Genomic DNA, 115343 nt, shown 5'->3' on the forward strand with positions numbered 1-115343 from the left:
ACACGGCATCGTGTCCGATATCGAGATGATCGACATTAAAGAGATTAACGAAGCCTACGAGCGTCTGTTAAAAAGCGATGTGAAATACCGTTTTGTCATTGATATGGCGACGCTTAAAGCCTGACGAGAATGACACCGGGTTATTCCTGCTTTCTTCTTACGAAGAAGGAATAACCCGCCGCGCATTATTTTTAACAATTCATTTCCGCCAGGGTACAATCGCGCAACAGTTTCTGAACCTGGCGGTTAACCCGGTTGTCATCACTATTTTCTCTCTCACGCCATAAATGGCCTTCGGCGATCGCGCTTCTGGCGATGCTGATGCTTTTTATCGCCCCGGTGATTTCAAAATCGCTGGAGCACAGGCGTGCGGCGGAGATAAATCATCATGCTGAGCACCACATGATGATGGATATGGGATCGATGGAGATGCCCGTCTCCTCTCACCTTATGTCCGGCCCGGGCGCCTCGTTGATGGATGATACCGCCTGCGGATATTGCCAGTTGCTGCTGCATGTTCCGCTTATCGTCTGGCTGTTTATTCCTTTCATCTGGCTGGCGTGGCGCATTACTCGCGCGCCGCCGCCTCCGGTTATTGCCCCGCTACTGGCTCAGCATGACGACGCTGAAGCCCTGCCGCGCGCGCCTCCTGTCGCATCGTTTCGTTAAAACACTTCTCTATTTAACGTAATGGCTATGCCACAGGATAACTATGTCTTCCAGTCACTCTTCGCTCGCCTTTCGGGGCGCGCTGCTGACGCTTTTGCGTCGCCTGCATTTTTACATCGGCCTGTTCGTTGGCCCGTTTATTTTTATCGCTGCCCTCACTGGCACCCTGTATGTGCTGACGCCGCAAATTGAGAACGCGCTTTATCATGAAGCGCTGCGTGCCGAAGCGGCAGGTCCGCAACACTCTCTTTCGCAGCAGATAGCCGCAGCGCGTCAATATATCGGCGAAGATGCCAGTATTTACGCGATGCGCCCGGCACCCGCTCCTGGCGACACCACCCGCGTGCAGTTTGTCGAACCGTCGGCTGGGGAATCTGAATCCCGCGCGATTTTTATTTCGCCTTCCACCCTTGAAGTAAAAGGCGATATGACGGTTTACGGCACCAGCGGCGTGCTGCCTTTACGCACCTGGATCGATCGGTTTCATCGTGGATTGCTACTGGGTGATATCGGGCGACTTTACAGCGAACTGGCGGCTTCCTGGCTGTGGGTTGCCGCCCTGGGCGGCGTGGCGCTCTGGCTGACGTCACGCCCGAAAAGAAAGCTGAAGGTGCGGCACACACCGCAAACCAAAGCCCGGCACTGGCACATTACGCTTGGGGCATTTTTGCTGCTCGGGCTGATATTCTTCTCCGCCACCGGGCTTACCTGGTCGCAATGGGCGGGCGGAAATATCGATAAGCTCCGCAGCGAACTGGGCTGGATGACGCCTCAGGTGAACACGGCGCTAAAGCCGCAAACAGGCCACCTTCATCACGATCCGCACGCTGAACATCATGCCATGATGCCCGGCATGGCGATGCCTGCGCCGACGGCGAATGAAACCTGGGATCGCGTACTCCATGCGGCACGCGCGGCGGGAATTGAGTCGGATAAACTTGAAATCCGCCAGGCGCGAGCGGCAGACAGGGCCTGGACGGTGACCGAAATCGATCGAGCATGGCCGACGCACGTTGATGCCGTAGCTGTCGATCCGCTCAGCTTTACCGTTATCGATCGGGTTCGTTTTGCCGATTTCCCCCTGATCGCCAAACTTACCCGCTGGGGTATCGACGCGCATATGGGCGTGCTGTTCGGGCTGCCTAATCAGTTGCTGCTGGCGGCGTTTGGTTTTGGGCTGTGCGCGATGATCGTGCTTGGCTACCGGATGTGGTGGCTGCGCCGTCCTGCGGCTTGCGCGGGCAATCCGGCGCAAACGCTAAGCGAGACGTGGATGGCATTACCGCTTATCTGGCGAGCAGGCGTGCTGATTTTGGCGATTTTGCTCGGCTATGCTCTGCCGGTGATGGGCGTGAGCTTGCTGTTATTTTTGTTGGTCGACGTAGGTCGCTGGCGAATGAAAGTTTTAAGAATGCAACCTCAATAGCGTTACCTTTCTTTCTCCCTCTCTCAGGAGGGGGAGATATTGGTCCTACCAATCCTGCCAAAAACGTGACCACTTTGCGCATAACCGCAAAAAATCCAACATAAATATTGCCATCAATTAACACAAAGTTAACCATAAACCCTCAAACACCCTACATTGCTTTATTGGTCCTACCAATCTGGCAAAAAATAATAAGCACATCACGTTCCGGAGATCCCTGCATGCAAGCCTGGCAACAAGTTTACGACCCGGCAGGTAATATCTGGCTATCCAGCCTGATTGCCGCCCTGCCTATCCTGTTCTTCTTCTACGCGTTGATTAAGCTGCGCATGAAGGGTTATCTGGCCGCGACGCTGACGGTCGGGCTGGCGCTGCTGGTCGCGTTATTCTTCTACCGCATGCCGGTTGACCGGGCCCTGGCCTCCGTGATCTACGGCTTCTTCTACGGACTGTGGCCGATTGCATGGATTATTATCGCGGCCGTATTCGTCTATAAGATCTCGGTAAAAACCGGACAGTTCGACATTATTCGTTCGTCGATTCTGTCCATCACGCCGGATCAGCGTCTGCAAATGCTGATCGTCGGCTTTTCTTTTGGCGCCTTCCTTGAAGGGGCCGCAGGATTTGGCGCGCCGGTCGCGATTACCGCTGCTCTGCTGGTCGGTCTGGGCTTTAATCCGCTCTACGCCGCCGGACTTTGCCTGATTGTAAACACCGCTCCGGTCGCCTTTGGCGCAATGGGCATCCCGATTATTGTGGCAGGTCAGGTTACCGGGCTGGACAGCTTTGAGATTGGCCAGATGGTTGGCCGCCAACTGCCGTTCCTGACGATCATCGTGCTGTTCTGGATTATGGCTATCATGGACGGCTGGCGCGGCATTAAAGAAACCTGGCCTGCGGTAATGGTCGCCGGCGGCTCGTTCGCTATCGCACAGTACCTGAGCTCCAACTTCCTTGGCCCCGAGCTGCCGGATATTATCTCCTCGCTGGTTTCGCTGGTCTGCCTGACCGCTTTTCTTCGCGTCTGGAAACCGGTGCGCATCTTCCGCTTTGGCGATATTGGCGCGTCAGTTACGGACCAGACTCTGGCCCGCAAAAACTATACTCTCGGCCAAATCGTTCGCGCCTGGATGCCGTTTATCTTCCTGACCGCCACCGTGACTATCTGGAGCGTGCCGCCGTTTAAAGCGCTGTTCGCGCCGGGCGGCGCGCTGGCGGATTGGGTATTCAACGTTTCCGTGCCGTTCCTCGACAAGCTGGTCGCAAAAATGCCGCCGGTTGTGACGGAAAGCATGGCCTACGCGGCGGTGTATAAGTTCGACTGGTTCTCCGCGACGGGCACCGCGATCCTGGTCGCCGCCCTTATCTCCATCGTTTATCTGCGCATGAAGCCGAAAGCCGCAATTGAAACCTTTGGTGAAACGCTCAAAGAGCTGGCGTTACCGATTTACTCCATCGGCATGGTGCTGGCGTTCGCGTTTATCTCTAACTATTCGGGACTTTCCGCAACGCTTGCGCTGGCGCTGGCGCATACCGGCCATGCGTTCACTTTCTTTTCGCCGTTCCTCGGCTGGCTGGGCGTATTCCTGACCGGCTCCGATACGTCATCGAACGCGCTGTTCGCGGCTTTGCAGGCGACAACAGCACAGCAAATTGGCGTCTCAGACCTGCTGCTGGTTGCCGCCAATACCACCGGCGGCGTGACCGGGAAGATGATTTCTCCGCAGTCCATCGCCATTGCGTGTGCGGCCGTAGGGCTGGTTGGTAAAGAATCTGACCTGTTCCGCTTTACCGTAAAACACAGCCTGATTTTCACCTGCATGGTGGGCGTGATTACCACGTTGCAGGCTTATGTACTGACCTGGATGATTCCATGATGACAGCACAACCGCGCCTGGCCGACCATCTTGTCGAGCGCGTTAAGTCTTTGATTAACGAACGCAAACTGGAGGCGGGCATGCGATTGCCCGCTGAACGTCAGCTCGCTTCGGAAATGGGCGTATCCCGCTCTTCCATCCGCGAAGCCATACAAAAGCTGATTAGCGAAGGCGTGCTGATTAGCCGTCGCGGCGGCGGCACTTTTGTACGTTACGAAGTTCAGCCCTGGTCTGAACAACGCATCGTGCAGCCGCTAAAAACCCTGGTTGAAGACGACCCAAATTACCGCTACGACATTTTAGAAGCGCGCCATGCAATTGAAGCCAGCACCGCCTGGTACGCCGCCATGCGCGCCACGCCCGCCGACAAAGAAAAATTGATTGCCTGCTTTGACGCCACCCTAAAATTTAAGGAAAGCGACGACCCGGATCTCGCGGCCCAGGCCGACGTGCGCTTTCATCTGGCCATCGCTGAAGCTTCGCATAACATCGTACTGCTCCAGACCATGCGCGGCTTTTTCGATCTTTTGCAATCCTCCGTAATGCACAGCCGTCAGCGCATGTACACCGTACCCAGCATTTTTGCCGGGCTTACCGAACAACATAACGAACTGCTGCAGGCGATTCTGGCAGGCGACCCGGAGCGCGCGCGCCGTGCTGCGAAGACGCATCTCGGGTTTGTGCATACCACCATCAAAACCCTGCATGAAGACGAAGCCCGACAGGCGCGCATCACCCGTCTGCCGGACGAAGATACCGACGTTACAAGGGAAGAAAATTCATGATTATTTCAGCCGCATCCGACTATCGCGCCGCTGCCCAGCGCATCCTGCCGCCATTCCTGTTTCACTATATTGATGGCGGCGCCTATGCCGAGCACACGCTACGCCGCAACGTGGAAGATCTGGCGCAGGTGGCGTTAAAACAGCGCGTGCTAAAAAATATGTCGTCGCTGAGCCTGGAAACCAAACTCTTTAACGAAACGCTCTCAATGCCGGTTGCCCTTGCTCCGGTGGGTTTATGCGGGATGTACGCCCGTCGCGGCGAGGTTCAGGCCGCCAAAGCCGCCGCTGCGAAGGGGATCCCCTTCACGCTTTCTACCGTCTCCGTTTGCCCGATTGAAGAAGTCGCCCCGGCCATCGACCGCCCGATGTGGTTCCAGCTTTATGTGCTTAAAGATCGCGGTTTTATGCGCAATGCGCTGGAGCGCGCTAAAGCAGCAGGTTGTTCCACGCTCGTCTTCACCGTTGATATGCCAACGCCCGGCGCGCGTTACCGCGATGCACATTCGGGCATGAGCGGCGTTAACGCTGCGATGCGACGCTACTGGCAGGCCGCAACGCATCCGCAATGGGCGTGGGATGTGGGTATGAACGGCCGTCCACACGATCTGGGCAATATCTCGGCCTATCTGGGGAAACCGACCGGGCTTGAAGATTACATTGGCTGGCTGGCGAACAATTTCGATCCGTCCATTTCCTGGAGCGATCTGGAGTGGATCCGCGAGTTCTGGGACGGCCCCATGATCATTAAAGGCATTCTCGACCCGGAAGACGCCAAAGACGCGGTGCGTTTCGGCGCGGACGGAATTGTGGTGTCGAACCACGGCGGCCGCCAGCTCGATGGGGTGCTTTCTTCCTGCCGCGCGCTGCCCGCCATTGCCGACGCGGTTAAAGGAGATATCGCTATCCTGGCCGATAGCGGCATTCGCAATGGATTGGACGTGGTGCGCATGATTGCGCTTGGGGCTGATACCGTCCTGCTGGGCCGTGCTTATCTGTACGCTCTGGCGACGTATGGCCAGGCAGGCGTCGCAAACTTGCTGAATCTTATTGAAAAAGAGATGAAGGTGGCGATGACGCTCACCGGCGCGAAAACCATCGCGGAAATCAGCCCCGATCTGCTGGTGCGCGAAGGTCTGAAAGATATTCTTTCGCCTGCGGATATGGCGGTTGGGTTTTAACGAAGAGGATGTCTCCAGAGACTTCTGGAGACATCAGAATAACGAAGTTAGTTAAGCTTGTAGTCCAGCGTAATTTCAGCTTTCAGCAACTGGGATACCGGGCAGCCTGCTTTGGCTTTCTGAATAATTTTGTCAAACTCCGAAACGTCGATATTCGGCACTTTGACGTCGCTTGTGAGCGCAATTTTGGTGATGGCGAAACCACCCTCGGTTTTATCCAGCGAAACGTCGGCGGTGGTATCAATACTTTCTGCCGTAAAGCCTTCTTCGCCTAACATCAGCGAAAGCGCCATAGAGAAACACGCCGCGTGTGCAGCGCCAATCAGCTCTTCCGGGTTAGTACCGGCAGCGCCTTCAAAACGGGTATTAAAACCATAGGGTTGCTCTTTTAACGCGCCGCTTTCGGTGGAAACCGTGCCTTTGCCGCGTTTAATGTCGCCTTCCCAGTGAGCCTGTCCTTTCTTATGAATGGTCATCTATTCGCTCCTTTTTTATTTACACAAACAACAAGTATAGAAGCTCAATACAGGCTTGCCTGAGAACTAAGAGCAATCCTTAGCCTGCTTAAAAATAAAACGAATAAATCCTCCATCCCGGGTGTTCACTCCGTACCTGATACGATGAGGGCACGACCATGAAGCGTTTTATCTTCACTTTGTTACCCGCTGCAGCCACCGCTATTCTGCTTTTCTCCGGCTTCGCGCAGGCGATGGGCGGCAGCAGCGACGAGCCTGTTCCACCCACGTGCCCGAAAGGACAAATTTACGATTCAAAAACGAAAACCTGCATGGTGGATAAAGGCGGGATGATCGGCGACGAAGCGCGCACGGATTACGCATATGCGCTGGCAAAAGCCGGGCGCTATCAGGAAGCGCTGGATATGCTGAACACGCTTAAAAATCCTGCTACCGCCGAGGCGCTGAACTATCGCGGTTACGCCACCCGCAAGCTGGGCCGTACCGATGAAGGAATCGGCTATTATTTAAAATCAGTGGCGCTCGATCCCCGGTATCCAAAGGTTCGCGAATATCTCGGAGAAGCGTATATGATTAAAAACCGTCCTGATTTGGCTCGTGAGCAGCTTATTGCGATCAAAACGCTCTGCGGCACGGGCTGCGAGGAGTATCGCGATCTGGCGGCGGCAATCGACGGCCATCCTGAATCCTGATCTCTGCCCGCGGAGGCAAAAATTAATAGCGAAGCAATACGCCGTGAGATCGCGCAATATCTTCCTCGCCTGTGGCGCTACGGCCTGGTGCTGTCCCACCGGCGGGATGTTGCGGATGATTTAGTTCAGGCAACCTGCGTGCGGGCGCTGGAGCGCGCTGCGCAATTTACGTCCGGGACCCGCCTGGACCGTTGGCTGTTTTCCATTTTGCATTCCGTATGGCTTAACGAGGTTCGCTCGCAGCTTATCCGCCGGGGCCAGGGCTTTGTGGATATCGACGAACTGACCGGCGCGGAAAACCATGACGATGGCATCTGGTCAAACGAGATAATGAAACGGGTAAACCGTTTACCCGAGGCCCAGCGCGACACAATGTTTTTGGTTTACGTGGAGGAGCTTTCTTACCGGGAAGCTGCCGAAGTGCTGAATGTGCCGGTGGGAACGGTCATGAGCAGGCTTGCCACCGCCCGGGTGACGCTGGCTCAGGATCGCGTGCTTCAGCCCACGCCGCCGCAGCTAAAAGGAGATAAATCATGAGTCTTCCGAAAGGGACGGATGAACTGCTGGTGGCCTGGCTGGATAACGAGCTAAGCCCTGCCGAGCAGGCCGAGGTTGAGCTGCGCCTGACCCGTGAGGGCGATCTGATCGAGCGCCTGGCGTTCATCGAACGCAGCGGCATGCCCTTTAAAAAGGCATTTGAGCCGCTGCTTGATGCGGCTCCGCTGGATGATTTGAAAAAGCATCTTCAGGCTCCAGCCTCGCCTGAAGTTTCCCGCCGCAGTCTGATCGCCGCAGCGGTCAGCTTCCTTGCGCTCGGCATGATAAGCGACAGGGTTGTTGTGCATTTCTCTGAGCCCGAGGAAAACTGGCGCAGCCTGGTCGCTCAATACATGGCGCTTTACACGCCGGAAACGCTGTCCGAAAACCCAACGATGCAGGCGCTGGAAACACAGGTGAAAACGACTGGCGATCGGCTCGGCTTATCGCTTGCAATTGAGCGTCTGACCTTGCCGAATGCAACATTAAAAAATGTACGCGTCCTGGCGTATGACGAGCAGCGCATCGCGCAAATTACCTGGCTTGATGCCCACCATGGCCCGCTGGCGCTGTGCATTACGGCTAATTCAGATGCGCCAGCGTCGGCAAAAAGTGAGCAGAAGCTGGGAATGAACATTGTGTACTGGGCGAACAAATCCCACCGGTTTATGGTGATAGGCCATGGTTCAGCCGGGGAAATAAGTAAGGTTGCCGGTCAGCTCAGGCAGAAGCTGAGCGTATAATTTCAGGGTGGATGAAAGGCGCCATCCACCGCTAAATGATTTACTGTACGAGCGCCGTGAGTTTGCCAAATACATCAGCCCCGTCGACATCACGCTTGATTTGCACCACGTCCTCCAGCTTATCGATTTGGCTAATCATCTGCTCAAGCCGCTGGTCATCGGCAACCTGAAGCCAGATGCGGCTCCGATCGCCGTCGGATAGCGGCAGACAAAGAATGCCCTCGACGTTAAAAGCGCGGCGGGCAAACAGGCCACAAATGTGAGACATCACGCCCGGATGGTTGCGCACCGTAAGTTCAAGAATAACGGTTAGTTGTTGCATGGCTTACTCTCCAATCATCTCAATGTTGGCAGCGCCTGGCGGCACCATCGGAAATACTTTTTCACTCGCATCAATACGCACGTGGATAAGGCACGGGCCCGGACGTGAAATGGCTTCCTGCAAGGCCGCCTGCGGATTTTCCGCCGCGTTCAGATCGCAGGTTGCAAGGCCAAATCCTTCGGCGATTTTGAGGAAGTTTGTCTGGCCGGAATAGGTCGCGGCAAATACATTCTGTTGATAAAACAGCGTTTGCTGTTGATGTACCAGCCCCAGAGCCTGGTTGTTCATCAGGATGATTTTCACATCCAGATTGTGTTCGGCGGCGGTGGCCATTTCCTGGATATTCATCATGATGCTGCCGTCGCCGGTGAAGCACAGCACCTTACGCTGCGGTTCAGCCAGCGCTGCGCCCACGGCAGCAGGCAGGCCAAAACCCATGGTGCCAAGTCCGCCGGAGGTCAGCCACTGGCGTGGACGGTTCAGCGGATAAGCCTGGGCCACCCACATCTGATGCTGGCCAACGTCGGTGGTGATAATAGCTTCATCATCCACACATGCGGCAGCGCCGTTAATCAGGCCATATGGCGTTAATGGATTATCCGCGCCCGGCTGGCTAAACGGGAATTCCTGCTGCAGGCCGGCAACCTGCTGCAGCCATGGTCGGCGCGGCTGGGCGTCGATTTTTGGCAGCAGTTGCTCCAGCACTTCGCCCACATCGCCGCGAATGGCTATGTGCGCCTGTTTAATTTTTCCAAGCTCGGCCCTGTCGATATCTACGTGAATAATTTTCGCATTCGGACAGAACTGCTCGGTTTTACCGATGGCGCGGTCGTCAAAACGCGCGCCCATAACAATCAGCAGGTCAGCTTCCTGCAGAATGTAATTGGTGCTGCGCGCGCCGTGCATGCCCAGCATGCCCAGAGATAAAGGATGTCTGGCGGGAATCGTGCCGAGAGCCATCAGCGTCATGGTGGTGGGCAGGTTGGCTTTTTCGGCAAGCAAACGAGCGTTCGCGTGAGCGTTGATAATACCGCCGCCCAGATACAGCACCGGGCGCTGCGCCCGGTTAATCATCGCTGCGGCATCGGCAATTTGCTGCGCTTCAAATTCAGGCGCAGGTGCAGGTTGAGATACGGCAGGCAGCTCGCTGATTTCGATTTCGGCTGTCTGCACGTCTTTCGGAATATCAATCCACACAGGACCTGGACGGCCGGATTCAGCAATGCGAAACGCGTCGCAGATAACCTGCGGCAATTCGGCAATATCACGTACCAGATAGTTGTGTTTGGTTATCGGAATGGAAATGCCGTAGGTATCGACTTCCTGGAACGCATCGGTGCCAATCATGGATTTCGGCACCTGGCCGGTGATACACACTAACGGGATGGAATCGAGACGCGCATCGGCAATTGCCGTGACCAGGTTTGTGGCGCCAGGGCCGCTACAGGCAAGACAAACCGCCGCTTTACCCTGAGTGCGCGCCATGCCCTGCGCCATAAAGCCTGCGCCCTGTTCGTGGCGGGCCAGAATATGGCGAATTTTTTTGCTCTGGCTTAGCGCATTGTAAAGTGGCAGAACGGTGCCGCCGGGGATACCGCTAACGGTGGTGATGCCATGATGTTCAAGCAGTTGCACGATTAACTGTGCGCCTGTGATGCGTTCTGCCTGCGGTGGGTTTTCCGAAATTGCCATGCTCCAGTCCTTCTCTCATGCCGTTTCGCTTTTCGGCCGGGGGACTAAAACAAGAAACCCCGCCCGGTTTGCGCCGGCGGGGTTTTGGAATCGATGCGTTGATTCAGACCCTACGGCGCAAAGCCGACGACCACCACCACACGCACGACGACCACCGCGGCTGGTAGCGCGGTAAGTAGTAGGTTAGCGTTGCGAGTAAATGGAGTCATTTGGGTCTCGAATATTAAGTAACGTAAAGTTAACGTGAAAATCATACAAACACACTGCTTCGCTTCGCACAACAGCTTTATGCGTCGGAAATAAAAATCGTGCTTGAGATCACACCTCTTAAACAGCCGTTGCAGCAAATTCCCGCCGCATTTCCTCAATCGGCAAGTAGCGGCCAATAATCACTAATCTTGAGGTACGGGATTCTGTTGGCTGCCAGGCCGAGCCATAATCAAAGCCCACCACTTTATGCACGCCCTGCACTATCAGGCGCTGTGGATGTTCAGCAATGGCCAGCACGCCTTTGTAGCGCAGCATGTCGTTGCCAAAACGGGCAATGCAGCTTTCCATAAACGCGCCGATTTTCTTCAAATCCAGCAGGCCCGCGTCAAAAACATGCGCCTGAATAGCATCGTCCCAGGACTGTTTTGCCTGCGCTTTGCGAAACGGCTGAAAGCGAGAAGATTGCTGGCTGTCCGCGCGGATAATATGAAACCCTCCCGCCAGCTCGACATTATCCGTAAGTTCAAAGGCGTTGAGACTGAGCCATAGATCTGCCGGGCATTCGCCATTCACGATCTCGTAGATCTCCGCTTTGCTATTGATCCGATGAATTCTTGCCAGCGCCCGGGCTTTTGTTTCTTCGTCAACCCTGTCGGATTTAGTGAGTAAGATTCTGTCCGCAAAACCGATCTGCGAAGCCGCTACGGGATGCTCATCTAGCTGGCGGGAAATATGTTCGGCGTCGGCAAGCGCAATCACCGCATCCAGGCGCAGCGCTTCGCGCAGGCGTTCATCCACAAAAAAGGTCTGCACAATGGGCGCGGGATCGGCAAGCCCGGTGGTTTCCACTATCAGGCGTTCAAACTGCAGTTCGCCTGCGGCGCGTTTATCCAGCATTTCGCTCAGAGCTGCGGTAAATTCACCCCGCACGCTGCAACATACGCAGCCATTGCTCAGTTCAACGACGTTAACGTTTTCTCCGCCTCTGAGTAGCGCGCCGTCGATATTTACGGCGCCAAATTCGTTTTCGAGGATAGCGACAGGCTGGTTGTCATTGTGGGCGAGGAAGTAGTTCAATAGCGTAGTTTTTCCGGAGCCGAGAAACCCGGTTAACAGCGTGACAGATACCGCTTCAGACATGACAAAATCCTTATTTTTTAACAGCAGCGAGCGCCGCCTTTACCGCCATAACGTGCGTCCTGGCGCTCGCGGAAAAACTCTTCATAGGACATGGGCGTCTGCTCAGGGTGAGTAAGACGCATGTGCTGCACGTAATTGTCATAATCCGGCACGCCAACCATCAGTTTGGCGGCCTGACCGAGATATTTTCCTGCTTTGGCAAGGGTGTCGAACATGGTTTCTCCTGCAAGCGGTGGATGGCGCGTTGCTTATCCATTCTACAACCGCCTGCTAAAACGTAGGGCGGGAAGCGCAAGCGCCCCCGCCATTTACCCGATGCTAGTGCGCGCTCTTAGCCTGCGCCACGATATCCTCGTAGTGCTCAGGCATCTTCTCATACGGCGTCTCGTTGGCCGTTGGCTTGTCTGATTTCAACGCTTTTAGCGCGGTTTTAATCGAGAACAGGCCCAGCACCACAACCACCACCATGAAGAAAATGGTCAACCCGGCATCCAGGCGGTTGTTAAACACCAGTTGCGAAAGCTGCGACTGGGTATATTGCGCCGGGATATTGCCGCTGTCGATCATGGCCTGGAACCTGTTAGCAATGGCCAGGAAGCCCACTTTCACATCCGGGCTAAAGGCTTTCTGCCAGCCCGCCGCCAGGGTACAAATCAGCAGCCAGGCCGTCGGCACCAGCGCCACCCAGGCGTATTTCTGCCGTTTCATTTTGAACAAGACAACGGCGCAGAGCATCAGCGCCATACCCGCCAGCATCTGGTTGGCGATACCAAACAGCGGCCAGAGGGTATTAATGCCGCCTAACGGGTCGACAACGCCCTGATGCAGGAAATAGCCCCATGCCAGTACGCAGAGCGCCGTTGCCAGCAGGTTCGCTGGCAGCGAGTCGGTTTTCTTAAGCCCTGGAGAAATAACACCCAGCAGGTCCTGCAGCATAAAGCGCGCCGCACGTGTTCCCGCATCCACCGCCGTCAGGATAAAGAGCGCTTCGAACAGGATGGCAAAGTGATACCAGAACGAAACATCCATCAGGCCGCCCAGCGCACCGTGCAGAATGTAAGCCATACCAACGGCCAGAGTTGGCGCCCCGCCGGCACGCGAAATAATACTCTGCTCGCCCACTTCGTTCGCGATGTTAGTCAGGGTTTCCGGGGTGATCTGGAAGCCCCAGCTACTCACCACGCTTGCCGCCGAAGCCACAACGTCAGTAGCGCCGGCAGGAGCCAGCACCGCCATTGGGCTGTTCATAGCGAAGTACACGCCCGGGTCGATAACGCAGGCCGCAACCAGCGCCATAATCGCCACAAACGATTCCATCAGCATGCCGCCGTAGCCGATAAAGCAGGCCTGATTTTCATTAGCCAGCATTTTCGGCGTGGTACCGGATGAGATCAGCGCATGGAAGCCGGAGACCGCGCCGCAGGCGATAGTAATGAACAGGAACGGGAAGAGATCGCCGCTCCATACCGGACCGGTACCATCAATAAACTTAGTCAGCGACGGCATTTGCAGCGTTGGCCGCATAATCAAAATACCGATAGCCAGCCCGATAATAGTGCCGATTTTCAGGAAGGTGGAGAGGTAGTCGCGCGGGGCCAGCAGCAGCCACACCGGCAATACCGCCGCCACAAAACCGTAACCCACCAGAATCCAGGTTAGCTGCACCCCGGTATAGTCAAAGTACGGCGCCCAGGTTTCGCTTTGCGCTACCCAACCGCCGGAAATAATAGCGAAGATCAGGCACACCAGACCGATGATGGAGACTTCACCGATACGCCCAGGACGCAAATATCGGATGTAAACGCCCATAAAAAGCGCAAGCGGGATAGTGAACGCCACGGTGTAAGTCCCCCACGGGCTGTGGGTCAGCGCTTTCACTACGATCATCGCCAGCACCGCAAGGATAATCACCATGATCATAAAGCAGGCAACAAGCGCGATAACCCCCGCGGTATTGCCCATCTCTTCTTTCACCAGCTCGCCAAGCGAACGTCCGTCACGGCGGGTTGAGACAAACAGCACCATAAAGTCCTGTACCGCGCCGGCCAGCACCACGCCCGCCAGCAGCCAGAGCATGCCCGGCAGATAACCCATTTGTGCGGCAAGCACCGGCCCGACCAGCGGCCCGGCTCCGGCAATAGCGGCAAAATGGTGACCGAACAGCACTTTTTTATCCGTCGGCACATAGTCCAGCCCGTCGTTGTGGCGCACGGCTGGCGTCATACGAGTGGCATCAACGGTTAATACGCGTTTAGCGATAAACAGACCGTAATAACGATAAGCAATGAGATAGACGCAGATTGAGGCAACCACAATCCATAGCGCATTAATCTGTTCGCCCCGGTTAAGCGCGATATAGCCGAGCGCGAGCGCTCCTGTAATCGCGAGCACTGCCCATATGAGGTGTTTTCCTGGATTATTCATGTATGTTTTCCGTTGTCAGGCCAGAAACGTGTAGGTGTTACATTTTGTTTCTAGAACAAAAGGTTGGATTTAACAATATTGAACCCGTGGAATGCAGTGGTTTGACCAGGTCTTTACATCAGCTTGTTAAGGAGATCACTTTGTCATGTAAAAGTGTGGTAACGAATTGACGGGAATGGCTGGTTGATGGATGTGCCGGATGGCGCTGCGCTTATCCGGCCTGCCGGGAAATGCGGTGATTTGAAGAGATGTGTCGCGTGGCGTTGAATCATAGGGTGGATAAGCGCTAACGCCATCCACCACAAATGTTAACCCAATACTGCCGTCGTCAAACGGCTGGTGCAGCACCGTTTGCCGCGGGCGTCAAAGATGGCTATCTCCCAGACCTGGGAAGATTTACTAAGATGCAGCGGCTTGCATACGCCACGCACCTTTCCTGACGCTACGGCGCGGTGATGACTGGCGCTGATTTCCGTACCCACCACGCACTGCCCTTCGGCGGTGGTCAGGAAGCCGGCCATCGATCCCAACGTTTCCGCTAGCGCAACCGAGGCGCCGCCGTGCAGCAGACCGAACGGCTGATGGGTACGTTCATCCACCGGCATTTCCGCTTCCAGGCTCTCTTCATCAATGCGCGTAAAAGTGATGTCGAGCAGCGCCACCATAGATTTCTCGCCCATGCTGTTTAATTCATCCAGCGTAAGCTGTCGTTTCCAGATACTCATCCCTTCCCCTTACGCACCAAGCGTCGAGCCGCCGTCGACCACGATATCCTGCAGCGTGATGTGGCTGGCGTGAGATGATGCGAGGAACATAATGGTGCCGGCTATCTCCTGCGGTCGGGCGATTTTCCCCAGAGGAATGCCCAGCTTGAACTGTTCCGGGAAGCCCTTAATGCGCTGTTGTTCCGCATCCGACGTTTTCCAAAGCCGGCGCTGCATGTCGGTATCGGTGGAGCCAGGGGAAACCAGGTTGCAGCGTACGCCGAACGGCGCGAGCTCCAGCCCAACGGTCAGCGCCAGGCTTTTTAGCGCGGCTTTCGATGCGCCATAAGCCGACATGCCGGTGCGCGGAGTGTGGGCCGCGTCAGAGGCGACGGTCACAATCGCCCCGCTACGCTGTTCGCGAAAACGCGGCATAGTCGCCCGGAACATGTTGAATGCGCCCCCTACGTTTACGGCAAAAGTCTCCTGCCAGTCCTGTAACGAAAGCGCATCCGTTGCGCCCATGCGCAGAATGCCAGCCGCGTTGACCAGCACATCCAACTGCGGCGCATCAGTTAATAAACGCTGAGTGACGGCGGATACCTGCTCCGCATCGGCTACGTTAAGCGTTTCGGTCGCAAACGGATAATCATCCTGCGGGAAAGCCAGGTCGAAGCCGATAACCGTCGCACCTGCGGCGCTGAACGCCAGCGCGGTATGGTAGCCGATGCCTTTGCCCGCGCCCGTCACCCAGACGCGCTGGCCGCTAAAATCCGTGCTCATGCCTGCGGCTCCCGTGACAAGAGTGCCCACCAGGCATCGATAGTCGGATTTTTCGCCAGCATTACAAAATCGATATCGGCGTGAATTTTGCGCCAGCTAGCCGCCAGCCCCATCATGCGCACGGAATCCAGACCGTAATCAATCAGGTTTTCGTCATCTTCCGGGATGTCGGATTCGTCAAGCAGCGGCAGCACCAGATTACGCAGTTGTTCTTTGCTCTGCGGGGCGGATTCCGGCAGCAAATCGCGGGTCATCACCACTCGCCCGGAACGACCAGCGGTATACTTCAACGCCATCATGTGCTCTTCACGGCTGAAATCAGCCAGCGCGTCAGCCACCATAAACGGCTTGATATCACGCATGAAGGCGTCAGTCGCGGTGGTCATGCAGCCGATGTGGGCGTACACGCCGCAGATAATCAACTGATTACGGCCCGTTTCTTTCAGGCTTTGCTCAAGCGGAGAACGAATGAACGCGCTGTAGCGCCACTTGGTCAGCACCGTATCGCTTTCATCAGGCGCAAGGGCTGCGACCACTTTCTGGCGCTCGGGATGTTTGTTCAGCCCCGGCCCCCACATGTCGTTTAATAGCGCACGGTCCTCATCGCTCTGATTGTTCGGCTGCGCGGTGTAATAAACCGGAATGCCGTTCGCTTTACAGTACTGACGAAGCGCGGCGATATTGTCGATGACCTGCTGGATCATCGGGCAGTTATCGCCCCAGAAATCGATAAAATATTCCTGCATATCATGGATTAGCAGCGCCGCGCGCTCAGGCTCAAAGCCCCACTGCACTTTGCTTTCCGGAAGATCGGCAGCCGTCGGTAAGGTGTATGCGTTCAGTTTTGGAATAGCCATAATTTCTCCGTCAATCAGGAAGCCAGTTGTTTTTGGGCAATGAGCTGGCGCAAACGTTTTTTGTCCACTTTGCCAACCGGCGTGAGCGGCAGGCTTTCAACAATTTCGATACGATCCGGGAGCTTGAAGTCCGCAATGCCCAGTTCGCGCAGGTAACGGCGGATCTCCACGGCGCGGAACGGGCGAAGGCCTACGATAAACGCGCAGCTTTTCTCGCCCAGCAGGCTGTCTTCCATCGACACCAGCGCGGCGTGGATAATTTCCTGGTGACGCAGCAGCAGGTTTTCGATCTCCTCGGCGGCAATCTTCTCTCCACCGCGGTTGATCTGATCTTTTTCGCGGCCCTGAACGGTGATGTAACCGTCCTCAGCAATTGAGATCAGATCGCCTGATGAGTAAAAACCGTTGGCGTCAAACGCGCAGGCGTTGTGTTCCGGGCTGCGGTAATAGCCGCGGAAGGTGTACGGGCCGCGCGTCATCAGGCGGCCCACTTCCCCGTGCGGCAGCGGGTTTCCGTTTTCGTCGGCAACCCAGACTTCATCGTCCGGGCACATGGGTTTGCCCTGGGTTTTGAAGATGTGTTCGTTGTCGTCATCCAGACGCGTGTAGTTCACCAGCCCTTCCGCCATGCCGAACACCTGCTGAAGCTGGCAGCCGATTTCAGCCGGAATACGCGCCGCCAGCGCTTCACTCAGGCGTGCACCGCCCACCTGCAATAATTTCAGCGACGCCAGCGACTGGTTGCTGCCCCACTCGCCAATGGCCTGTAGCCACAGGCTGACCGCAGGCGGCACCAGCGCGGTGACGTTGATCTGATGGCGTTCGATTAACGGGAAGCAGAGCGTGGCGCTCGGATCGTTCGCCAGCACCACGCGGCCGCCAGCGTAAAATACGCCAAGCGATCCTGGTGAGCTCAACGCGTAGTTATGCGCGGCGGGAATAGCGCATAAAAAGCGGGTATCTGCGTCGAACCGGCAGATTTCTACGCTGCGGCGAATACTGTAGTAATAATCGTTATGCGTGCGAGGGATGAGTTTCGGCGTGCCGGTGCTGCCGCCGGAAAGCTGGAAAAAAGCCACTTCATCTGCCGCCGAAGAAGCCGCCACAAAGTTCTCTTCCGGCTCGTTGATAAACGCGCTTAACGAACGTTCGCGTTCGTTTTCGTTCAGCAATACCGCCATACGCAGCGATGGGTTCTGGCTGCACAGAGCGTCGAGAAAATCATCATGCGCAAAAAGATTGTGTTTACGATCGGCAATCAACAGCGTCGGTTCAAGCTGCTTCGCGTAGGCTTCAAGTTCGGTGCGCTGGTGGCTAAATAATGCATTAACCGGCGCAACGCCAATCTTCAGCAGCGCAAACAGCGTGATGTAGAGTTCCGCAACGTTGCCAAGCTGCACAAGCGCGGTTTCGCCGGTGCGCAAACCGCGGCGCTGCAGCGCGCAGGCCAGGCGGGTGGCTGCCAGCTCCAGTTCGCGATAGCTGTAATGACGTTCGCCGTCGATAAGCGCAATGGCGTCATTTCGGGCATGACGGCTCAGAATATCGGTGAGCGGCAGGCTCGCCCAGTAGCCTTTTTCGCGATAGCGTGCGGCCAGGTCTTCCGGCCAGCGGGTGAATTGAATCGCCATTTAATTAAGTCCAAATACGTTAAGCATGGTGGAAAGTTTTACCCCGGTTTCGCGCCACTCGGATTCAGGCGACGAGGCGGGCACAATGCCTGCTCCGGCAAATAAACGAACTTGCTTATTCGCCACGCGCGCGCAGCGAATAGTGACCACCCACTCGCCGTTACCCTCTGCATCGCACCAGCCGACAATGCCGCCGAACAGCTCGCGGTCGAACGGTTCCAGCTCGGCAATTAGCCGTTGTGCAACGTCGTGAGGGAATCCGCTGAGCGCGGGGGTTGGATGCAGCAGGCAGGCAAGCGACAGCGCGTTGTCCTGTGAGTCTTTTGCTTCGCCGTCAATTGGCGTGGCAAGGTGCCAGAGCGTTGGCGTAGTGATCAGTTCAGGTTTGTCCGGCAGCGCCAGATAACGGCTGCGCGGCTGTAATACATTTTGCATCGCGCTGGTGACCAGGCCATGCTCATGGCGGTCTTTGGCCGAATTCATCAGCGCTTCGCCAATCGCTTTGTCGCGCAGCGTGTCTTCTGTGTCGCGACGGGCAGAACCGGCCAGCGGCAGCGAGCTGAAGGTTTCGCCGTCTTTACGCAACAGCAGCTCAGGGCTTGCGCCCAGCAGCGAGCCGCCATCAGGCAGCGGAACGTGAAAATTAAAGCTGGCAGGGTTCTGCGCAATCAGCCGGTTTAACAGGGCATCGATATCAACTGGCGCGTCGGTTTCAATGTCTATCAGGCGCGAAAGCACCACTTTGTCGATATCGGGCTGGCTGGTGGCGGCGGCGGCATGGGCCACCATTTCCATAAATTTTTCCTGTTCAGGAATCGCTTTACGCGCAGTAATACCCGGCTGCGTCACCGTCTTGCTTTGTTGAGCTTTCTGCTGCCGCTGAGGGCGAGAAAACATCTGCCAGTTTTGCGGAATGAACAGCGCAGACGGCTGGCGGGTATCAAACGGAATCGCACCGACCACTATCGGTTTCTCAATACCCTGCTCTCTGGCGCGTCCGAACGCCTCGCGCAGCTCTGTTTGCAGATTACCCTGCAAATTAGCGCCATCTTCAGCGGGACAATCCAGGCGCGCAAAGCAACCCTGGGTTGAAAAACTCCGATAGGGAGACATAAAGAAAAAGCTATCCGCACAAGGGGTTAGCTGCTTTTTCTGTGACTCCTCGGCCAGTAATGTGTCCATGCGTCCTCCGTTAAAAAATGATAAAGGGTAGTAATAATAATTATCATTTGTATTTCGGGGTCGTAACCTAAAGAGAAACGATCTCGCTGTCAATCGGGACAAATTTTTTTTAACAATTCCCACGCTTGCGCCGGAGCGGCATAATCATGAAAATGAGAAGCATTATTGATAACTCCAACAGGATGCGACCGCGTGAAAATCAGAATTCCCTCAGCCCTGATTCAACTTACTTTTAGCACCGTTTTATTGCTGGCCTTCAGCAGCTTTGCCCACGCCGCCGACTGGCCGCGCCAGGTTACGGACAGCCGTGGGACGCATACGCTTGAGCAGGCGCCGCAACGTATTGTCTCTACCAGCGTCACGCTGACCGGTTCGCTGCTGGCCATTGACGCTCCGGTCATCGCAAGCGGCGCAACTACGCCTGGCAACCGCGTGGCGGACGATCAGGGCTATATGCGCCAGTGGGGCGAAATAGCCAGAGAGCGTAAAATTCACCGCCTCTACATCGGCGAGCCAAGCGCCGAAGCCGTTGCCGCGCAAATGCCGGACCTGATCCTAATCAGCGCCACCGGCGGGGATTCCGCCCTCGCGCTTTATGACCAGCTTTCTGCTATCGCCCCTACGCTTGTTATCAATTACGACGATAAAAGCTGGCAGCAGGTGCTGACACAGCTCGGCACGATAACCGGCCATGAAAAACAGGCCGCTGAACGCATTGCCAGCTTTAATAAACAGCTTATCGATGCGAAAAAACGTATTACGCTGCCGCCGCAGCCTGTCACCGCGCTGGTTTACAGCCCGGCATCCCACTCCGCAAACCTCTGGACGCCTGAATCTGCGCAGGGCAAATTGCTCCAGCAGCTTGGATTCACGCTCTCAACGGTACCGGCTGCGATTCACACCAGCCAGAGCATGGGCAAACGCCACGATATCCTGCAGCTTGGCGGTGAAAACCTCGCGGCGGGCCTGAATGGCGAAAGCCTGTTCCTGTTCGCAGGCGACGAAAAAGATGCGAGCGCACTGCAAAGCAATCCCTTGCTCTCACACCTGCCAGCCGTGCAAAACAAGCGCGTTTATCCTCTGGGCACCGAAACGTTCCGCCTCGATTACTACAGCGCAAGCCGGATACTTGAGCGCATGACTGAGCTTTTCGCCAGTAAGTAATTATTTTGCCGTCGCCGCCTCGGCTTCCGTCGGGGCGGCCTGCTGATAGCGACGAAGCTGCACCAGCACAACCGCCAGTACCACGCCGATTAAGGCCAGCGCCAGCCCACCTGAACTTGCCGCCGCAACAGGCGTCATAGCGACCGTCATCCCGCCCAGAATCGCCGCGCCAATGGCATCGCCCGTAACGTTTTGCGCCGTCCACAGCCCGTTAATGCGACCTAACATGCCGTCCGGCGTAAGCGTTTGAATCAGCGTGTATTGCAGCAGCGAACTAATGGCGCTGAGATAGCCAAACAGCGCAAGGCAGGCCAGTCCAAGTCCCCAGACAGGCATCAGGCTGAACAGGCCAACCGAAATAAACGATACGATGCCGCTCGCCAGCATAATCACCCCGGGACGAACGTGATGAGCGATGCGCCCGCTGGTCAGCGCGCCAATCGCCGCGCCAAGAGGAACGGCGGCATACATCAGTCCAATTTGCCCGGCGCTCATCTGCCAGTGTCCGGCCAGCGCCGGGTAAAGCACGCGCACCGCGCTCGCCATCGTCAACAAGGCCCCGACCAACGCAATACCGCCAATGATGGGGTGGCTCACCAAAAAGCGCAGCCCGTTGAGTAAAGAAAGCAGTGGATTTTCCCGCGCCTGCGGAGGCGGCGGCAGTTGCGGCAAGCTCAGCAGCGGAATCAAGGTCACGAACGTGCCGATGGAGGCCAGCCCGTAGTTCCACACTACGCCGCCGGATGCCAGCAGCAGGCCGCCAATCATCGGGGAAATAACCGAGCCGAGGCGCACCGTCAACATGGTTATCGCCCCTGCCTGCATCAAGTTGTCACGGCCAACCAGCGCGGGAGTCGCCGCCAGCAGCGCGGTCACGCCAATCGCACCAAAGAAGCCGTCCCACACGCCAAGCAGATAAATCGCGGCAAGCGAAGGTTCCGGCAGCGCCGCGTTGAGAGTCAGGCCAATAAAACCGACTCCGCAGGTTGAGCGCGCCAGCAAAATAAGACGGCGGCGCTCGTGACGGTCCGCCAGCACGCCGCCCATCATCAGCCCGACAAACATTGAGCCGCCCGTTAGCGTCACCGCAAGACCCACCTGCAATGAAGAGCCCGTCAGCGTTTGAATCTGTACCGGTACGGCAACGCCCAGTAATCCCAGCGAGACGATGGAAATAAAGCGAGCGAGAAACACGGCGCGAAATGCCGGATGGGTTTTCAGCAGGCTGAGATTTAACAACAAAGAATTGCGGTTCATTACATGGCCTTAAAACGAATTTTTCTTTTCGGGTGCGTGGCGGCTCATGCTAACATAAACAAATAAGAGTGATAATGATAATAACTATCATTTAATTTCATGTAAGGTTATTTGTCGGGCGGAAATATGTCGGCTTCGCGTTTATCAGCACGCACGCTTGTTCTGCTGATGCTGTTTTTTTTGCTTATATTGATGGCTACTTTCAGTTTGTTATCAGGCGCAAAATCGCTGCCGGTCAATGTCGTCCTGGAGGCTCTCGCCGGTCAGTGTCAAAGCGCGGATTGCACTATCGTGCTGGATGCGCGTCTACCAAGAACGCTGGCGGGTATTCTGGCTGGCGGCGCGCTGGGCCTCGCCGGGGCGCTGATGCAAACCCTCACCAGAAACCCTCTCGCCGATCCGGGCCTGCTTGGCGTTAATGCCGGCGCCAGCTTTGCTATTGTTGTTGGCGCGGCGGTTTGGGGGCTGACCTCCCCTTCTGCTCTTCTCGGGCTGGCGTTTTTCGGCGCGCTCGCGGCGGCGCTGGTGGTGGCTTTTACCGGCAGCCAGGGCGGCGGGCAGCTTAGTCCGGTCCGTCTGACGCTGGCAGGCGTTGCGTTGGCCGCGGTGCTGGAAGGCCTCAGCAGCGGTATCGCGCTGCTTAATCCCGTGGTGTATGACCAGCTCCGCTTCTGGCAGGCCGGTTCGCTTGATATCCGCACCCTTTCTTCTCTGAAGATCATTTTTCTGCCGGTGCTGCTGGGCGGCGCGATTGCGCTGTTGCTCAGCCGCTCGCTTAACAGCCTGAGCATGGGCAACGACACCGCTACGGCGCTGGGCAGCAAGGTTGCGCGTACGCAGCTATTCGGTTTAGTCGCCATCACGTTGCTGTGTGGGAGCGCTACGGCAGCAGTCGGCCCCATTGCGTTTATCGGTCTGATGATGCCGCACCTGGCGCGCTGGCTGGTGGGTGCCGATCATCGCTGGTCGCTTCCCGTCACCCTGTTAGCCACGCCATCGCTTCTGCTGCTCGCCGATATTATTGGCCGCATACTGGTGCCTGGCGAACTGCGCGTTTCGGTTGTCAGCGCGTTTATCGGCGCGCCGATGCTTATCTATCTTGTACGTCGCAGGCGTAAAGGGGCCGGAGTATGAATCGTCTCTCTCCTCGTCTGATTACGATGTGTCTGCTGCTGATGTTGCTCAGCGTAGCGCTTGGCGTCTGGAGCCTGGGCAGCGGCGTGCTCCCCCTTTCTGCAAGCCAGGTTGTTGAAGCGTTGTTCGGCTACGCACCGCGTAATATTTCGCTTGTCGTCGTCGAATGGCGCCTGCCGCGTGTCTTAATGGCTCTTTTAATCGGCGCGGCGCTGGGCGTGAGCGGCGCAATATTTCAGTCGCTGATGCGCAACCCCCTCGGCAGTCCGGACGTGATGGGCTTTAACACCGGCGCCTGGAGCGGCGTGCTTATCGCCATGGTGCTGTTTGGCCAGCAGCAGACAGCCATTGCCGCAGCGGCGATGGCGGGCGGAGTCTTCACCTCTCTGGTGGTGTGGCTGCTCGCCTGGCGCAACGGCATCGAAACTTTCCGCCTGATTATTATCGGTATCGGCGTGCGCGCCATGCTGGTGGCGTTTAATACCTGGCTTTTGCTGCATGCGTCGCTGGAAACCGCGCTCTCTGCGGGATTATGGAACGCAGGTTCCCTGAACGGCCTGACCTGGGCGAAAACGCTTCCCGCCGCGCCATTGATGCTGCTGGCGCTGGTCGCCGGCGCACTGCTGGCGCGCCGAATGCGTCTGCTGGAAATGGGCGATGACAGCGCCTGCGCGCTGGGCGTTTGTGTAGAACGTTCACGCCTGTTGCTGATGCTGACCGGCGTGATCCTCACGGCTGCCGCCACCGCGCTTGCCGGGCCGATTTCGTTTATCGCGCTTGTCGCCCCGCATATTGCTCGTCGTCTGAGCGGCACTTCCCGCTGGGGCTTATTGCAGTCCGCCTTGTGCGGCGCGGCTTTATTACTCGGCGCGGACCTCTGCGCTCAGCATTTGTTTATGCCGTACCAGTTGCCGGTGGGCGTGGTGACCGTAAGCATCGGCGGCATCTACCTTATTGCGTTGTTGATTCAGGAGTCACGGAAGAAATGAGCCAGATGTCCACCCCGCCGCGTTTACATGGCGAACAGCTTACGCTCGGATACGGCAATCACGTGGTAGCCGATGGTCTGAGCGTCGCTATTCCTGACGGGAAGTTCACCGCGATTATCGGCCCGAACGGCTGCGGCAAATCGACCCTGCTGCGCACCCTGAGCCGCCTGATGAAACCTATGGCTGGACACGTGTGGCTTGACGGGAATGAAATTCATCGTTTTGCCACCAAAGAAGTGGCGCGCCGCGTCGGTCTGCTGGCCCAGAACGCCAGCGCACCGGGCGATATCAGCGTGGCAGAACTGGTGTCGCGCGGGCGCTATCCTCATCAGCCGATGTTTACCCGCTGGCGTGAAGAAGACAGCCTCGCAGTCACCCGCGCTATGCAGGCGACGCATATTGAAGACCTGGCCGATCAGCCGGTGGACACGTTATCCGGCGGGCAAAGGCAGCGCGCGTGGATTGCGATGGTGCTGGCGCAGGAAACCTCCATTATGCTGCTGGATGAGCCGACCACCTGGCTGGACATCAGCCATCAGATTGATCTGCTGGAGCTGCTGCGCGAACTGAACCGTGAGAAAGGCTATACGCTGGCGGCGGTGCTGCATGATTTGAACCAGGCCTGTCGCTACGCCACGCACCTTATTGCGCTGCGCGACGGAAAGGTTGTCGCTGAAGGCGACCCGAACGAAATCGTCACGCCGGAGCTTATCGAGGCGATTTACGGCCTGCGCTGCATGATTATTGAAGATCCTGTGGCCCATACGCCGCTGGTGGTGCCGTTGGGTCGCGGTTAAAAATACAGGCAATCCTTTCTGAAGGATTGCCTGCGTGACTATACGGCCAGCACCTGCTGCAATACCGGTCCTATCTCGGTGAACGCATCCGGGGAAATAATATCCACGTGCGCGCAGTCCAGACGATGAACGTCCAGTTCGCCAATCCACGGCGCCCAGGTTTTTTGCGGGCTCATCCCTTCCGGCAGGGTACGTTCTGCGACAAACAGCGTCGCTTTTCCGGCAAATGGCACGCTATGCGCGGTTGTCAGCAGGCGAACGGCGTCGCCGTAGTTGCCTTCAATGGCCTGGAACAGCTTGTCTGATGCCTGCCCCTGCTGCGCCGCAACGAAGGCTTCGCGTTCGCGGTTAATCTCTTCCAGCACTGCCGGATCGAGTTCGTTCGCGCCTTTCTCAGCCCAGTTCTGCGTTTCCGGCGGCCAGGTGTCGAGCAGGCCGAGGAACGCAACTTCTTCTCCTGCGGCTTCGAGCCTTGCAGCGATTCCCTGCGCAAGCGTACCGCCGAGGGAATAGCCCATCAGATAATACGGCCCGTGCGGTTGCAGGTTACGCAACGTTTCCAGATGCGCCTCGCAAACCTGCGCCAGATTTTCTGCCTGTTGCATCGGCCCCGTTGGACGCGGCGACTGAATGCCGGTTATCGACCAGCGCGGATCGAGATAGCGCTGCAACACGCTAAACTGCCAGGCAAAACCGGAGGCTGGATGGAAGCAATACAGCGTTGGCCCGCTGCTTTTACGCAGCGGCAACACGGCCTCAAAGCCTGCGCGATTGGCCTCTTCTTCGCTGCGCTCTTCCGCCAGCATTTCCGCGAGCTGACCAACGGTCGACGCCACCATTATCTGCCCAACCGTTACCGGCCTTTCCAGGCTGCGTCTGAGCTCTGCGGCGAGGCGCATCGCCAACAGCGAGTGCCCGCCAAGGGCGAAGAAATCGTCATTTATGGACTGGATATCGCAGCCAAGCAGCCCAGCAAAGGCTGCGGCAATTGTCTTCTCCAGTTCGCTTTCCGGCACCCGACCAGAACCACGCTGGGCCATTTCCGGCAGCGGCAGTGCCTTGCGGTCCAGCTTGCCGTTGGCGCTTAGCGGGAAATCTTCCAGTTGCACCAAAGCCACCGGCACCATATGCGCAGGCAGCACCTCAGCGAGCTGTTCACGCAGGGAATCGACAGGCAATGGCTCACCCGAGGCGGACACCAGATAGCCCACAAGTTGACGGGCATCGCCTCCGCTGACCGCCGCCCCCTGGTTAAGCACGCAGGCATGAGTCACAGCCTGAGCAACGCCGTCCAGCGCCTGCATCGCCCGGTCGATATCGCCGAGTTCAATGCGCTGGCCGCGGATTTTAAGCTGATCGTCGCTGCGCCCCAGGTACTCCACCGCACCGTTTTCCAGCCAGCGTGCTACGTCGCCGGTGCGGTACATGCGTTCACCGGCAGCAAAAGGATCGGCAATAAAACGGCTTGCCGTCAGATCCGGACGCGCGAGATAGCCCTGCGCCAGTTGGATGCCGGTGAGATAAAGATCGCCCGCGATCCCTACCGGCACCGGGCGCATCGCGGCATCCAGAATGCGCAGCCCGGTGTTCCAGACCGGCCAGCCGATGGGGACGCTGCTGCCCGTTACACGGGCGAGATCCTCGCCGAACGCCGGATACCAGCTTACATCTACGGCAGCCTCGGTCGGGCCATAAAGATTGTGCAAAGGCGCATGGGTAAGCTGTTCCCACTGGCGGCAAAGTTCCGCAGGCAGCGCTTCGCCGCTACAGAACACGCGTCGCAACGTAACGCAACTGGCAATCGCTTCCTCACCGGTAAGCGCGGTGACGAACGCCGCCAGCATTGACGGCACAAAGTGCGTGGTCGTTACGCGATAGCGGGAGAAAAGCTGTTGCAGCGCTTCAGGATCGCGATGGGCTTCAGGCGGAGCCATCACCAACCGCGCGCCCACAATATAGGGCCAGAAAAATTCCCAGACCGACACGTCGAAACTGCACGGCGTTTTCTGCAACACGACATCTTCGCCGCTCATCGGGTAATGGTTTTGCATCCACAGCAGGCGGTTAACAATGGCCTGCTGTCCTACCATCACGCCTTTCGGCCGCCCGGTTGAACCCGAGGTAAAGATCACGTAAGCGGTATGATGCGGCTGGGAAAGATTCAGGCGATCCGGCAGCGCTTGCGCCACAAGCACATGCTTATAGCAGAAGGTTTTCAGGCCTTCGATAGCGCTAAAGCGAGGCAACTGTTGTGCTGAGGTAATCAGCAGGCGCGGCGCGGCATCTTCCAGCATCATTTGCAGGCGGTCGTCCGGATAGCCGGTATCCAGCGGTAGCCATGCGGCACCTGCTTCCACAATCGCCTGCAGCGCGAGCGACAGAAAAACCGAACGCGGAAGCGCCACGGCAACCACATCGCCAGGTTTAACGCCCTGAGCGATTAATTCCCCTGCCAGCGCCAGCACCTGTTCGCGCATTTCGCGGTAGCTGAACTGATAGTTTTCATCCGCCAGCGCCGGAGCGTCCGGCGTGCGCTGAGCCTGTTCCGCTATCAGGGCGCTCAAGGTGGTAGCAGGCACCGGAACTTGTGTGTTATTGACGCTCTGCAGCAAGGCGGTTTCGGCGTCATGCAGCAGTTCGGCATCCACACAGCGTAATGCGGGATTGGCCGCAAACTGGCGTAAAAGCAGCGGCAGACGAGCCATATGCTGCTGCAATGTTTGCGCCTCATAGCGCTCTTCATTCGCCAGCAGTTCGAGTGAAAAGTCGCCCTGTTCGCTGATGTACAAAGCAATTTCCAGATCGCGTACCGGGCCGGAAGCCAGTTGATGCGTAATGCCTTCCATACCGGCAAAATCGAGGCGGTAATCGAACATTTTCAGATTCAGCACCGGGCCGAACAGCGGTTCACCGCTTGAGACCAGCCCCAGATCGCGCTGGATTTGCTCTGCATCGTAACGCTGATAGCGGCGCATTCCTTTCAGCTCTTTGGCGAGATCCTGCGCCAGTTCCGGTAACGTGGCATTCGGCTGGATTCGCACACCAAACGGCAGCACGTTCAGCACCGGGCCGGTCGCGCACAAGGCGCTTGAGCCAATGCGACGCATGAAAATAAAACCTGCGGAATAGTCGGCGCGTCCGCTTAAACGCCCCAACCAGAGCGCGACCAGGCCGAGCGCCATATCAGCGGCGGTCAAACCGCTATTGCTTACCAGCTTGCGAAAATCATCGCTGTCGAAACTCAGCCCCTGGCGAATAAGCTTCGTAGTGGAACCTTGTCCGGTGAGAGGCTGCGTGGAAAGCGTGGCCGGCACCGGCAGTTGGCGAGCTTTATCTGCCCAGAAAGCCGCATCGCGTTTCCATGCATCGCTTTCACGGTAGCGTTCGTATTCCGCCGCCACTTCGCTAAACGGCGTGAAGGCTGACGGCCCGGGAAGTTCACCGCGGCAGTAAGCGCTGTAAATATTCGCGATCCTGCGGGTAATGGCGGTGAAACTGAAGCCATCCACGACCAGATGATGAAAACGCTGATACCAGAACCAGCGCGTATCGCTCAGACGCAACAGTTCATGATGATAAAGCGGCTTCTGGCTTGCGAGGCGTAAATCCTGGTCGAGATCGTCACGCATAATCGCAAGCGCTGCGGCCTGCGGGTCAGCCTCATTGCGCAGATCGCGGCATGTCGGCTGCGCGAAAGCGGCATCGGGGTCAATCCACTGACGGGCAATGCCATCCACTTCGCCAAAGCGCATGCGCAGCGTATCGGCTTCCATCATCCCGGCAATAATCGCCTTGCACAGCAGCGTTTCGTCGACGCTGCCGTTTAATTCAACATAGTGAGCCACGCTCCATGCATTGGGCTGGGGAGAAAGCTGATCCGCCATCCAGATGCCGGGTTGCGCAGCCACCAGCGGCAGCATGTCAGTTTGTTGTTCTACAGGGTTTGCCATTAACACTTCACTCACTTCGAACCCCCTTGCTGAGCAAAAGAGGTCGGTTGCAGATTCGTCCAGTTATCTTTAAGCCAGCTATTGCACGCTTCCGGCAAAGCAGGCTCGCAGACCACCTGCCAGCCTGCGGGCAGCACACAGTTTTCTGGCCACAAGCTGAACTGCCTGGCGGCATTTTCGAGGATGAAAAAACGACCCTGCGGGGCGTCAAAAGGATTACTGTATTCCATACCTTACTCCTGTCTAATCGGGGCTTTCCACAGCCAGGCGAGCCCGTCAAGCAGGCCGCCCCGCCAGCAAAGCGCATCGTGTCCACCGTCAACCTGGCGGTAGAAAACAGCTCGCTGTGTTTGTTGTAGTAAGGGGTACAGGCGAAGATTAACCTGATGAATAAGCGGTTCACGCATGCCCGCTTCAAGATAAATGCGCAGCGGTTTGGGCTTGATTTGCCCATCTTGTAGCTGCCTGATGAGCAGCCCATCCTGCTCCTGCGGATCGCGCTTCGGCCACCAGTAAGAACCGGACTGGCTAAGCACGCAGCCGAAAGTTTCCGGCCAGTTCAACCCCGCATATAGAGATGACAATCCCCCAAAGCTTTGCCCCGCCACCACCGTGGTCTGTGGATTATTATTCCAGAGGGTCTCTTCGCGCAGCCGGGGAAGAAGCTCGTCTTGTACCGCCAGCCAGAAGTCTGGGTTACAGGGAAGCTCCTGGCTGCGGTGAACGTTATCAATCACGTCAATCAGCACATAGACGGCTTCCGGCAGTACGCCAGCGTTGGTTTGCGCCTGCAGGGCGGCCCATGCGGGCATTCCTTGCGCCCAGAATTGCCCGTCGAGCAAAATCGCCAGCGGACGCTGCTCCGGCGCGCTATTGCCGGTGGTGAAAACCCATACGCGCCGCTGATTTTTAAGCCGTTGACTGCGCCAGGTTATGCATTGAGCAGGCTCCCAGGACGCTGCCGGGTTATCCCACCCGGGCTGAGCCGGCGCATCGGGCAGATGAAGGGCTGAGACAGGATGCCCGCGTCCTCCCTTCCAGCTATCTGGATTGAACGGGTCGGCAATCGCGCGCGGCAGCAGCTTGCGCCAGCCTTCGCGCAGGGCGATGCGGTCCGGCACTTCTGCGGCAAAAGCCGCAGCGGGAAAATCCTCTTCATTCGCTGAAGGAATCAGGCAGTAATTGCCACGCCATGTCGAGGTGAGCTGTGTTTGCCATTGCCAGACATCGGTGCCCGCCACGCGAGCAAGCGTCTGTGGACGGGAGCGCTGATGATGATCGGTGACGCCGGTAATATAAATCCACACGCGTTTAATGTCTGACGCGCGCTCGTCTCCTGCCGGATCGCGCCACCAGAACGTGACTGTGCAATTGCCATCCTTTTCGCAAACGACAGAGGGCCCGCGCTGCGCCGCTATATCTTGCCACCAGCTTTCACTTCCCGTTTGCACCTGAGCCACCAAAACTTAACCCCATGTTATTAATGGAATAATTATCAATTAATAGAAATATATTGATAATACTATTGATAATTATTTTCATTTGCAATAGCGTATTTGCGCGCTTTAGGCTACGGGCTGTTGAGCGAAAACAATAAGTTGCCGATTTGCAGGGGAAATGTTGCTACTTTGGTCAATATTAACGCGCGGTATCGGTATCACTCACTGACATCCATGCTGCACTCTGGCCCGCTGGGCAAGGAAGAGACAGAGAACAGCGGTAAAGCAGGCCACCATAATGAATAAGAAGATCCAGTATTCCCTATTGATGCTCATCAATATGGGAATTTACAGCGCTGCGCTTCCGGCATTTGCGGAAGAGAGCGCTGCTGATAGCAAAGAAACCACACAGAATCCCACTCATGAAGACACCATCGTAGTCACGGCCGCCGAGCAGAATCTGCAGGCGCCGGGTGTTTCCACTATCACCGCTGATGAACTCAAAAAGCGTCCTCCCGCGCGTGATATCTCTGAAATCGTTCGTACCATGCCCGGCGTTAACCTGACCGGTAACTCCACCAGCGGCCAGCGCGGCAACGGTCGTCAGATCGATATTCGCGGCATGGGCCCGGAAAATACGCTCATTTTAATCGACGGCAAACCGGTGACCAGCCGTAACTCCGTGCGTCTTGGCTGGCGCGGCGAGCGCGATACGCGCGGCGACGCAAGCTGGGTTCCGCCAGAGATGGTCGAGCGTATCGAAGTTATCCGTGGCCCGGCAGCGGCTCGTTACGGCAATGGCGCGGCAGGCGGCGTGGTGAACATCATCACCAAAAAAGGGAGCGGCGAATGGCACGGTTCCTGGAACACCTATCTGAACGCCCCTGAACACAAAGATGAAGGCTCAACCAAGCGTACCAACTTCAGTCTGAACGGCCCGCTGGGCGGGGATTTCAGCTTCCGCCTGTACGGCAATCTGGATAAAACCCAGGCCGATGCGTGGGATATCAACCAGGGCCATCAGTCTGAGCGTACCGGCATCTATTCGGATACGCTGCCGGCAGGCCGTGAAGGCGTAATTAACAAAGATGTTAATGGCGTGGTGCGCTGGGACTTTGCGCCAATGCAGTCTCTGGAGCTCGAAGCTGGCTACAGCCGCCAGGGCAACCTTTATTCAGGCGATACCCAGAACACCAACTCCAACGATATCGTGAAGGAAAACTACGGCAAAGAGACCAACCGTCTCTATCGCCAGACCTACTCTTTGACCTGGAACGGCGGCTGGGACAACGGCCTCACCACCAGCAACTGGGTGCAGTACGAGCACACCCGCAACTCGCGTAAACAGGAAGGTCTGGCCGGGGGTACCGAAGGTATCTTCGCCAGCAACAAATTTAAGGATATCGACTTAAGCGACGTGCTGCTGCACAGCGAAGTGAATATCCCGATTGATTTTGTTGTGAACCAGAACCTGACGCTGGGTACCGAATGGAACCAGCAGCGCATGAAGGACCAGACCTCCAACGGCCAGACCTTTATGGGCGGCGCCATTCCGGGCTACGACAGCACCGGCCGCAGCCCTTATTCCAAAGCAGAGATTTTCTCTCTGTTTGCGGAAGACAATATGGAGCTGACCGACAGCACCATGCTGACGCCTGGCCTGCGTTTCGATCATCACAGCATTGTGGGCAACAACTGGAGCCCGTCGCTGAACCTGTCTCAGGGCCTGGGCGACGACTTTACCCTTAAAATGGGTATCGCCCGTGCGTATAAAGCGCCGAGCCTGTACCAGACCAACCCGAACTACATTCTCTACAGTAGAGGCCAGGGCTGCTACGCCAGCGGCACCGGCGTGGGCTGTTACATGATGGGTAACGATGACCTTAAAGCCGAAACCAGCATCAACAAAGAGATTGGCCTTGAGTTCAAACGCGACGGCTGGCTGGCAGGCGTAACCTGGTTCCGTAACGACTACCGCGACAAAATTGAAGCGGGCTATGCGCCAGTTGGTCAGACTTCCCTGGGCAGCACCAGAACCGATATCTATCAGTGGGAAAACATTCCTAAAGCGGTGGTTGAAGGTCTGGAAGGCACCCTGAACGTGCCGGTTAGCGATACCGTCAACTGGACGAACAACCTGACTTACATGCTGCAAAGTAAGAACAAGGAAACCGGTGAACGTCTGTCCGTTATTCCGGAATACACCCTGAACTCCACGCTGAGCTGGCAGGTTGTGCAGGATATTTCCGTGCAGTCGACCTTCACCTGGTACGGCAAGCAGCAGCCGAAAAAGTACAACTACAAAGGCCAACCGGCAACCGGGCCTGAAACCAACGAAGTCAGTCCTTACAGCATTGTTGGCTTAAGCGGCACGTGGGATGCAACCAAAAACGTCAGCCTGACTGCGGGCATCGACAACCTGTTCGATAAACGCCACTGGCGTGCAGGCAACGCCCAGACCACGGGCGGCACAACTGGTTATATGTACGGCGCAGGCGCTGAAACATATAACGAGTCCGGTCGTACTTACTATATGAGCGTCAATACGCACTTCTAAGCGTAAAGGTAGCGGTGGATGGCGCTTTGCTAATCCACCCTACAACGCCTCACCTTTCCGTAGGGCGGGTAAGCGTATGCGCCACCCGCCGTTTTCTTTCTGACCGCGGCCGCATCCATGCAAGCTCATCTCACGCACTTCATCTTCCCCGGCACCGCGCAGCGTATTGTGCGCGTGGATTTTGCTGCCAGCACTTATCAGCCGAGCGATCTGCTGTGGTTGCCCCACGCCTCACGGTTTGCTAACGCGGTAAATAAACGTTGTGCGGAACACCTTGCAGGCCGTATCGCCGCAAGTGAAGCGCTGCGTTCTCACGGCATGAACGATTATATTCCCGGCATTGGGTTGCACCGCGCGCCCTGCTGGCCGCCGGGATTTACCGGCAGCATTTCCCATACCGACAAGATTGCGCTGGCGACAGTGATTCCCGATAGCCCAGGCGAGCACTGCGGAATTGGCGTTGATATTGCCATCATAATAAACGCTTATGATGCGCAGAATATTGCCGATGGCATCGTCAATGCAGCCGAGCGCGAACTGCTGGATATTTGCGGCTTGCCTTTCGCCTTTGCATTAACGTTAGCTTTCTCCGCTAAAGAGAGTTTATTCAAAGCGCTGTATCGGCACGTGGGATATTACTTCGATTTTTCCGCAGCAGAAATCACCGCTATTAACGCCCAAACTCTCGAATTAAAACTCACCTCCCGCCTCGGCCCCTTTGAGAAAGAACAATGTTTTATCGCCCGCTGGAATAGTGACGGCGAGCAATTAACAACGCTAATACAGCGCTGAAAATAATAAAAAGAAAACGCTTGCGGCGGCGTCATAAGAGAATGTTATAGTCAAAAAATAACCACTACAGACAACACAACAACTTTGACGACAAGGAGTTATTCTCGATGGAGAGTACAGTTTCCCTGGAACAGTTTCTGACCTCTGTACAACAGCGTGATCCGCACCAAACCGAATTTTCCCAGGCCGTGCGCGAAGTTATGTCCACCCTGTGGCCTTTCCTCGAACAGAACCCGCAGTATCGTCGCGCCGGATTGCTGGAACGTCTGGTCGAGCCTGAGCGCGTGATTCAGTTTCGCGTAGCCTGGGTGGATGACCGCAATCAGGTTCAGGTTAACCGCGCCTGGCGCGTACAGTTCAATTCCGCCATCGGGCCTTTTAAAGGTGGGATGCGCTTCCATCCTTCCGTGAACCTTTCCATCCTGAAATTCCTTGGCTTTGAACAGACGTTCAAAAATGCGCTTACCACGCTGCCCATGGGCGGCGGCAAAGGCGGCAGCGACTTTAATCCGAAGGGCAAAAGCGAAGGCGAAATCATGCGCTTCTGTCAGGCGCTGATGATCGAACTGTACCGTCATCTGGGGCCGGATACCGATGTGCCTGCGGGCGATATCGGCGTGGGCGGCCGCGAAGTCGGCTTTATGGCGGGGATGATGAAAAAACTCTCCAACAACACCGCCTGCGTATTTACCGGCAAAGGGCTGTCGTTCGGCGGTAGTCTGATCCGTCCGGAAGCCACCGGTTATGGTTTGATTTACTTCACCGACGCCATGCTGCAACGTCACGGGCTGGGCTTTGAAGGCATGCGCGTGGCGGTTTCCGGTTCCGGCAACGTCGCGCAGTATGCAATCGAAAAAGCGATGTCGCTCGGCGCGCGCGTTATCACCGCGTCTGATTCAAACGGCACCGTGGTTGATGAAGAAGGTTTCACCGCTGAAAAACTGGCGCGCCTGTGCGAAATCAAAGCCAGCCGCGATGGCCGCGTAGCCGATTACGCGAAGGAATTTGGTCTGAATTATCTTGAAGGCCAGCAGCCGTGGAGCGTACCGGTTGATATCGCCCTGCCGTGCGCCACCCAGAACGAACTGGATGAGCAGGCGGCCCGCACGCTTATCGCCAACGGCGTGAAAGCCGTAGCGGAAGGCGCGAATATGCCAACCACAATCGAAGCCACCGATCTGTTCCTGGAAGCTGGCGTGCTGTTTGCGCCGGGCAAAGCGGCCAACGCGGGCGGCGTGGCAACTTCCGGTCTGGAAATGGCGCAGAACGCCGCGCGTCTGAGCTGGAAAGCCGAGAAAGTCGATATTCGTCTGCACCACATCATGCTGGATATCCACGAAGCCTGTGTGAACTACGGCGGCGAGGGCAAACAAACCCACTACGTGCGCGGCGCAAACATCGCAGGCTTTGTAAAAGTTGCCGATGCGATGCTGGGGCAAGGCGTGCTGTAAGAGCGAAAAAATATGCGGCGGCGGGTGGCGTTTGCGCTTACCTGCCCTGCGGTCTGCTTTAGCGAAACATAGGGTGGACAAAGGCCAGATCCACCAAATTGCTAAAGCCGTTCCACCCGCTCAAACGCTGCCAGCAACACTTCCGGACTTAACTTCACCGCCAGCGCATGAATTGACTCACCCGGCTCCAGCGTGCGGGTTATCACTTTCTCAAGCTGTTCACGGTTGCGAATATCCACATCCAACTGCGCCAGACTTGTGGGTAAATTAAAGCGCTTAAACGCCTGCGCCAGCTCCGTTAACACCTCGTCCTGCCCCAGCAACGCGCTTTGTACCAGAATGCCGTAAGCCACTTTAGTACCGTGCAGGAAACTCTCGGTTTGCGGCAGCGTGGTTAAGCCATTGTGCACCGCATGCGCTGCGGCAACGCGCGTGTAGCGCTCGCCAAGACCGCCAACCATGCCGCCGCCGGCAATAATTGCGTCCACCACGTCGAGAAATGCAAGCGTCAGCTCGCCGCGATTCTGGTCCGCCAGCGCCGTTTCGCTGCTTTCCAGCAGCACATCGCGGATGGCCAGAGCGGCATTAATACCAAGACGCACGGTAAGCGGCAGGGTTTTCGGCTGCGGACTTAGCACCACGGCCTCGTACCATTTCGCCAGCGTATCGCCGATGCCCGCCAGCAAATATTCCTGCGGCGCGCGCAGAATGATTTCCGGCTCGACCAGCACCAGATGGTTGGCGTCGTTAAAGATTTCAAAGCGTAACGCCTGCCCTGCGTCGTTATACCAGACGGAAAGCGGCGTCCAGGCGGCGCAGGTTGCGGCAATGGTTGGAATAGCCACAACCGGGACGTTTAAGCGGCGCGCCACTACTTTCACGGTATCCAGCAACGCACCGCCGCCGACGCCAATCACCACCTGGCTTTTATCCGCCTCGGCCACCAGCTTTCGCACTTCGCTTTCACTGCAATGGCCACCAAAAGAGATGTGTTTAGCGCCCGGAGCGTTAAAAGCTTCCGGAAGGAAAGGACGCGCCGCAGCGATTGCCCGTTCGCCATAAATCCACACCGCATTTCGCAACTGTTCGTCGGTATAAAATTCGTTAAGCCGCGCGAGCGCGCCCGGATGGGAATAATAGTTTGCCGGGCCGGTGACGACGCGGATTGCGGTAGTGGTCATGCTGTTGCTCCTTTTTGTTCTTCTCATTTATTGCACGCGAATGCCGTTAGTTCGATGATATGTCTGGACATCCGGACGGCTAATATCATTTTGCTTTATCTTATGCTTTTTGGTTAGTTGCCCGTAAGCCTCTGGCCCGTTAAAAAGTCGATAAATCAATCCATTATTCCCAGAGGCCGGGCTAAACAATGACGACACCTCACCGTCTTGAGATGCGGGACATTTCCATCTCCTTTGCTGGCTTCAACGCGCTTACCCGGGTGGATTTTTCTCTGGATGGCGGTTCTGTTCACGCGCTGACCGGCGCGAACGGCGCCGGAAAATCCACATTGATGGCCGTGCTTTCGGGCGCGCATGACCACTATCAAGGGCAAATCCTGATAAACGGCGAGCAGGTCGATATTCGCACCCCGCGGAGCGCCAAACAACTCGGTATTCACCTCGTGCAGCAGGAAGTGGACGTGGCGCTGATCCCAGGCCTCAGCGTGGCGGAAAACATCATGCTCGATAAGCTGGCGGAAGCAGGCCATTTTTACCACTGGCCGCAGATCCGCAAGCAGGCGCAGGAAGCGCTTGCGCAGTTAGAAGTGAAAATCGACGTGAGCAAACGCATTGAACAATGTTCGCTCGCAGAAAAACAGCAAATCCTGCTGGCCCGCGCCCTTTCGCATCATTGCCGCTTTTTGATTCTCGATGAGCCCACAGCCCCCCTCGACCAGCATGAAAGCGAGCATCTGTTCAACGTAGTGCGTCGTCTCCAGCGCAGCGGCATCGCCGTGGTGTTTATCTCCCATCGTATTCATGAGCTGAAAGCCATTTGTGACCGTATGACGGTGCTGCGCGACGGACGGCTTATCGAAAGCGCGCCCATGAACGAACTGAGCGGTGAAGCGATCGTCGAGAAGATGCTGGGCCACCAGCTTGACGATATCTATCCTCCAAAACGCCCCGCGATAGCCGACGAAACGCTGTTACAAATTGAAGGCCTGCATGACGATTTACTGCTGCGGGATATTTCGCTGCGGCTGCGCAAAGGCGAAATCCTCGGCATTGCCGGGCTTGCGGGCGCGGGCAAAACGGAGCTGTGCAAAGCGCTGTTTGGCGCAACGCGCAGCCGGGTGACGCGCGGTGAGCTGAAAGGCAAAGCGTGGAAACCAAAAGACCCGGCGGATTCCGTCACGCGCGGCCTGGCTTTAGTGCCGGAAGAGCGCCGCAAGGAAGGCATTTTCATCGACGAGCCGGTCAGCATGAACCTTTCCGTCAGCGCCGATAACAGCTTTTCGCGCTGGAGCCTGTTCGGGCACCGCAGGGCATGGCGCTGGGCAGAAGATATTATCGCCCGCCTCGGCATTCGCACCACCGGCCCGGCGCAAACATTGCGTCGCCTTTCCGGCGGCAATCAGCAAAAAGTGGCGATAGGCAAATGGCTGCGCGGCAACGCCGAAGTACTGATTTTCGACGAGCCGACCAAGGGCGTGGATATCAAAGCCAAAACCGATCTCTTTACTCTGATTGACGATCTTGCCCGTCAGGGCAAAGGCGTGATTTATGCCTCTGGCGAATTCGCCGAGCTGGTTGGCCTGTGCGACAGGATCTGCGTGCTGTGGGACGGCCGTATCGTCGCGGAACTGAACGGTCCGGACGCCTGCGAAGAAACCCTTTTACTCTACTCCACCGGAGGAACCCCTGCGTGAGCAAAGCACTTTCCCTTAAGGCGGCATCGGGTCGTCACCAACTGTTTGAGTTTCTCTATAAGTGGGGAATGCTGCTGACCGTCGTCGCGCTGGTTGCGCTGTTTGGTATCGCTTCGGACAACTTCCTCGACCCGAACAACATCATCAATATTCTGCGCTCTATCGCCATCGTGACGGTGATTGCCATTGGCGTGTCGATTTCGCTCACCGTAGGCGGCTTTGATTTATCCGTTGGTTCTACCGCATCGCTTGCCAACGCGCTGGTGATTTCGCTGTTTGTCTGGCACGACTTCGGCACCACCGAAGCGATTCTTATCACGCTGGCGCTTTGTACGCTGGTCGGTTTGTTTAACGCATTTTTAATCGTGGTGCTGAAAATTCCCGACATGCTCGCCACCCTCGCCAGCCTTTTTGTGATTCAGGGCGTGGCGATGACATACAGCTACGGCGGCTCGATCACTGAAAACATGGTGCTGCCGAGCGGCGACATGGCGGAAGGTGCGATTCCAGCGGCGTTCGGCCTGCTCGGCCAGGTGCCGACGATCGTCATCATTATGCTGGCGGTGACGATCGTAGCGCAGTTGGCGCTTTCGCTGACCAAGCACGGTCGCCGCATGTATGCCATCGGCGGCAACCCGGAAGCGGCGCGCCTTTCCGGTATTCGCACCACGCGTTACCGCGTAGCGGCTTACGTGCTGGCTTCGTTGCTCGCGGGCCTGGGCGGCATTCTGCTTGCTTCACGTATCGGTTCATCACAGGTCAACGCCGGAGGCGGCTATCTGATGGATGCCGTTGCGGCGGCGTGGATTGGCTTTTCACTGGCGGGATCGGGCAAACCAAATGCTCTGGGCACGCTGGTGGGCGCGGTCATTCTCGGCGTGCTGCAAAACGGCCTCGTGATGCTTTCCGTGCCTTACTACGCCATGGACATTATTAAAGGCCTGGTGCTGGCAGCAGCGCTTGCAATTACCTACATCCAAAAACGTTAATCACTTTCAGACAGGGAACACACAATGAAAAAAATAACGACTTCGCTACTGGCGCTAAGCCTGCTCGCCGCTCTGCCTGGTCACGCAGCCACGCCAGCCCCGGTTCCGGCGGCCATCGCCGGCCACGACGGCCCGGTTCGCATCGCGATTATCCGCAACCTCGGCTCCGACGATAACACCACGCAGTTTGTTGCCGGTGCCGTACAGGAAGGCAAAAAGCTCGGCTTTAAGGTCAGCACTTTCCTGAGCAACGGCGATGACGCGCGTTTTCAGGATTTTGTAAACCAGGCCATCAGCCAGAAATACGACGGGATTATTCTCTCCCAGGGCCGCGATCCTTACTCCACCGAGCTGGTGAAAAAAGCGGTGGATGCAGGAATTAAAGTCGCCGTATTCGATACGGCGGTAAACGGCGCCATTCCAGGCGTGACGGTTACCCAGCAGGACGACGCCTCGCTGACCAACCTCTCCTTTGGTCAGTTGGTAAAAGATTTCAACGGCAAAGCCAATATCATTAAGCTGTGGGTTGCAGGCTTCCCGCCGATGGAACGCCGCCAGGCGGCGTATCAGGAATTGCTGAAAGCCAATCCGGGTATTAAAGAGCTGGAATCTATCGGCGCGGTATCAAGCGATGTACAGGGCGATACGGCCAACAAAGTCGGCGCGGTGCTGGCGAAATACCCGAAAGGTAAAATCGACGCGATCTGGGGCACCTGGGACGCCTTCAGTCAGGGCGCTTATAAAGCGTTGCAGGAGAACGGACGCACCGAAATCAAACTCTACAGCATCGACGTATCCAACCAGGATTTACAGTTGATGCGTGAAGCCAACAGCCCGTGGAAAGTGAGCGTGGCGGTAGATCCGAAGCTGATTGGCGCAACCAACGTGCGTCTGATTGCTAACAAGATTGCCGGGGAGCAAACGCCTGCAACCTACGATTTTAAAGCCGCGGCTATTCCACAGGCGCTGCTGGCAAGCCAGCCGGGGTCGGTAAACGTGGCCGCGCTTGGCAAAATCATTCCAGGCTGGGGCCAGACGGAAGATTTTATCGCGCCGTGGTTTGCAACGCTTGAAGCAAAATACGCGAAAAAATAAAACGCAGATCGGATAAGGCGCAGCCGCCATCCGACATCAGGGAGTTCAAATTCAAATGACGATTGAATTACCGCAACCCGAATACAGCCGCAATATGCGGCTTATCGGCCACAGCGATCAGGGCGGCCGCCCGGACGGCGTGCAGGTGATGGTACATCGCGGCTACGCGTATATCGGCCATATGGTGTCGCAGGGCTTTTCGATTGTCGACGTGCGCGACCCTAAAAATCCTCAAGCAGCGGGTTTCGTGCCAGCGCCGCCGGGGACCTGGAATGTGCATCTTCAGGCCCATGACGATCTGCTGCTGGTGATAAACGCCCGCGATCTGTTCGCCGATGCGCGTTTTGCGGACGAAAAGGTCTATTACACCCGCGCGGTGGGCGAAACCGTCAGCGACGTGCAGGACAAAGGCTGGAGCGCCGGACTGCGAATTTTCGATATCTCCACGCCGGACAAGCCGCGTGAAATCGGCTTCCTGTCGCTTAACGGTATTGGCATTCACCGCTGCTGGTACGTCGGCGGGCGCTGGGCTTATGTTTCAGCGCTTATCGACGGCTTTAGCGATTATATTTTTCTGACGGTCGACCTGGCGGACCCGCGCAATCCCCAGGTGGCGGGAAACTGGTGGCTGCCAGGCATGAATACCGCCGCAGGCGAAACGCCAGACTGGCCGGAAGGCAAACGCTACGCGCTGCACCACGCGATTATCAGCGGCGACACGGCTTACGCAAGCTGGCGTGACGGCGGGCTGACGCTGCTCGACGTGTCTGACCGCAGCCAGCCGCAGCTTATCAGCCATCGTAACTGGAGCCCGCCGTTTGGCGGCGGCACGCATACCGCCCTGCCGCTCCCGGACAGGGATCTGCTGGTCGTGCTGGATGAAGCGGTGCTGGATAATCAGGAAGACGGCGAGAAGCTTATCTGGGTGTTCGATATACGCGATAAATCGAATCCGGTCAGCATCGCCACCTTCCCGCAGCCGGACGAAATTGATTACGTGGCAAAAGGTGCGCACTTCGGCCCGCACAATCTGCACGAAAACCGGCCCGGCAGCTTTATCAGCTCAACGCTGATTTTTGCGACTTACCAGAATGCGGGCGTGCGGGCTTACGATATCTCTAATCCCTACCGGCCAGTTGAAACCGGCGCGCTGGTGCCCGCTGCGCCAGAACGCATGATGGATACGCGTCCCGGTCGTCCGCAGGTGATTCAGTCATGCGATGTGTTTGTGGATGCCCGGGGAATCATTTACAGCACGGATTATAACGGCGGGCTTTCGGTGATTGAGTATCTGGGGTGATGTCTGTTGGCGGGGTCATTGTCGGATGGCGCTGGCGCTTATCCGACCTACAAATCCCCGGCATTGTTGGATGGCGCTGGCGCTTATTCGGCCTACAAAATCCCGGCAATGTAGGGTGGATAAGCGCAGCGCCATCCACCTTTTTAATCTAATCCCTACCCTTTCTGCCGGACGCGGGCAATAAACTGCTCGACGTTCTCAACCTGTCCGGCAATCAGAATCAGATATTTGCCCAACTCAATGGCGTGGCTGATGCACGCGACGCGCATTTCATCATCTTCAATCGTTTCAAGATCTGCCACATGCGACATGCCCACCGTACGGCGAATAAGCTCCGTGCCGCAGTAGCCGATGGCATCTTTCCAGACGCTTTGCAGGAAACGAGCGGCGTAGCCCGGATAAGCCAACGCTGCGTCGCGAGTTTCTGTGCGTGCAAGCGTTTCAAAACGTTCTGCAAAAGTAAGCCACAGCTCGCGGATATCCTGTAAGCGCTGCTCACGGAAGGCGGCGGCATCACGCGGGCCAAAGTGCCCCGGCTGGGCGCAGTAGTTCAGCAGCAGGTTACCGATAGCCGTGCCGATATCAAAACCAATCGGGCCAAAGTAACCGAACTCAGCATCAATAGCTTTCAGACTGCCCTCGGCGACAAATATTGAGCCGCTGTGAATATCGCCGTGCAGAAGAGCTTGCGCCGCCGAGAAGAAGCGATGCTTCAGCCCCGCCACAGCGATTTTCAAATCGTCGTCGTTGCGCAGCGCGGCAACCTGCGCTTCCAGCTCGGCTGGATAATTATTGCGGGCGTGATCGATAAACGGATCGTTAAAGAAGAGATCTTCGGTGATCTCGCACATTTCAGGATTAATAAAGCGGGCGACCTGGGCTTTTTTGTCATGGGGATGCAGGCAGAAATCGGAGGTATGGAACAGCGTCCGGGCCAGATATTCCCCAAGCTGTGTCGCCGCCTGCGGATAATACACGCCGCTAATCAATTCACCGCGCCAGATGCGGTGGCTGGAGAGGTCTTCCATCACCATTACCGCAAGGGCCGGATCGTAGTGCAGAATCTGCACCGTGTGCTGCGGGCTATGTTTGTAATGCTCCACCAGCGTCTGCGCTTCTAAACGCGCGCGATCAAGGGTTAACGGCCAGGATTCACCCACGCAACGAACATAAGGCAGCGCCTGTTTAACAATAATGCGGCTCACGCCTGCGGAATCGAAGATTTTAAACACCAGGTTCAGGTTACCGTCGCCAACTTCCTGCGCGTCCACCAGGCAGGCTGGATTGGCCAGTCCGCCAAACTCTTGAGCATAAGCCACCGCGTCGGCTGCGGTAAACGTGCGGTATTGCGGCATTGCCGGTTCCTCTTCGAAATAAGTTAAATAAGCCGTGCAGACGTCTATACATCCATGAGGCATGTTGGCACAATACGAAGCATCAACGCAACATGGATTTAACACGCATGCATAATTTAAAAACAACCAGCCTGCACGTTCGCGATAATCAACTGTGGATCCTCGATCAGCAGGCGCTTCCTCAACAGCAAAACTGGCTGCCTGCGCATACCGTCGATCTGCTTGTCGGGCATATTCACGCCCTGCGCGTGCGCGGTGCGCCGCTGATTGGTCTTTCAGCAAGCCTGCTCCTGGCCCTGCTTGCTGAAAACGGCCTGCCGAAAGCCGAACTGGCGCAGGCGCTTGAAATCCTGCGTGCATCGCGTCCTACCGCCGTTAACCTGATGAACAATCTGGATCGTATGAAACAGGCGCTGGCGCAGGATGAGTTCGTTATTGCATTGAGCACGGAAGCGCTGCGTCTGGTGGAAGAAGATAAGATTCTCTGCAAGAACATCGCGCTGGCCGGTTGTGAGCTCGTTAAACCAGGCAGCCGGCTGCTTACGCATTGCAATACCGGCGGGCTGGCGACAGCAGGCGTTGGCACCGCGATCGGCGTGATTCACAGAGCATTTGAGCAAGGCAATGTGGCAAACGTATGGGTGGATGAAACCCGCCCGTTGCTGCAGGGAGGACGCCTTACCGCCTGGGAATTAGGCGAGCTGGGCATCCCCTACCAGCTAATTTGCGATTCGATGGCCGCAAGCCTGATGGCAAAGAAACAAATTGATGCCGTATGGGTCGGTGCGGATCGCATCGCCGCCAACGGTGACGTGGCGAATAAAATCGGCACCTACAGCCTGGCGGTGCTGGCGAAATATCATGATATTCCGTTTTACGTTGCCGCGCCGCAAACCACGCTCGATTCAAACTGCCCGAACGGCGACGCCATCCCGATTGAACAGCGCTCCGCAGCAGAAGTGACAGGTGTCGCAGGCAGCTTCGGTGCGTTGCAATGGGCGCCGGAAAATGCGGCGGTTTATAATCCCGCCTTCGACGTCACGCCTGCCGGATTAATCAGCGGTTGGGTTCTGGACACCGGAGTAGTGACGCCGGAAATGGTTCGGGATGGGGTTTTTCGCGGCTAGTTGTCAGGTAACTTTGTGCTCAATAATTGGTCTACGTCAGGGCGCAATAATTAACATGGAATGATTGAGATGACACGATATGATATTTCCAGTAGTGAAGGCCGCTATGCTGCAAATCCAGATACGCAAGTGCTGGAAAACAAGCTCGGTTTATTCGACATCGAAGAGATTAACGGAGCCGAGTTAGTCCTGTTGGAAAAGTTGTATCAATCAATTTTTGAAGATAATTTCCCGCAATCTGTCATCACCGTAGATATGCTTAAACACTGGCATTACCGCTGGCTTGGGAATATCTATGAATGGGCCGGTTTCGAACGTTCTGTCAACATCAGCAAGGGAGGATTTTTGTTTGCCCCCGCAGCCCAACTCCCCAAGCTTTTAAACAGCTTTGAAACTGAATGCTTAAGCCAGTTCACCCCCTGTAGCAGCATGGGCAGAGATCGCATCATTGAGGCTATAGCCATCACCCACGTGGAATTAATCCTCATCCACCCCTTCCGGGAAGGCAACGGGCGTTTAGCACGATTACTCGCTGATGTTATGGCTGTACAGGGAGGTTTTGGGCCACTGAATTACCGATCCTGGGAAGAAAACAGATCCCAGTATATTGCAGCTATTCACGCAGGATTAAGTATGAACTATGAACCCATTAAACATTGGGTTCAACGGGCTTTTGAGGCTGACTAAAGAGCGAGATGCAGATGGGAAAATTTTTTACGCTGCTTTTTAAGCATGCCTTCAACCTCATTAGACGTCTGACCGGTTTCAATGGCCGTTGAGGTCACAACAGAACGCTCGATCTGCGCATGAGAAGGCTTGGTGTATGGCTTTTCGATTTTTTTGCTGTTCATAGTTCCCCCATTGCGAATGGTAATTATACGCCAAAAACGCAGTTTATGAAATCACCACTCTTATCCTTCAAGGCAGCTTCGGATAGGCATCCGCAATCGCGTCGCCGGTAAAATTCGCAATCCAGCCCTCAGGGTTATCAAAAATACGGATGGCGGTGAAGTGCGGCTGAGAACCCATATCAAACCAGTGCGGCGTACCTGCGGGAACGGAAATCAGATCGTTCTTCTCGCACAGGATCTGATAAATTTTGCCGTCCAGATGCAGGCAAAACAGTCCCGCGCCTTCCACAAAAAAACGCACTTCATCTTCGCCGTGCGTATGCTCGGAGAGAAACTTACTGCGCATCACTTCTTTTTGCGGATTGTCCGCGCGCATGCTGATCACATCCCAGCTTTGATAGCCCTTCTCTGCTACCAGTTTATCGATGGCATGCTGATAGGCATCCAGCACCGTTTGTGGTTCCGGGTTTTGCCCAAGGTCGCGGTCGGCTTCCCAGCGTTCGAAACGCACGGCTTTAGCATTGAGTTGCTCACGGATAGCTTCGGCATCGGTGCTGTGCCACACCGGCTCGGAAGCCTGAGTGTCGGTGAAAATGGTCAGTGCGCTCATGAGGAAAATTGCTCCAGAGTTATCTCGTCAAAACGGTTTACCTGATGGTGAACACTTTCCGTGTCCGCATCGCCACGAATTAACTGTACGGTATGCCAGCCCGCCTGTTGCGCGGCATCCAGCTCCTGGCGAATATCCGACAGGAACAGCAATTCGCCTGTCGGCTTACCAATCTGCGCGGCGATATTGCGATACGATTGCACGTCGCGTTTCGCGCCGACGTGGGTATCGAAATAGCCGCTGAACAAAGAAGTTACATCGCCTTCATCGCTATAACCAAATAACAATTTTTGCGCGTTTACCGAGCCCGAGGAATATACATACAGCGCCGCGCCCTGCTGCCGCCAGGCCTTAAAAGCGGGAAGCACGTCCGCGTAAAGATGGCCGGTAAAATCGCCGTTCACGTATCCATCACGCCAGATAAGGCCCTGAAGCGCTTTTAACGCGGTGGATTTTCGATCCTGGTCCATAAAATTAAATAAAACTTCAGTCAGCCGTTCAATATCGGCTTCCGGTTCGTCAATCTCCCTTCGCAAATCGGCCAGGGTCGTCTGAATGCTTTCTTCATGCTGATGCTCACGCACGAAACCAGCCAGACGCTCGCGGGCGTACGGAAAGAGAACGTTATGCACAAAACTGATGTCGCTGGTAGTGCCTTCGATGTCGGTGACGATTGCGCGGATCATGTTCTCTCCAGCAGACGGCGCTGCATTTCACATTCAAATAAAAATTCCAGGCCTTCAAGATGCTGACGGGCCTGCGCGACGTTTTTTCCCCAGCAGGTTAGCCCATGACCACGCAGCAAGAAGCCGTAGCGCAGCGGATTTTCACACGCGTAGTGCTCAATACGGCTCGCCAGTTTTTCGATATCCTGGTCGTTGTCAAAAATGGCAATCGGCAGCGTATCAAGGTGCGTCGTCTGGCCGCTCAGAGACTTCTGCATTTCATAACCCTGCAGGATTAGGACGTCTGATTTCTCCACCCGTGACAGCACGGTCGAGTTGACGGTATGGGTATGCAAAACGGCGCCCGCATCCGGGAAGAGTCGATAAATAAGAGTGTGTAATCCTGTTTCCGCTGAGGGTTTACGGCCGGAAGGCGCGCGATTGCTGGCGATTTCCACCCGGATAAAATCGTTAGCCGTCAGGCTGCCTTTATCTTTGCCGGATTCACTAAGCAGGCAGTGAACGTCATCTTCCCGCATCGACATGTTGCCGCTGGTTGCCGGCGCCCAACCTTTTGCGCCTATCCAGTGACAGGCCGTTACGAGTTCGGCGAGTTGCAGATGTGCCGTCATATCCTTCCTTATATGCAGGTGCGATGTCGCTATATCGTTATGGTTTAGACGTCTAAGCGTCTTGATTGCCAAAGCTTAACATCGACGTTATAGTCCAGCAACACAAGGAATACACGCATCACGTTAAAGGTCGCAGAATAATGAGCCAGAACCCCTTGATTCCTGAGAGCAAATTGCCCGCACTCGGCACCACCATCTTCACGCAAATGAGCCAGCTTGCGCAGCAGCATCAGGCCATTAATTTATCCCAGGGCTTTCCGGATTTCGACGGTCCTCGTTATTTGCAGGAGCGCCTCGCTTTTCACGTGGCTAACGGCGCAAACCAGTATGCGCCGATGACCGGCGTGCAGGCGCTGCGCGAAGCCATTGCCGATAAAACCGCCGGGCTATACGGCCATAAACCTGATGCAAATACCGATATCACGGTAACAGCCGGGGCGACAGAAGCCCTTTACGCGGCCATTACCGCGCTGGTTCGCCCTGGTGATGAAGTGATTTGCTTTGACCCAAGCTACGACAGCTATGCTCCGGCCGTGACGCTTTCCGGCGGAGTGCTCAAACGTATCGCCCTGCAACCGCCTTTTTTCCGCGTTGACTGGGAAGAGTTCGCCACATTGCTTAGTCCGCGCACGCGCCTGGTTATTCTGAACACGCCGCACAACCCATCGGCAACGGTGTGGCGTAAAAGCGATTATGCGGCGCTCTGGCAGGCAATCAAGCAGCATGAAGTTTATGTTTTGAGCGATGAAGTTTACGAGCACATTTGCTTTGCCGAAGAAGGTCATGCCAGCGTGCTCGCCCATCCGCAGCTTCGCGAACGTGCAGTTGCCGTTTCTTCTTTTGGCAAAACGTTTCATATGACAGGTTGGAAAGTAGGCTACTGCGTGGCGCCAGCGGCGCTTAGCGCCGAATTGCGCAAAGTGCATCAATATCTGACTTTCGCAGTGAATACTCCGGCGCAGCTTGCAATCGCGGATATGCTGCGCGCGCAGCCCGAGCATTATCGTGAATTACCGGATTTTTATCGTGCCCGACGCGACAGATTTGTTCAGGCGCTGGCGGACAGCCGCTTTGAGATACTGCCGTGCGAGGGAACCTATTTCCTGCTGGCGGATTACAGCGCGATTTCGGATCTGGACGACGTGAGCTTCTGCCAGTGGCTGACCAAAGAAGTAGGCGTTGCGGCGATTCCGCTGTCGGTGTTCTGCGCCGATCCGTTCCCGCATAAGCTGATTCGCCTGTGTTTTGCGAAGCAGGAAGCGACGCTGGATGCGGCGGCTGAACGTTTGTGTAAGGTTTAATTGAGGAGCGGTGGATGGCGCTGGCGCTTATCCACCCTACACGAATCCCAGATCGGGTATGGGTAATGCCGCCCGCACCTGGCAACCGTAAGTCGGGTATGCGTAGCGCTACCCGACTTCATTAAGCCGCCGGCACCACTTTAATATTCTCCATTCCAATCCCCAGCTTGCGCGGTTCATGGCCGAGGATATTGCCTTCATTGGATAACTGCGGCTCCGGTGGAATAATTTCCAGCGTATTGCTGCGCTCCGGGTTATCGAAATGCAGCGTGGTGGTGCTGAGCTCTGCGCCAAGCGTCAAAGTTTGCTGTTGATTGCCCACTTTAACCGGCACCGGTTTACCGGCGTTTGGCCCGAAGGCCTTGGCGGTGATGACCAGATCAAATTTCTCCGGCAGCGGTTCGGCATATTCAATCTTCACCTCCGGCGCCAGATTAGCATTAGACCAACGGCCCCAGTCCTCAGGACGTGAGATGCCGGTAAACTGCTTCACGTTAAGCGGCGCGCCCGGCACGCTGAAGATAAAACTATCGGCCTGATAGCGAATCGCGTTTTCATCAATTCTCAGCGTCGCCACGTTATGATTGAATCTGTCTTTATCGAGCAGCTCATCAGCGAATTTCACCTTCTGCTTATCAATTTGGGCTTCCACAAGGTGCACCGAAGGCTTGCCGCCTAGCTGCCCCTGCGACACGCATAATCCGGTGGAAAGCGCCAGTTTCGGCTCCCACAGACGCGCCATCTTGAAGCAGCGGTCAACCCAGATAAATTTATCTTTAACGCTAAAACCAGCCAGTTGATAACGCAGCGGCGCGGAATATTCGCTTTCCGGCAGCGGCTCAATTTTGTCTTCCGAAATACGCAGCAGCAAAGGCATTTTGAAATGCGCCCCGGAGAAGCTGAAAGTATTTTTCTCCCGTTCGATGGTGTATTCCGTGATGGTTTTCGGGAAGTTCCACAGGTCGATAACGTCCGGTTTCCACTCAAGGATCTTATCTTTGATATTCAGAAAGACGGAAGAGAGCGACTCGCCAGAAATACTGCTGCGGCCAAGACCGATATAGTTGTCGCCGCCCAGAATATCCAGCACCGTTGCGCCGTTATCCATCGTGCTGCGTTTCACCGGAATTAATTTAGCTTCAGGTTTATCGCCCCGAATAATAAAGAACAAATTATCTCGCTCCTGCTTATTCAGGTAGGTATAAGCCGTGTTGTTCATTGCCAGATGATCGGAAGAAACAACAATCACCGTATTTTTAAAATACGGCGAGGCTTTAATTTTTTCGATTAATGCCGCTACGTGTTCCTGGCTGCAGGCTACCGCGCTAAACGACTGGTTAACTTTGCCGTCGAAAGTGTAGCTGCGACGGTTGCAGGTTTTTGAAATAAACCCGTCCGGATGGTGGGTATCCACCGTCAGCGTGAACAACGAGAAGCGTTTATTGGCTTTCGAAAGCTCAATGAATTTCTCGTAAACCTCGTCCAGCACCGTGTCATCGTAATAACCCCAGTTATTTTTATAGCTCGGGTCGGCCACCATTGTTTTCAGCTCCTGTGCGCCGTACATATGGTCGAAGCCGTGAGACTGTAAAAAGACGTCTTTGCCGCCAAAGCGCAGGTCCGCGCCCTGCATAAAGTAGTTTTCATAGCCGGAGGCTTTCAGGATATCGCCAAGGCAGACGTTTTTCGGGAAGATGCTCGACACCGATGCCGACGAGTTGCCTTCAAAAGGCGCAAACAGCGGAATGCCGCACTGGGAGGAAACCATCCCGGCAATGGTATAACCGGTGCCGGGAAGCTGGCCTGTGTGGCTGAAATCCAGACCGGAATCCTTCAGGCCGGTTAATTCCGGGGCGAGATCGGGGAATAATTCCGGCTGGAAATAGGTACGCTCAAGACTTTCACCGTAAATATAAACCAGGTTCAGCTTTGGATTATTAATGACGCCATGCGGGACTTTATAATAAGCGTCAAAATCGGACTCCCCGTTGCGGGTCTGAGTTTTTACTAAATCAACGACCTGGCGGAACGCGGAAGACGCATCCACGCAGGCCAATGCCAAAACCACGGCCAGCAGGCTGTAGCCAAAATGATGAGGATGGTTTTTACGGCGACGCAAAATCCACGTCAGCAAACCAAAAATAACCACCAGCCCCGCCAGCACGCCCAGGCCCGGAAGAATGTACTTGCCGATGCCCGCGCCCGTCAGGCTGCTGGTTAGCGTATAAAGTACGGCGTCGTTGATCCCGTCGCCGGTAAAATAGTTACTGGCGACCAGCGTCACATTCAGGATGATATAAAGAGTTAAAATCAGCAGAATAGAGCCAAACCACCAGATATTTCGTCCGGCTTTTACGGCGTAAACAGCGATAGCTGCCACAAACAACACGATTGAAAGCAATTCTGACAACTGCCCGCCCCTCACTAAAATGGACGCCCACCCGGCGCAACGCTTGCTTCAGAGGAATTCTGAGCGCTCAATCTAGCCCTGAAGACACAGCGTTGCAATTTGTCTGTCACAAAAGTGTGCTGCGTTTCGGAATTGTTGAGTATTTCCCCTTTATAGGAAAAGTCTATTGCAGCCATTGATACTACGATTGCCCGACAGATTGACCCTCCCACCGCTTCGATGCTGTAATTCCCGCGCTGTTATGATTTTTTAAAGTGGAATTGTAACGCGCAACATTAAGAGGCCACCCCGCAACGGGTGGCCTTTTTCTTTTGCGGCAATCGCTTTGTAAGGTATGACTTATTGATTCAATAAAACCTACCCATTAGAGTTGAGCGCCCAACTTCGGTACCTTTCTCCCATCGCAAAACGGAGGAAGTTCAGATGTCTTTAATTAATACCAAAATCAAACCATTCAAAAACAGCGCTTTTAAAAACGGTGAATTCATCGAAGTTACCGAGCAGGACGTAGAAGGTCGCTGGAGCGTATTCTTCTTCTATCCGGCCGACTTTACCTTTGTATGCCCAACTGAACTGGGCGACGTGGCTGACCATTACGAAGAATTCCAGAAATTGGGCGTAGATATCTATTCTGTTTCTACCGACACCCATTTCACCCACAAAGCATGGCACAGCAGCTCTGAAACCATCGCGAAGATCAAATACGCGATGATTGGCGACCCAACCGGCGCGTTGACCCGCAACTTCGAAAACATGCGTGAAGACGAAGGTCTGGCGGACCGCGGTACCTTTATCGTTGACCCACAGGGCATCATTCAGGCTATCGAAGTGACTGCGGAAGGCATTGGCCGTGACGCGTCTGACCTGCTGCGTAAAGTGAAAGCGGCTCAGTACGTAGCTTCTCACCCAGGTGAAGTTTGCCCGGCTAAATGGAAAGAAGGCGAAGCAACTCTGGCTCCGTCTCTGGACCTGGTCGGCAAAATCTAATTTTTCTTCGGTTTTTGCTCCATAGCTGCGTTGGCTTCACTCTCGCACCCCGGTCACTTACTTATGTAAGCTCCCGGGGACTTAAGAGTTCGCCGCCTTACTCTGAAGCAAAATCCTTTGAAAAATGGTCATTAAGCGGGTGCGGTTTTGCACCCGTTTCAATCCAAATCCCATGATGCAAGCTGCATTCAGGCCGCCCGGTTAAGGCTGCTTGCATGATGATGTTTTATGAGAGGGAAGAACAATGCTCGACACAAACATGAAAACCCAGCTCAAGGCCTACCTTGAGAGACTCACTAAACCTGTTGAGTTGATTGCAACTCTGGATGACGGCCCTAAGTCATCGGAGATTAAGGAACTGCTGGCAGAAATCGCTGAATTATCTGACAAAGTCTCCTTTAGCATTAATAACGACCTGCCGGTGCGCAAGCCGTCATTCCTGATTACTAACCCAGGTTCCGATAAGGGCCCGCGTTTCGCCGGTTCCCCGCTCGGCCACGAATTTACTTCTCTGGTGCTGGCGCTGCTCCAGACCGGGGGACACCCGTCGAAAGAATCTCAGGATCTGCTTGAGCAAATCCGTGAAATCGACGGTGATTTCCATTTTGAAACCTATTACTCGCTCTCCTGCCACAACTGCCCGGACGTTGTGCAGGCGCTGAACCTGATGAGCGTCCTTAATCCGCGCATCAGCCACACCGCCATTGACGGCGGCGTGTACCAGAACGAAATTCAGGAACGCAATGTGATGGGCGTGCCTGCGGTTTACCTCAACGGTAAAGAGTTCGGTCAGGGCCGTATGACGCTCGCGGAAATCGTCGGCAAAATTGATACCGGCGCCGAAAAACGCGCGGCTGCAGCGCTGAACAAGCGTGAAGCCTACGACGTGCTGATCGTCGGCAGCGGCCCTGCGGGCGCGGCGGCGGCGGTTTATGCGGCGCGTAAAGGCATTCGCACGGGCTTAATGGGCGAACGCTTTGGCGGCCAGGTTTTAGATACGGTTGATATCGAAAACTACATTTCCGTGCCGAAAACAGAAGGCCAGAAGCTGGCCGGCGCCCTGAAAGCCCACGTTGACGATTACGATGTGGACGTTATTGATACCCAGAGCGCAAGCAAGCTGATTCCTGCTCAGGCCGAAGGCGGTTTACACCAGATTCAAACGGCCTCTGGCGCTACGCTTAGCGCACGCAGCGTTATCATTGCTACCGGCGCAAAATGGCGCAATATGAACGTGCCGGGCGAAGATCAGTATCGCACCAAAGGCGTAACCTACTGCCCGCACTGCGACGGTCCGCTGTTTAAAGGCAAGCGCGTTGCGGTTATCGGCGGCGGCAACTCCGGCGTGGAAGCGGCTATCGATCTGGCCGGGATTGTCGAACACGTTACCCTGCTGGAGTTTGCGCCAGAGATGAAGGCCGACCAGGTGCTGCAAAACAAAGTTCGCAGCCTGAGCAACGTCGATATCATCCTGAACGCGCAAACGCTGGAAGTGAAAGGCGACGGCAGCAAAGTTACCGGCCTGCAGTATAAAGACCGCGTGAGCGAAAGCGTTCATGACGTGGCGCTGTCCGGCATTTTCGTGCAAATCGGCCTGCTGCCAAACACAACCTGGCTTGAAGGCAGCGTTGAGCGCAACCGCATGGGCGAAATCATCATCGACGCCAAATGCGAAACCACCGTGAAAGGCGTGTTTGCCGCGGGCGACTGCACCACCGTGCCTTACAAACAGATTATTATCGCCACCGGCGAAGGCGCTAAAGCCTCTTTAAGCGCGTTTGACTATCTGATTCGCACCTCGGTTCCAGAATAAGACAAAGACTCACCTGCAAAATCCAAAGCGGCTTCGGCCGCTTTTTTATTGCCTGCCGCTTCCCTTACCCATTTTTAGGTATAAGAATTAACGGGTTAAGGGCACCCAGCGCAACGTTACGCAAACGAAGAAGTGATACGCTGCTTTCTTAAGACCCCTGTCGATCCTCAAATAACCGCATCGCTCATTTTGTCGGCAGCGACATGCACCTGGTTATTTGTATCTATAAAGGCAAACTTATGAAGCGAATCATTATCCCCTCTCATTTTATCCACACGCGCAGCACGCCTTTCTGGACAAGGGAAACCGCACCGCCCGGTATCTGGAAGCGCCATCTCGACGCCGGTACGCGGCAGGGCGTTTATCCCCGCTTATCAGTGATGCAGGGTGTAATCCGCTATTGCGGCTATGCTGATGAATTCAGCCCGGAACCGGTTGAAACCTTCGTTATTGAGGCTGGCCAGTTCGGCGTTTTCCCGCCCGAGATTTGGCACAACATTGAAGCCTTAACTATTGATGTTTTATTCAACGTTGATTTTTACGTTGATCCGCAAATTCTGCTCGAGGAGTAAGGTTTAAAAGATGGACACTAGCGAAGAAAATAAAGGTTATACGCTGGCCGTGATGAACCGTAAAACCGGAACCGTCGCCGAAAAGATTTATTTGAAGCCGATGGCGCTGTACGTGCCGTCCGTCGCCGCCGCAGCCGTTGCTACGCTCGTGGAGAGCATTGGGCCGTCTGATGATTGCACAGTTTGCGATACCGGCTACGCGCTCAGCGTCACTAATAACAATAACGGCGTCTCGGTAGATAAAGACTTTAAGACGCTGGCGCAACTGGCGGAGCCGGACACCGCCGCCGATGCGGTAAAAGATCTTATTAATATCGTGCGCGGCTATGACGACGACGAAGAGCACAACGTTTGCGGCTGGTAGCTCGCCTTTAGCGTTCCATGCCTGATGTAAAAAGCGCCTTTCTAAGCTGCACCCATAAAAAACTGCACCTTACTAAGTTGACGTTCAACGTTTGGGGTGCAGTGCATTTCGGGGGCTTACAAAACCGTTACTTTCTGCGCCAGGTGGTGCCCTGCGGGCCATCTTCCAGCACAATCCCCATCTCGTTTAAGCGGTCGCGCGCCTGGTCGGCCAGCGCCCACTCTTTTGATTTCCGGGCATCGTTACGCTGTTTAATGAGCGCTTCAATTTCGGCAACTTCCCCGTCGTCCGCCTGCGCGCTGCTTTGCAGGAAGGCTTCCGGCTCCTGCTCCAGCAGACCCAGCACGCCGGAGAGCTGACGCAGCGCCGCTGCAAGACCGTTTGCCGCTGGCAGGTCTTCTGTCTTCAGGCGGTTAACCTCACGCGCCATATCGAACAGCACGGAATAGGCTTCCGGCGTGTTGAAATCATCGTCCATTGCTTCGCGGAAACGGGCTTCGAATGCTTCGCCGCCTGCTGGCTGCGCGGTGTTGTCCGTGCAGCGCAGCGCGGTGTAAAGACGCTCCAGCGAGGTGCGAGCCTGCTTCAGATTTTCTTCGCTGTAGTTTAGCTGGCTACGATAGTGGCCGGACATCAGGAAGTAACGGATGGTTTCCGCATCGTAGTATTTCAGCACGTCGCGCACGGTGAAGAAGTTGCCCAGCGATTTGGACATTTTTTCGCGGTCGACCATCACCATGCCCGAGTGCATCCAGGTATTCACATACTCGCCGTCGTGGGCGCAGGTGGACTGGGCGATTTCGTTTTCATGATGCGGGAACATCAGGTCTGAGCCGCCGCCGTGGATATCAAAATGGTTGCCGAGCTGTTTGCAGTTCATGGCGGAACATTCAATGTGCCAGCCAGGACGGCCTTCGCCCCACGGAGATGACCAGCTTGGCTCGCCCGGCTTGGACATCTTCCACAGCACAAAGTCCATCGGGTTGCGCTTCACGTTCGCTTCAACTTCAACGCGCGCGCCAGCCTGAAGCTGATCCAAATCCTGGCGAGAGAGTTTGCCGTACGTCGGATCGGTTTCAACAGAGAACATCACGTCGCCGTTGGAGGCCACATAAGCATGGTTACGCTCGATAAGCTGTTCAACAATTTCGATGATTTCAGGAATATGTTGGGTCGCGCGCGGCTCGCTGTCCGGACGCAAAATGTTCAGCGCGTCGAAATCGGCGTGCATTTCGGCCACCATGCGGTCGACCAGCGCAACAAAATCTTCGCCGTTTTCGTGGGCGCGTTTGATAATTTTGTCGTCAATATCGGTGATATTGCGCACATACTTCAGCTTAAACCCAAGAAATCGCAGATAACGCGCAACCACATCGAAGGCGACAAAAGTACGGCCATGGCCGATGTGACACAGGTCGTAAACGGTAATACCACACACGTACATGCCGACTTGCCCGGCATGAATAGGTTTGAATTCCTCTTTTTGACGAGTCATTGTATTAAAGATTTTTAACATCAGGGGATTCCGTATCAACGTGTGTAAGCAAAATTGGGGTATATGTTACCTCAAAATTTCACACGGAAGCAGCCCGCATTGCAAGGTGATGATGACGTTCAGTTATGCTATAACAACCACCTTGTGTGGCGGCACCGTCTGCCGGAACACTGTCTGACTAAATATAGGATGCACAGCATGGTTACTTTTCACACTAATCACGGTGATATCGTCATCAAAACTTTTGACGATAAAGCGCCAATTACCGTTAAAAACTTCATGGATTACTGCCGCGAAGGCTTCTACGACAACACCATTTTCCACCGTGTGATCAACGGCTTTATGATCCAGGGCGGCGGTTTTGAACCGGGCATGAAGCAGAAAGAAACCAAAGACACCATTCAGAACGAAGCGAACAACGGTCTGAAAAACACCCGTGGCACGCTGGCGATGGCTCGCACCCAGGCTCCGCACTCCGCAAGCGCACAGTTCTTTATCAACGTGGTTGATAACGACTTCCTGAACTTCAGCGGCGAAAGCCTGCAGGGTTGGGGTTACTGCGTATTTGCCGAAGTGGTAGAAGGCATGGACGTGGTTGATAAAATCAAAGCGGTTTCCACCGGCCGCAGCGGCATGCACCAGGACGTTCCTAAAGAAGACGTTATTATAAACAGCGTCACCGTAAGCGAATAATCTCCGCTTAATGATCCTGTTTATTGCAGATTTACATCTCTGCCCAGAAGAACCGGCGATTACCGCCGGTTTTCTGCGTTTTCTGGCAGGCACAGCGCGGGAAGCGCAGGCGCTCTATATCCTTGGCGATCTCTTTGAGGCCTGGATTGGCGACGACGATCCGCAGCCGTTGCATCAAGAAATTGCATCAGCAATCAACGAACTGGTTGCCTGTGGCGTGCCCTGCTACTTCATTCACGGCAACCGGGATTTTCTGCTCGGAAAGCGCTTTGCCCGTAAAAGCGGCATGACGCTGCTGCCGGAAGAAAAAGTGCTAGACCTGTACGGCCGCAGAATATTGATTCTGCACGGCGATACGCTTTGTACGGATGACGCCGGCTATCAGGCGTTTCGCAAGAAGGTGCACCAGCCCTGGCTGCAGTGGGTATTTCTCGCTCTGCCGCTGTTTATTCGTAAACGCGTCGCCGCCAGAATGCGCGCCGGGAGCAAAGCCGCCAACAGCAGCAAGTCTCTGGCAATAATGGATGTGAACCAGCAGGCCGTTATCGATGCTCTTACCCGCCATCAGGTGCAGTGGATGATTCACGGACACACGCACCGCCCCGCCATTCACCCGCTTGAAGCCAACGGCCAGCAAGCGTTTCGCTGCGTGTTAGGCGCCTGGCATACCCAGGGTTCAATGATCAAAGTGACCCCGGAAGACGTCGAGTTAATTCCTTTCGATTTTTAGCCTTAAAGCGCCTCTTTTCGCCGCTTTACTCCCCACGCAACCGTTTTCCTTGCCAGTGGTTCATGATATTCTCACACTCCTTCTGACCGACCGCCAGGCGTTCGGTGATGTTTGCACACCCACAGGAGTTTTGAGACGCATGTCCTCGAACCAATCCCCGGCGCGTATCGCCATTGTCATGGGTTCCAAAAGTGACTGGGCCACCATGCAGTTTGCAGCAGAAATCCTCACCGCCCTTGAAATCCCGCACCATCTTGAAGTGGTTTCCGCGCATCGCACGCCGGACAAGCTGTTCAGTTTTGCCGAACAGGCTGAGAGCAATGGCTATCAGGTGATTATTGCGGGCGCTGGCGGCGCTGCGCATCTGCCCGGCATGCTGGCGGCAAAAACGCTGGTGCCGGTTCTTGGCGTGCCGGTACAAAGCGCGGCCCTGAGCGGCGTGGACAGCCTTTACTCCATCGTTCAGATGCCACGCGGTATCCCGGTAGGTACGCTGGCGATTGGTAAAGCGGGCGCGGCTAACGCGGCCCTGCTTGCGGCTCAGATTCTGGCCCTGCACGACAACGCCTTGCATAAGCGCCTGGCCGCGTGGCGTAACGCGCAAACGGAAGAAGTGCTGGAGAACCCGGACCCGCGGGGTGAGGCATGAAACGCGTCTGCGTATTAGGCAACGGCCAGTTAGGCAGAATGCTGCGCCAGGCGGGCGAACCGCTGGGCATTGCGGTTTATCCGGTAGGGCTTGATGCCGAGCCAGAAGCGGTTCCCTTCGCGCAAAGCGTAATCACCGCTGAAATCGAGCGCTGGCCTGAAACGGCGCTCACTCGCGAACTGGCTCGCCACAACGCTTTCGTTAACCGCGATATCTTCCCAATCATTGCGGATCGCCTGACGCAAAAACAGTTGTTCGATAAGCTCGAACTCGCTACCGCGCCGTGGCAGCTACTTTCCAGCCACGATGAGTGGGCTGGCGTGTTTGCAAACCTTGGCGATCTCGCCATTGTAAAACGTCGCGTTGGCGGTTATGACGGGCGCGGCCAGTGGCGTTTGCGCAGTGATGAAACCGACCAGTTGCCGGAAGACTGCTACGGCGAATGCATCGTTGAAAAAGGCATTAACTTCTCCGGTGAAGTTTCGCTGGTCGGCGCGCGCGGCCACGACGGCACCACGGTGTTTTATCCGCTGACGCACAATCTGCACCAGGACGGTATTCTGCGCACAAGCGTCGCCTTCCCGCATGCAAATGCCGAACAGCAGCAACAGGCGGAAGCCATGCTCTCTGCCATCATGCATGAGCTGGGTTATGTCGGCGTGATGGCGATGGAATGCTTTATTACGCCAGCCGGTCTGCTGATCAACGAGCTTGCGCCGCGCGTTCACAACAGCGGGCACTGGACGCAGAACGGCGCATCCATCAGCCAGTTTGAACTGCATCTGCGCGCGATTGTGGATTTGCCGCTGCCGCAGCCAGTAGTTAACGCGCCGTCGGTGATGGTTAATCTGATTGGCAGCGAGCTGAACTACAACTGGCTGAAGCTGCCGCTTGTGCACCTGCACTGGTATGACAAAGACGTACGCGAAGGACGCAAAGTCGGTCATCTCAATCTGAACGACAGCGATAAAGACAGGCTGAGCGCATCGCTTGAAGCGTTAGTACCGCTGCTGTCACCAGATTATGCGAGCGGCATTGCCTGGGCGCAGAGCAAGCTTCTGTAGCAGGACGGATTTTACGGCGGGTGGCGCTACGCTTACCCGCCCTACGAGAAGTAGTTTGATGCATGCGATTTTGTAGGTCGGATAAGCAAAGCGTCATCCGACATCCGGTACGCCGCATTTTCCCCTCTTTCATTTCTCTCTCACCAGGCGCACAATCCCCGGCGTTTCACCCCCATTTGCTTTAAGGTTTATGTATGCACAACGCCCGCTCCGACACCCAACAATATGAAATCCTGCTGCGCAATGATATTCCGCTTATCGACGTGCGCGCGCCGGTTGAATTTGCTCAGGGAGCCATGCCCGCGGCGCTGAATCTTCCGTTAATGACGGACGACGAGCGGGCCGCTGTGGGCACCTGTTACAAACAGCGCGGACAAAAAGCGGCCATTGAGCTGGGCCACAGCCTGGTGAAGGGAGAGATTCGCGATACCCGCATACAAAAGTGGCTGGAACAGTGCCGGCTGCATCCGGAAGGCTATCTGTGCTGCGCCAGAGGCGGAATGCGTTCCCATATTGTTCAGCAGTGGCTGCGCGAAGCAGGCATAAACTATCCGCTGGTGGAAGGCGGCTATAAAGCGCTACGCCATTACGCATTGCAGACCATAGAGTCCCGCTCAAAGTGGCCGATGGTTCTGGTGAGCGGCAATACCGGCTGCGGTAAAACCATGCTTATCCGCGCGCTGCCGACGGGTGTCGATCTCGAAGGGCTGGCGCGTCACCGCGGCTCCTCGTTTGGCCGCACGATTGTGGAACAGCCTTCCCAGGCAAGCTTTGAGAATAATTTAGCCGCCACGCTGCTCAAAAAAAGCGCGGATACGCAGGTTACCTGGGTTATCGAAGACGAAGGCCGCATGATTGGCTCGCGGCACATCCCGGAATCGTTCAGAGAAAACATGGCTCGCGCGCCGATTGTGGTGGTTGAAGATCCGTTTGAGGTGCGTCTGGAACGCCTGAAAACGGAATATTTCCAGCAGATGAGCGAAGCGTTTTTGTCCGTCAGCGATGAAGAAAGCGCGTGGAAAAATTATGCCGAATACCTGCACCACGGCCTGTTCGCCATTCGTCGCCGCTTAGGCATGGAGCGTTTCCAGCAGTTCACCATGGTGCTGGATAAAGCGCTGGAATTTCAGCGTAATACCGGCTCGAGCGACGGGCATCTGGCGTGGCTTGCGCCGCTGCTGGAAGAATACTACGACCCGATGTATCGCTATCAGTTAAGCAAAAAAGCAGGGCAGATTGTGTTTCGCGGGGATTACAGCCAGGTTGAATCCTGGCTGCGCAGCAGCAGCTACGTCAGCCAGGCAAAATAGTTTCTTAGTGTCGGTCGCGTTTATCCGCGCGACGGGCAAGATAATCCCCCGCCATTTGCACCACCTGCACCAGCACAATCAGCGCAACGACCGTTACGACCATCACCTGCGTTTCGTAGCGGTAGTAACCGTAACGAATCGCCAGGTCGCCCACGCCGCCACCGCCAACGATACCGGCCATCGCCGAATAGCCAATCAGGCTTACCAGCGTAATGGTTAAACCGCGCAGCAGACCCGCGCTTGCTTCAGGTAACAGCACCGTGCAGATGATGCGCATCGGGCTTGCGCCAAAGGCCTGCGCCGCCTCGATAATGCCGCGATCCACCTCACGCAGCGCGCCGTCGACCAGCCGTGCGTAGAAGGCAATCGCTGCCACCGAAAGCGGAACCGACGCCGCAATCGGGCCAATGGTGTTGCCGAGCAGAAACTGCGTCAGCGGTAATAACAGCACCAGCAAAATCACAAACGGCACCGACCGAACGATATTCACCACCACCGAACTAAACACGTTCACAAAACGGTTTTGCCAGAACAGGTTCCTGTCGGTAACAAAAATCAGGAAACCGAGCGGCAAACCGCCGACGATAGCCAGCACCGTTGAGATGCTGAGCATCTGGAAGGTTTCATTAAAAGCGAGCAGCAGGTCCGCGACTAAATCATCCATTGATCACCTCCACCTGGGCCGTACGGGCGCGAATGTGTTCCACGGCGGCATCCACCGCAGATGGGTTATGCGGGGCGGTTAGTTGTACAACCAGAACGCCCAGCGCCTTTTCGCCGATGTATTCAATTTTGCCGTGCAGGATATTTACCGCCACGCCAAATTTTACCGCCACATCGGAAAGCACCGGCTGTTCGGCGGAGTCGCCTATGAATAAAATCTTCAGCAAAGAGCCGTGCAGATGCTGTTGCAGGCGCTCCGGCAGCGTGAGATTCAGCGTGTGGGAAACCAGTTGCTGCGTGAAAGCATGCTGCGGATGCGCGAAGATGTCGAACACCTCCCCCGCCTCCACTACCTTGCCGCCGGACATTACCGCCACCCGATCGCAAATGGATTTAATCACGTTCATCTCGTGGGTGATCAGCACGATGGTAATGCCCAGTTGCTGATTAATCTGTTTGAGCAGCGCAAGAATGGTGGCCGACGTTTCCAGATCCAGCGCCGAGGTGGGCTCGTCGCACAACAGCACGTCCGGATGGTTGGCGATGGCGCGCGCAATGCCCACGCGCTGTTTTTGTCCGCCGCTAAGCTGCACCGGATAGCGGTTGGCTTTGTCATCCAGGCCCACCAGCTTCAGGATTTCCGCCACGCGCGGCGCTATTTTACCGCGCTCCCAGCCTGCGGCCTTCAGGCTGAACGCCACGTTCTGGCTCACGGTGCGGGTATGCATTAAGTTGAAGTGCTGAAAAATCATGCCGATACGCTGACGGGCTTTGCGAAGCTGGCTGCCCTCAAGGGCGGTGATTTCCGTTCCGGCAATTTTGACGCGGCCCAGGCTTGGGCGCTGCAAGGCATTGAGCGTGCGCAGCAGCGTGCTTTTCCCGGCGCCGCTGGTGCCGACGATGCCAAAAATCTCTCCGGACGCAATATGCAGGCTGACGTCGTCCACCGCCCTGCTGGTCTGGTTGCGGCCCGTGGGGAAATCCACACAGACCTTTTCTATTTCAATCATGAAAACCTCAGAGTCAACCACGATGGGCAGGCATCCCGCCTGACCGGATAATGCAGAATTACGGTTTAGCGGCCTGGATCATCCAGTCTGGTTTCTGGAAAGCGCTGAAAATGTTTTTCGGATCGTCGATAACCGCTTTATAAGCCGGTGACTTCACCACTTCCACAATGTCTTTCGCAAAGGGCTTATCGGCATCTTCGGTGCGCACGGCAATGATATTTTTGAGGTTTTCATCGAGGTGTTCCTGCTTAAGCGCGGAATTCAGATCCAGCCCGGCGGCGATAGCAAAGTTGCCGTTCACCAGGGCTGCGGCAGCGCTATCCAGCGTGCGCGGCAACTGCGCGGCCTCCAGCGGTTTAAATACCAGGCCTTTCGGATTGCTGGCGATATCGCGCTCCGAGGCTTTCGTCGGGTCGATATTCTCTTTGATGGTAATCAGCTCCATGGACTGCAGGAACCGCAGGCCTCGCGCCAGATTCGTTGGGTCATTAGAGAGCGTGACGATATCGCCCTTTTTCAGCTCGTCGATACTTTTTACCTTATGGGAATAGAGGCCCATTCCAGCGGTTGGCACGGTCAGCAGCTTCGTCAGCTTCAGGTTTTTATCGGCGGTGAATTTGTTGAAATAGAGGCTGTGCTGGAACAGGTTGGCGTCGATGCTGCCGTTGGCGAGCGCCATGTTCGGCTGAACGTAATCGCTGAATTCGCGCACCACAACTTTATAACCTTTCTCTTTCAGCGACGGCGCGATGGCCTGTTTAACCATATCGCCATAAGGACCAGGCGCTACGCCGAAAGTGATGGTCTTTGAGTCGGCTGCATGCGCCAGGTTCAGACCGCTTGCCAGAAGTAATGCCGCGCTCGCAACGCGAAGGCCGTGACGGATTCCCATATATTCTCCCTGAGATAAATGTGTGCTGTTTTGCGGCGGGCCGATCGGTGCCGGGCCGCTCCATAAGTCGCTGAAACTAAAACCGAGCGATTAAGATGGCACAAACCGCCGCAGGGAGTAATTGCGAAAAAGGAATAAGGAAAGCTGAAATAGGTATAAGCGAGGGGGGGTGGGCGTTTTCCTTTTAAGGCTGTGGCTGGAGGGAAGGTTGGATGTATCTGACATGGGGAGGATTCACTCAATATATAATACAAAAGGAATGACGCTTTATTTGTATTTCTCTATGCGAAATCTGGCAAATTTTTTGCTCTGGGCTTGGTCAGTGTTGACTGTCGGTTAAGTGCCAGAAGCGGACATTGGTCACACCGCGCTATATTAATTAATGGGCAGCAGTCACTTGTTCAGTAATGGTTAATGAAGATCGTGCGCTGATTTTATTTCCATCTGAATATCAAAGGACATTTTCAATTTTTGATTTCCTTGAGGTGCTTGTAAACAGTGGCTCGTCCCATAGAAAGAACGTTGGCAATGTAGTCAGCAGAGTTTCTGACGGTGAATGCTCCCTGGCGATAGAGTTCAGTCACCAGTTCTTTTTTCTGATGGCGAGACAGAGTTGAAAGCGAAGTATTGTTCTCTTTAAGCCACTGGTGGAGAAAAGTATTAATTTTTTCCTGCCAGTCATGTTTAAAAAGCTGGACTGGCTGTGGCTGCAAACGGTTAACGGACAGGAACATATCCAGCGCATTTTTCGCATCATCAAGCAGTGTCGTGCTGAAATTGATGCAAAAAATATATTCGGCTTCACCTTCCACGTTTGCCCGGATACTCACCGAACGCATCTTCTTACCATCCCAGTTCAGCTTTTCATAAGGGCCGGTCATGCTTTCAAGGTCATGAAGCGAAAGTTCTTCTAGCCCAGCATCATCCCCAATGCTCCGTTTGGAAATATTATTGGCAAGGTAGGCAATTTTGCCGCTTTTAACGCTGTGTATAGCGACTTCCACTACCGGGTGAAATAGCGCGGCAATACCGTCAGCGACTGATTTTAATGTAGCGAACTGTTCGTCTTTTCTGCTCTTTTGTACGTCCAATCTCTGGCTCTCCTGGGTCTTCTGACCTAACTGTAACGCAGAACCTTGCTCCCTGTCCCTTTGCTACACACTTTCGGGACAAAAATTCTATTTCTTTGACCATGAGACAGTCAGAACTTTTTTGTATGGCCTGTCCTTTCTCAAGGAATAACTAATATATTCAATTAGATATTCCTTAAATGAATATATTTCGCATTGTTAATTTCAATGGATAAGTATATACAAAATGTACAATATGGATTATATGTCTACACAATGACAGTCTGCAGACAAAAAGTCCCGCTTGCCTGGCTCCGTCACTCACACTCACGATACTGGAGGAATTTATGCGCCCACTGAAGTTAATCGTCATGTTATCCGCAGCCCTATTCGTCAGCTTTTCAGCGGTGTCGGCAACCCTGCCTTCAACCATCCGTATCGGCACAGATCCAGGATATGCACCTTTTGAGTCCAAATCATCGGACGGTAAAGTGATTGGGTTCGACATCGACCTCGCAATGGCCTTGTGTGAACGCATGAAGGTACAGTGCGTGATTGTTGAATCACCCTTCGATGCTCTCATTCCATCCCTGAAAGCCAAAAAAGTCGATGCCATTATGGCGGCAATGACCATTACCCCCGCCCGGCTCAAAGAAATTAACTTCTCTGACAAACTCTACTCGGCAAAAGCGCGCCTGATTGCCCCACGCGGTGTGACATTGCTACCCACGCCTGACTCGCTAATGGGCAAGAATATTGGTGTTCTACAGGGTTCGATTCAGGAAGCCTACGCCAACAAATACTGGCGTAAGAGCGGCATTAATGTCGTCTCGTACCCGACGCAAGATGATATCTATTCCGACCTGACGGCGGGTCGGCTGGATGCCGCCTTCCAGGATGAAGTTGCTGGCATGTATGGTTTCCTGAAAAGCGCAGCAGGAAAAAACTATGACTTTGCAGGCCCGGCAGTACTGGATAAGGACATTTTCGGAGTGGGCGTTGGCATGGGCCTGCGTAAGGACAAACCTGAACTACAACAGGCGGTAAATGAGGCGTTCAAATCGCTGCGGGCTGACGGCACCTACAAAAAGATCGCTGATAAATATTTCTCTTTTGATATCTACTGAGTCAGGAAGCGGAGTCAACATGACCGTCAACACGAGTACCATTTTCACCGGTTCCGCCGGTGCGGGCAGCCAGTCTGAGATCATCAAGCATACTTTTACCGGCGGAGATAACCCGCGTAGCGTCTATATTCAGGCGGGACTGCATGCAGACGAACATCCCGGTATGCTGGTTATCCAGCATTTACTTAAGGAGCTGGAAGTCATTGATCGGGCCTGCGGGATCAACGGCACGATTACGCTGATACCCTTTGCCAACCCTGTGGGAATGATGCAGAACGTGCTGGGGTTCTGGACCGGCCGCTTCAATCTGGCTAACGGTGAAAACTTCAATCGTAACTTTCCAGACCTTGCTGAGGAGCTCGAAGCGCTTCACTCAAACACCGAGTGGGTCGAACTCTCGCCTGCGCTTCAGCTTGATAGCCTGCTGATGCCAAAAGCGCACGAAGATGTGGTCAGTGCCGGTAAAAGAGCGCTGCTTCGCGAGGCAGTTAAACATGACATCATCCTGGATCTTCATTGCGATACGGCAGCCATACTGCATTTTTATACCAATGAACGCTATCGTGAACGTGCAATCAACCTGGCGGCGGCTCTGGGCATTGAGGCTGTGCTGTTGGAAAGTTTTGCCGGTGGTGGCGCCTTTGACGAAGCCTGCACCAAAGGCTGGCAGTGGCTGGCGGATAAAGGACTGGAACCAGCTGAACGCATTCCCTTCTCTGTTTCGGTCGAGCTTCGCGGCCAGGCTGATGTCAGTGATGAACTCGCCGCAGATGATGCACGCCGAATTCTGAGCTATCTGTGCGCAGAAGGCTTTATCAACACCGAAATTCCCGTAACACAGCCGCTTCACCGTGACAGGATTGATACATTTCCGCTGGAAGGTGCGGTGCATTTGCCATCACCGGCAAACGGTCTGGTAGTCTGGAAAAAGCAGTTGGGTGACTGGGTTAAAAAAGGCGAATGTCTTGGGGAAATTGCCAGCCTGGACGGCAAGGCTTGCGGCCAACGTGTGCCAGTTTACAGTCCGGTAGACGGCAGGATTCTGGTACAGCCTTTGACGGCGATGGTCAGAATCGGGCAACGGGTTGCGCTGATTGCAGGTAAAGAGCTACAACAAGACAGGAAAAAAGGTAAGCTGCTGCTGAACTTCTGATATCAATTAAGGCCCCGGAATAACATCCGGGGCTTTTTATTTACGCTTTCAATTGCGCCAGAATACTTGCTGAAATCTGTGCATCTTGCACACCCAGCCCGGTCAAATCGGCAATGGTTATATCAGCCTCACCACGCACACACTGCGAGCGGTCCGACAGTAAACTACCGAGCTCAATAACCTTCGCATTTTCGCGATACTCAACCGGCAAATGGCTTAGTTCGCCATATGCAGCGCACTGTTTAAGAGAATCAGCCACAATACAATTGGCCTTCGCCACAAGTTTTGCGTCAAGTTCTTGCTTACCTGGGGTATCAGCACCCACCGCGGTAATATGCGTACCCGGTTGTACCCAATCGGCAAGTACTAAGGGCTTTGTTGATGGCGTAGCGGTGACGATAACCGAAGCGCCGCTTGCGGCTTGCTGCTCGCTGGTCGTAGTGACCAGTTGAATATCGATATCGGAAAGCTGCTCGCGGAAACGGGACAGCGATTCCTCGCTCCGTCCCCAGACAAACACGTCACGACAAGATGTCAGCTCCAGTAACTGGCGCAACTGAAGCTCCGCCTGTAATCCGGTACCGAAGATTGCAATCCGCTCAACACGCTTAGGGAGCAACATCTCAGCCGCAATGCGCCCAGCGAGCGCAGTACGGACGCCCGTCAACCAACCGCTATCGTTAAGCAGCACCAGCGGCTGCCCTGTTTGCGCTGAGAAGACCATATTCAGCCCGTCGTTACTCGGCAGACCAAGGGAAGGATTGTTATAAAAACCGGTTGAGATTTTTACACAAAAACTTTCGCTTCCCTCAATCCAGGCTGATTTGATACAGCAGTCGCCTTCGGCTTGTGCAAAGGCAAACTGCTGTGCGGGTGGAAGCTGCACCCGCCCTGCGGAAAACGCTTCAAAACCCGCTTTCAATCTGGTCAGCGCATCGTTTTGGTTAAATAACGCTTTGATTTCTTCAAGGCCGATTATTTTCATTTCACAGCACCGGTGAATTTTTCCAGAGTGATATTTTTGCCACACAGTACCACTGCAACACGCTTGCTACGCCACTGTTCTGCCTGTTGCATAAAGGCAGCCATCGCCACCCCAGCCGCGCCTTCCACCATCCAGCGTTCATAACGGGCCAGCGTTTTCATGGCTGCTTTGATTTCCTCTTCACTGACCAGCACACAGTCATCAACAACGGCCTGGCAAATAGGGAAAGTCATTGTGCCAGGTTCAAGTCCACCCGCTGTGCCGTCAGACAGTGTGTCATGCTCTTGCGGTTCAACAATTTCGCCAGCCTGAAGCGAGGCGTACATCGCCACTGATGCTTCTGGCCAACAGGCAATAATGCGGGTTTCCGGTGACAGATGTTTCATCACTGTACCGATGCCTGAAATCAAACCACCACCGCCCACTGCGACAAAAATGGCATCCAGATTTTGCTCTGTTTCAAGGATTTCAAACGCTATGGTGCCTTGCCCGGCGATCACGTCTTCATCATTGTACGGTGAAACAAAGGCGATCCCTTCACGGGCCGCCGTTTCTGCCGCCTCCAGTTCAACACTAAGTGCGTCCTTTTCAATCATATTCACCGTTGCGCCATACGATCGAATAGCATCAAGCTTCAAAGGCGAAGCCGTGGCTGGTACAAAAACGGTAACCGGAACACCTGCCATAGCCCCCGCCAGCGCCATACCTTGCCCGTGATTACCCGAAGAAGCCGTGATCACCCCCTGCGCCTTTTGCTCCGGGGTCAGCAGGCGGATCTTGTTGCTCGCGCCGCGGAATTTGAACGAGCCGGTGTGTTGCAGGTGTTCACTCTTAAGAAAAAGATCGCACTCGTACAGCGTCGAAAGCATGTGACTGCGGTCGAGTGGCGTTTTTCTGACCTGCGGGCGAAGTGCGTTATGCGCTTCCTGGCTGGCGGTAAAAAGTTTGAGTAGCTGTGACATAGTGACTCTCTCCATGTGTATTTATTGTCTAATATAGACTTTTAGTACACATTGTCTATCGCCAATTCATGTATTACAGGACATAGCTGCGTTAAATCAAAACCCGGGGACAGAGAAAATTAGCATTACACGTCAGCCACTTTGCACGGCCATAACGTCCGCTCCTCGCTCAAAGCAGGCATTCAAACAGCCCACCTTTCATAACAAAACGCTACCCCAGGCCTCTTACCACTCTCAATTCCCAGCCCCCTTCCCCATCAGGAAAAGGGGCCTTTTAAATTCAACGCTAAATCAATGAACCCCTGCCACCGGCTCACCCTCGATCATCTGCAACCTGCCTGCGACTCGAACAAACCTCGGTGCTTTTAGATCGTCGGCCAGCACAAAAAGCAACTCGTACAGCATCCCGATCATTTGCTCTCTTTGATCCGGCAGATCCTGATTATTCAGCAGCGCTATCGTCAGTGCCATGCAGTATTCGCGTAGGGTTTCCGAATCTATTGAAAGAGGAGCCCGGTAGTCGCTGGTCTCGCTGTCTTTTAACGTCAGTTGCTCAATTAAATGATCTGGCAGCGGCGCTTTAAGCAAGCTTTTCAGCACTTCCAGCCCGGCAAGCAGGCGGCCACAGAGCGCCATACATTCAGTGTGATTATCATTTTCAATTAAACCATCCACGTACTGCTGGCAAATATCCAGCACCTGGAAGAGATCCATTGCGGCACCCTGCGGTTTTTTTAGCAGGGTTGCGATGCTGTCCGCAAATGCGGGCTGTTGGGGGGTGATTTCAGGGCGAGTCTGTGTGTTACCATCGGCATTAGCCATAGCGTTACTCCTTTTCAGTTACGTTGTGGTTAGCCCTCGTCTGGTGTTCGTGCACCTTTCGGGGGCGTTTTTTTCAGGCTTTTAATGACCTGACTGCTTATTAATCACGCTAATACCACTGGCTAATTCACCAGTAGAATAGATGAAAATTCTGACGGATTTGCAGAATTCGAGGCGGCTCGCAGGAATGGTGAAAAGCTTCGGGGAATTGCAAATAAGGATGCTCAGACGCGCCTGAAAATCGCTGGCGCTGATGCATAAAACCAGGCTAAATGCCTTGTTTTACAGGGCGGGCAGCAGTAGCAGTAGCAGTAGAGTGAGTGCGGGATAATGAGAGAGGTTGCCCTCTCTCATTAATACGATCAGGCGACAAACTGGCGGAACAATGCCTTGCCTTTAAGCAGGCGGATACCCAGCCAGCCCCCGCACAGCGAAAGGAGCAGCGCGCCGACAACGGGCAGGATTACCCACAATCGCCAGTCGGGCTCCCAGGGGAAATCAAACACTCTGGTTTGCAGCACGCCCAATGCGGTTTCTGCGCCGATTGCCGCCACCAGGCCCGACACCAGCCCCAGCACGGCGAACTCGCACCACAAAGTGGTTCGCAGCAGCTTTTTCCCGGCCCCCAAAGTGCGGTAAACCACCAGTTCCTGATGACGCTGGCGCATGCCTACCTGCACCTGAGCCAGCAGCAGCAGAACACCGCACGCGGTGACCAGCACCACCATCACCTCCAGCGCGCGACTCACCTGCTCCAGCACCTGGCCGACCTGGCGCAGGATCGCGCCGATATCCAGCAGGCTGACGGTCGGGAACTCCCGGTTTAATTGCGTTAACAGCCCGTTGGTGCCCTCCCAGCGGAAGCTGGTAAGCCAGCTTTGCGGTTGGTTATCCAGCGCGCCCGGCGGGAAGATAAAGTAGAAGTTAGGCCGCAGGCTTTCCCAGTCGACCTTGCGCAGGCTGGAAACTTTGGCCGAGAAGTCCTGGGTGTCGCCCATAAAGGTAACGGTATCGCCTGGCTTAATGTTCAGCCGCTTTGCCACGCCCTCATCCATTGAGACTTCGCCCGCCTTCGGCGGCCAGCTTCCTGCCAGAATCGGGTTGTGCTCCGGCTTCTGGCTCTGCCAGGTGAGGTTCAGCTCGCGGTTTAACGCCTCGTCCGGATTGCCCTCGGTGGACTTACCGTTTATCGCCGTCATGCGTACCCGCACAATCGGATAGAAAGATTCCGGGATAACCTGATGCTCGGCTAAAAACGCTTTCACCGGCTGCACCTGCTCGGTGGCGATGTTTAACAGAAAATAGTTCGGGCTTTCAGGCGGCAACTGTTGCTGCCAGCGGTCGAGCAGATCGCCACGCAGCACCAGCAGCAAGGCCAGCAGCATAAACGACAGCGAGAAGGCAGCGAGCTGGCTTAACGTTGCCCACGGCTGGCGCAGCAGGCGGTTCACCGCCAGACGCAGCGCGAGATTTTTTACCGTTAGCTTTTTGAGGAGCTTCAGCACGCCCCAGCCCACGATGCCGCAAAGCGCCGCCAGCACGACCGTTCCCGCAAGCACCGCCCATAGCAGCGTGCTGCCGCCCATCAGCAAGGCCAGCAGAAGGACGACAACAATACTGACTAACGGCAGATAAATTTTCAGCGGCCAGACGTTAGCCACCGCGTCACGGCGCAGCACGCGCAGGGGCTGCGTCGCAAGCAGCAGGCGATAAGGACGCAGCCCAACCAGCAGCGAAATCACGACCATCGATCCTGTCGCCCAAAGCCAGGGCCACAGGCTCGCCGGCGGAAGTTCTGCGGGCAGCACCGGTTTTAACAGACGCATCAGCACCGCTTCAAATACCAGCCCGGCCGCGCCGCCGGTAACAGCCGCAAGCGCGAGCACCATTATCCACTGGCCGATAATAAGCTTACGCAGCGCCGCCCGCCCTGCCCCGAGCGTTTTCAGAATGGCGACCAGATCATAACGGCTGCGGCAGTAGTGGTTCATCGCCACCGCAACGGCGGCCACCGCTAACAGCAACGTCAGCAGCGCGGAAAGCAGGAGAAATTGTTGTGAACGCTCAAGGGATTTGCCCAGCGCGCCTTCGTCCTGTTCCATGCCGTACCAGCGCTGTTCTGGCTTCAGCTTCGGCAGCAGGTATTTTTCGTAAGCTTCAATCTGCTGTGGCGTCCCGCCGAATTTGTAGCGCCAGGTTATGCGGCTGCCCGGCTGCACCGCCCCGGTTTTTTCGACATCCGCCAGGTTCATCATCAGACGCGGCGCCATCTGGAAAGGATTGAAGCCGGAATCAGGCTCCTGCACCACTTCGCCCGCAATGCGCAGCGTGGCATCGCCCACGTCCAGCGTGTCGCCTGGTTTCAGATTCAGCAGCGCCATCAACCGCGACGCGAGCAGTACGCTGCCCGGCGCTGGCTTCAGTCCCGGCGGATTTGTTTCCAGCTTGCCGTACATCGGGTAGATATCATCTACCGCTTTGACGCTCGCCAGTTGCGGCGTGTCGCCCGCAAAGGTCATCGTGGCGAAGGTGAGCTGTTTGCCTACCTTCAGGCCGTCTTTATGCGCCTGGCTCAGCCATTCCTCCGGCACGGCGCGTGCGCTGCGTAACGCCCGGTCGCCCGCCATAAAGTCCCGGCTTTGTTGATTAAGCCCCTGCTCCATACGGTCGCTGATATTGCCCAGCGCCAGCACGCAGGCCACCGCCAGGCTTAAGGCCAGCCAGACAATCAGCAGCGAGGGCGAGCGCCATTCGCGCCAGAACCAGCGGGCTATCATGCTTCCTCCCACAATTTACCTTCACGCAGGCGCAGGCGGCGGTCGCAGCGGGCGGCCAACTGTTCATCGTGGGTGACGAGGATAAGCGTGGTGGCGAAGTCACGGTTAAGCGAGAAGAGTAAATCGGCGATGCGATCGCCGGTTTGCCTGTCCAGGTTGCCGGTTGGCTCATCGGCAAACAGCACGGCTGGTCGCCCGTTAAACGCACGCGCCAGGGCAACGCGCTGCTGTTCGCCGCCGGATAGCTGGGCCGGAAGATGATCCAGGCGCTTGCCCAGCCCGAGCTGTTCAAGCAGGGCTTTCGCCTGCGCGCGGCTGGCGGAATCTTTCTCGCCGCGCAGCAGCGCCGGAAGCTCAACGTTTTCCAACGCGTTTAAGGTTGGCACCAGCATGAAAGACTGAAACACGAACCCAACGTTTTTAGCGCGCAGCGCCGCACGCGCCTCTTCGTCCATGCTGTGAAGCGGTTGCCCGCACAGATGCACCTCGCCTTCGCTGCCATCGTCCAGCCCGGCCAGAATCGCCAGCAGCGTGGACTTCCCGGAGCCTGATTCGCCGATTAACGCGATGGTCTGCGCCGGTTTGACAACCAGCTCAACTCCGGTAAGGATGGAGAGCTGATGTTCCCCCAGACCTACGGACTTACTAAGATGATGAACTTCAACAATGTTTTCCGCTGGCATTTGCCCTTCCTGTTTCTGGCTTTGATGACCTTCCGTGCCGCCGCTGCGGACACGTTGTTGATTCTGGGTGACAGCCTGAGCGCCGGTTACCGCATGTCTGCGACCGCCGCCTGGCCTGCGCTGCTGGATTCGAAATGGCAGCAGCAAAATACCAAAGTGATTAACGCCAGCATCAGCGGCGATACGGCTCCGCAGGGGCTTGCGCGCCTGCCGGCGTTATTAAAACAGCATCAGCCGCGCTGGGTATTAATTGAACTGGGCGGCAACGACGGGCTGCGCGGTTTCCAGCCGCAGGCCATTGAGAAAAGTTTGCGGCAGATAATCACCGACGTGAAGGCGGCAAACGTTCAGCCCCTTCTGATGCAAATACGTCTGCCGGCAAACTACGGTCGTCGGTATAATGATGCGTTTAGCGCTATTTATCCGCAGCTTGCCAAAGAGTTTGATATTCCTCTGCTGCCCTTTTTTATGGAGGAGGTCTATCTGAAACCGCAATGGATGCAGGATGACGGCATTCACCCTAACAGTGATGCCCAGCCTTTTATCGCCGACTGGATGGCGACCCGTCTGGCTCCTTTAGTTAACCATGACTCATGAACAATCGGGATTCCCCTCGGGTAAAGTTATGCAAAAATCCATCTTAATTACAGGCTGTTCCAGCGGTATTGGCCTTGCATCCGCAAAAGAATTGCAGTCGCTCGGCTATCGTATTCTGGCCGCCTGCCGCAAACCCGAAGATGTCGGGCGCATGAATCAGGCCGGATTTACCGGCATTTTGCTCGATCTCGACTCGCCGCAAAGCGTGGAACATGCAGCGGCGGAAGTCATCGCGCTGACCGGAAATCGCCTTTATGGGCTGTTTAACAACGGCGGCTACGGCGTGTACGGGCCGCTGCAAACCCTTTCCCGCGAACAGATGGAACAGCAGTTTTCCACTAACATATTTGGCGCCCATCAGCTCACTATGCTGTTGCTGCCCGCCATGTTGCCGCACCGCGAAGGCCGCATCGTGATGACAAGTTCGGTGATGGGCCTTATCGCCACGCCCGGGCGCGGGGCCTACGCCGCCAGCAAATACGCGCTGGAAGCCTGGTCCGATACGTTGCGCATGGAGCTGCATCACAGCGGCATTAAGGTCAGTTTGATCGAACCTGGCCCGATTCGCACGCAATTTACCGAGAACGTAAATCAGACTCGCTCGGACCAGCCGGTTGAAAATCCCGGTATCGCCGCACGTTTTACGCTTGGCCCGGAGGCGGTGGTCGAAAAAGTGCGCCATGCTTTTGTCAGTCCAAAACCAAAATTACGCTATCCGGTGACGCTTGTTGCCCATGCGATGTCCTGGCTACGTCGCCTGCTGCCGGGCCGCGCGCTTGATAAAATTTTACGTGGTTGAGTTGAAGACAAGCCAGTCGCCCCCATGTAAAAACAAATCTTTATAAGAGAGTAAGCTATGTCAGCCCAATACATTATCGATATCACCGAAGCGAACCTGCATCAGACCCTGGAACAATCCGTTACTACGCCGGTTCTGTTTTACTTCTGGTCGGCGCGCAGTCAGCACTGCGAAGAACTGACGCTGGTGCTGGACAGACTCGCCGCGCAATATCAGGGGCAGTTCATTCTCGCCAAAGTAGATTGCGATGCAGAGCAGATGGTCGCTTCCCAGTTTGGTTTACGCAGCATTCCTACCGTTTATCTGTTCCAGAACGGCCAGCCGGTAGACGGTTTCCAGGGGCCGCAGCCAGAAGAGGCGATTCGCGCTCTGCTGGAGAAAGTCCTGCCGCGTGAAGAAGAGTTAAAAGCTCAGGAAGCCATGCAGCTTGTGCAGGAAGGCAAACACGCCGAGGCGCTGCCGTTGCTCAAAGATGCCTGGCAGCTTTCTAATCAGAACAGCGAAATCGGCCTGCTGCTGGCGGAAGTGCAGATCGCGCTGAACCGCAGCGAAGATGCCGAAGCCGTGCTGAAAACCATTCCTTTGCAGGATCAGGATACGCGCTATCAGGGGCTTATCGCGCAGATCGATCTGCTCAAGCAAGCCGCGGATACGCCGGAGATCCAACTGTTGCAGCAGCAGGTTGAGCAGGATCCTGAGAATGCACAGTTGGCAAGCCAACTGGCGCTGCAGCTCCATCAGGTCGGCCGTAACGAAGAAGCCCTTGAGCTGCTGTACACCCATCTGAAAAAAGATCTGGGCGCAGCCGATGGGCAGGTGCGCAAAATGCTGATGGAGATCCTTGCAGCACTCGGCACCGGCGATGCGCTGGCCTCTAAATATCGCCGCCAGATTTATTCTCTGCTCTACTAATCCCTCTTTTGAGAAGCGTCGGGTGGCGCTTGCGCTTACCCGACCTACAAAAATTGCATATCGGGTGGCTCTTATGCCGCTACCGACCTACAAAAACTGCATTTAAGCGAGTCGTAGGGTGGATAAGCGCAAGCCGCCATCCACCGGTTAATTTCCATGTGACGCTTGCGCTTACACGACCTACAAAGCGCCCCTTTCACGTCATAAAATGTTTATTTCAGGAAATAACCGATATCAAACATAGAAGTCACTGAATGTTTCCGCATCAACGGTTAAACTAGCATCAAAACAACCAGGAGGTTTTTTGATGTTAATCGTGATCCCCGTACTGATCCTCGTCGCGCTGATAATCGTCGGCGCCGGGGTAAAAATCGTCCCTCAGGGCTACCAATGGACCGTGGAGCGCTTTGGTCGTTACACCAAAACCCTAATGCCGGGCTTAAGCCTTGTGGTGCCGTTTATGGACCGCATCGGCCGCAAAATCAATATGATGGAGCAGGTGCTCGACATTCCCTCTCAGGAAGTCATTTCCAAAGATAACGCCAACGTTTCCATTGACGCGGTGTGCTTTATTCAGGTGGTGGACGCTCCACGCGCGGCTTATGAAGTCAGCAACCTTGAGCTGGCCATTATCAACCTAACCATGACCAACATCCGTACCGTGCTCGGTTCCATGGAGCTCGACGAAATGCTTTCCCAGCGTGACAATATCAACACGCGCCTGCTGCATATCGTGGATGAAGCGACAAATCCGTGGGGCATTAAAATCACGCGTATTGAGATCCGCGACGTGCGCCCGCCGGCTGAACTGATTGACGCCATGAATGCCCAGATGAAGGCTGAACGTACCAAGCGTGCCTACATTCTTGAAGCTGAAGGTATTCGCCAGGCGGAAATCGTGAAGGCCGAAGGCGAGAAGCAGTCGAAAATCCTCAAAGCCGAGGGTGAACGCCAGTCGGCATTCCTGCAGGCAGAAGCCCGCGAACGTAGCGCCGAGGCGGAAGCCCGTGCAACGCAGATGGTTTCCGAAGCTATCGCCAAAGGCGATATCCAGGCGGTGAACTACTTCGTTGCGCAGAAATATACCGATGCGCTGCAACAGATTGGCTCGGCGAATAACAGCAAGGTCGTGCTGATGCCGTTAGATGCCAGCAGTCTGATGGGGTCCATTGCCGGTATCAGCGAACTGATCGCACAAAGCGGTAACGAGCGTAAAAAATGATAGCCCTGCTGCTTACCCATCCGCATGTCTTCTGGCTGACGCTGGGCGGCCTGCTGCTGGCGGCAGAAATGCTCGGCGCCAGCGGTTATCTGCTTTGGAGCGGCGTGGCGGCGGTCGTCACGGGCTTGCTGGTGTGGGTGCTGCCGCTGGGCTGGGAATGGCAAGGCGTTTGCTTTGCCCTGCTGACGCTGGTGGCGGCCTTCCTTTGGTGGCGCTGGCTGTCGACCCGCAAGCAGCAGGAGCCAGGTGAAGTGCTAAACCAGCGCGGACACCAACTTGTGGGCCGGCATTTACGTCTGGACGTAGCCTTAGTTAACGGACGCGGCCACGTGCGGGTTGCCGACAGTTCCTGGCCCGTCATGGCAGACCGCGATTTGCCTGCGGGCACAGAAGTCGTCGTGGTTGCCGTCGAAGGCATCACCCTGAAAGTGCAGGCGCGTTAACCGGCTCTGGCGGATGGCGCTTCGCTTACCCGCCCTACGTTAACGCGGACGGCAGCAGCCGGAAAGATTATCGATAATCGGGCAGTCGGCGCTGTCATCGCCGGGGCAGGATTCTGCAAGCGCCAGTAATTGCTGGCGCATCGCCTGCAATTCGCTGATATGTTTTTCAATGTCCGCCACTTTTTGCAGCGTTCTGGATTTCACATCGGCGCTATGACGGGCGGGATCGTTAAACAGATTCACCAGCTCGCGGCACTCTTCCAGATTAAAACCAACCTGGCGCGCCTGGCGCAGCAGCGTAAGTTCATCAAGGTGTTTTTGCGTGTAAGTCCGGTAACCGTTTTCAGAACGAAACGGCGTCGTCACAAGCCCCTTCTCTTCGTAAAAACGAATCGCTTTACTGGTTAACCCTGTCTTTTTCGCCACATCGCTGATATTCACGTTTCCTCCTTGCGCTTCACCTTGATGGGAAGCCAGCGCGGCAATAACGAATAACATCATTGGTTATTACGGCCAGCTCCCCCATCAATCAATGCCTAAAACGTGTATTTTACACCAATCGCGGCGACGGTATCAGACCAACCGTTATTACCCGTCTGCTGACCAACGTTGCCTGAAACACTCAGTTTTTTGCTGAGATTACCTGCAACTCCTGCTTTCATCTCCGCAATGTTTCGGCTGCCAGCCTGGGTTACGCTGATGCTATCCATAGTCACGCCATAATCCTGCGTGTTGTGGATCCAGTTAGCTTCAAGGTACGGTTTGAAGCTACGCCCGTTAGCCTCATCCTGAGCAGCATGCCCTTTCATAAATATCTTCAGGCCCAGACGGGAACGTACATTATTGCTGCCCTCGCCGCTGATACGGGTGCCATTCTTCTCAGTATGATCGACAGCAGAAATACCGGACCATGCAATCTGCGCCTGTGGCTGGATAAAGAAGCGGCTACGGGCGGACTGCATTAACGGGATAACGTAGCCCGATTCCAGCGAGGCCGATAATCCACGCGTGCGGTAATACTCGGTGGCGACATTCTCACCGCTGACCGCGTTGTTGAACCAACTGTGCTGCAGGACGCCGTCCAGCCACAGGCCTTTTTCATCCGTACCTTCAGCGTGCCAGGCTCCATAAATCCCTGCGGTATAACCATCAACCTCTCCTGTGGCGCGATAGTTTGTCACGTTCGAAACGCTGTTGCTGCGGCTGTTTCCATGCCCCGCCAGCACGCCCACGCGCCAGATGCCCGACGGGCTCTTCCCGCTGGCCAGATCGCCGCCCAGCATAGTCACATAACGATTATTCGTTGTATGCAACTGACCGCTTTCGTCATGAGAGCGGGCATGGCCGCCGGCAATATGCATCCACAGACTTGTGTACTTTTTCTCTCCGGTAAAGATATCGGTATACAGGGTTCCCTGGCGCTCACTCAGACGAGTATCAAAAAGAGCAGACGCGGCAGCCGAGTTGGCGGCATAAGCGCCGCCCTCAGGACGAAGAACGTGCTTTTTCTTCGCAGGGATCGGCTCCGGAACCCGATCTGGGGCCGGTGCTGGCGCAGGCGCTGGAGCCGCTGGTTCAGGCGCTGGTGTTGGCGCTGCTGGTCCAGGCGTCGGCACTGGCTCAGGCGTAGGTGTTGGTTCCGTCGGTACTGGTTCAGGCGCAGGCGTTGGTTCAGGAACAGGCGTCGGCTCCGGAATAGCCGGGGAATTCATTTCGGAGGACAAATACCAGTTATTACCCGCTTTGATTACCTGATAATCATAAGCGCCTGCCACGATGCGCCCTTGCTGGATAAATTGCCCCTGTGAGCTTCCCTTTACATTGATAAGTTCGATGCCGTTAAGCGTGGCACCTCCTCTTCCCCCCAGATTGTTTACTTTTACGTAAGAAGTGCCTGACGTGTCCCCTGCGACAACCAGACGATCGGTAACGGAACTATCGTCGCCGAGCACGGAGTTAAAAATCAGCAGCCCGTTGTCTCCGTTATAATTGCCGTTCACCGTAAGCGTTGTACCGGCCTTGCCGCCGCCTAAATTAACGATACCTGAGTTGGTTAACTCTCCGGTGGTCTGGCTGTATCCTTTTAATGCCAGCTCGCCGTCTGCATAAACGGTATAGGCAGAGTTTGCGCTGAATGTATTTTCAGCGCCCGCCAGGAGTCTTCCTGCAGAGACGGAGGTGGTGCCGCTATAGGTATTTTGCGCGGTGAAGATAGTCGTTCCCGAATTAACGTCCACGCGACCATTGCCTTCAATGAGGGAATTAAAGGAATAATCCCCGGCGGTATGATTAAAGTTCAATGTCGCGTCGCCGTCGCCAAGAATAACTATCGGGCTTTTAATAATCCCGGGGTCGCCGGGCGCGAGTCCTGCCGCGCTGCCTATATTCAAAACCGCCTGGCTGCCTGCCGTGTGGGCAAGAATTAATTTATCTGTTGCCACACTGCCGCCATTTCTCACCGTCAAAACGCCATCGCCAGAGCGGCCCACAAATAAACCATCGCCGCTATGCCAGGCAGAGCCGTTACCGTCTACCATGACGCTTCCTGCGGAACCGGCTTCGCTGGCTATATAGCCAGGTCCGGCATTAGTCACCACGCCGCCATCTGAAATAAACATGCTGCCGGTGCCGAATGTTCCAATAGCGAGGGAGCTGGTTGGTGCGGTGAAATGAGAGCCTGCGCCGCTCACCTCCAGATATCCTTCACTCCCGGCATTGAAACCAAGGTGTGTGTCGCTGCTGTTATTTGTAACCGAACCCCCATCGGTAATTTTTAATATTCCGTTACCGGCATGCCCGATATAAAGAACGTCATTGGAAATCCAGCTTGAGCCGGAACCTTTCACCTCAGCTTTCCCGGTAAAACCGCTTATGCTGCCTATTGATCCCCCACCAGTGGTGAGCTGCCCTCCGTTTGTTACCGTCAGAATTCCGTCAGCCATGTCGCCAACAACCATATTACTTGAGGTGTTCCATTCGGGAATGCATGCCGGGGCAGGAAAATCGTCTCTGTTAAAGCAAACGTCTGCAACTGCAGGTGCGCTAAATGAAACAGCAAAATAAACAGCAGCCGATAATTTTTTTATTCTGAATGTATGCGGATAGATATTCATCATAAAACCTTTCATAGGAAAACCACTCTAACGTCCTGATTTAATAAAACGGCAACTTTTAAACGCTGGCTTCTTATAAGCGTCCTGTCGGACATCGCAATATGTAAATTTTATTTCCTGAGCGTAGGTAGCTCGTCCCCGGAAGCTGGTTCAATTTCCTTAACTTTTATTAAACCTTTATGCAACGCCCTGTCGCTATTCAGATATCCCTGATGTGATGAAAAGATAACCTGCAAACAGGCTGTGTCATACCTGAGTTGCTTCACTCAAATCGCCTGCTATTTCAAAAACGACTGATAATGAGATATGAGAAAACTTTGAAAATTATCCCTTTGAAATAAAAGAATATTTGTCCTTAATCAAATTTATTTGAGATAAACACGCATCTCAAATAAATCTTTTCTTTAAATTTTATCTTCCGGGTGGTTATAATATGCGCGTTTTCCCACCAAGGAATGACATCAAGCTATGACTAACAAAGAATGGTTCCTGATTAACGACCAGGTGTGTTTCTATCCCGATGAACAAATTGTTTGTTCGCTTCAGGGAAATAAAAAAATACCGCTGACGCGAATTGTGAATAAGATGTTGTATTATTTCTGCAAAAATTGCAGACAGATTATTAAATATGATGAAATGATGCTTTTTATCTGGGGAGAAAAGCACCGGCAAATCAGATATGGATCGTTATATCAGGCTTTACTGGTGCTGAGAAAATCACTGGAAGAGCTGAATATCAGTAGCGCTCTGATAAAAACGGTAAGGAAAAAAGGGCTGATATTCGACTGCGTTGTGGTTGAACAAAAATCAGATCCGAAAAGCACAGATAATGTTTCAGCAAGTGAGACCAGCGCCCAATCTTCTGAGCCGTTAACCAACAAGCCGATCGCCAGACGCCCTTTGTTTTATCTGGGGCTAATCCTTTTAACGGCGCTGTTTAGCGCTTTGTTTTACTATTATTCAACGAAAAGCGTCTTTGATAATTATACGGCTGGAGAGCGGTTGAGCGGTGGTTGTATGGTCCATTACAATTCAGACGCGCACGATGACAATCATCATAAAAAGTTTATGACTTCCCACAGCGAACTTTGCAAACCGGGGGCCATGCTTTATATCACGACTTATATCACCACGAATGCCGTAAGCGTGGTGCAATGCGATAATGCATGGCTGCGCGAAAAACACATAGGCAATTGCCTCGTTCATTATTTCCCGGAAGGTAAATAACATGCCAACGCTTAATATGAAAACCATTATCGATTGCCTGATTGCTTTGTCTGTGTTTCTGGTTATGGCTTTTTTCAGCGTGTCCTTTTTGGATTTGCTTCCCGAAGCATTTGAAGACTGTAAAAGCAACCTTTCCCTTTCAGGATCGAATGCCGTAATCAATTCACATATGGTTTTTCATTTTTATAACGGGAAGGGCTCCGCTGAAATAAGAGGGTTTTATACCACCGGCGAGAATAAAAATCAGGTTCTGAGCAGGGACATATTTTTTGATTATATAAAGCAGAAAAACAAGTATGTCCTCACCAACTCCGGAATTGAATCCCGTGATAATGACCAAAATATCAGGAATGATATTGATAAAATCATGCCTGCCTTCTTCCTGAAGCCGGACGCTATGCTTATCCTGAACAGAACGAAGTCAGGCAACGGCGAAAAAATTTTTTCATGGTCAGGTCTTCCCGTCCTTTATTGCCTGAGATAAACCCTGCGTATTTAGAGCATCGGGTAACTGCCGGGTAGCAACATTCTCCCTGTCATCCTGCCAACCCCTCACGCGCAGAAAATTGCCTTTCCTGAAAATAAAAACAACCTTCTTGACCTTCCCCTTGATGGAAGGTTTAACCTTATCTTATTCTTAAAACAAGGAGTCTGATGATGTCGCAAATTATCGATTTAAACCTTGATGGCCTGAGCTGCGGTCATTGTGTCAAACGAGTAAAAGAAAGCCTTGAGCAGCGCGCCGATGTTGAGCAGGCAGAAGTGACGCAAACGCACGCCCGCGTAACAGGTAGCGCTAGCGCGGATGCTTTAATCGAAACCGTAAAGCAGGCGGGATACGGCGCGGAAGTTGCAAGCCACCCAAAGGCTGAACCGCTGACAGAAGAGTCATCAACCTCGTCGGAAGCACTGACAGCGGTCCCCCCTTCGCTTCCGGCAGCCACCGATAATGACGACAGCCAACAACTGTTGATTAATGGCATGAGCTGCGCCAGTTGCGTGTCCCGCGTGCAAACTGCTTTGCAAAATGTACCGGGAGTCGCTCAGGCACGGGTAAATCTCGCAGAACGCAGCGCCCTGGTTATGGGTTCTGCCTCTGCCGAGTCCTTAATTAAAGCCGTCGAAAGCGCCGGTTACGGCGCCGAAGCGATTGAGGATGATATTAAACGCCGCGAGCGCCAGCAGGAAACGGCGAATGCCGCAGCTAAACGCTTCCGCTGGCAGGCCATTCTGGCGCTGGCGGTAGGTATCCCGGTGATGATCTGGGGCATGCTCGGTGACAACATGATGCTCACCGAAGATAACCGCTCGCTGTGGATGACCATCGGCATAATTACCCTGGGTGTGATGGTTATCGCTGGCGGCCATTTCTACCGTAGCGCCTGGCGCAGCCTGATGAATCGCTCGGCGACCATGGATACGCTCGTTGCGTTAGGCACGGGCGCCGCCTGGCTGTATTCAATTACTGTCAACGTCTGGCCGCAGTATTTCCCGATGGAAGCACGCCACCTTTATTACGAAGCCAGCGCGATGATTATCGGCCTGATTAACCTGGGCCACATGCTGGAGCAGCGTGCTCGCCAGCGTTCGTCCAAAGCGCTGGAACGTCTGCTGGATTTAACGCCGCCAACGGCTCGCGTTGTAACAGACGAAGGTGAAAAATCGATCCCGCTGGCGGAAGTGACCGCCGGGATGACGCTGCGCCTGACCACGGGCGACCGCGTGCCGGTAGACGGTGAAATTACTCAAGGGGAAGCCTGGTTCGACGAGGCGATGCTGACGGGCGAGCCGGTTCCACAACAAAAAGCCGATGGCGAAAATATTCACGCCGGGACAGTTGTGCAGGATGGCAGCGTGTTATTCCGCGCTACGGCGACCGGCAGCCGTACAACGCTGTCGCGCATTATTCGCATGGTGCGTCAGGCGCAGAGCAGCAAACCGGAAATCGGACAGCTTGCCGATAAAATTTCTGCCGTATTTGTGCCTGTGGTGGTGTTAATTGCTCTGTTTAGCGCGGCGATCTGGTACTTCGTCGGCCCTGCTCCGCAAATTGTTTATACGCTGGTGATCGCCACCACCGTGCTGATTATCGCCTGTCCTTGCGCGCTGGGCCTGGCCACGCCAATGTCGATTATTTCAGGCGTAGGGCGTGCTGCGGAATTTGGCGTATTAGTACGTGATGCCGATGCGTTGCAGCGTGCCAGCACTCTCGACACCCTTGTTTTTGATAAAACCGGTACGCTGACGGAAGGGAAACCGCAGGTCGTCGCGGTGAAAACACATGGCGAGATTCAGGAGAGTGAAGCGGTGAAATTAGCAGCGGCGCTTGAACAAGGCTCCAGCCATCCTCTCGCTCGCGCAATTCTGGAAAAAGCGGGCGGTACTAAGCTGCCGGAAGTTATCGGCTTCCGCACTCTGCGTGGGCTTGGCGTAAGCGGCGAAGCACAAGGGCATAAACTATTTCTTGGCAATAAAGCGCTGCTCGACGAGCAAAAGATTGATACGCAGCCGCTGGCAGATGAAATTGAAGCGCAGGCAAGGCAAGGTTCAACGCCGGTGCTGCTTGCGGTAGATGGCAAGCTGGTCGCTCTCTTTGCGATTCGCGATCCCTTACGGGCAGACAGCGTAAGCGCTCTGCAACGCTTACATCGTAACGGCTATCGCCTGGTAATGCTGACCGGCGATAACTCAATCACCGCAAATGCCATTGCTAAAGAGGCAGGTATCGACGAAGTCATCGCCGGGGTGCTGCCAGATGGTAAAGCCGAAGCGATTAAAAATCTGCAACGGCAGGGAAGGCAGGTGGCGATGGTCGGCGACGGTATTAACGATGCGCCCGCGCTGGCCCAGGCGGAAGTGGGTATTGCTATGGGCGGAGGCAGCGACGTCGCCATTGAAACAGCGGCCATTACGCTGATGCGCCATAGCCTGACGGGCGTGGCCGACGCGCTGGCGATTTCCAAAGCAACGCTCAGGAATATGAAGCAGAACCTGATGGGCGCTTTTGTCTACAACTCGCTGGGTATTCCGATTGCCGCCGGCGTGCTTTATCCGCTTACCGGCACGCTGCTTAATCCTGTTGTTGCCGGGGCTGCAATGGCGCTCTCTTCCATTACCGTGGTGAGCAACGCCAACCGCCTGCTGCGCTTTAAGCCTGAGGATTAATGTCAGATGGCGCTGCGCTTATCTGACCTACAGGTTTGCAGACAGAGATACCAAGTAATTGCCTCGTTCCGTAGGGTGGATAAGCGCAGATTCCACGTAACATTCTCGTTCCGTAGGGCGGATAAGCGCAAGCGCCATCCGCCGTAGCGCATTCTACAGGTGGGTAAATTTGCACCTTCCCCCTGGCAGCGGTAGCATGGCTTTTTAGCCAGGGAATTTGCTATATGGGCCTGCTATCGCGAATTAACGCATTTTTTTCAAGCCTTTCCGCCACAACTTATCCCTGGCCTGCCCTTGATGTTGTGCTCCCCGGTAAGCGCTATCTTCACCTTGTAGGCAGCATTCATATGGGGACCCGCGATATGGCTCCCCTGTCGCAGCGCCTGCTCGACAAACTGCGCGATGCGGATGCTCTTATTGTTGAGGCCGATATTTCCGAAGGCGGCTCCCCCTTCTCTGGCAGCGCTGAAGACATTCCGCTCGAGGAGCGCTTATCCCCTGATGACTGGGAGCGGGTCGTATCCCTGACGCAGGAAATGGGCATTTCGCTTGACACTATTGATAATCAACCCGCCTGGCAGATTGCGCTGGTATTGCAGGCGCACCAGGCCCAACGTCTGGGCCTGCGTCCTGATTACGGTATTGATTTTCAACTGCTGGAAGCGGCCAGAGCGTTGTCTGTTCCGGTGATAGAGTTGGAAGGCGCGCAAAGCCAGATTGATATGCTTACGCAACTGCCGCAGGGCGGAATGCCTTTGCTGCAGGATACGCTGGCCCACTGGCATACCAACGCCCGTCTGCTGCAAATGATGATTGGCTGGTGGCTGGAATCACCGCCGCGGCAGGGTAATATCCCGCTGCCAAACACTTTCGGCGATGAGCTATACGATGTGCTTATGCGCCAGCGTAACCGCCAGTGGCAGACTTTTTTGCAGCAGCTTCCCGCTGGCCGCTACGTGGTTGCCGTGGGCGCCCTGCATTTATATGGCGAAGGGAATCTACCTAATTTGTTGAAAAACACATAAAAAAAATGGCCAATATCGCTATTGGCCCGTCAAAGAGGAATAAGTTTATTATTGTTGTTATTTCGGTCGATTTAACAACCGAAGCTGGAATTGTCGCTCAATGTGACGATTAACGCTATCACTATTAAGCTGCATTATAGTATCTATAAAACATATCACCTGAATTACAATTCTGTGCGTTTTTGAGACAAATTTAGCAGGAAGGATGAAATGACCCCCGCCATAAAGCTCCTCGAAAAGAATAGCATTCCGTTTCAACTCCACGCTTACGATCACGATCCTAATGAAACTAACTTTGGCGACGAAGTGGTTCGCAAGCTGGGGCTCAACGCCGGGCAAGTTTATAAAACGCTGCTGGTGGCGATGAATGGCGATATGAAACACCTGGCAGTGGCGGTTACGCCCGTTTCCGGGCAGTTGGATTTGAAAAAGGTGGCGAAAGCGCTGGGCGCTAAAAAAGCTGATATGGCGGACCCGCTGGTCGCACAACGCGTGACGGGTTATCTGGTTGGCGGCATCAGCCCGCTGGGGCAGAAGAAACGCCTGCCGACGGTGATAGACGCTCCGGCGCAGGAATTTGACGTGATTTATATTTCCGGCGGCAGGCGCGGCCTGGATATTGAGCTTGCCGCGAGCGATCTGGCTGCGCTGCTGGGCGCAACCTTTGCTGATATCGCCCGCCGGGATTAACCATCGTATCGGTGGATGGCGCTGGCGCTTATCCACCCTACGAATTTGTAGGGCGGGTAAACAACGCGCCACCCGCCAGACCGGTTTACTGCCAGCTCACCTCGCCTTTCGGTTCGTAAGTATTCACATCCAGCGGCGAGTTTTGCTCGATGTACTGCTTAAGCACTTCCGCATCCACAAAACCGGTGTTCACATAACCCGGCTTTTTGTCGATGGCGGGATAACCGTCGCCGCCGGTGGCGTTAAAGCTTAGCGTCGCCATGCGGTAGTTTTTGGCTGGATCAACCGGCTCGCCTTTGATTTTCAAATCCTGCAAACCCTTCGCCGACGCGACAAAGCTCACGTTCGCAAACTGCGGGTATGCTCCGGAATCCGGCGTTTTCTTCGCAACTTCCGTCAGGTACTCCGCCACTTCTTTGCCCGACATATCAACATACGTCACGGTATTGCCAAACGGCTGCACCTTCAGTACATCTTTATAGGTGATATCGCCCGACTCGATAGAATCCCGAATACCGCCGCCGCTCATGACCGCAAAATCAGCATTTGTACGCGCCATTTGCGCTGCAAGAATGACGCGCGCAAGGTTCGTTTGTACAAAGCGAACTTTGCTGCGATCCCCTTCCAGGTGCCCGTTCACGCTGCCCACTTTTACCTTAAGCTGCGCCTGACCTTTGTTCTGGAACGGCGTCAGCAGCGAAAGCATTTGCTGATTTTCAAGGATCTGCGGAGTGTAAAGTACGCGCTCACTTTCGCCGTTATCGTAGGTAATTTTCTTTTTCAGGTTGATGGGGATGAGCTGGTAATGCACCAGTTTCATTTCGCCGTTGCGGAATTCAAAATCTGCACGGCCAACATATTTACCCCACTCGTGCGCCTGCACAATGTAGATGCCGTTTTGCTTGTCCGGCGCGCACGGCGTGCCCGGCACGTAATCAACCTGCTTTTTATTTTCAGAAGCCATGCAAACCGGGTTTTGTGAGTGACCACCCACAATCATTGTCAGCGCGCCTGCCGGCAGGCTACGCGCCATTTCAACGTCGCCCGGCGCGTTGGAGCCATGCTCGCCGTTGTCGTAATGGCCCATATGCGTTGCCGCAATAATCACATCCGGCTGCTCTGTGCTTTGCAGCTCCTGAATCACCAGCTTCGCTTCGTCGGCAGGTTTGCGGAATTCAATATCGGTGAAAAATTCAGGATTGCCGATTTTTGCGGTGTCGTCCGTCGTCAGGCCGATTACCGCCACTTTAATGCCTTGAGGTTTGAAGATGGCCCAGGGTTTAAATAACCGTTCGCCGGTGCTTTTTTGATAGATATTGGCTGAAAGCAGCGGGAATTTGGCCCACTTTTCCTGCTGGCGTAAAACCGAAAGCGGATTGTCAAACTCATGATTCCCGACAGCCATCGCGTCGTAACCAATCAGATTCATACCGCGGAAGTCGGGTTCCGCATCCTGCAAGTCGGATTCCGGCACGCCAGTGTTGATATCGCCGCCGGAAAGCAGAAGCACGCTGCCGCCTTCCTGCGTCACCTCTTTACGCACTCTGTCCACCAGCGTTTTTTGCGCGGCCAGGCCATACTCGCCATATTCGCTGCGCCAGAAATGACCGTGATGGTCGTTGGTATGCAGGATGGTAATTTTGTAGGTTTTATCTTTTTCCCACGCAAGCGCAGATAAACTCGTCAAACTCAACGCCACTAACAGTGCCGAAGTCAGCCCTTTCATTGCAAACCGCATTGAAAATCTCCATTTTCTTAAACCTGAACCATTATCAGAATGTTAGCAGGCGAGGCAAATAAATTTTATAAATTGCGACTTTCTTCAAGTCTCGCCTGCGGGTATGTTAGCAGGGTAACAATAACCCACGGATACGCCTGCAATCCGTTATCGCTATCCGTTTCAAAAATAATAATCAGCTTCTCAACAGGTATTTATGGCAACCTCCGAACAAACCCTCGCGCCGCCTGAATCGCAAAAGGCGCGCACCTCCTTTGGTATTTTAGGGGCTATCAGCCTTTCGCATTTGCTTAACGATATGATTCAGTCGCTGATTCTGGCGCTTTATCCGCTGCTGCAGGCTGAGTTTTCTTTAAGCTTTGTGCAGATTGGTATGATAACCCTTACTTTCCAGCTCGCCTCTTCGCTGCTTCAGCCGGTGGTGGGTTATTACACCGATAAATATCCGATGCCGTGGTCGCTGCCGATTGGCATGTGCTTCACCCTTTGCGGGCTGGTTCTGCTTGCGCTGGCGGGCAGTTTTCCGATGGTCTTACTGGCGGCGGCGCTGGTCGGCACGGGCTCATCCATCTTCCATCCAGAATCATCACGCGTGGCGCGTATGGCTTCCGGCGGACGTCATGGGCTGGCGCAATCGCTGTTCCAGGTGGGCGGCAACTTCGGCAGTTCGCTCGGGCCTTTGCTGGCGGCGCTTATCATCGCGCCTTACGGCAAAGGTAACGTTGCCTGGTTCGTGCTGGCCGCGCTGCTGGCGATTGTCGTGTTACTGCAAATTAGCCGCTGGTACGCCGCTCAGCATCTGATTGCCAGGGGAAAACCTAAAGCGCCTGTGGTTAACCCACTGCCGCGCAATAAAGTTATTCTGGCGGTTTCCATTCTGCTGATGCTGATTTTCTCAAAGTATTTCTATATGGCGAGCATCAGCAGTTATTACACTTTCTATTTGATGCATAAATTTGGTCTGTCGGTGCAAAACGCCCAGTTCCATCTTTTCGCATTCCTGTTTGCCGTTGCGGCCGGCACGGTTATCGGTGGACCTCTGGGCGACAAAATTGGCCGAAAATATGTCATTTGGGGCTCAATTCTCGGCGTTGCGCCGTTTACGATGGTTTTACCTTATGCATCCCTTTACTGGACGGGGATTTTAACCGTCATCATCGGCTTTATTCTCGCTTCTGCATTTTCTGCGATTCTGGTGTACGCCCAGGAACTGATGCCGGGCCGTATCGGTATGGTTTCCGGGCTGTTTTTCGGCTTTGCCTTTGGGATGGGCGGGCTGGGCGCTGCGGTGCTGGGTCTGGTTGCCGATCGTACAAGTATTGAGTTGGTCTACAAAATATGCGCCTTCCTTCCGCTACTGGGTATTTTGACCATATTCCTGCCCGATAATCGTCATAAATCGTAGCTTTAACCGGCCAAAGTCTTGCTTTGGCCGCCTCATATCCCCATATACCTCTCAGTCCGCCGCGCCATAAGTGACCTAAATACTGCTTAGCCTGCTTTTTTTGTCGAAATGCGCTTTTTAATATTAATTCAATAATTATTCACAAACGCCGATAAAGAAATTGTCATAAACTAATAATGTGACTTTTGGACTAACCGACCAAAACTGGACCCCATTGCTAACGAAAGGAGACGGAATGCATCATGCCACACCGCTTATCACCACCATTGTTGGTGGTCTTGTGCTCGCTTTTTTATTCGGAATGCTTGCCAATAAGCTGCGGATATCGCCGCTGGTCGGATATTTGTTAGCAGGGGTGATTGCGGGTCCGTTTACGCCAGGGTTTGTCGCCGATACCAAACTGGCGCCGGAGCTGGCGGAATTAGGCGTTATCCTGCTGATGTTCGGCGTGGGTCTTCATTTCTCCCTGAAGGATCTGATGGCGGTAAAGACCATCGCCATCCCCGGTGCCATCGCACAGATAGCTGTTGCGACGTTACTGGGCATGGCGCTTTCCGCAATGATGGGCTGGTCAATTATGACCGGCATTGTCTTTGGTCTGTGTCTTTCCACAGCAAGTACCGTGGTGTTACTGCGCGCGCTTGAGGAACGGCAGCTCATCGACAGCCAGCGCGGGCAAATCGCCATTGGCTGGCTGATCGTTGAAGATCTGGTGATGGTGCTAACGCTGGTTCTGCTGCCAGCGGTGGCAGGCATGCTGGAAAAAGGCAACGTGGGCCTGGCTTCGCTGTCGCTGGATATGGCTTTCACCATCGGTAAAGTCGTGGCGTTTATTGCCATCATGCTGGTGGTGGGCCGCCGTTTAGTGCCATGGATTCTGGCGCGCAGCGCGGCTACCGGTTCACGTGAACTGTTCACGCTTTCTGTTCTGGCGCTGGCGCTGGGCATCGCCTTTGGCGCGGTCGAATTCTTTGACGTTTCCTTTGCGCTCGGCGCGTTCTTCGCGGGAATGGTGCTGAACGAATCCGAGCTAAGCCATCGGGCGGCACACGACACTCTGCCGCTGCGCGATGCCTTCGCCGTGCTGTTCTTTGTTTCCGTCGGCATGCTTTTCGATCCGTTGGTTCTGTTTGAGGAGCCGCTGGCCGTACTGGGCACGCTGGCCATCATCGTTTTCGGTAAATCCGTCGCCGCGTTCGGGCTGGTTCGCCTGTTTGGACACTCCCAGCGCACGGCTTTAACCATCGCCACCAGCCTCGCGCAAATTGGTGAATTCGCCTTTATTCTTGCAGGCCTTGGCATGGCGCTAAATCTGCTGCCGCAAAACGGCCAGAATCTGGTTCTCGCAGGGGCGATTCTGTCGATTATGCTCAACCCCGTTCTGTTCGCCGTGCTTGAACGCTATCTCGTTAAAACCGAAACGCTTGAAGAGCAGACGCTGGAAGAAGCTGTCGAGGATGAAAAACAGATCCCCGTCGATATCTGCAACCACGCGCTGCTGGTTGGTTTTGGGCGAGTCGGCAGCCTGCTGGGCGAAAAACTTATGGCTCAGGGCATTCCGCTTGTCGTAGTGGAAACCTCACGTAGCCGGGTAGACGAGCTGCGCGAGCGCGGCGTGCGTGCCGTGTTAGGGAATGCCGCCAACGAAGAAATAATGAATCTGGCGCATCTGGACTGCGCCCGCTGGCTGCTGCTCACCATTCCTAACGGCTATGAGGCAGGGGAAGTCGTGGCGGCAGCGCGCGCAAAATGCCCGAACATCGAAATTATTGCCCGCGCGCATTATGACGATGAGGTGGAATACATTACTGAAAGAGGCGCAAACCAGGTCGTAATGGGTGAAAGGGAGATTGCCAATACGATGATGGGGCTGTTAGAAAAACCTTTACCTCAGGAAACGGTGACAGGGTAATTTAGGGTTGAATGTCGGATGGTTTGTGTCGGATGGCGCTTCGCTTATCCGACCTACGATCGCCTGAACAATTGTAGGGTGGATAAGCGTCAGCGCCATCCACCTTCTGCATCAAAGCATCAACGATCCCAGTAAGATTCTTCCAGGCTGTCTTCGCGCTCCGGCAAACCACGCGTCAGGCGCGGGGAATGCTGGTTCAAAACCTGATAGCTCACGCGATTCGCATACTTACACACCTGCGCCAACGACGAATAGGTCAGCCAGGTAAACTGGTGCTTGCTGGAGTTCGGTACGTTTGAGCGGTGATAGTTATTAGCGGTGATGTCATGCAGCAGCGCGGCCAGCGCGCCGTCGCCAGCCCCGTTGGTGTTCATGATTTTTTCCGGGCCGCCCATGTACGGCGCGATGTGCGAGAAGATACGCAGCGGCTGCTGGCAATCTTTATGGCGCATCGCACGGCTAAATTCGTACTGGTTAAACTCGGCGATCGCGCCCGGCAACAGCGGATGTTGGGTGGTGCGTTTCGCCGTCTCTTCCGTAAAGCCCGCCATATATAAGCCTACCGGCCCGGCGGTGCAAAGCACTAAATCAACCCAGTCCAGCGCTTTGTCAGAGGCGAGCAGCGGGTCGCTTTCGCCGGTCAGCGCCTCACCTTCTTCTTCGTTCATCGCCAGAATAGAGACGTGCTCTTTCAGAAACGCCTGCCACCACTCCGGGTTTTCGGCAATGACATACTTTGTGCCCAGCGTCAGCACAACCGGAACGTTATGCTTTTTGGCATAACCAATCGCCTGCATGGTGGCATCCGGCATTGGCTCGCCGGGTTTGCAGCGCACCAGATAAGACGTCAGCACCAGCGCGGAGGCCCCGGCAATCACGTCTTCAGGAATGCTCTCGGCACGCAGTTGGTTCATGTGCCCGGGGCTGATGGCAAAGGTACGTTCGCCCTGCTCGCCAATCAGCGTAAAGCAGCGGCCAATCGCCCCGTCTACGCCCTGCAGATAGTTCAAATCGGTACGGCTGGAGGTATTGCATAAATAGCGGTAGGCGTAGCTGCCGATTTCGATATTGCTGCACATCACGCCCAGCAGAACCGAACGATCATCCGCCAGCACCGAATAGTTGTGCATAGTGTTGCCGATAGTGCCGCCGGCAAACTGATGGGTAATGAGATTTTTTTGCACCAGCTCCTGATACAACGCTTCTGCAACGTCATCGTCAATGACCAGGGAATGCCCGAAGCTTAACCCGTAACGCTGAACAAATTCGTCGTCGACTTTGGCTTCAATATCCACCAGCGTCTGGTCAATGCCGACAATCCAGGAAGTGCCGGTTTCGTTTTCAGGTTGAACCTGCTGCAACAAAGGGTCGCGGGCGCTTACGGGAAAATAATGTTTAGATTTGCGTTTACCGGGAAATTTCATGATGTCATTGGGAGTGGCTAATCAGGCCGCGCATGGTAGCACATTCGCGGCCTCAGGGGCGATTAGCGATAGCGGCTGATGAGATTCACCATCATCGCGATATGAGCAGGATCGTCATTGAGCGCCGGAATGTATTCGTACTTTGTGCCGCCCGCTTCGATAAACACTTCGCGGTTTTGCACCGCCATTTCTTCAAGCGTTTCCAGGCAGTCTGCCGAGAAACCGGGGCACATAACCTGAATATGTTTAACGCCTTTTTCTGCCAGCATTTTCAGCGTTTCGTCGGTATAGGGCATCAGCCACGGCTCACGTCCAAAGCGCGACTGGTAGGTCATCATCACTTTTTCCGGCGGCAATTCCAGCGCGGAAAGCAATTCGCGCGTGGTATCACGGCAGCGCTGTGGATAATCGTCGCCTTCGTTAGCATAACGCTGCGGAATGCCGTGGTAGGAAAGCAGTAAAATATCCGGCTCGCCGTGCTCTTCAAACGAACGTTTTACCGACGCCGCCAGAGCATTGATATATAAAGTATCTTCGGCGTAATCACGAATCAATGAAACCGATGGCATGGTGCGGGAGCGGGCGAAAATACGGCCCAGCTCGTCCCAGACGGCAGCCACCGTCGAGCAGGAAAACTGCGGATAAAGCGGCAGTACCACAATATGCGTGACGTTGTGCGCCAGAAGTTCATCAACCGCGCTTTTCAACGAAGGATTGCCGTAGCTCATCCCCAGCGCAACGGGCATATCGGGCAACTGTGCCGCCAGAGCCTGCTGCTGACGGCGGCTGAATACCATCAGCGGAGAACCCTCTTCCATCCAGACGGACTGGTAAAGCTTTGCCACGCGTGGAGAACGCAGCGGCAGAATCACGCCGCGCAGCAGCGGCCACCAGAGCAAACGTGGGGTGTCGACTACGCGCTTATCGCTCAAAAACTGGCGCAGGTAGCGTTTTACCGCCGCCGGAGTCGGTGCATCAGGCGTACCAAGATTTGCCAGTAAAACGCCTATTTTTTCCTGACTCATTACCCCTCCTTATCAACAAATTGCTGATAAGTGTAACGTAAAAGCCCGGCGGAAAAACCGATAACAGCGAAAGGGAAAGATTCAGACAAAAAAATACCAGGGCATACCCTGGTATTTTCATATCGGCTTTGATTTAGCCGAGGATTTTAGCCAGCTCTGCGCTGACTTCGGCCACTTTACGGGTGCCGTCGATTTTCACGTATTTGGTGTTGCCCACTTCTGCTTCTTTGCTGTAGTAAGAGATCAGCGGAGCGGTCATCTGATGGTATTCCACCAGGCGCTTACGCACGGTTTCTTCCTGATCGTCTTTACGGGTAGTCAGCTCTTCGCCGGTCACGTCGTCTTTACCTTCCACTTTTGGTGGGTTGAAGGTGACGTGATAAACGCGGCCAGACGGCGCGTGAACGCGACGACCAACAATACGTTCAACGATCAATTCGTCAGGTACAGCGAACTCCAGAACCACATCTACACTGATGCCGGCTTCTTTCATGGCGTCAGCCTGCGGAATGGTGCGCGGGAAGCCGTCAAGCAGGAAACCCTTACGGCAATCTTCCTGAGTAATACGCTCTTTCACCAGCGCGATAACCAGCTCATCGGTCACCAGTTTTCCGGCATCCATGATGTCTTTGGCTTGTTTACCCAGCTCTGAACCAGATTTAACCGCAGCACGTAACATATCACCGGTGGAGATTTGCGGAATACCGTATTTCTCCATGATGAACTGTGCCTGAGTCCCTTTACCTGCGCCCGGAGCGCCGAGCAGAATGATACGCATTGCGTAATTCCCCATACGTTTGGATTTTGTGTACTTGGATCTGAGGCGATGACCTTACCATTAAAGGCGTATTCATCTCAAGGAAGCCAGGTGCGAGAAGGTGTTCTGAAAAGAAAAACAGGTGGATGACGGCCTGCGCCTTATCCACCCTACCTTTCTCTGGCTATCGTAGGGCGGATAAGCGAATGCGCCATCCGCCGTCAGGATTACGATACGAGCAGTTGGTTCATACGACGGATAAACTGGTTTGGATCTTCAAGCGTGCCGCGCTCTGCCAGCAAAGCCTGATCGAGCAGCAGTTCAACCCATTCGCCAAACTGCGCTTCGTCCTGGGTGTCGGCTGCGCGTTTCACCAAACGGTGCTCCGGGTTCAGCTCGAAAATGTATTTCACTTCCGGCACGGCCTGACCCGCAGCGGCAAACAGCTTCGCCATCTGGGTGCTCATGTCGTTGCTGTCGGTGGTAACAATGGCCGGGGTATCTGTCAGACGATGAGTCAGGCGCACTTCCTTCACGCGCTCGCCCAACAGGGTTTTTACGCGATCCACAAACGGCTCAAGCGCTTTTTCAGCTTCTTTCGCTTCTTCAGTTTCTTCGTCAGCCAGTTTTTCCAGCGACTCGTCGGTTTTGCTTACGGACTGGAACGCCTTGCCGTCAAACTCGGTGAGGTAGCTCATCATCCACTCGTCGATGCGGTCGGAAAGCAGCAGTACTTCGATGCCTTTCTTACGCAGCAGTTCCAGATGCGGGCTGCTCTTCGCCGCCGCGTAGCTGTCCGCGGTGATGTAGTAAATCTTCTCCTGGCCTTCTTTCATGCGTGACACATACTCTTCAAGCGACACGGTTTGCGCAGAGGAGTCGGTATGAGTTGTCGCAAAGCGCAGCAGCTTAGCAATCGCTTCCTGGTTGGCGTTATCTTCCGCCGGGCCTTCTTTCAGCACCAGACCAAAGTTTTTCCAGAAGGTCTGATATTTTTCGCTGTCGTCTTTCGCCAGTTTATCCAGCATTTGCAGAACGCGTTTAGTCAGCGCGCTGCGCAGATTTTGCGTGACGCGGCTGTCCTGGAGGATTTCACGGGAAACGTTCAGCGGCAGATCGTTGGAATCTATCAGGCCGCGCACGAAGCGCAGGTAGTTCGGCATGAACTGTTCGGCGTCGTCCATGATGAATACGCGCTGCACGTACAGCTTCAGGCCGTGCTTGTGATCGCGATTCCACATATCCCACGGCGCCTGAGAAGGTATGTACAGCAGGCTGGTGTATTCCTGCTTCCCTTCCACGCGGTTGTGGCTCCAGGCCAGCGGATCGGTGAAATCATGGGCGATATGCTTGTAGAACTCGTTGTACTCTTCGTCTTTGACTTCAGATTTGCTGCGGGTCCACAGGGCCTGCGCCTTGTTGATTTTTTCCCAGCCGAGGATGGTTTCGCCGTCTTTCTCTTCACGGGTTTCGATTTCAACCGGCAGCGCGATGTGATCGGAGTATTTACCGATGATGGAACGCACGCGCCAGTCGTCGAGGAATTCGTCTTCGCCTTCACGCAGGTGCAGCGTGATTTCAGTCCCGCGATCGGCTTTAGTGATATCCGCTACGGTATATTCGCCCGCCCCTTCTGATTCCCAGAACACGCCTTCGTCAGCAGAAACGCCAGCGGCACGAGTGCGCACGGTAACTTTATCCGCCACGATAAACGCGGAGTAGAAGCCCACGCCGAACTGCCCGATAAGCTGGCTGTCTTTCGCCTGGTCTGAACCCATGGATTCGAGGAAGGCTTTGGTGCCGGATTTAGCAATGGTGCCCAGATGATCGATAACGTCTTCGCGGGTCATACCGATGCCGTTATCGGCCAGCGTCAGAGTACGTTTTTCTTTATCAAAAGAGACGCGCACGCGCAGCTCGCCGTCACCCTCGTACAGATCGGCCTGAGAAAGCGCGCGGAAACGCAGCTTGTCTGCCGCATCGGAGGCGTTGGAGATCAGCTCACGCAGGAAGATTTCTTTATTTGAATAGAGAGAATGGATCATCAGGTGCAGAAGCTGTTTCACTTCAGACTGGAAGCCACGGGTCTCTTGTCCTTTCATGGTCATTGATACCTCAACAAAATCAAAATACAGGGGTGATGAAAACGTTGAGGGAGAAATGGGGATAGCGGGAGAAGTTTTCAAGCGGGGAGACGAAGAATCTCCCCGTGTTCGATTAGAAATTAATCTTGTGACGTCCGGCCAGGGAGTGCGAAAGCGTGGTGCCGTCGACCATTTCCAGCTCGCCGCCCACCGGCACGCCGTGCGCTATGCGGCTGGCGTCAACGCCGTATTGTCCGCACAGTTCGGCGATGTAGTTGGCCGTCGCTTCCCCTTCTACCGTCGGGTTGGTAGCAAGGATAATCTCTTTGATAGTTTCGCTGGATAAGCGCTCTTCCAGGCGGCCAAGACCGATGTCGTCCGGACCGATACCGTCCAGCGGCGAAAGGTGGCCCATCAGCACAAAATAGCGCCCGGAAAACTGGCCGGTTGCTTCGATGGCATGAATATCCGCCGGGGTTTCCACCACGCAAATCTGGCCGTTTTCCTGACGGCGCGGGTTCATGCAAATAGCGCACACTTCCTGTTCGGTGAAGGTGCGGCAGTCCGCACAGTGGCCGATTTCCGACATGGCGCGAGTCAGCGCCTGAGCAAGGCGCATTCCGCCGCTGCGATCGCGCTGCAGGAGCGCAAACGCCATTCGTTGGGCAGACTTAGGGCCAACGCCGGGCAGGCAGCGCAGGGATTCCATAAGGGCTGTGAGTAAAGGGCTGGTTTGCATCGCTCAGATTTCTGAAAAAATAGTGGGCCATAGCCTAACATTAGCCCCGCGGGCGGGCATAGAAAAAGATAGTCCCCCTGCGCGATGTCTCGCACAAGGGGAATTTTTTAGCTTCGTTGAGAGTCCAGTTGCTCCTGGTTATTCACCACGTCCTGCGCTTTCTGATAGCTTTCGCTCAGCAAGCCGTATTCGGTAAAGACGCTTCCCCACAGACCAGCCCATTCCATCGCGTCATCGCGATTCCAGGTCTGCTGAATTTCTGCGGTGACGGCTGCGGTATCAAGCGGTATCACGCCCGCCTGCACTACGCGCGCCAGGGTAATTTCCTGCGCCATTTTGGAATAAGTGCCAGACGCATCGATAACGGCGAACACTTTAAAGCCTTCGGCAACCGCGCTAATCGCCGGGAATGCCATGCAGACACTGGTCACCGTACCGGCAATAATCAGCGTTTTGCGCCCCGTGGCTTTTACTGCCGCCACGAAGTCCGGATTATCCCAGGCGTTAATCTCGCCCTTGCGCGGCACGTACTGGGCATGAGGTGCGAACTGATGAATTTCCGGGATCAGCGGACCGTTCGGCCCCTGCGGCACAGAGGCCGTAGTTATCACCGGAATTTCCGCAAGCGTTGCGATTTTAGCAAGCACCGTCGCATGGGCGCGCAGGGTCGTCATCGGCATGTCGTGGACAAGCTGAAACAGGCCGCTTTGGTGATCGATGAGCAGCAATACCGCATCGCTGACGTCAATCATTGGTTTTTGTCCGTTAAAATTTGCAGGGTTCATTATGACTTTCCTCTCTTAAAAGAAACGGCTATCAGGCGATAGCCGTTGTGGATTAACTATTCGACTGACCAAAACGGCCCTGATTAAAGTCGTCAATGGCCTGATTGATTTCTTCGCGGGTGTTCATCACAAACGGCCCATAACCCGCAACCGGTTCGTTGAGCGGTTCCCCGCTGAGCACCAGCACAACAGCGTCGTTATTCGCTTCGATGGCAACGCTCTCGCCTTTAGCGTCCAGAACCACCAGTTGCGCTTCACGCGCCACTTCCTGGCCGTTGACCTGCACCGTGCCTTTAAGCACCACCAGCGCAGTGTTCCAGCCATCCGGCAAAGCCAGATTCGTTACGCCATGAGCGTTCAGTCGCAGATCCAGAATGCGCATCGGCGAGAAGGTTCTGGCCGGGCCTTTACGCCCGTCCAGAACGCCAGCAATCACGCGAGCCTTGCCTGCGTTATCGGGCAACGTCACGACCGGAATATCGCTATCCGTGATGGACTGATAACCCGGCGGCGTAGATTTATCCTTCGCCGGCAGGTTCACCCAAAGCTGCACCATTTCCAGCGTACCGCCCTTCTCACTGAACGCCGGAGAGTGGAACTCTTCGTGCAGAATGCCGCTGCCTGCGGTCATCCACTGCACGTCGCCCGGACCAATCACCCCGCCGCTGCCGGTGGAATCGCGGTGCGCAACTTCACCTTTATAGACGATGGTGACCGTCTCAAAACCACGATGTGGATGTACATCCACACCTCGCTGTCCTTTGTCGCTCGGTTTAAATTCTGCCGGGCCTGCGTAATCCAGCAGCAGGAACGGGCTTAGCTGGCTTGCGAATTTTGAATAAGAGAACATTGAGCGAACAGGGAATCCATCGCCCACCCAGTGGGACGCAGGAGCTGAGTAAACGCCAAGAATTGATTTCATCGTTATCTCCGTTGAGTGTCGATTGCTATGGGATAAAGCTTACGTACAAGACAATGTTTGCGGTAGATTGATAAAAAAGAATCAGCGTTCCATTAACAGGACAATACAGATGCAGGATCTCAACGATCTGTGGTATTTCGTGCAGGTAGTGGATAACGGGGGATTTTCTCCGGCCAGCCGCGCGATTGGCATTCCTAAATCCCGGCTTAGCCGTCGTATTGCGCTGCTTGAAGAAAGGTTGGATACCCGACTCATCCAGCGTTCAACACGCAGTTTTACCGTGACCGAGGCCGGGCAGATTTTTTATCGTCACTGCAAGGCAATGATGATCGAGGCAGAGGCGGCGCAGGAAGCGATTGACACATTGCGGGCGGAACCTCGCGGACTGATTCGTCTGACGTGTCCGATTACGCTATTACACGTTCATATCGGCGATATGCTGGCGCGATTTATGTCGCTTTATCCGCAGATAACGGTACAGCTTGAAGAAACCAATCGTCAGGTTGATGTGCTTAATGAGAACGTTGATATCGCGATTCGCGTACGCCCGCTTCCGCTGGAAAACAGCGATCTGGTGATGCGTAAACTGGCCGATCGCAGCATGTGTCTGGTAGCCAGCCCCAAACTTATTGAACGCTTTGGGCATCCGGCTTCCCCGGCCGATCTCCAGCACTGGCCGAGCCTCGCCTTAAGCAAGCCGCAGCAGGTTTATCGTTGGTGTTTGTACGGCCCGGATAATCAGGAAGTTATCCTGCACCACAGCCCCCGCTTTATCACCACGGACATGATTGCGCTACGCAGCGCAGCGGTAGCCGGAGTCGGCATTGTGCAGTTGCCTTTACTGATGCTCAAAGAACAGATTGCGGCGGGAACGCTGGTACATTTGCTGCCGGAGTGGCGAACCAGACGGGAGATTATTCACGCAGTATTTCCGTCCCGACGCGGCCAGTTACCGGCGGTCAGAGCGCTGATTGATTTTCTGGTGGAGCGCTACGGGGAGTTTGAGGAGGAGTGAGTTTTGAGTGTTTTTATGTCGAATGACGCTGCGCTTATCCGACCTACAAACCACAAAAAGACAAAACCATTTCCCTAAATAATTCGCGTTGCAGGTAGGCGGCAAGTGAGCAAATCCCCAGGAGCTTACATAAGTAAGTGACTGGGGTTTGTGAGTGCAGCCAACACCCCTGCAACACGAAGTATGACGGGAAAATTAGAATGGCATTTTAAAGCCCGGTGGCAGTTGCATCCCGTTGGACACGCCAGCCATTTTCTCTTTCTGCGCTTCGCCGATACGACGAGCTGCATCGTTGAAAGCCGCGGCAACCAGGTCTTCAACCATCTCTTTGTCGTCTTCCATCAGGCTCGGGTCGATTTCCACGCGGCGGCAGTTGTGCGCGCCGTTGATAGTGACTTTTACCAGGCCCGCGCCGGATTCGCCAGTGACTTCCAACTGAGCGATTTCTTCCTGAACCTGGGCCATTTTTTCCTGCATCTGCTGGGCTTGCTTCATCAGGTTACCCAGACCGCCTTTTCCAAACATAATCTTCTCTCTTTCGCTCGGGCCGCCTAATCGCAAGATACGGTTAGCGGCTATCAGGGTTTACAACAGACCGGTTGCGCCGGTCCGTCAAATAGGGCGAATGCTGTCTTCATCCAGGTCCGCATCAAAGAAACGACGCAGCGTCTGAATATTAGTATCAGCGCTCATTGACTCTCTTGCCTGCGCCAGCTTCTCTTCGTAGATAGCCTGACGCCACTCCAGCGGCGTACGTTGCGCCTGATTATCATCTTCAATAATAGTCAGTTCAACGGATTCCCCGCTGAAGATACTTATTGCTTCCATCAGCGCTTTTTGTGCTGAAGGGGAATTCAGATGACGCTGGCTGGAACGCAGATGCAGGCAGATTCGATTGCCATCCTGCTCTTTCCAGGCGTTGAGCGCCAGTTGCTGAACCAGTTTTGGCAGCACCAGTTGGTTAATTTCTGCCGCCCATGCATCACGTTCAATCGCTTCCTGCGCAAGCTTTTGTGCAAGCTCAGGGGTTTTCTCGTGTTCCAGTGCGCGCTTAAGCGCCTTCGGCGTGGCAACCGGCTCAGCCGCTTCTTCGGTGATGATTTGTGACTTCCAGCGATAGGCTTCCGGCTTTTGCTCAGGCTTTTCCTGCGCGGCTGCGGCCGGGCGAGACTGTATACGCTCGCTAACCGATGCAAGACGCTCCAGCGCGGTGTTTTTTGCCGGCCGCGCTAGATTTGGCGCTGCCGGCTCACTCTTTTTTGCTTTGTTGGCTCCCTGCTGGCGCATTAGCTGTGTGCGCGCCTGCAGCACCTGGCTTGTGGTGTCCGGCAACGGGGTTTCGCTTTGCCCTGGAGGCGACGAAGCCTGTTTAACCGGCGGAGGCGATCCCGGATTGACTACCGGAATGCTTGTAGCCTGGCGAGTCTGTTCGGGTTCCGGCATCGGTTTACGCGGATGGAATGCCAGAGCTCGCAGCAGCGTCATTTCAATGCCCATACGGCGATCCGGCGCCCACGACAGCTCTTTGCGGCCAATCAACAGCGTTTGATAATAAAGCTGAACTTCCGCAGGCGGCACGGTGCGGGCGAGCTCACGCATGCGTTGTTCAATAGCCGCCATGTCGCTGCCCAAAGCAGACGGCGACAGTTGCACCATCGCCACGCGATGCAGCAGGCTGAGCATTTCCACCAGCAGCGCTTCCCACTCCACGCCACGTGCGGCGGCATCGCCCAGTAGCGCCATCACGCGCTGCCCGTCGGCACCGGCCATCGCTTCAATGAGGGAAAGCGCCTGGTCGTCGTCCAGCGTTCCCAGCATGGTGCTCACCGAAGCGGTGGTCACCTGTCCGTCACCGCTGGCAATGGCCTGATCGGTGAGGCTTAGCGCATCGCGCAGGCTGCCGTCTGCGGCGCGAGCCAGCAGTTGCAGAGCGCGCGGCTCGCTGGATATTTTCTCTTCCCCAAGAATATGTTCCAACTGATGGCGGATCTGTTCGACATCCAGCGCTTTCAGGTGGAATTGCAGGCAGCGAGAAAGAATGGTGACCGGCAGCTTTTGCGGATCGGTGGTCGCCAGCAGGAATTTTACGTGCGGAGGCGGTTCTTCGAGCGTTTTTAATAGCGCGTTAAAGCTGTGGCGGGAAAGCATGTGCACTTCATCGATGAGATAGACTTTAAAGCGGCCACGCGCTGGCGCGTACTGAACGTTATCCAGTAAATCGCGCGTATCTTCCACTTTAGTGCGCGAGGCGGCGTCGATTTCAATCAGATCGACAAAGCGTCCTTGTTCGATTTCGCGGCAGTTATCACACACGCCGCAAGGCGTGGCGGTGATGCCGGTTTCACAATTCAGTCCTTTCGCCAATAGTCGGGCGATGGAGGTTTTCCCCACGCCGCGAGTCCCGGAAAAGAGATAAGCGTGGTGAATTCGGCCCAGCGACAAACCATTAGCCAGCGCGGTCAGCACGTGTTGCTGGCCGACAACATCAGCAAAAGTTTGTGGGCGCCATTTGCGGGCTAAGACCTGGTAGCTCATTCTCAGATTGGCTTCTTGATCGCGGGAAAGGTGAATTTGAGGGGTAATGCTAACATAAGCCTCACCCGATGGGCGAGGCTTGAGATTGCTGACAAAGAAGGAAAAAGCGTGATTTTTCTTTCTTTGTGGTTATCTGCCGAAAATCAATAAATTGATTTTCCTGTTTATTTGTAAGGACCCACTTACTCGTATTAAAGCCTCATCAAGCTTGAGTCACTCAGTGGCCCGGGAACGGCACCAGGCAGTAGCTTTTCACGCCCATTTTCTCAAGGCGCTGCTCGCCGCCGATATCAAACAGATTGATGATAAAGGCCGCATCGGTCACTTCCCCGCCCAGACGGCGGATCAGTTTAACCGTGGCTTCAATAGTGCCGCCGGTTGCCAGCAGATCGTCCACCACCAGAACTTTATCGCCCGCCTGGATCGCATCAACGTGGATTTCAAGCTGATCGGTGCCGTATTCCAGCTCGTAGCTTTCCGCGATGGTTTCACGCGGCAGTTTGCGCGGTTTACGAACCGGGACAAAGCCAACGCCCAGCGCCAGAGCAACAGGCGCGCCAAACAGGAAGCCTCGTGCTTCGGTACCCACCACTTTGGTGATGCCGGCGTCTTTAAAGCGCGCGACCAGTAATTCGATGCTGGTCGCGTAAGCTTTCGGATCTTCCAGCAAACTGGTAACGTCACGAAACAGAATGCCCGGTTTTGGGTAATCAGGAATGCTTTTGATGCTATTTTTCAGATACTCAAGCTGCTGCGCAGTCGCGGTCATAAGTAATGCCTGCTAAAAACATGAAACTCACAGAGCGCGTTGCAGGTTCAGATGAACCGCTGTTTAACGATTAATCAGCCGCACCCGTGCTCGAAAACGGTCGAATTTACTGGCTGGCGCGGACATTTGCAACCCGCACCTTTGCCGTTCAGGGTTTTTGTTGCTTTTCGTCAACAACCGGCATGCGCCACATATAGATAAGCAAAGCGCACATCATCATCAACAAGAATAGCCGCACCCATAATATGTTGACCAGATAAAGGGATACGGCAAAAGTTATCGCGATAAAAATCATCGCCTTCGGTTTTGCGCCCGGCGGCAAAGCGCGGTGCTTTTGCCAGTGGCGTAAATAGCCGCCGAACCAGGAGCGATAAAGTAGCCAGTGGTGAAAGCGAGGGCTTGAGCGCGCAAAACACCAGGCGGCGAGCAGTAAGAACGGCGTGGTAGGCAGTAACGGAAGCACTACGCCGAACGTCGCAAGGACTACCGCCAGCCAGCCGATGATGATTAAAATAGTCCTTTGCATACCCATTCCCGGAATAAACTGGCGCGAAAATCGCGCTGCCACTGGAGAGTCATTTTGTGAAAACCGCTTCGCTCTTACAAGCCCTTGATGCACGCGTCGCGGAACTGGCAGCAGCTATTGAGCCGTTGTCTTTGCAGCGCACGTCGCAGGCTCGCTTCGATAAAAAGCTTTTTACAACGCACAGTACGCAATTAAAAGATTATCTCGCCGAGGCTCAGGCGAATCTCGCTCAACTTCAGCTTAGCGTGAAAACCGGTAAAACGGAGCAGGTTGCCTTTGTCGCCGAAAGACTGGTCGCGCAAATTGCCGCGCTCACGCGGGAACTGGCCACGTGGAAAATGCGCGCCAGCGAACCGCAAAAACCAGCCCCGGAAAATCTCTACGAAAAACTCTCAACCCATCAGGATTACGAACGCCGTTTGCTGTCGATGATAAGCGATCGTGAAAGCAAGCTGGGCGTACAAACGACGCTAAGCGCTCAACAGCAACTCCAGCGGGAAATCGCCGCCCAGGAAGGGCGCCTGCAACGCTGCCGTCAGGCTATCGCCCGCATAGAACGGGCCATTGAACGCAGGGAGCGTGGACTGGGTTAGCTATACTGAAATTATTATTTACCGTTCAGGGGAAAAAGATGGGACTACTAACCTGGGTAATTATTGGCGTACTGGTGGGGATTGCGATGAATCGTCTGCGTCCTGCTTCCGGCGGCGGTTTTGCCGTTGCGCAGCTCTTAGCCGTAACGGGCGCGTTAATTGGCGGTTATGTCTGCGCCGTGTTTAATATAGGCACGCTGGCGACCCTTGAACCTACATCATTGTTGGCTGCGCTGGCCGGTTCGCTGCTGTTTCTTTTTGTCTTTCGCAAACTACGGATGTCATAAATGTCGCTGGATAACGCCCCGGATGAGGTCAAACTGGCCGTCGATTTAATTATGCTACTTGAACAGCATGAGCTACCGACGCCAACCGTTCTTAGCGCGCTGGAAATAGTGCGTCAGGATTTTTTGCGCAAGCTTCGCGAAGAAGAAAATAGTTAACCGGAACCAGACGATTTTACTCAGGCAGGCTGCGTAAAGTCGGGCAGAACTGGAACATTTCCAGCAATATTGAGACGTGATCTTTCGCCTGAGCGTACAAATCAAAGCTGTCCGGGGCGACAAGCCAGTTTTCAATCAGGCCTGTAATATAGCTGCGCAGCACGGTAACCGCGTGGGAGAGACGTAAATTGGTGGGTAAGGAACCGGCGTCAATACAGCGCTGAAGGCTTGTTTCAATGCGCTCGTTGCCTTCCATATAAAGGGTGCGTCTGGCCTGTTGCAAAACCGCCATTTCGCCAACAAATTCACATTTGTGGAAAATGATCTCCGTCATTAATCGACGCCTTTCTTCAGTGACGGTGGCCTGCAATATGTAAATAAGCAACTCTCTGACAACGCAGAGTGGATCGTCGGGAAATTTTGCCCGATACTCAGTTTCTAAATCACCAATACTGGATTCAGTTAGCTCCCAGATTTCATTAAATAAATCCGACTTATTTTTAAAGTGCCAATATATTGCACCACGGGTGACGCCGGCCGCTTTGGCGATATCCGCCAGAGACGTGGCGGAAACGCCCTGTTTTGAAAACAAGCGAATGGCCACATCAAGTATATGTTGGCGGGTTTCGAGGGCTTGTTGTTTGGTTTTTCGTGCCATATGTCGGTGAATTTACTGGAGTCAGATTTACATACATTTGTGAATGTATGTACCATAGCACGACGATAATATAAACGCAGCAATGGGTTTGTGGACATTTGATCCATTGAACAACTTTGAAATCGGACACTCGAGGTTTACATATGAACAAAAACAGAGGGTTTACGCCTCTGGCGGCCGTTCTGATGCTTTCAGGCAGCTTAGCGCTTACAGGATGTAACGACAAAGAGACCCAGCAGAGTGCGCCGCAAGCCCCGGAAGTGGGCGTGGTGACACTGAAAAGCGCGCCTTTACAGATCACAACAGAGCTTCCTGGCCGTACTAGCGCCTATCGCATTGCAGAAGTTCGCCCGCAGGTAAGCGGTATTATCCTGAAGCGTAACTTTGAAGAAGGAAGCGAAATCAAGGCGGGTGTCTCGCTTTATCAAATTGATCCTGCGACCTATCAGGCCGCTTACGACAGCGCCAAAGGCGATCTCGCAAAGGCCCAGGCCAGCGCGAACATTGCTCAGGTGACGCTTAAGCGTTATCAGAAACTGTTAGGCACCAAATACATTAGTCAACAAGACTACGACACCGCTCTTGCCGATTCACAGCAGGCAAATGCTGCCGTTGTGGCTGCGAAAGCCGCCGTTGAAACGGCTCGTATTAACCTGGCTTATACCAAAGTGACTTCTCCTATCAGCGGACGCATCGGCAAATCTTCCGTAACCGAAGGGGCGCTGGTGACCAGCGGACAGACCAACGCGTTGTCTACCGTTCAGCAACTCGACCCTATATATGTCGATGTTACTCAATCCAGCAATGATTTCCTGCGCCTCAAGCAGGAGCTGGCCGAGGGCAAACTGAAACAGGAAAACGGCAAAGCGAAAGTCCAGTTAGTGACCAACGACGGCCTCACCTATTCGCAGGAAGGTTCTCTGGAATTCTCCGATGTGACTGTCGATCAGACCACCGGCTCAATCACGCTGCGTGCCATCTTCCCTAACCCGGATAAAACTCTGCTGCCAGGTATGTTCGTACGAGCAAAACTGGAAGAAGGCGTTAACCCGAACGCATTGCTGGTGCCTCAGCAAGGCATAACTCGTACTCCGCGCGGCGATGCATCCGCGATGGTTGTGGGTAAGGACGACAAAGTAGAAGTACGTCAGTTGAAAACTTCTCAGGCGATTGGCGATAAGTGGCTGGTAACCGACGGGTTGCAGACTGGCGATCGCGTTATCGTAACCGGTTTGCAGAAAGTGAAACCCGGTGTTCAGGTGAAAGCGCAGGAGATCGCGGCAGAAAATAACGGTCAACAGCAGCAAGCCGCAGGCGCGCAGTCCGAACAAACGAAGTCTTAACTTAAACAGGAGCCGTTAAGACATGGCTAAGTTTTTTATCGATCGCCCCATTTTTGCCTGGGTTATCGCCATCATAATTATGTTGGCGGGCGGGCTTGCGATCATGAAATTGCCTATCGCGCAATATCCAACTATTGCGCCTCCGGCAATCACGATCTCAGCAACCTACCCTGGTGCGGATGCTAAAACGGTACAGGATACCGTTACACAGGTTATCGAACAGAACATGAACGGTATCGACGGACTGTTATATATGTCCTCGACCAGTGATTCCTCTGGTACCGTGCAGATAACCATTACCTTTGATTCAGGCACAGATGCCGACATTGCTCAGGTTCAGGTGCAGAACAAACTGCAACTGGCGATGCCGCTGTTACCGCAGGAAGTGCAGCAGCAAGGGGTGAGCGTTGAGAAATCTTCCAGTAGCTTCCTGATGGTTGTCGGGGTTATCAACACCGACGGCAGCATGACGCAGGAAGATATCTCGGATTACGTCGGCGCCACCATGAAAGACCCGATTAGCCGTACCAACGGCGTCGGCGATGTGCAGCTATTTGGTGCGCAATACGCGATGCGTATCTGGATGGATCCTAACAAACTTAACAACTTCCAGCTTACGCCGGTAGATGTTATCGCTGCCATTAAAGCGCAGAACGCCCAGGTCGCGGCCGGTCAGCTAGGCGGTACGCCGCCGGTGAAAGGTCAGCAACTGAACGCCTCTATCATTGCGCAAACGCGTCTGAAATCTGCGGATGAATTCAGTAAAATTTTACTGAAAGTGAATCAGGATGGTTCACGCGTGCTGCTTAAAGATGTGGCAAAAGTTGAGCTCGGCGGCGAGAACTACGACGTTATCGCGCGCTTCAACGGACAACCTGCATCCGGTTTGGGTATCAAACTGGCAACCGGCGCAAACGCCCTTGATACCGCTGACGCCGTTCGTCAGTCCATTGCCAAGATGGAGCCGTTCTTCCCGGCCGGCCTGAAGGTTGTTTATCCCTACGACACCACGCCATTCGTTAAAATCTCCATTAACGAAGTGGTGAAAACCCTCGTCGAAGCGATCGTGCTGGTGTTCCTGGTCATGTATCTGTTCCTGCAAAACTTCCGTGCCACGCTAATCCCAACGATTGCGGTACCGGTGGTCTTGTTAGGCACCTTCGCCATTCTTGCCGCCTTTGGCTATTCGATAAACACCCTGACGATGTTCGGTATGGTGCTTGCGATAGGCCTGCTGGTGGATGACGCCATCGTGGTGGTGGAAAACGTCGAGCGCGTGATGGTGGAAGAAGGCTTGCCGCCAAAAGAAGCCACACGTAAATCGATGGGGCAAATTCAGGGCGCGCTGGTCGGTATCGCGATGGTGCTGTCGGCGGTATTTATTCCGATGGCGTTCTTCGGTGGTTCGACCGGTGCAATCTACCGCCAGTTCTCCATTACTATCGTTTCGGCAATGGTGCTGTCCGTACTGGTGGCGATGATTCTGACGCCTGCTCTGTGCGCAACCATGCTCAAACCGATTGCTAAAGGCGATCACGGTGAGAAGAAGGGTTTCTTCGGTTGGTTTAACCGCATGTTCGACAAGAGCACGCACCACTACACCGACAGCGTAGGTAATATTCTGCGCAGTACCGGGCGTTATTTGCTGCTCTATCTGCTGATCGTAGTCGGCATGGCCTTTCTGTTTGTTCGTCTGCCAAGCTCCTTCTTGCCGGATGAAGATCAGGGCGTATTCCTGACCATGGCTCAGCTCCCTGCGGGCGCCACTCAGGAACGAACCCAGAAAGTGCTTGATGAAGTTACCAAATACTACCTGGAAAACGAGAAAGACAACGTTAACTCCGTCTTTACCGTTAACGGCTTTGGTTTCTCGGGTCGTGGGCAAAACACCGGTCTGGCGTTCGTTTCACTGAAAGACTGGGGCGAGCGCGCCGGGGAAGAGAATAAAGTACCGGCTATCGCAGGCCGGGCCAGCGGCTACTTCTCACAAATCAAAGATGCGATGGTGTTTGCGTTTAACCTGCCAGCGATCGTTGAGTTAGGTACCGCAACAGGGTTCGACTTCCAGCTTATTGACCAGGCAAACCTCGGCCATGACAAGCTGACTCAGGCTCGTAACCAGCTATTTGGCGAAATTGCGAAACATCCTGACCTGTTAGTCGGCGTACGTCCGAACGGCCTGGAAGATACGCCACAGTTCAAAGTGGATATCGACCAGGAGAAAGCGCAGGCGTTAGGCGTTTCTATCAGCGATATCAACACCACGCTGGGTGCCGCATGGGGTGGTAGCTACGTTAACGACTTCATCGACCGTGGCCGCGTGAAGAAAGTTTATGTGATGGCCGATGCGCCATTCCGTATGCTTCCGCAGGATATTAACGAGTGGTATGTACGCGGTACTTCCGGTCAAATGGTGCCTTTCTCATCCTTCGCAACCGCGCACTGGGAATACGGTTCGCCGCGTCTGGAACGTTACAACGGTCTGCCATCCATGGAAATCCTTGGTCAGGCGGCACCGGGTAAGAGTACCGGTGAAGCCATGAACATGATGGAAGAGCTGGCGAGCAAACTGCCTACGGGTATTGGCTACGACTGGACGGGCATGTCCTATCAGGAACGTCTCTCCGGTAACCAGGCTCCGGCACTGTATGCCATCTCGTTAATCGTGGTATTCCTGTGTCTGGCCGCACTGTATGAGAGCTGGTCGATTCCGTTCTCCGTTATGCTGGTTGTTCCGCTGGGGGTATTCGGCGCGCTGTTGGCTGCAACCTTCCGCGGCCTGACCAACGACGTGTACTTCCAGGTAGGCCTGCTGACAACCATTGGGCTGTCGGCGAAGAACGCGATACTTATCGTTGAATTCGCCAAGGATCTGATGGAGAAAGAAGGCAAAGGTCTGGTTGAAGCCACTCTTGAAGCCGTACGTATGCGTCTGCGTCCGATCCTGATGACCTCACTGGCGTTTATCCTCGGGGTTATGCCGCTGGTTATCAGCTCTGGCGCGGGCTCCGGCGCACAGAACGCCGTAGGTACAGGGGTTATGGGCGGGATGATTACCGCAACCGTCCTTGCAATCTTCTTCGTGCCGGTGTTCTTTGTGGTAGTGCGTCGCCGTTTCAGCCGTAAGTCTGAAGATATTGAACATACGCATCCGGTTGAGCATCACCAGTAACCTACTAAATATATTATTAAAAGGCCGCGCAAGCGGCCTTTTTTATGATTAATAACCCTGGCGTCTACAAGTTAATATATAAGCATTATTGGTGGGTATTCTTACGATTGATTTCAAAATGTTGCGGAATACTTTATTCCTGCCAGGAAAATATTAAGCAGGCTTTATCTTAAATTTTCTTTTGCAGAGCATAAAATTAACGTACATACTTATTAATTGAGATTATTCCTAAGGTCCGGATTTTAAGAATTTAATTTAACATTCGTCCCCTTTACCGGCGTTAAGCTTTTGATATTAGCTCCGCTTGCCGCTTGCATTAAGCCATTCCGCCTACCAGGAAAAAACCTAATTTCATACGAAAGCATTAACTGACCGCGAGCTTAGCCATAAAAATACAGTGGAATTGTAATTTTTAGTAATAGCGCGAGGAAATCTTAATCAGATTGATTTATAGTGAAGGCATATGAAATAATCGCTGGAAATGCTCCCCACCTCTTCAAGGTGTGTCCACCCCACGCATTACGTTTTATCAAATTTTCTTCGATAAAAGGGGCTGCATTATGGACGAATACTCACCAAAACGGCATGATATAGCGCAGCTTAAATTCTTATGCGAGAATCTGTATCATGATTGTCTGGCCAACCTGGGAGAGAGTAATCATGGTTGGGTTAACGATCCTACGTCAGCCATTAACCTGCAGTTAAATGATTTGATTGAGCACATTGCTGCCTTTGCGCTTAATTACAAGATAAAGTATGACGACGAAAGCAAATTGATTGAACAAATAGACGAATACCTGGACGACACCTTTATGCTTTTTAGCAACTACGGCATCAATGCTCAGGACCTGCAGAAATGGCGTAAATCGGGGAATCGATTGTTCCGGTGTTTTGTCAGTGAGAGCCGCGCTAACCCGGTAAGCCTCTCCTTTTAAAAAATATTACAAATACTTAAGGTGAATTTATGACAACTAAACCCTTAACGAAGACCGATTATTTGATGCGTCTACGACGTTGCCAAACAATTGATACGTTAGAACGAGTAATTGAAAAGAATAAATATGAATTATCTGACAATGAACTGGCGGTATTTTATTCAGCAGCCGATCATCGCCTTGCAGAACTTACAATGAATAAACTTTACGATAAGATCCCACCTTCTGTATGGAAATTTATTCGTTAATATCCCGAAACTTTATTGCTTACTTTTAGCGCACCGACCCGGATTTTCCTGATTGCCATGTTAAGGCGAAATAACCCTAATTTCTGGTTGTTTCACGCCGTTGACATGGCTGACGTTCATTCCGCGATCGCTCTCTGAAATGCTCAATCCTCTGACCTGTGCCTGATAACCCAAAAATGTGATCGTACGCACAGAGAGGGAACGTTCCCAATCCCTGCGATGCGTTTTCGTTTACGGTTAAGACTTCCAGCCTTAACAGACAAGAGTGCGCAATAATGAACGAAGCTCAGAGTGAAGAAAAACGCAAGATGATTGCAGGCGAACTCTATCGCCCCGCAGACGAACAACTGCATGCCGATCGTGTAAAAGCCCGTCATCTGGTTCATCGCTACAACCATACCGCTCCGGACGAAAGCGCCGTGCGTAAAGAGTTGTTAACCCAGCTATTAGGCTGTAGCAGTGATGCTTACATTGAACCCTCGTTCCGCTGCGATTACGGCTACAACATTTTCCTGGGACAAAACTTCTACGCTAATTTTGACTGCGTGATCCTTGATGTCTGTCCGGTACACATTGGCGATAACTGTATGCTCGCCCCGGGCGTGCACATTTATACCGCAACCCACCCGCTGGATGCCCTGACGCGTAACAGCGGCGTTGAATTCGGCAAGCCGGTGACAATTGGTCATAATGTGTGGATTGGCGGACGAGCGGTAATTAATCCGGGCGTCACCATCGGCAACAATGTTGTGATAGGTTCAGGCTCCGTTGTCACTAAAGATATTCCCGCGAACAGCGTGGTCGCCGGAAACCCAGCGCGAATCATCAAAACGCTCTGAATGTGACGCGGCACGGCTAACTGTTATGGTTAATTTTGCCTAATCTGTTACTTTTTTGCCGGTTGGCGACTTCTTAAAATAGCGTCGTCACTTTTGTGGCATTTGTGACTTACCCGAAATCAGAAGGCTCCCCATGACCGAAATCCAGCGCCTGCTTAACGATACGATTGAACAGCTAAACATCGCCGAGAAGCGTGATAATCACCCGCGGTTTAGTATCAGCTTTATTCGTAAACATCCGGGTTTGTTTATTGGCATGTGGGCGGGCTGGTTCGCCACGCTCATCGTGATGATGCAGTCCGACACCCTGGCGGGCTCGGTATGGTTGCTGGTTGTGCTTTTCGCCCTGCTTAACGGCTTCTTCTTTTTCGACGTTAATCCGCGCTACCGCTACAGCGACATTGACGTGCTGGATTTGCGGGTTTGCTATAACGGCGAATGGTACAACACGCGCCACGTGCCGCCGACGCTTATCGATAATATTCTGCAATCCCCACGCGTGGATGCACAGCAAAAATCGCTACTGCAAAATATGATTACCCGCAAAGGAGAACTGTCTTTTTATGACGTCTTCTCCTTGTCCCGCGCTTAAAAAGTTCCTGTTGCCCGGCAGGCCGACCCTGGGCCTGATACCATCTCCCAGAGTCGCCCGCTATTAACGTTTTTTCTTCCTGCCCTGCACCGCTTTAAAACGCGGGTTGCTTTTGCAAATCACGTAGACTCTTCCCTTGCGCTTCACAATCTGGCAATCCGGGTGCCGCAACTTTGCGCTGCGTAATGAACTCAGTACTTTCATGTTCTATGCCTCCTTGCCGAAAAAGCGACCAAAACGCTGCTGGAAGCGCGCCGGACTGCCCTCTTTCTCAAAGGTTCTCTGCTTGCCGGTGTAATGCGGATGGGAAGCGGAGGACACCTCGATGGTGATATACGGGTAAGTCTGGCCGTCCAGTTCAATTTCACGGTCGGTCTTAATAGTTGAACCCACTTTAAAATACTCATTGGCGCTGGTGTCGTGGAAAACCACGGTGCGGTAGTAAGGATGGATATCGCGTTTCATTGCCTTTACCTCGATACGTTATAACATAACAATACGGTAAAAGATGAGCGTCAAAAATGCAAGCGGGATTACGAGCGGGATAACAAAGTAAAAAGCGGGCACATCGAAATGCGCCCGTAGAGATTAGAGTTTAAAGCTGGCGACAACGCGCTCAAGCTGCTGAGTTTGTTCGGACATTGATAAAGAAGCGGAAGAAACCTGCTGAACCAGAGTCGCATTCTGCTGGGTGGTATTGTCCAGTTGATTAATCGCCACGTTAACCTGTTCGATGCCGGTGCTTTGTTCACGGCTGGAAGACATAATCTCCCCCATCAGCGTGGTGACGTTACGCACGCCCTGCATCAGCTCATCCATAGTGCTGCCCGCCTGGGTAACCAGGTCGGTACCCAGATTAACGTTGTTTACGGAGGTTTCAATCAGCGCCTTAATTTCACGCGCCGATTGCGCCGAACGCTGCGCCAGATTACGCACTTCTGCCGCAACCACCGCAAAACCACGACCCTGTTCGCCCGCTCGTGCCGCTTCAACCGCTGCGTTAAGCGCCAGAATATTAGTCTGGAAGGCGATGCTGTCGATAACGCCGATAATATCCACCACCTTGCCGGATGAGCTCTGGATCGCGTTCATGGTAGTCACCACCTGCTTCACCACTTCCCCGCCCTTGACGGCGACGCTTGAGGCTTCGTGCGCAAGTTCGTTTGCATGAGCCGCGTTATCCGCGTTCTGGCGAACAGTGCTGGTTAACTCTTCCATCGAAGCTGCGGTTTGTTCGATGGAGCTGGCCTGCTCTTCGGTTCGCGCCGAAAGATCCTGATTGCCGGTCGCAATCTGATGCGAAGCGGAGGTAATAGCACGTGCGCTATCGCCGACCTGGCGAAGCATATTCTGCAGATGCGAAATCACATCGTTAAAACTGTTGATGATAGCGTTGAATTCCGGACTGCTGGTTGGCTCCAGGCGCTGCGTTAAATCCGCGCCGCCGGCAGAAAGACGGCTGATATTTTTATTCAGATCCGCAAGACGGCGCATAAAGCTGCGAATAAACAACACCAGCACGCCAAGCAACAGCAGCGCCATTGGGATCTGCACCATGCTCAAACGCATCATAATGGTATCCGTCTGTTTGGTCAGAAGCGCCGTTGGCAAATCCACCGCGAGGAGCCACGGGCTGCCCTTAATCGCCTGCAGCATAACGGTGTGCGAAGTGCCGTTGTTATCGTACTCCCGCTCGCTATCCTGAGAAGCGTCAAAACCAGGCAGGATCTCCTGCACAGCTTTAGCCATCGGCACCGCGCCGCTCATATCCGACAGATTCTTCAGGCTCGCGGTTTTGCCGATTTGTTCGGCGTTCCCCACCACTTTGCCATCGGCCTCAATAATCAGCACCTGGCCCTTAATTCCCTCGCCCATCTGCTGCGCAAGCTGGTTAAAGAAACCCAGCGTCACGTCAATGGTCGCCACTCCCCACGGCTGGCCGTCTTTGGCTATGGCCATTGCGCAGTTAGTACGCGGCTGCGGGCTGGCGTCATCCTGGTAAGCTTTCGCCCAGGCGCACTGTCCGGCAGGAGAAGCGAGCCCTGATTTATACCAGACCTGCTCGTAATAATTAGGCGCCTCGTCGGAATTCCAGTAGGTGTTTTCTTCCAGCCTGCCGCCGGCGTTACGGGCAAAGAAAGTGCTGAACTTATTGCGCCCGGCTTCTCGTTTCTCCGCCAGCGGCCAGATGCCGCCGCCAAAGACATTCACATCCTGATACTGATCCACAAGAGAAGGCAGCAAGCGGTCGATATCCTCGCTTTGCATAGTGGCGACCGACTGCGTAATGCTGCGCATTTGCGCCTGCACGCGGTTCATCTGCTCAACGATATTTACCGCAACGTTCCCTACCTGGTAACGAATGAGCTGTGTTTCGTTACGCTTGATCTGCGGCGTGACGAAATAGTGAATAACCAACGAGGTAATAATCGTAAGTAACGCGAAGAAAAGACATAACGAAGTGATAAAGCGTGATTGTGTAGTTTTAAGCATAGCGGTGACACCCGGTGGCAAAAGCGAAGCGCTTGCTGTTGTCTACGGCTAACCCGCGGCAAACTTGAACGTTTAATCCATGTCGCGCCGCCTTAAAGGTAACGCTGCGAAATTAATTTTTAGTGAAATCCGGAACATAACTAAATCTTTTGAAACATTTAGACACACTTTCTTCATTAGCTAAAACGCGCAAATGCTTAGACCCCCGTCACGTCATAACTTAGAAAATAACAATATTGGGCGACGCAAAAGGCTTGCGGCAATGTTTAACCCATAAGCTGAACGCCATTACACGTTGAAAGGAAAACATCATGATGCTGCGCTGTTGTTGTGCCAAACCGTCAGACCGCGAACCCAATATTTCTCACTTGACCGGAGTCCAAAATGAGCACAACTTCCAACCCGGCGCTGCCGATACTCGACCTTTCACAGCTTGACGGCAGCGCAACCGATCGCGTCGCCTTCCTCAGCCAGCTTCGCCACGCCGCACGTGAAATCGGCTTTTTCTACCTGATTAATCACGGTGTAAGCCCGGACCTGCAGCAGGCGGTTCAGGACGAAGCCCGCCGGTTCTTTGCCCTGCCCGATGCCGAAAAGCAAAAGGTTGCGATGATTCATTCGCCCCATTTTCGTGGTTATAACCGCGCCGCCAGTGAATTAACCCGTGGCAAGCCAGACTGGCGCGAACAGTTTGATTTGGGAGCCGAACGTCCGGCTTTGCCGGTGGGTCAGAACGAACCAGGCTGGCATCGTCTGCAGGGGCCAAACCTGTGGCCGGAATCGCTTCCTGAACTCAAGCCAACGCTCCTGCAATTTCAGCGGGAAATGACCGCCGTGGCGCTCAAACTGTTGCGCACCTTTGCCGAAGCGCTGGCGCTGCCAGAAGACAGTTTCGATCCGCTTTATGGCAGCAAACCGAACGAACATATCAAGCTGATTCGCTATCCGGGGCAGCAATCCACGGTGGGCGACCAGGGCGTGGGCGCGCATAAAGATTCCGGCTTCCTGAGCTTTCTGCTGCAGGACCAGCAAAAAGGATTACAGGTCGAAGTCACCCCGGATAACTGGGTTGATGCCGTACCGCTACCCGGCAGCTTTGTGGTGAATATCGGTGAGCTGCTGGAACTGGCAACTAACGGCTACCTGCGCGCTACCGTGCATCGCGTCGTCTCGCCGCCGCCGAACGAAGAGCGCCTGTCCATCGCGTTCTTCCTCGGCGCGCAGCTTGATGCGGTGGTGCCGGTCTACGCCCTGCCTCCTGAACTTGCGCGCGAAGCGCACGGCCCGGAGAGCGATCCGCGCAACCCGC

The 115343-nt window shown here is 54.6% G+C and carries 107 protein-coding genes, 1 pseudogene and 1 other annotated feature (2 of these 109 running past the window's edge); of the genes and pseudogenes, 57 read left to right on the forward strand and 51 right to left on the reverse strand.

Annotated features, from left to right (window positions below; all coding sequences use genetic code 11):
* The 6 genes and pseudogenes from MUA00_RS07280 to lldD all read left to right on the forward strand — a co-directional run.
* Positions 1–124, forward strand: partial view of an NAD(P)-dependent alcohol dehydrogenase gene (locus MUA00_RS07280; RefSeq protein ID WP_271122438.1) — the 3' portion only. The gene continues 932 nt to the left of window position 1, outside the view; only the last 124 of its 1056 coding nucleotides appear in the window; the start codon falls outside the window, past its left edge; the stop codon is at positions 122–124.
* A gap of 131 nt (positions 125–255) precedes the next feature.
* Positions 256–669 (forward strand): DUF2946 domain-containing protein, encoded by a 414-nt coding sequence (locus tag MUA00_RS07285; protein ID WP_271122439.1) that lies wholly within the window; start codon positions 256–258, stop codon positions 667–669.
* Between the two features lie 43 nt (positions 670–712).
* Positions 713–2065 (forward strand): annotated as a pseudogene (locus MUA00_RS07290) (PepSY-associated TM helix domain-containing protein); the annotation flags it as partial.
* A gap of 251 nt (positions 2066–2316) precedes the next feature.
* On the forward strand, positions 2317–3972 hold the full coding sequence (lldP, locus tag MUA00_RS07295) for an L-lactate permease (RefSeq protein ID WP_271122440.1): 1656 nt from the start codon (positions 2317–2319) through the stop codon (positions 3970–3972).
* A complete protein-coding gene (lldR, locus tag MUA00_RS07300; protein ID WP_271122441.1) occupies positions 3969–4757 on the forward strand; it encodes a transcriptional regulator LldR in 789 nt (262 codons plus the stop codon). The genes lldP and lldR overlap by 4 nt, the downstream gene beginning before the upstream one ends.
* Entirely contained in the window at positions 4754–5935 is a 1182-nt protein-coding gene (gene lldD / locus MUA00_RS07305) for an FMN-dependent L-lactate dehydrogenase LldD (RefSeq protein WP_271122442.1), read from the forward strand. Before lldR ends, lldD begins: the two co-directional genes overlap by 4 nt.
* Before the next feature lie 47 nt (positions 5936–5982).
* Here the strand turns inward: lldD and MUA00_RS07310 are convergent, their stop codons facing one another.
* On the reverse strand, positions 5983–6411 hold the full coding sequence (locus MUA00_RS07310) for an OsmC family protein (protein ID WP_271122443.1): 429 nt from the start codon (positions 6409–6411) through the stop codon (positions 5983–5985).
* A 158-nt stretch (positions 6412–6569) separates the two neighbouring features.
* Between MUA00_RS07310 and MUA00_RS07315 the strand changes: the two genes are divergently transcribed.
* The 3 genes from MUA00_RS07315 to MUA00_RS07325 all read left to right on the forward strand — a co-directional run bounded on the left by MUA00_RS07315 (position 6570) and on the right by MUA00_RS07325 (position 8383).
* Entirely contained in the window at positions 6570–7103 is a 534-nt protein-coding gene (locus MUA00_RS07315; protein ID WP_271122444.1) for a tetratricopeptide repeat protein, read from the forward strand.
* 87 nt (positions 7104–7190) lie between these two features.
* A complete protein-coding gene (locus MUA00_RS07320) occupies positions 7191–7640 on the forward strand; it encodes a sigma-70 family RNA polymerase sigma factor (RefSeq protein WP_408639690.1) in 450 nt (149 codons plus the stop codon).
* The gene (locus MUA00_RS07325) at positions 7637–8383 is read left to right on the forward strand and encodes an anti-sigma factor family protein (protein WP_271122445.1); all 747 of its coding nucleotides are present in this window, start codon (positions 7637–7639) and stop codon (positions 8381–8383) included. Before MUA00_RS07320 ends, MUA00_RS07325 begins: the two co-directional genes overlap by 4 nt.
* A 40-nt stretch (positions 8384–8423) precedes the next feature.
* Here the strand turns inward: MUA00_RS07325 and ilvN are convergent, their stop codons facing one another.
* The 11 genes from ilvN to entC form a co-directional block, all read right to left on the reverse strand.
* Positions 8424–8705 (reverse strand): acetolactate synthase small subunit, encoded by a 282-nt coding sequence (gene ilvN / locus MUA00_RS07330; protein ID WP_271122446.1) that lies wholly within the window; start codon positions 8703–8705, stop codon positions 8424–8426.
* Positions 8706–8708: 3 nt separating this feature from the next.
* Positions 8709–10397, reverse strand: a complete 1689-nt coding sequence (ilvB, locus tag MUA00_RS07335) for an acetolactate synthase large subunit (RefSeq protein ID WP_271122447.1) — start codon at positions 10395–10397, stop codon at positions 8709–8711.
* A 110-nt stretch (positions 10398–10507) separates the two neighbouring features.
* On the reverse strand, positions 10508–10606 hold the full coding sequence (ivbL, locus tag MUA00_RS07340) for an ilvB operon leader peptide IvbL (RefSeq protein ID WP_271122448.1): 99 nt from the start codon (positions 10604–10606) through the stop codon (positions 10508–10510).
* A gap of 118 nt (positions 10607–10724) precedes the next feature.
* On the reverse strand, positions 10725–11747 hold the full coding sequence (locus MUA00_RS07345) for a CobW family GTP-binding protein (RefSeq protein ID WP_271122449.1): 1023 nt from the start codon (positions 11745–11747) through the stop codon (positions 10725–10727).
* 17 nt (positions 11748–11764) lie between these two features.
* Positions 11765–11962 (reverse strand): YbdD/YjiX family protein, encoded by a 198-nt coding sequence (locus MUA00_RS07350; RefSeq protein WP_271122450.1) that lies wholly within the window; start codon positions 11960–11962, stop codon positions 11765–11767.
* Between the two features lie 103 nt (positions 11963–12065).
* A complete protein-coding gene (cstA, locus tag MUA00_RS07355; protein WP_271122451.1) occupies positions 12066–14171 on the reverse strand; it encodes a pyruvate/proton symporter CstA in 2106 nt (701 codons plus the stop codon).
* 308 nt (positions 14172–14479) lie between these two features.
* Complete coding sequence (locus MUA00_RS07360; RefSeq protein ID WP_271122452.1) at positions 14480–14896, reverse strand: hotdog fold thioesterase; 417 nt, start codon at positions 14894–14896, stop codon at positions 14480–14482.
* A gap of 9 nt (positions 14897–14905) precedes the next feature.
* Complete coding sequence (gene entA / locus MUA00_RS07365) at positions 14906–15658, reverse strand: 2,3-dihydro-2,3-dihydroxybenzoate dehydrogenase EntA (protein ID WP_271122453.1); 753 nt, start codon at positions 15656–15658, stop codon at positions 14906–14908.
* Entirely contained in the window at positions 15655–16515 is an 861-nt protein-coding gene (locus MUA00_RS07370) for an isochorismatase (protein WP_271122454.1), read from the reverse strand. The genes entA and MUA00_RS07370 overlap by 4 nt, the downstream gene beginning before the upstream one ends.
* Positions 16516–16529: 14 nt before the next feature.
* Positions 16530–18146: a (2,3-dihydroxybenzoyl)adenylate synthase gene (locus MUA00_RS07375; RefSeq protein WP_271122455.1), complete on the reverse strand. Its 1617-nt coding sequence runs from the start codon at positions 18144–18146 to the stop codon at positions 16530–16532.
* Positions 18147–19328, reverse strand: a complete 1182-nt coding sequence (entC, locus tag MUA00_RS07380) for an isochorismate synthase EntC (RefSeq protein WP_271122456.1) — start codon at positions 19326–19328, stop codon at positions 18147–18149.
* A gap of 216 nt (positions 19329–19544) precedes the next feature.
* Between entC and fepB the strand changes: the two genes are divergently transcribed.
* Positions 19545–20492 carry a Fe2+-enterobactin ABC transporter substrate-binding protein gene (gene fepB / locus MUA00_RS07385; protein WP_408639691.1) on the forward strand — a complete coding sequence of 316 codons (948 nt, stop codon included), beginning with the start codon at positions 19545–19547 and terminating at the stop codon, positions 20490–20492.
* Here fepB and entS read toward each other — a convergent pair whose 3' ends face one another.
* Positions 20493–21749 carry an enterobactin transporter EntS gene (gene entS / locus MUA00_RS07390; RefSeq protein WP_271122457.1) on the reverse strand — a complete coding sequence of 419 codons (1257 nt, stop codon included), beginning with the start codon at positions 21747–21749 and terminating at the stop codon, positions 20493–20495. It abuts the gene before it with no gap.
* Positions 21750–21875: 126 nt separating this feature from the next.
* On the opposite strand from entS, the gene fepD reads away from it, so the two are divergent.
* Genes fepD through fepC form a run of 3 tightly spaced genes read left to right on the forward strand, consistent with a single transcriptional unit; the run spans position 21876 to position 24669 of the window.
* Positions 21876–22883, forward strand: coding sequence for a Fe(3+)-siderophore ABC transporter permease (gene fepD, locus MUA00_RS07395; RefSeq protein ID WP_271122458.1), 1008 nt, complete (start codon positions 21876–21878; stop codon positions 22881–22883).
* The gene (fepG, locus tag MUA00_RS07400) at positions 22880–23872 is read left to right on the forward strand and encodes an iron-enterobactin ABC transporter permease (RefSeq protein WP_271122459.1); all 993 of its coding nucleotides are present in this window, start codon (positions 22880–22882) and stop codon (positions 23870–23872) included. The genes fepD and fepG overlap by 4 nt, the downstream gene beginning before the upstream one ends.
* A 5-nt stretch (positions 23873–23877) precedes the next feature.
* A complete protein-coding gene (gene fepC, locus MUA00_RS07405) occupies positions 23878–24669 on the forward strand; it encodes an iron-enterobactin ABC transporter ATP-binding protein (protein WP_271122614.1) in 792 nt (263 codons plus the stop codon).
* Positions 24670–24707: 38 nt separating this feature from the next.
* Here fepC and MUA00_RS07410 read toward each other — a convergent pair whose 3' ends face one another.
* The 3 genes from MUA00_RS07410 to fes are packed head-to-tail and all read right to left on the reverse strand — an operon-like array spanning position 24708 to position 30079.
* Positions 24708–28619 (reverse strand): enterobactin synthase subunit F, encoded by a 3912-nt coding sequence (locus tag MUA00_RS07410; RefSeq protein ID WP_408639692.1) that lies wholly within the window; start codon positions 28617–28619, stop codon positions 24708–24710.
* Between the two features lie 11 nt (positions 28620–28630).
* Entirely contained in the window at positions 28631–28849 is a 219-nt protein-coding gene (locus MUA00_RS07415; protein ID WP_271122460.1) for an MbtH family protein, read from the reverse strand.
* A gap of 3 nt (positions 28850–28852) precedes the next feature.
* Positions 28853–30079: an enterochelin esterase gene (gene fes / locus MUA00_RS07420; RefSeq protein WP_271122461.1), complete on the reverse strand. Its 1227-nt coding sequence runs from the start codon at positions 30077–30079 to the stop codon at positions 28853–28855.
* A 277-nt stretch (positions 30080–30356) separates the two neighbouring features.
* On the opposite strand from fes, the gene MUA00_RS07425 reads away from it, so the two are divergent.
* The 3 genes from MUA00_RS07425 to gdhA all read left to right on the forward strand — a co-directional run bounded on the left by MUA00_RS07425 (position 30357) and on the right by gdhA (position 34858).
* Positions 30357–32615 (forward strand): TonB-dependent siderophore receptor, encoded by a 2259-nt coding sequence (locus MUA00_RS07425; RefSeq protein ID WP_271122462.1) that lies wholly within the window; start codon positions 30357–30359, stop codon positions 32613–32615.
* A gap of 117 nt (positions 32616–32732) precedes the next feature.
* Positions 32733–33407 carry an enterobactin synthase subunit EntD gene (gene entD / locus MUA00_RS07430; protein WP_271122463.1) on the forward strand — a complete coding sequence of 225 codons (675 nt, stop codon included), beginning with the start codon at positions 32733–32735 and terminating at the stop codon, positions 33405–33407.
* A gap of 107 nt (positions 33408–33514) precedes the next feature.
* Positions 33515–34858 carry an NADP-specific glutamate dehydrogenase gene (gene gdhA / locus MUA00_RS07435; RefSeq protein WP_271122464.1) on the forward strand — a complete coding sequence of 448 codons (1344 nt, stop codon included), beginning with the start codon at positions 33515–33517 and terminating at the stop codon, positions 34856–34858.
* A gap of 101 nt (positions 34859–34959) precedes the next feature.
* On the opposite strand, the gene MUA00_RS07440 is transcribed toward gdhA, so the two are convergent.
* Complete coding sequence (locus MUA00_RS07440; protein ID WP_271122465.1) at positions 34960–36039, reverse strand: oxidoreductase; 1080 nt, start codon at positions 36037–36039, stop codon at positions 34960–34962.
* A 188-nt stretch (positions 36040–36227) separates the two neighbouring features.
* On the opposite strand from MUA00_RS07440, the gene MUA00_RS07445 reads away from it, so the two are divergent.
* The 4 genes from MUA00_RS07445 to MUA00_RS07460 are packed head-to-tail and all read left to right on the forward strand — an operon-like array spanning position 36228 to position 41117.
* Positions 36228–37733 (forward strand): sugar ABC transporter ATP-binding protein, encoded by a 1506-nt coding sequence (locus tag MUA00_RS07445; protein ID WP_271122466.1) that lies wholly within the window; start codon positions 36228–36230, stop codon positions 37731–37733.
* Positions 37730–38722, forward strand: coding sequence for an ABC transporter permease (locus tag MUA00_RS07450; protein WP_271122467.1), 993 nt, complete (start codon positions 37730–37732; stop codon positions 38720–38722). Before MUA00_RS07445 ends, MUA00_RS07450 begins: the two co-directional genes overlap by 4 nt.
* Positions 38723–38746: 24 nt before the next feature.
* The gene (locus MUA00_RS07455) at positions 38747–39817 is read left to right on the forward strand and encodes a sugar ABC transporter substrate-binding protein (RefSeq protein ID WP_271122468.1); all 1071 of its coding nucleotides are present in this window, start codon (positions 38747–38749) and stop codon (positions 39815–39817) included.
* A gap of 55 nt (positions 39818–39872) precedes the next feature.
* Entirely contained in the window at positions 39873–41117 is a 1245-nt protein-coding gene (locus tag MUA00_RS07460; protein ID WP_271122469.1) for an LVIVD repeat-containing protein, read from the forward strand.
* Positions 41118–41272: 155 nt separating this feature from the next.
* Here MUA00_RS07460 and mtnK read toward each other — a convergent pair whose 3' ends face one another.
* A complete protein-coding gene (gene mtnK, locus MUA00_RS07465) occupies positions 41273–42472 on the reverse strand; it encodes an S-methyl-5-thioribose kinase (protein ID WP_271122470.1) in 1200 nt (399 codons plus the stop codon).
* A gap of 107 nt (positions 42473–42579) precedes the next feature.
* Here mtnK and mtnA point away from each other — a divergent pair, with 107 nt between their 5' ends.
* A complete protein-coding gene (gene mtnA, locus MUA00_RS07470; RefSeq protein WP_271122471.1) occupies positions 42580–43599 on the forward strand; it encodes an S-methyl-5-thioribose-1-phosphate isomerase in 1020 nt (339 codons plus the stop codon).
* A 69-nt stretch (positions 43600–43668) separates the two neighbouring features.
* Positions 43669–44286: a Fic/DOC family protein gene (locus MUA00_RS07475; protein WP_271122472.1), complete on the forward strand. Its 618-nt coding sequence runs from the start codon at positions 43669–43671 to the stop codon at positions 44284–44286.
* Here the strand turns inward: MUA00_RS07475 and MUA00_RS07480 are convergent.
* The 4 genes from MUA00_RS07480 to MUA00_RS07495 all read right to left on the reverse strand — a co-directional run bounded on the left by MUA00_RS07480 (position 44283) and on the right by MUA00_RS07495 (position 46357).
* Positions 44283–44450, reverse strand: coding sequence for a hypothetical protein (locus MUA00_RS07480; RefSeq protein ID WP_271122473.1), 168 nt, complete (start codon positions 44448–44450; stop codon positions 44283–44285). The two genes, MUA00_RS07475 and MUA00_RS07480, sit on opposite strands and share 4 nt — an antisense overlap.
* A 67-nt stretch (positions 44451–44517) precedes the next feature.
* Complete coding sequence (locus tag MUA00_RS07485) at positions 44518–45060, reverse strand: 1,2-dihydroxy-3-keto-5-methylthiopentene dioxygenase (RefSeq protein WP_271122474.1); 543 nt, start codon at positions 45058–45060, stop codon at positions 44518–44520.
* Complete coding sequence (gene mtnC / locus MUA00_RS07490; RefSeq protein ID WP_271122475.1) at positions 45057–45746, reverse strand: acireductone synthase; 690 nt, start codon at positions 45744–45746, stop codon at positions 45057–45059. The genes MUA00_RS07485 and mtnC overlap by 4 nt, the downstream gene beginning before the upstream one ends.
* Positions 45743–46357 (reverse strand): methylthioribulose 1-phosphate dehydratase, encoded by a 615-nt coding sequence (locus tag MUA00_RS07495; RefSeq protein ID WP_271122476.1) that lies wholly within the window; start codon positions 46355–46357, stop codon positions 45743–45745. The genes mtnC and MUA00_RS07495 overlap by 4 nt, the downstream gene beginning before the upstream one ends.
* A gap of 140 nt (positions 46358–46497) precedes the next feature.
* Between MUA00_RS07495 and MUA00_RS07500 the strand changes: the two genes are divergently transcribed.
* A complete protein-coding gene (locus MUA00_RS07500; RefSeq protein WP_271122477.1) occupies positions 46498–47658 on the forward strand; it encodes a pyridoxal phosphate-dependent aminotransferase in 1161 nt (386 codons plus the stop codon).
* A 121-nt stretch (positions 47659–47779) separates the two neighbouring features.
* Here the strand turns inward: MUA00_RS07500 and opgB are convergent, their stop codons facing one another.
* A complete protein-coding gene (opgB, locus tag MUA00_RS07505) occupies positions 47780–50068 on the reverse strand; it encodes a phosphatidylglycerol--membrane-oligosaccharide glycerophosphotransferase (protein WP_271122478.1) in 2289 nt (762 codons plus the stop codon).
* A gap of 423 nt (positions 50069–50491) precedes the next feature.
* On the opposite strand from opgB, the gene ahpC reads away from it, so the two are divergent.
* The 4 genes from ahpC (at position 50492) to MUA00_RS07525 (ending at position 53804) form a co-directional block, all read left to right on the forward strand.
* A complete protein-coding gene (gene ahpC / locus MUA00_RS07510; protein WP_271122479.1) occupies positions 50492–51055 on the forward strand; it encodes an alkyl hydroperoxide reductase subunit C in 564 nt (187 codons plus the stop codon).
* A gap of 244 nt (positions 51056–51299) precedes the next feature.
* Positions 51300–52868: an alkyl hydroperoxide reductase subunit F gene (gene ahpF, locus MUA00_RS07515; protein ID WP_271122480.1), complete on the forward strand. Its 1569-nt coding sequence runs from the start codon at positions 51300–51302 to the stop codon at positions 52866–52868.
* A gap of 239 nt (positions 52869–53107) precedes the next feature.
* Positions 53108–53440, forward strand: coding sequence for a DUF1971 domain-containing protein (locus MUA00_RS07520; protein WP_271122481.1), 333 nt, complete (start codon positions 53108–53110; stop codon positions 53438–53440).
* 10 nt (positions 53441–53450) lie between these two features.
* Positions 53451–53804 (forward strand): DUF1869 domain-containing protein, encoded by a 354-nt coding sequence (locus MUA00_RS07525; RefSeq protein WP_271122482.1) that lies wholly within the window; start codon positions 53451–53453, stop codon positions 53802–53804.
* A gap of 127 nt (positions 53805–53931) precedes the next feature.
* Here MUA00_RS07525 and cysS read toward each other — a convergent pair whose 3' ends face one another.
* On the reverse strand, positions 53932–55320 hold the full coding sequence (gene cysS / locus MUA00_RS07530; protein ID WP_271122483.1) for a cysteine--tRNA ligase: 1389 nt from the start codon (positions 55318–55320) through the stop codon (positions 53932–53934).
* 177 nt (positions 55321–55497) lie between these two features.
* Here cysS and ppiB point away from each other — a divergent pair, with 177 nt between their 5' ends.
* The 5 genes from ppiB to mnmH all read left to right on the forward strand — a co-directional run bounded on the left by ppiB (position 55498) and on the right by mnmH (position 59745).
* The gene (gene ppiB, locus MUA00_RS07535) at positions 55498–55992 is read left to right on the forward strand and encodes a peptidylprolyl isomerase B (protein ID WP_271122484.1); all 495 of its coding nucleotides are present in this window, start codon (positions 55498–55500) and stop codon (positions 55990–55992) included.
* Between the two features lie 10 nt (positions 55993–56002).
* Positions 56003–56722, forward strand: a complete 720-nt coding sequence (lpxH, locus tag MUA00_RS07540; RefSeq protein ID WP_271122485.1) for a UDP-2,3-diacylglucosamine diphosphatase — start codon at positions 56003–56005, stop codon at positions 56720–56722.
* A gap of 139 nt (positions 56723–56861) precedes the next feature.
* Positions 56862–57371: a 5-(carboxyamino)imidazole ribonucleotide mutase gene (purE, locus tag MUA00_RS07545; protein ID WP_271122486.1), complete on the forward strand. Its 510-nt coding sequence runs from the start codon at positions 56862–56864 to the stop codon at positions 57369–57371.
* Complete coding sequence (purK, locus tag MUA00_RS07550; RefSeq protein ID WP_271122487.1) at positions 57368–58435, forward strand: 5-(carboxyamino)imidazole ribonucleotide synthase; 1068 nt, start codon at positions 57368–57370, stop codon at positions 58433–58435. Before purE ends, purK begins: the two co-directional genes overlap by 4 nt.
* A 194-nt stretch (positions 58436–58629) precedes the next feature.
* Positions 58630–59745, forward strand: a complete 1116-nt coding sequence (gene mnmH / locus MUA00_RS07555; protein ID WP_271122488.1) for a tRNA 2-selenouridine(34) synthase MnmH — start codon at positions 58630–58632, stop codon at positions 59743–59745.
* Positions 59746–59749: 4 nt separating this feature from the next.
* On the opposite strand, the gene MUA00_RS07560 is transcribed toward mnmH, so the two are convergent.
* The 4 genes from MUA00_RS07560 to MUA00_RS07575 all read right to left on the reverse strand — a co-directional run bounded on the left by MUA00_RS07560 (position 59750) and on the right by MUA00_RS07575 (position 63401).
* Complete coding sequence (locus MUA00_RS07560; protein WP_271122489.1) at positions 59750–60409, reverse strand: methionine ABC transporter permease; 660 nt, start codon at positions 60407–60409, stop codon at positions 59750–59752.
* Positions 60402–61418 (reverse strand): virulence-associated ABC transporter ATP-binding protein SfbB, encoded by a 1017-nt coding sequence (sfbB, locus tag MUA00_RS07565; RefSeq protein WP_271122490.1) that lies wholly within the window; start codon positions 61416–61418, stop codon positions 60402–60404. Before sfbB ends, MUA00_RS07560 begins: the two co-directional genes overlap by 8 nt.
* A 58-nt stretch (positions 61419–61476) precedes the next feature.
* A complete protein-coding gene (locus tag MUA00_RS07570; RefSeq protein ID WP_271122491.1) occupies positions 61477–62310 on the reverse strand; it encodes a MetQ/NlpA family ABC transporter substrate-binding protein in 834 nt (277 codons plus the stop codon).
* Between the two features lie 464 nt (positions 62311–62774).
* A complete protein-coding gene (locus MUA00_RS07575) occupies positions 62775–63401 on the reverse strand; it encodes a helix-turn-helix transcriptional regulator (protein WP_271122492.1) in 627 nt (208 codons plus the stop codon).
* A 326-nt stretch (positions 63402–63727) separates the two neighbouring features.
* On the opposite strand from MUA00_RS07575, the gene MUA00_RS07580 reads away from it, so the two are divergent.
* Positions 63728–64507 (forward strand): ABC transporter substrate-binding protein, encoded by a 780-nt coding sequence (locus tag MUA00_RS07580; protein WP_271122493.1) that lies wholly within the window; start codon positions 63728–63730, stop codon positions 64505–64507.
* Positions 64508–64526: 19 nt separating this feature from the next.
* Positions 64527–65660, forward strand: a complete 1134-nt coding sequence (locus MUA00_RS07585) for a succinylglutamate desuccinylase/aspartoacylase domain-containing protein (protein WP_271122494.1) — start codon at positions 64527–64529, stop codon at positions 65658–65660.
* Between the two features lie 40 nt (positions 65661–65700).
* Here the strand turns inward: MUA00_RS07585 and MUA00_RS07590 are convergent, their stop codons facing one another.
* The 5 genes from MUA00_RS07590 to ybbA form a co-directional block, all read right to left on the reverse strand.
* The gene (locus MUA00_RS07590; RefSeq protein WP_271122495.1) at positions 65701–66645 is read right to left on the reverse strand and encodes a Rossmann-fold NAD(P)-binding domain-containing protein; all 945 of its coding nucleotides are present in this window, start codon (positions 66643–66645) and stop codon (positions 65701–65703) included.
* Positions 66642–67607 carry a threonine/serine dehydratase gene (locus MUA00_RS07595; RefSeq protein WP_271122496.1) on the reverse strand — a complete coding sequence of 322 codons (966 nt, stop codon included), beginning with the start codon at positions 67605–67607 and terminating at the stop codon, positions 66642–66644. Before MUA00_RS07595 ends, MUA00_RS07590 begins: the two co-directional genes overlap by 4 nt.
* Positions 67608–67898: 291 nt before the next feature.
* A complete protein-coding gene (locus tag MUA00_RS07600; protein WP_271122497.1) occupies positions 67899–68429 on the reverse strand; it encodes a hypothetical protein in 531 nt (176 codons plus the stop codon).
* 362 nt (positions 68430–68791) lie between these two features.
* Positions 68792–71206, reverse strand: a complete 2415-nt coding sequence (gene ybbP / locus MUA00_RS07605) for a putative ABC transporter permease subunit YbbP (RefSeq protein WP_271122498.1) — start codon at positions 71204–71206, stop codon at positions 68792–68794.
* Positions 71203–71889 carry a putative ABC transporter ATP-binding protein YbbA gene (gene ybbA, locus MUA00_RS07610; RefSeq protein ID WP_271122499.1) on the reverse strand — a complete coding sequence of 229 codons (687 nt, stop codon included), beginning with the start codon at positions 71887–71889 and terminating at the stop codon, positions 71203–71205. The genes ybbP and ybbA overlap by 4 nt, the downstream gene beginning before the upstream one ends.
* On the opposite strand from ybbA, the gene tesA reads away from it, so the two are divergent.
* The 5 genes from tesA (at position 71857) to MUA00_RS07635 (ending at position 75862) form a co-directional block, all read left to right on the forward strand.
* On the forward strand, positions 71857–72486 hold the full coding sequence (gene tesA, locus MUA00_RS07615; RefSeq protein WP_271122500.1) for a multifunctional acyl-CoA thioesterase I/protease I/lysophospholipase L1: 630 nt from the start codon (positions 71857–71859) through the stop codon (positions 72484–72486). The two genes, ybbA and tesA, sit on opposite strands and share 33 nt — an antisense overlap.
* A complete protein-coding gene (locus tag MUA00_RS07620) occupies positions 72476–73285 on the forward strand; it encodes an SDR family oxidoreductase (protein ID WP_271122501.1) in 810 nt (269 codons plus the stop codon). Before tesA ends, MUA00_RS07620 begins: the two co-directional genes overlap by 11 nt.
* A gap of 57 nt (positions 73286–73342) precedes the next feature.
* Positions 73343–74197, forward strand: a complete 855-nt coding sequence (locus MUA00_RS07625; protein WP_271122502.1) for a co-chaperone YbbN — start codon at positions 73343–73345, stop codon at positions 74195–74197.
* A 307-nt stretch (positions 74198–74504) separates the two neighbouring features.
* Positions 74505–75419 (forward strand): SPFH domain-containing protein, encoded by a 915-nt coding sequence (locus tag MUA00_RS07630; RefSeq protein WP_271122503.1) that lies wholly within the window; start codon positions 74505–74507, stop codon positions 75417–75419.
* Entirely contained in the window at positions 75416–75862 is a 447-nt protein-coding gene (locus MUA00_RS07635) for an NfeD family protein (RefSeq protein ID WP_271122504.1), read from the forward strand. The genes MUA00_RS07630 and MUA00_RS07635 overlap by 4 nt, the downstream gene beginning before the upstream one ends.
* Positions 75863–75901: 39 nt before the next feature.
* Here MUA00_RS07635 and cueR read toward each other — a convergent pair whose 3' ends face one another.
* Positions 75902–76303, reverse strand: a complete 402-nt coding sequence (cueR, locus tag MUA00_RS07640; RefSeq protein WP_271122616.1) for a Cu(I)-responsive transcriptional regulator — start codon at positions 76301–76303, stop codon at positions 75902–75904.
* A gap of 95 nt (positions 76304–76398) precedes the next feature.
* A complete protein-coding gene (locus MUA00_RS07645) occupies positions 76399–78804 on the reverse strand; it encodes an autotransporter outer membrane beta-barrel domain-containing protein (protein ID WP_271122505.1) in 2406 nt (801 codons plus the stop codon).
* A gap of 639 nt (positions 78805–79443) precedes the next feature.
* Here MUA00_RS07645 and MUA00_RS07650 point away from each other — a divergent pair.
* From MUA00_RS07650 to ybaK, 5 genes are all read left to right on the forward strand, one after another.
* On the forward strand, positions 79444–80202 hold the full coding sequence (locus MUA00_RS07650; RefSeq protein WP_271122506.1) for a winged helix-turn-helix domain-containing protein: 759 nt from the start codon (positions 79444–79446) through the stop codon (positions 80200–80202).
* A 1-nt stretch (position 80203) separates the two neighbouring features.
* Complete coding sequence (locus MUA00_RS07655; protein ID WP_271122507.1) at positions 80204–80686, forward strand: hypothetical protein; 483 nt, start codon at positions 80204–80206, stop codon at positions 80684–80686.
* Positions 80687–80859: 173 nt separating this feature from the next.
* Positions 80860–83367: a copper-exporting P-type ATPase CopA gene (copA, locus tag MUA00_RS07660; RefSeq protein ID WP_271122617.1), complete on the forward strand. Its 2508-nt coding sequence runs from the start codon at positions 80860–80862 to the stop codon at positions 83365–83367.
* A gap of 224 nt (positions 83368–83591) precedes the next feature.
* The gene (locus MUA00_RS07665) at positions 83592–84392 is read left to right on the forward strand and encodes a TraB/GumN family protein (RefSeq protein ID WP_271122508.1); all 801 of its coding nucleotides are present in this window, start codon (positions 83592–83594) and stop codon (positions 84390–84392) included.
* Between the two features lie 210 nt (positions 84393–84602).
* Positions 84603–85082, forward strand: coding sequence for a Cys-tRNA(Pro)/Cys-tRNA(Cys) deacylase YbaK (gene ybaK / locus MUA00_RS07670; protein ID WP_271122509.1), 480 nt, complete (start codon positions 84603–84605; stop codon positions 85080–85082).
* 85 nt (positions 85083–85167) lie between these two features.
* Here the strand turns inward: ybaK and ushA are convergent, their stop codons facing one another.
* Positions 85168–86820, reverse strand: coding sequence for a bifunctional UDP-sugar hydrolase/5'-nucleotidase UshA (ushA, locus tag MUA00_RS07675; protein WP_271122510.1), 1653 nt, complete (start codon positions 86818–86820; stop codon positions 85168–85170).
* Between the two features lie 196 nt (positions 86821–87016).
* On the opposite strand from ushA, the gene MUA00_RS07680 reads away from it, so the two are divergent.
* A complete protein-coding gene (locus MUA00_RS07680) occupies positions 87017–88225 on the forward strand; it encodes an MFS transporter (protein ID WP_271122511.1) in 1209 nt (402 codons plus the stop codon).
* Positions 88226–88460: 235 nt separating this feature from the next.
* Positions 88461–90137 (forward strand): YbaL family putative K(+) efflux transporter, encoded by a 1677-nt coding sequence (gene ybaL / locus MUA00_RS07685; protein ID WP_271122512.1) that lies wholly within the window; start codon positions 88461–88463, stop codon positions 90135–90137.
* A 119-nt stretch (positions 90138–90256) separates the two neighbouring features.
* On the opposite strand, the gene MUA00_RS07690 is transcribed toward ybaL, so the two are convergent.
* The 7 genes from MUA00_RS07690 to MUA00_RS07720 all read right to left on the reverse strand — a co-directional run bounded on the left by MUA00_RS07690 (position 90257) and on the right by MUA00_RS07720 (position 97873).
* On the reverse strand, positions 90257–91561 hold the full coding sequence (locus tag MUA00_RS07690) for an inosine/guanosine kinase (RefSeq protein WP_271122513.1): 1305 nt from the start codon (positions 91559–91561) through the stop codon (positions 90257–90259).
* A gap of 62 nt (positions 91562–91623) precedes the next feature.
* Positions 91624–92586: a ferrochelatase gene (gene hemH / locus MUA00_RS07695; protein WP_271122514.1), complete on the reverse strand. Its 963-nt coding sequence runs from the start codon at positions 92584–92586 to the stop codon at positions 91624–91626.
* Between the two features lie 133 nt (positions 92587–92719).
* Positions 92720–93364, reverse strand: coding sequence for an adenylate kinase (gene adk / locus MUA00_RS07700; protein WP_271122515.1), 645 nt, complete (start codon positions 93362–93364; stop codon positions 92720–92722).
* 206 nt (positions 93365–93570) lie between these two features.
* Positions 93571–95445 (reverse strand): molecular chaperone HtpG, encoded by a 1875-nt coding sequence (gene htpG / locus MUA00_RS07705; RefSeq protein ID WP_271122516.1) that lies wholly within the window; start codon positions 95443–95445, stop codon positions 93571–93573.
* Positions 95446–95560: 115 nt separating this feature from the next.
* Positions 95561–96166 carry a recombination mediator RecR gene (gene recR, locus MUA00_RS07710; protein WP_271122517.1) on the reverse strand — a complete coding sequence of 202 codons (606 nt, stop codon included), beginning with the start codon at positions 96164–96166 and terminating at the stop codon, positions 95561–95563.
* Between the two features lie 107 nt (positions 96167–96273).
* A complete protein-coding gene (locus MUA00_RS07715; RefSeq protein WP_271122618.1) occupies positions 96274–96954 on the reverse strand; it encodes an isochorismatase family protein in 681 nt (226 codons plus the stop codon).
* A gap of 49 nt (positions 96955–97003) precedes the next feature.
* On the reverse strand, positions 97004–97873 hold the full coding sequence (locus MUA00_RS07720) for a pirin family protein (protein ID WP_271122518.1): 870 nt from the start codon (positions 97871–97873) through the stop codon (positions 97004–97006).
* 109 nt (positions 97874–97982) lie between these two features.
* Here MUA00_RS07720 and MUA00_RS07725 point away from each other — a divergent pair, with 109 nt between their 5' ends.
* Entirely contained in the window at positions 97983–98888 is a 906-nt protein-coding gene (locus MUA00_RS07725; RefSeq protein WP_271122519.1) for a LysR family transcriptional regulator, read from the forward strand.
* 195 nt (positions 98889–99083) lie between these two features.
* Here MUA00_RS07725 and MUA00_RS07730 read toward each other — a convergent pair whose 3' ends face one another.
* From MUA00_RS07730 to MUA00_RS07745, 4 genes are all read right to left on the reverse strand, one after another.
* Positions 99084–99413 carry a YbaB/EbfC family nucleoid-associated protein gene (locus MUA00_RS07730; RefSeq protein ID WP_167612259.1) on the reverse strand — a complete coding sequence of 110 codons (330 nt, stop codon included), beginning with the start codon at positions 99411–99413 and terminating at the stop codon, positions 99084–99086.
* Positions 99414–99500: 87 nt separating this feature from the next.
* The gene (dnaX, locus tag MUA00_RS07735) at positions 99501–101423 is read right to left on the reverse strand and encodes a DNA polymerase III subunit gamma/tau (RefSeq protein WP_271122520.1); all 1923 of its coding nucleotides are present in this window, start codon (positions 101421–101423) and stop codon (positions 99501–99503) included.
* Positions 100104–100168, reverse strand: a sequence feature (DnaX frameshifting element). (Overlaps the previous gene by 65 nt.)
* Before the next feature lie 217 nt (positions 101424–101640).
* Positions 101641–102192 (reverse strand): adenine phosphoribosyltransferase, encoded by a 552-nt coding sequence (apt, locus tag MUA00_RS07740; protein ID WP_271122521.1) that lies wholly within the window; start codon positions 102190–102192, stop codon positions 101641–101643.
* A gap of 148 nt (positions 102193–102340) precedes the next feature.
* On the reverse strand, positions 102341–102718 hold the full coding sequence (locus MUA00_RS07745) for a DUF454 family protein (protein ID WP_271122522.1): 378 nt from the start codon (positions 102716–102718) through the stop codon (positions 102341–102343).
* Between the two features lie 56 nt (positions 102719–102774).
* Between MUA00_RS07745 and priC the strand changes: the two genes are divergently transcribed.
* The 3 genes from priC to rsmS are packed head-to-tail and all read left to right on the forward strand — an operon-like array spanning position 102775 to position 103754.
* Positions 102775–103311 carry a primosomal replication protein gene (gene priC / locus MUA00_RS07750; protein ID WP_271122523.1) on the forward strand — a complete coding sequence of 179 codons (537 nt, stop codon included), beginning with the start codon at positions 102775–102777 and terminating at the stop codon, positions 103309–103311.
* Between the two features lie 38 nt (positions 103312–103349).
* A complete protein-coding gene (locus MUA00_RS07755) occupies positions 103350–103598 on the forward strand; it encodes a GlsB/YeaQ/YmgE family stress response membrane protein (protein ID WP_271122524.1) in 249 nt (82 codons plus the stop codon).
* Positions 103599–103754: a pleiotropic regulatory protein RsmS gene (gene rsmS / locus MUA00_RS07760; protein ID WP_271122525.1), complete on the forward strand. Its 156-nt coding sequence runs from the start codon at positions 103599–103601 to the stop codon at positions 103752–103754.
* 16 nt (positions 103755–103770) lie between these two features.
* On the opposite strand, the gene acrR is transcribed toward rsmS, so the two are convergent.
* Positions 103771–104412: a multidrug efflux transporter transcriptional repressor AcrR gene (gene acrR / locus MUA00_RS07765; RefSeq protein WP_271122526.1), complete on the reverse strand. Its 642-nt coding sequence runs from the start codon at positions 104410–104412 to the stop codon at positions 103771–103773.
* 143 nt (positions 104413–104555) lie between these two features.
* Here acrR and acrA point away from each other — a divergent pair, with 143 nt between their 5' ends.
* The 6 genes from acrA to MUA00_RS07795 all read left to right on the forward strand — a co-directional run bounded on the left by acrA (position 104556) and on the right by MUA00_RS07795 (position 111541).
* The gene (gene acrA / locus MUA00_RS07770) at positions 104556–105755 is read left to right on the forward strand and encodes a multidrug efflux RND transporter periplasmic adaptor subunit AcrA (protein WP_271122527.1); all 1200 of its coding nucleotides are present in this window, start codon (positions 104556–104558) and stop codon (positions 105753–105755) included.
* A gap of 22 nt (positions 105756–105777) precedes the next feature.
* Positions 105778–108927: a multidrug efflux RND transporter permease subunit AcrB gene (acrB, locus tag MUA00_RS07775; RefSeq protein ID WP_271122528.1), complete on the forward strand. Its 3150-nt coding sequence runs from the start codon at positions 105778–105780 to the stop codon at positions 108925–108927.
* A 560-nt stretch (positions 108928–109487) separates the two neighbouring features.
* On the forward strand, positions 109488–109862 hold the full coding sequence (gene tomB / locus MUA00_RS07780) for an Hha toxicity modulator TomB (protein WP_271122529.1): 375 nt from the start codon (positions 109488–109490) through the stop codon (positions 109860–109862).
* Positions 109863–109891: 29 nt separating this feature from the next.
* Positions 109892–110110: an HHA domain-containing protein gene (locus MUA00_RS07785; RefSeq protein ID WP_121265420.1), complete on the forward strand. Its 219-nt coding sequence runs from the start codon at positions 109892–109894 to the stop codon at positions 110108–110110.
* 275 nt (positions 110111–110385) lie between these two features.
* Positions 110386–110949, forward strand: coding sequence for a maltose O-acetyltransferase (maa, locus tag MUA00_RS07790; protein WP_271122530.1), 564 nt, complete (start codon positions 110386–110388; stop codon positions 110947–110949).
* A gap of 133 nt (positions 110950–111082) precedes the next feature.
* Complete coding sequence (locus MUA00_RS07795; protein ID WP_271122531.1) at positions 111083–111541, forward strand: YlaC family protein; 459 nt, start codon at positions 111083–111085, stop codon at positions 111539–111541.
* Between the two features lie 63 nt (positions 111542–111604).
* On the opposite strand, the gene ykgO is transcribed toward MUA00_RS07795, so the two are convergent.
* The 3 genes from ykgO to MUA00_RS07810 all read right to left on the reverse strand — a co-directional run bounded on the left by ykgO (position 111605) and on the right by MUA00_RS07810 (position 114034).
* Positions 111605–111745 carry a type B 50S ribosomal protein L36 gene (ykgO, locus tag MUA00_RS07800; RefSeq protein ID WP_271122532.1) on the reverse strand — a complete coding sequence of 47 codons (141 nt, stop codon included), beginning with the start codon at positions 111743–111745 and terminating at the stop codon, positions 111605–111607.
* Positions 111746–111748: 3 nt separating this feature from the next.
* Complete coding sequence (locus tag MUA00_RS07805; protein WP_167612220.1) at positions 111749–112006, reverse strand: type B 50S ribosomal protein L31; 258 nt, start codon at positions 112004–112006, stop codon at positions 111749–111751.
* Between the two features lie 123 nt (positions 112007–112129).
* Complete coding sequence (locus MUA00_RS07810) at positions 112130–114034, reverse strand: methyl-accepting chemotaxis protein (RefSeq protein ID WP_271122533.1); 1905 nt, start codon at positions 114032–114034, stop codon at positions 112130–112132.
* A gap of 384 nt (positions 114035–114418) precedes the next feature.
* On the opposite strand from MUA00_RS07810, the gene MUA00_RS07815 reads away from it, so the two are divergent.
* Positions 114419–115343, forward strand: partial view of an isopenicillin N synthase family dioxygenase gene (locus tag MUA00_RS07815; protein ID WP_271122534.1) — the 5' portion only. The gene runs 113 nt beyond the window's last position; 925 of the gene's 1038 nt are visible here — the first part of the coding sequence; the start codon lies at positions 114419–114421; the stop codon falls past the right edge of the window.

The sequence above is a fragment of the Dryocola boscaweniae genome, assembly GCF_025215095.1.
GTDB lineage: Bacteria > Pseudomonadota > Gammaproteobacteria > Enterobacterales > Enterobacteriaceae > Dryocola > Dryocola boscaweniae.

Bases quoted from the DNA above. Each gene is read 5' to 3' on its own strand.
- lldP (WP_271122440.1), top strand. From the start codon at position 2,317: ATGCAAGCCTGGCAACAAGTTTACGACCCGGCAGGTAATATCTGGCTA.
- lldR (WP_271122441.1), top strand. From the start codon at position 3,969: ATGATGACAGCACAACCGCGCCTGGCCGACCATCTTGTCGAGCGCGTT.
- lldD (WP_271122442.1), top strand. From the start codon at position 4,754: ATGATTATTTCAGCCGCATCCGACTATCGCGCCGCTGCCCAGCGCATC.
- MUA00_RS07310 (WP_271122443.1), bottom strand. From the start codon at position 6,411: ATGACCATTCATAAGAAAGGACAGGCTCACTGGGAAGGCGACATTAAA.
- MUA00_RS07315 (WP_271122444.1), top strand. From the start codon at position 6,570: ATGAAGCGTTTTATCTTCACTTTGTTACCCGCTGCAGCCACCGCTATT.
- MUA00_RS07325 (WP_271122445.1), top strand. From the start codon at position 7,637: ATGAGTCTTCCGAAAGGGACGGATGAACTGCTGGTGGCCTGGCTGGAT.
- ilvN (WP_271122446.1), bottom strand. From the start codon at position 8,705: ATGCAACAACTAACCGTTATTCTTGAACTTACGGTGCGCAACCATCCG.
- ilvB (WP_271122447.1), bottom strand. From the start codon at position 10,397: ATGGCAATTTCGGAAAACCCACCGCAGGCAGAACGCATCACAGGCGCA.
- ivbL (WP_271122448.1), bottom strand. From the start codon at position 10,606: ATGACTCCATTTACTCGCAACGCTAACCTACTACTTACCGCGCTACCA.
- MUA00_RS07345 (WP_271122449.1), bottom strand. From the start codon at position 11,747: ATGTCTGAAGCGGTATCTGTCACGCTGTTAACCGGGTTTCTCGGCTCC.
- MUA00_RS07350 (WP_271122450.1), bottom strand. From the start codon at position 11,962: ATGTTCGACACCCTTGCCAAAGCAGGAAAATATCTCGGTCAGGCCGCC.
- cstA (WP_271122451.1), bottom strand. From the start codon at position 14,171: ATGAATAATCCAGGAAAACACCTCATATGGGCAGTGCTCGCGATTACA.
- MUA00_RS07360 (WP_271122452.1), bottom strand. From the start codon at position 14,896: ATGAGTATCTGGAAACGACAGCTTACGCTGGATGAATTAAACAGCATG.
- entA (WP_271122453.1), bottom strand. From the start codon at position 15,658: ATGAGCACGGATTTTAGCGGCCAGCGCGTCTGGGTGACGGGCGCGGGC.
- MUA00_RS07370 (WP_271122454.1), bottom strand. From the start codon at position 16,515: ATGGCTATTCCAAAACTGAACGCATACACCTTACCGACGGCTGCCGAT.
- MUA00_RS07375 (WP_271122455.1), bottom strand. From the start codon at position 18,146: ATGGCGATTCAATTCACCCGCTGGCCGGAAGACCTGGCCGCACGCTAT.
- entC (WP_271122456.1), bottom strand. From the start codon at position 19,328: ATGGACACATTACTGGCCGAGGAGTCACAGAAAAAGCAGCTAACCCCT.
- entS (WP_271122457.1), bottom strand. From the start codon at position 21,749: ATGAACCGCAATTCTTTGTTGTTAAATCTCAGCCTGCTGAAAACCCAT.
- fepD (WP_271122458.1), top strand. From the start codon at position 21,876: ATGTCGGCTTCGCGTTTATCAGCACGCACGCTTGTTCTGCTGATGCTG.
- fepG (WP_271122459.1), top strand. From the start codon at position 22,880: ATGAATCGTCTCTCTCCTCGTCTGATTACGATGTGTCTGCTGCTGATG.
- fepC (WP_271122614.1), top strand. From the start codon at position 23,878: ATGTCCACCCCGCCGCGTTTACATGGCGAACAGCTTACGCTCGGATAC.
- MUA00_RS07410 (WP_408639692.1), bottom strand. From the start codon at position 28,619: ATGGCAAACCCTGTAGAACAACAAACTGACATGCTGCCGCTGGTGGCT.
- MUA00_RS07415 (WP_271122460.1), bottom strand. From the start codon at position 28,849: ATGGAATACAGTAATCCTTTTGACGCCCCGCAGGGTCGTTTTTTCATC.
- MUA00_RS07425 (WP_271122462.1), top strand. From the start codon at position 30,357: ATGAATAAGAAGATCCAGTATTCCCTATTGATGCTCATCAATATGGGA.
- entD (WP_271122463.1), top strand. From the start codon at position 32,733: ATGCAAGCTCATCTCACGCACTTCATCTTCCCCGGCACCGCGCAGCGT.
- gdhA (WP_271122464.1), top strand. From the start codon at position 33,515: ATGGAGAGTACAGTTTCCCTGGAACAGTTTCTGACCTCTGTACAACAG.
- MUA00_RS07440 (WP_271122465.1), bottom strand. From the start codon at position 36,039: ATGACCACTACCGCAATCCGCGTCGTCACCGGCCCGGCAAACTATTAT.
- MUA00_RS07445 (WP_271122466.1), top strand. From the start codon at position 36,228: ATGACGACACCTCACCGTCTTGAGATGCGGGACATTTCCATCTCCTTT.
- MUA00_RS07455 (WP_271122468.1), top strand. From the start codon at position 38,747: ATGAAAAAAATAACGACTTCGCTACTGGCGCTAAGCCTGCTCGCCGCT.
- MUA00_RS07460 (WP_271122469.1), top strand. From the start codon at position 39,873: ATGACGATTGAATTACCGCAACCCGAATACAGCCGCAATATGCGGCTT.
- mtnK (WP_271122470.1), bottom strand. From the start codon at position 42,472: ATGCCGCAATACCGCACGTTTACCGCAGCCGACGCGGTGGCTTATGCT.
- mtnA (WP_271122471.1), top strand. From the start codon at position 42,580: ATGCATAATTTAAAAACAACCAGCCTGCACGTTCGCGATAATCAACTG.
- MUA00_RS07475 (WP_271122472.1), top strand. From the start codon at position 43,669: ATGACACGATATGATATTTCCAGTAGTGAAGGCCGCTATGCTGCAAAT.
- MUA00_RS07480 (WP_271122473.1), bottom strand. From the start codon at position 44,450: ATGAACAGCAAAAAAATCGAAAAGCCATACACCAAGCCTTCTCATGCG.
- MUA00_RS07485 (WP_271122474.1), bottom strand. From the start codon at position 45,060: ATGAGCGCACTGACCATTTTCACCGACACTCAGGCTTCCGAGCCGGTG.
- mtnC (WP_271122475.1), bottom strand. From the start codon at position 45,746: ATGATCCGCGCAATCGTCACCGACATCGAAGGCACTACCAGCGACATC.
- MUA00_RS07495 (WP_271122476.1), bottom strand. From the start codon at position 46,357: ATGACGGCACATCTGCAACTCGCCGAACTCGTAACGGCCTGTCACTGG.
- MUA00_RS07500 (WP_271122477.1), top strand. From the start codon at position 46,498: ATGAGCCAGAACCCCTTGATTCCTGAGAGCAAATTGCCCGCACTCGGC.
- ahpC (WP_271122479.1), top strand. From the start codon at position 50,492: ATGTCTTTAATTAATACCAAAATCAAACCATTCAAAAACAGCGCTTTT.
- ahpF (WP_271122480.1), top strand. From the start codon at position 51,300: ATGCTCGACACAAACATGAAAACCCAGCTCAAGGCCTACCTTGAGAGA.
- MUA00_RS07520 (WP_271122481.1), top strand. From the start codon at position 53,108: ATGAAGCGAATCATTATCCCCTCTCATTTTATCCACACGCGCAGCACG.
- MUA00_RS07525 (WP_271122482.1), top strand. From the start codon at position 53,451: ATGGACACTAGCGAAGAAAATAAAGGTTATACGCTGGCCGTGATGAAC.
- cysS (WP_271122483.1), bottom strand. From the start codon at position 55,320: ATGTTAAAAATCTTTAATACAATGACTCGTCAAAAAGAGGAATTCAAA.
- ppiB (WP_271122484.1), top strand. From the start codon at position 55,498: ATGGTTACTTTTCACACTAATCACGGTGATATCGTCATCAAAACTTTT.
- lpxH (WP_271122485.1), top strand. From the start codon at position 56,003: ATGATCCTGTTTATTGCAGATTTACATCTCTGCCCAGAAGAACCGGCG.
- purE (WP_271122486.1), top strand. From the start codon at position 56,862: ATGTCCTCGAACCAATCCCCGGCGCGTATCGCCATTGTCATGGGTTCC.
- purK (WP_271122487.1), top strand. From the start codon at position 57,368: ATGAAACGCGTCTGCGTATTAGGCAACGGCCAGTTAGGCAGAATGCTG.
- mnmH (WP_271122488.1), top strand. From the start codon at position 58,630: ATGCACAACGCCCGCTCCGACACCCAACAATATGAAATCCTGCTGCGC.
- MUA00_RS07560 (WP_271122489.1), bottom strand. From the start codon at position 60,409: ATGGATGATTTAGTCGCGGACCTGCTGCTCGCTTTTAATGAAACCTTC.
- sfbB (WP_271122490.1), bottom strand. From the start codon at position 61,418: ATGATTGAAATAGAAAAGGTCTGTGTGGATTTCCCCACGGGCCGCAAC.
- MUA00_RS07570 (WP_271122491.1), bottom strand. From the start codon at position 62,310: ATGGGAATCCGTCACGGCCTTCGCGTTGCGAGCGCGGCATTACTTCTG.
- MUA00_RS07580 (WP_271122493.1), top strand. From the start codon at position 63,728: ATGCGCCCACTGAAGTTAATCGTCATGTTATCCGCAGCCCTATTCGTC.
- MUA00_RS07585 (WP_271122494.1), top strand. From the start codon at position 64,527: ATGACCGTCAACACGAGTACCATTTTCACCGGTTCCGCCGGTGCGGGC.
- MUA00_RS07590 (WP_271122495.1), bottom strand. From the start codon at position 66,645: ATGAAAATAATCGGCCTTGAAGAAATCAAAGCGTTATTTAACCAAAAC.
- MUA00_RS07595 (WP_271122496.1), bottom strand. From the start codon at position 67,607: ATGTCACAGCTACTCAAACTTTTTACCGCCAGCCAGGAAGCGCATAAC.
- MUA00_RS07600 (WP_271122497.1), bottom strand. From the start codon at position 68,429: ATGGCTAATGCCGATGGTAACACACAGACTCGCCCTGAAATCACCCCC.
- ybbP (WP_271122498.1), bottom strand. From the start codon at position 71,206: ATGATAGCCCGCTGGTTCTGGCGCGAATGGCGCTCGCCCTCGCTGCTG.
- tesA (WP_271122500.1), top strand. From the start codon at position 71,857: ATGATGAACTTCAACAATGTTTTCCGCTGGCATTTGCCCTTCCTGTTT.
- ybbA (WP_271122499.1), bottom strand. From the start codon at position 71,889: ATGCCAGCGGAAAACATTGTTGAAGTTCATCATCTTAGTAAGTCCGTA.
- MUA00_RS07620 (WP_271122501.1), top strand. From the start codon at position 72,476: ATGACTCATGAACAATCGGGATTCCCCTCGGGTAAAGTTATGCAAAAA.
- MUA00_RS07625 (WP_271122502.1), top strand. From the start codon at position 73,343: ATGTCAGCCCAATACATTATCGATATCACCGAAGCGAACCTGCATCAG.
- MUA00_RS07630 (WP_271122503.1), top strand. From the start codon at position 74,505: ATGTTAATCGTGATCCCCGTACTGATCCTCGTCGCGCTGATAATCGTC.
- MUA00_RS07635 (WP_271122504.1), top strand. From the start codon at position 75,416: ATGATAGCCCTGCTGCTTACCCATCCGCATGTCTTCTGGCTGACGCTG.
- MUA00_RS07645 (WP_271122505.1), bottom strand. From the start codon at position 78,804: ATGGCTGACGGAATTCTGACGGTAACAAACGGAGGGCAGCTCACCACT.
- MUA00_RS07650 (WP_271122506.1), top strand. From the start codon at position 79,444: ATGACTAACAAAGAATGGTTCCTGATTAACGACCAGGTGTGTTTCTAT.
- MUA00_RS07655 (WP_271122507.1), top strand. From the start codon at position 80,204: ATGCCAACGCTTAATATGAAAACCATTATCGATTGCCTGATTGCTTTG.
- copA (WP_271122617.1), top strand. From the start codon at position 80,860: ATGTCGCAAATTATCGATTTAAACCTTGATGGCCTGAGCTGCGGTCAT.
- MUA00_RS07665 (WP_271122508.1), top strand. From the start codon at position 83,592: ATGGGCCTGCTATCGCGAATTAACGCATTTTTTTCAAGCCTTTCCGCC.
- ybaK (WP_271122509.1), top strand. From the start codon at position 84,603: ATGACCCCCGCCATAAAGCTCCTCGAAAAGAATAGCATTCCGTTTCAA.
- ushA (WP_271122510.1), bottom strand. From the start codon at position 86,820: ATGCGGTTTGCAATGAAAGGGCTGACTTCGGCACTGTTAGTGGCGTTG.
- MUA00_RS07680 (WP_271122511.1), top strand. From the start codon at position 87,017: ATGGCAACCTCCGAACAAACCCTCGCGCCGCCTGAATCGCAAAAGGCG.
- ybaL (WP_271122512.1), top strand. From the start codon at position 88,461: ATGCATCATGCCACACCGCTTATCACCACCATTGTTGGTGGTCTTGTG.
- MUA00_RS07690 (WP_271122513.1), bottom strand. From the start codon at position 91,561: ATGAAATTTCCCGGTAAACGCAAATCTAAACATTATTTTCCCGTAAGC.
- hemH (WP_271122514.1), bottom strand. From the start codon at position 92,586: ATGAGTCAGGAAAAAATAGGCGTTTTACTGGCAAATCTTGGTACGCCT.
- adk (WP_271122515.1), bottom strand. From the start codon at position 93,364: ATGCGTATCATTCTGCTCGGCGCTCCGGGCGCAGGTAAAGGGACTCAG.
- htpG (WP_271122516.1), bottom strand. From the start codon at position 95,445: ATGAAAGGACAAGAGACCCGTGGCTTCCAGTCTGAAGTGAAACAGCTT.
- recR (WP_271122517.1), bottom strand. From the start codon at position 96,166: ATGCAAACCAGCCCTTTACTCACAGCCCTTATGGAATCCCTGCGCTGC.
- MUA00_RS07720 (WP_271122518.1), bottom strand. From the start codon at position 97,873: ATGAAATCAATTCTTGGCGTTTACTCAGCTCCTGCGTCCCACTGGGTG.
- MUA00_RS07725 (WP_271122519.1), top strand. From the start codon at position 97,983: ATGCAGGATCTCAACGATCTGTGGTATTTCGTGCAGGTAGTGGATAAC.
- MUA00_RS07730 (WP_167612259.1), bottom strand. From the start codon at position 99,413: ATGTTTGGAAAAGGCGGTCTGGGTAACCTGATGAAGCAAGCCCAGCAG.
- dnaX (WP_271122520.1), bottom strand. From the start codon at position 101,423: ATGAGCTACCAGGTCTTAGCCCGCAAATGGCGCCCACAAACTTTTGCT.
- apt (WP_271122521.1), bottom strand. From the start codon at position 102,192: ATGACCGCGACTGCGCAGCAGCTTGAGTATCTGAAAAATAGCATCAAA.
- MUA00_RS07745 (WP_271122522.1), bottom strand. From the start codon at position 102,718: ATGCAAAGGACTATTTTAATCATCATCGGCTGGCTGGCGGTAGTCCTT.
- MUA00_RS07755 (WP_271122524.1), top strand. From the start codon at position 103,350: ATGGGACTACTAACCTGGGTAATTATTGGCGTACTGGTGGGGATTGCG.
- rsmS (WP_271122525.1), top strand. From the start codon at position 103,599: ATGTCGCTGGATAACGCCCCGGATGAGGTCAAACTGGCCGTCGATTTA.
- acrR (WP_271122526.1), bottom strand. From the start codon at position 104,412: ATGGCACGAAAAACCAAACAACAAGCCCTCGAAACCCGCCAACATATA.
- acrA (WP_271122527.1), top strand. From the start codon at position 104,556: ATGAACAAAAACAGAGGGTTTACGCCTCTGGCGGCCGTTCTGATGCTT.
- acrB (WP_271122528.1), top strand. From the start codon at position 105,778: ATGGCTAAGTTTTTTATCGATCGCCCCATTTTTGCCTGGGTTATCGCC.
- tomB (WP_271122529.1), top strand. From the start codon at position 109,488: ATGGACGAATACTCACCAAAACGGCATGATATAGCGCAGCTTAAATTC.
- MUA00_RS07785 (WP_121265420.1), top strand. From the start codon at position 109,892: ATGACAACTAAACCCTTAACGAAGACCGATTATTTGATGCGTCTACGA.
- maa (WP_271122530.1), top strand. From the start codon at position 110,386: ATGAACGAAGCTCAGAGTGAAGAAAAACGCAAGATGATTGCAGGCGAA.
- MUA00_RS07795 (WP_271122531.1), top strand. From the start codon at position 111,083: ATGACCGAAATCCAGCGCCTGCTTAACGATACGATTGAACAGCTAAAC.
- ykgO (WP_271122532.1), bottom strand. From the start codon at position 111,745: ATGAAAGTACTGAGTTCATTACGCAGCGCAAAGTTGCGGCACCCGGAT.
- MUA00_RS07805 (WP_167612220.1), bottom strand. From the start codon at position 112,006: ATGAAACGCGATATCCATCCTTACTACCGCACCGTGGTTTTCCACGAC.
- MUA00_RS07810 (WP_271122533.1), bottom strand. From the start codon at position 114,034: ATGCTTAAAACTACACAATCACGCTTTATCACTTCGTTATGTCTTTTC.